Origin of the sequence: Brevundimonas sp. NIBR11 (genome assembly GCF_027912535.1) — a bacterium.
In the GTDB taxonomy this organism is placed as follows: Bacteria; Pseudomonadota; Alphaproteobacteria; order Caulobacterales; family Caulobacteraceae; genus Brevundimonas.
In genome coordinates, this window is sequence record NZ_CP115465.1 from 2101726 (window position 1) to 2217068 (window position 115343).

The window sequence follows — 115343 nt, forward strand, 5'->3', positions numbered from 1 at the left end:
CGCCGCGCGGCAGGCCGGGGTGAACAACTATGTCATCAAGCCTTTCACGCTGGCGGTGCTGAAGCAGAAGCTGACCACCGTGCTGGGCGAGCTCTGACATGAAGGCGCTGGCCGAGATCGAGGCGCTGAAGGTCGAGCTGGAAGGGGCGTGCGAGGCCCTGATGTCGGCGGCGCAGACAGGGCTGGAAATGGCGGCCGACACGCCGGTAGACGGCGAGATCGTCTCCCTGTTGTTCGCCGAGATTCTGGGCCTGTGCGCGTTTCAGGATCTGGCGGGTCAGAGGCTGGATCGGCTGGCGAAGCAGATCGCAGGCAGTGGAGCGGACGACCGACCGGACGCCCACCTGCTGAACGGTCCGGCCAACGGCGACGGTCTGGATCAGGCCGCCGCGGACGCCCTGTTCGACAAATGAGCCTGCCGACGACGCGCCTGGGCCTGAAGGGGGTCGAGCCGCTGATCGTGGACGACAACGCCCAGTCGCTGGAGGTGGTCACCGCGATCCTGATGGGGTTCGGCATCAACAAGGCGGTCAAATGCCAGTCTGTGGCCGAGGCGCGCGACATGCTGCTGTGCCGGGTCTTCGACCTGGTCATCGTCGACTGCGAGATGCCGGACGAGGACGGCCACGACCTGCTCCGCTACATCCGTTCGGACCCGCAGGGGCCCAACTTCACCGTGCCCGTTCTGATGATGAGCGCGGTGACGCCACGGTCCAAGGTCGAGGCGGCGCGTGACGACGGCGCCAACTTCACCATCGCCAAGCCGGTGTCGCCGATCACCCTGTTGGAGCGGATGCTGTGGATCGCGCAGAGCAGCCGGATGTTCATCTCCGACCCCGGCTACTGCGGCCCCGACCGGCGGTTCCGGACCGTGCCCTTGCAGGATGGCGTGAGCGAGCGGCGGAACGCCGACCTGATCCTGACCTCCAAGCCCGAGCGGGCCCTGTCGCAGGACGAGATCGACGGGCTGTTCACATGACGCGCGCTTCGACCGTCGCCTTCACGCCCAGGAACCGGATGGCGCGCATCCTGACGGGGCTGGATCGCAAAACCTTCGCCGAGCACGTCGCCGGGGCCGAGCAGGCGGTGCGGGCGATCACGCCGCGACTGGTCGAGAGCCTGGGCGGAGACGTCCGCCACCTGGTCGGTCTGTGTCGCCGGGGCGAGAGCGAGACCTTCGGCCGGTGTCGGGAGATCGGGCTACTGGCGCTTGGGGTCGTGGAGACGGCGCGGTTGGCGGGCCGGCCGGAGCTGGCGGAAACGGCCAGGGGGATCTGGGAGATGGTCGATGCGCTGGCCACACGCGGGGTCTGGCATACCGACGCCCTGAGGCTTCACGCCGACGCCTTGGCGACCCTGATGGGAATGGAGGGCGATGCGCCCGACGGGTCCGCTATCGCGCGGGAGCTGTCGAGAATGCGCGAAGCGATCGGGGCGGCGGTCGGCGCCTGACGTGGCGGGTCAGAACTCGGGGCTCTGGCTCGCCACGAAAGTCTCCCACGCCTCGCGCGTGGAGAAGTCCAGGCCCTGATCCCAGGCCGACCCCATATAGTAGGTGAAGGGCACGCCTGGCGTGACGCGCAGCAGGATCAGATAGTTCTCCGCGTCCTGGGTGAAGCCCTCGACCATGGCCGGGTCGACCAGGATGGCGATGCCCAGGCTGCCGTGGCCGGGATCCGAGGGCTCCCAGAACATCATCCGCCCGTGTTCCTGATCCCGGGTGATGAAGCCGGTCCCGGCGGCGTTGGTTCGCTTGTTGATGCCGATGGCGACGATCAGAGGCTCGGGTGAATCCGACTGCAGCGTCGAGGTCATGCGGGTGAAGTTCGACCCCATGGGCAGGGAGAACTCGCGAGTCTCCCACACGCGACGGACCACATCGACGGGCCAGGGATTGTAGTCGACGCTGAAGCGGGCCTCGTCGCCGCCCGTTTCCTCGATGCGATACGTGGCGAAGTTCCGGCTGGTCCACAGCTTGTTGTCGTACCAGACGCCCAGGCCTCCGGCGCCGCGCCCGCGCCCGACATCGTAGTAGTCCAGCCCCTCGCCGCGATCGACATGATAGCTGGGGAAGCGGAGCTGGCGGTCCATGAAGGGATAGCGGACGCGCTTGGCCCAGACGTCGATGCCTGACCCCGACGGCGGCTCGCGGCCCTGGAGCGTCGGGCCATAGATGCGGTGCGCGACGCGGTCGTTCTCCCACAGGATGTCGTCGAAGCGGTCGGGCGCGAACCGGGCGACGGCGCGCGGGACCTGTTCCTCGGCCGTCGGCGGCGTCAGGCGTTCGATGCTGGATGGACGGCCCAGGGCGGCGGGGTCGTAGGCCAGGGCGCGGGTCGCCGCCATCTCGGCCTGACGACGCGCCTGCTCCTCCGGCCCGACGACCGTGACCGGCGCGGGCGGGGTCGGGGTGGTGGCGGCGATGACCTCCGCGCTGTCGCGAGCCGGCTCGGCTTCGGGCAGGGACTGGGTCGAGCCGTTCAGATCGGCGATCTCGATGGCCGCGAGGATGTAGGTCCCCGAGGCGTAGAGGCCGGTGTCGGTCGGCTGGGTCGAAACGGGCTGGTCCCCGGTCTTCTGGGCCGCGCCGACGAGGCCGTTCGGCAGGACATGGGCGTTCAGCCCGGCCCAGCCCCTCTGGATCACCGGCAGGTAGGTCGCGCGGTCCAGCAGGCCGTGGTTCACGCCCCAGGCCAGGGCATAGACATAGAAGGCCGAACCCGAGGTCTCGGCTTCAGGATAGCTTTCGGGGTCGAGCAGGCTGGCGCGCCACAGGCCGTCGGACTGCTGCAGTTCGGCGATACGCGGGGCCATCTGCTGGAACATGTCGACGTAGAACTGGCGGCCGGTGAAGTTCGCCGGGACGCTCTCCAGCCAGCGGGCCAGACCGCCCATGACCCAGCCGTTGGCGCGCGACCAGTAGATGCGGTCGCCCGAGGCGTCGCGGTGGTTTTCGTCCTTGAACCGCTCGTCGCGCAGGAACAGCCGCTCCTCCGGGACCCAGAGGCGCTCGGCGGTGCGACGCCACTCCTTGTCGGCGGCGATCAGGTATTTCGGGTCGCCGGTGATGGCCGACATCCGCGCCAGGACGGGCGGGGCCATATAGAGAGCGTCGGCCCACCACCAGACCAGCTCCGGCGTTTCGGTCGGGCGGTTGAGGTATGGGACCTGCCAGTCCAGACGGGCGCGCAGCGGGATCAGAACGCCTTCCTGGCCACGCCGGGAATAGAGTTCCTCGTAGAGGTCGCCGATGGCGATGTCGTCGGCGTTCAGCATGGTCGGGCCCGAGCGGGCGCCGCGGACGCTGTAGTTGTAGTGTTCGGCCACGGCGGTGAGGAACCGCAGGGTCTCGGGGTCGTCGGACACGCGGGCCAGTCGCGCGGCGCCGACATAGAAGGTCGCCGCGACCCAGTTGGACGACATCTGCGAAAGGTTGCTGCCGGTCGACAGGGCCAGCGGCTCGCCGGCCATGGCCGCGATCTGGGACGAGGCGACATATTCGGCGGCGGCGAGCGCTTCGGCGCGCGACGGCAGGTGGGAGGGGTCGGTGTCCAGCGCCGGACGCGGGCGCGCCGTCAGCCATTCCGCCTCAACGCCGGGCGACAGGACGGGCGTGGTCTGGGCTTGGGCGACAGGGGCGAGCGCGGTCGTCGCCAGCAGGCTCGCGATGAGGGGCAAAGTGGCGCGGCCAAAACCAACTCGAGAAGCGAATGACATCGGTTACCTCCGTGACGGCTGCGCGTCTTGTTTTCACCCTACCGTCCGCTATCGTGAGACGGAAGAACAGAATGTGGGAAACGGCTTCACATCGTGTGCCGGTTCGCCCGCCCTTCGGAGGATCATCATGCACCGTAGAACCCTGCTTCGTCTCGGTCTGTCGGGCGCCGCGCTGACCGCCTCGCCCGCCTTCGCACACAGCCCCGGCCAGGGCGGGCCGCGCACGCTGAACGCCTCGGATTTCGGCGCGGTCGGCGACGGCGTGGCGATCGACACCCGCCCCATCCAGCGCGCCATCGACGTGGCGGCGGGACAGGGCGGCGGAGACGTCGTGCTGAATCCCGGCGTCTATCTGTGCGGATCGCTGTTCGTGAAGTCGGGGGTGACCCTGATCATCGGGCGCGGCGTAACCATCAAGGGGCTGCGCGACCTGAACGCCTATCCGACGGTCCGCACCCGCGTCGCCGGGATCGAGATGGACTGGCCCGCCGGCCTGCTGAACGTCTACCAGCAGCGGGGCGCGAAGATCACCGGCGAGGGTCTGGTCGACGGCGACGGCAAGGTCTTCTGGGACAGCTACTGGGCCATGCGGCGCGACTACGATCCGCGCGACCTGCGCTGGGCCGCGGACTACGACTGCCGCCGCCCGCGCCTGATCCACATCTACGACTCGCAAGACGTCGAGGTGTCGGGGCTGAACCTGGCGCGGTCGGGCTTCTGGACCGTGCACGTCTGCTATTCGAAGGACGTGAAGGTGTCGGACCTCATCGTCCGCAACAACCTGGGCGGACGCGGCCCATCAACGGACGGGATCGACATCGACTCCTCCGAGCGGGTGCTGGTCGAGAACTGCGACCTGTCGGTCAACGACGACGCCATCTGCATCAAGGCCGGGCGCGACTGGGACGGGTTGCGCGTCGCCCGGCCATGTCGCGAAGTCCGCATCAAGGACTGCGTCGTTCGCGATGCGCTCGCCGGCATGACCTTCGGCTCGGAGACCTCGGGCGGGTTCGAGGACATCGAGGTGTCGGGCTTGCGGATCGAGTACCCGGTTCCGCTGGGCATCTTCTTCAAGTCCGGCAGCACGCGCGGCGGGACGATCTCCAACATCCGCATCCGCGACGTCTTCATGCAGGACGTGGCGACCCTGATGCGGGTGAACCTGAACTGGTATCCGAACTACAGCTACGCCCGCATCCCGCCGGAGATCACCGAATACCCCGACTACTGGCGCGCTCTGGCGACGCCGGTGGAGCGGGAACGGGGCATACCGAGGATCCACAACGTCCGCGTCTCGGACGTGAAGGTGATCGGCGGCAAGGTCGGGTTCGAGGCCGCCGCCTATCCCGAGGCGCCGCTGACGGACTTCGCGTTCGAGCGGCTGGACTGGGATGTGCGGGATGCGGGGACGATCGCCAATGCGCGCGACTGGCGGTTCACGGACTGCAATATCGACACGCTGGACGGCAAGGGGCCGCGCGTGACGGACTCGACCGGCGTGACGGGGTTGCGCCCCGCCTAACTCCCCCATGGGTCAGCAAAAGAAACGGCCCGGAGCGTTCGCTCCGGGCCGAGTTTTGCACATGGAGAGGAGAAGTCCCTTGGGAGGAGGTCAGTACTTCCAGCGCAATCCCACAGCGATCTCGCGACCCGTGTGCCGGTAGTCGGAGACGCGATCCGCGACGTCGACGTAGCGGTCGACGTATTCGTCGGTCAGGTTGATGCCTTCCAGCGAGATCGTGACGCCGCTGTCGAACTCGTAGGACATCGAGGCGTCGATGTTGGTCGTGTCGTTCACGCCCTCTTCCGAGTTGCCGTTCGCGCCGGGGAAGGACAGCAGATACTGGCTGCGGTGAGCGGCCGAGACCCGCGCCTGGAAGGGACCGTCCTCGTAGTAGAGGGTGGCGTTGGCGGTGTTCTTCGACTGACCCGTCAGGCGGTTCTTGCCGGCCGTGCCGTAACCCACCTCAGAGTCGACGAAGGTGATGTTGCCGGTGAAGCCGAAGTTCGACCAGAAGCCCGGCAGGAAGGTAAAGGGTTGCTGGTACTGGATCTCGACCCCGTCCAGCGTACCGCCGTCGCCGTTGATGCGACGCGTGACCTGGAAGATGTCGGTCGGCTGCGCGGCGCCCTGAAGCAACTCCAGCGGCAGGCCCAGGGTGTTGTAGGCCAGGCCTTCGGTCACCGAGGTGATGAAGCTGTCGATCTCCTTGTGGAAGACGGCGACAGCCAGCAGGCCTTCGTTCTGGAAGTACCACTCGATCGAGGCGTCGTAGTTGGTGGCGCGGAACGGATTCAAGAGCGGGTTGCCGTAGGAAACCGTGCGCGTCGTCGGCGCGACCGAACCGCCGGGGGTCAGGTCGGCCAGGGTCGGACGCGACATGACCTTGGCGGCGCCCAGGCGGATGACGAGGTCGTCGCGCGGCTCGATGGCCAGGTTGAACGACGGCAGGGTGTCCGCGTAGTCGTTTTCGGTCGTGACGTAGTTGTAGGCGGGAACCCCGCCGACGGTCACCGTCTGCCAGCCTTTGGCGGTGACGTCCGTCGTGGCGTAGCGGATGCCGGCGTTACCGCGCACGACCCAGTCGCCCAGCATGGTGTTGAAGTCGGTCTGCAGGAACAGGCCCTGATCCGTCTCGTCGACCTCACGCTCGCTGCGGTTCTGGACCAGCGGATCGTTGTAGATGGTCAGGGTGCGCGCCAGGGCTTCGATGTCCGGCACGATAAAGCGGGTGGCCGTGCCCGAGGGCGCGTTGACGGCGCGAGAGATATCGACGACCCGGCCGACGCGATCGACCCCGACGATCCGGTCCACGCCGGTCGGGGTGGTGATGGCGCGCGCCAGACCGAACGTCTCGAAGGCGTAGGTGCGATATTCGCCGCCGCCCTTGATGCTGAAGGAATCGTTCAGGTCATAGGTCAGGGCGCCGGCCGCGACGTCGTTCTCGAAGTTTCCGCCGCCGTTCGAACGGGTGGCGTTCGTCAGGGTGAAGCGCGAGCCCGAGGTGACGTCGAAGCCGTAGTCCAGCAGAGGCTGGCGATTATTCTCGCGCGCGTCGTAGGTGAAGGTCGAGTTGGCCCCCGTTTCGAAGCGGTAGGCGACGTTCAGCGGCGTGCGGGCTTCCGACCGGTTGACGCCCAGCTTCAGCGTGCCATGCAGGCGGTCGGTGAAGTCGTGACGGGCGTTCAGCGAGGCCTGGTAGAAGTTCGACTCGTTGCGGGTGAAGCCGTTCTCGGCCGCCACGATCATGTTGTCGAAGACGCCGTACGAGAAGGCGTTGCGCGCGGTGTCGATCTCATAGGCGCGAACGACGACCTGGTTCACGGCGGCGCGGCTGAACGACCAGGCCTCCATGTTGGGGCTCTCGGTCTCGGAGTTGAAGCGCGACCACAGGAAGTCGAGGTCGACCTCGGTCGTCTCGCTCGGGCGCCATTGGAGGGCGGCCGTCATGCCCAGACGATCCTCGAAGGTCTCGCCCAGGGTGTAGCGCGGGATGCGCGGGTAGAAGGCGTTCAGCACCGTGTCGCGCTGGGCCGTGGTGGTGCAGGGAATGCAGCCGCCGAAATTCTGCCCAACGCCGTAGGGGAAGATCGCCGAGGGGTTGGTCGGGCGCGTCGGGTTGGCGTTCCCCTGCTGCCAGCGCGTGGTGTTGAAGCTGCCCAGGATCGGGGCGCGTTCCGAATAGGCGACCGACACCAGGGCGCCGAAGGTCTGGTCCTCGCTGGACCAGCTCAACAGACCGGCGAGGCGCGGGATCGTGTGCTCGGACAGATCATTGTACGAGGCCTGGGCCGAGAGGGCCGAACGGAAGCCGCTCTCGTTGAAGTCCAGGGGACGTCCGGTCTGCAGGTCGACCGTGGCGCCCAGCGAACCCTCTTCGATTTCGGCCGACTGCGTCTTGCGCACGCGGATCGAGTTGAACAGTTCGGACGCGAACATCGAGAAGTCGAACGAGCGGTTGCGGTTGCCACCGTTGGCCGCCTGGGCCTCCAGGCCGTTGATGCGGGTGCGTGTGAAGTCCGAGCCCAGACCGCGCACCGAGATGGTCGTGCCCTGACCGTTCACGCGGTCGATGGTTACGCCCGGCAGGCGCTGGATGGCCTCGGCGAGGTTCTGGTCGGGGAAATCGGCCATGTCCTCGGCGAGGATGGCGTCCACGGCGCCGGCTTCGTTGCGTTTGATCGACAGGGCGCGCTGCAGCGACGAGCGGAAGCCGGTGACGACGACTTCGTCGACCTGGGTCTCGTCCTGCGCGGCCGGGGCGGCGGGCGCCGACGCCTGGGCCGAGGCGATCTGGGGCGATAGGGCGACGGCCAGCACCGCGATGGCGGACGCGCTGGACGCAAGCGTGACGTGGCTGGACCGGCTCATAGTGTCTTCTCCCCGCCCGGCGCTCATGGCACCGGTGTCATTAGTTGATATGGTGTTGCGGCCCTTGGGATCGCAGTCCGTTCCACTTTCTGCAACAGCTTCTCGTTTTTTGCAACAGAACAGTGAGACAGCGTCCCAAATGATCAATCGCGGCGCACGGACGCCGCATAGACGTGATTCCGGCCGTGCATGTTCGAAACGTAGAGCACCCACTGGCCGTCCGGCGTGAAGGTGACGTTGGGCTCGAGCCGGTAGTCGTGCAGCGACATGTCCACGAGCCGTTCGGCGCGCAGATATTCGACCGAGATCAGGTCCGGCTGGTCGCTGTCGGGATCGCCGTCGACAAGGGGTTCGGGCTTCAGCAGCACCAGCCATTTTCCGTCGGGCGCATGGGCGACCATGTCGGCGTCCCCGCCGTCGCCGGCGAAGACGGTCCCGTCCGGCGCGGTGTTGTAGTGGACCGACCAGGCGTTCTGCTCGACCCGGCGGTAGATGCGTTTGCCAGTCTCCAGATCGACCGAGGCGACCCAGAAGACCTGACCACGAGGGGTCTGCAGGTCGTACATCACCGACTTGCCGTCGGGCGCGAACCACTCGTGGCCGAAGATTTCGAAATTCATCGTGCGCTGGTGCAGCTTCCGCAGGTCGCTGCCGTCGGTCTTGATGGTCCACATCCGGTCGACCCGGTGCCACGGCCCCTCGTGCGAGAAGATGATCCGGTCGGGATCGGTCGGCGAGAACTGCGGGTGGTTCAGCCAGTCGGTGGCCGAATGGATCACGCGACGCCCACCGGTCCGGAGATCGACGACGAAGAGCTCCATCGGCACCCGGGCGGCCCAGCGCTGAAGCATGCGCACGCCCTTGGCCTTGGCGAAGTTCAGCGGGCGGCCGTCGGGGCCGAGGGCGGCGTACTCGGCCTGACCGGCGCGGCGGTTGCGGGGGTCGGGGGCGTCGGGTTGCAGCGGCGGGGCCCCATAGGCGACCGTGCCGACGCAGAGGGTCTCATCGGCGTTGATCGAGGAGAATCCACCTTGTTCCAAGTGGGCGATGCGGCGGGACTGGCCGCTGTCGATGTCTGCCGCGAACAGGGTGCGACCGCGATCGCCGGGCTGGCCCTCGCCCGGATCGACGACGGTGTAATAGACGGTGCGGGTCTTGCGGCCGGTCAGCAGCAGCTCGGCGTTCCCGTCGGCGATCAGCACCGAGCGGCGGAAGCCGTTGTTCAGTTCGACCTTGATGATCCCGGCCGACGACGAGAAGACGAAGACGTCGCCCTCGGGCGTGAACATGCTGCGATAGAAATAGAGCTTGTTGCCGCCCTCGTCGCCGGACAGGCGGACGATGCGGTGACCGGTCTTGGGATCGACCCAGTCGGTCGGGACCGGACCGTCCCACGTCGGCCAGGGCGGAGGCGTGTCGCCGACCTGATGGATCGACGGGGCGGTGTTCGGGGCCGGAAAGACGGGGGCGCCGGCGGGCGCTTCCACCGGCGCGGTCTGGGCCTGGACGGCGCCGGCCAGGGCCCCGACGGCGGGGGCGGCCAACAGGGCCTTCAGGGCGGTGCGGCGCGAGGTCTGGATCGTCATCGGGCGCTTCTCTCTGGGATCAGGGGGCGGGGGTCAGGCCTTCGACCCGGACGGTCCAGCCGTCCTTCGGAAAGCCCGGGGCGTGTCCGGTGGAGCCGTCCCAGCCCGCCGCCATGAGGCCCACGGCCATCAGCAGCGATCCGTTCGACGGGAAATAGGTCTCGGCGGCGCGGCGGTATCCGGGGCCGTCTGGATTGATCGCCATGGTCACACCGCCGGCGCCGGCCGAGACGGGCACCAGTTCGTCGGCATGCTCATCGAGGTGTACGCGCGGCGTCATGCCGGTCGGGCCCCACTGGTTGTTCTTCAGATCGGCGAACAGCCAGTCGACGGCCTTCTCGGGCTCGCCCAGGCGCGCGGCCGTCATGGCCATCATCGGGAAGTCCCAACCCCAGGTCTGGCGCACGTCCCAGTTCGCCTCGACCGCCGCGAAGGTCCGGCGCATGGCCTCCGGATCGATGCGGGCGCCGGGGATGAAGCCGTAGGCCATCAGGAAGGAGGGGTGGTCGCGGTTCTTGCACTGGGCTGCGGAGGCGTGTTCGCGGCAGGCGTCGGAGGCTGCCGTCTCCCAGAAGTCGGGGGCGCTCTCGACCGGCAGATAGAGGCCGTCGCGCATCGGCGGCGGGGCCATCTTCGCCAGCGCCTGATCCCAGTCGGCCCGGCGGGCCTGGCCCTTGCGAACCCGCCACTGCTGGGCCGTCTCGAGCGCCCAGCGGAAATACTCCAACTCGAACGTCGGATTGGTCGTGGTCAGAGGGTCATAGTTCTCCTGGGCCGGAATCATGGGCGGGCCGAGATTCAGACGCCCGTCGCGTTCGATGGGCCACGAGGCGAGGAGGTCGGCGCTCGCCTCGACCAGTTCGCCATAGCGATCGAGCACGGCCGGGTCGTTGTCGGCGCGCCAGACCAGTTCAGCCAGCAGGATCGGATGCGGCTGCTGCCACATGATGAAGGGCGAGACGAGGCTGGGGCTGTTGCGGCCTTCCGGTCCCGTCATCTTGGGCCACCAGGCGCCGCGCACGCCGTGGCGCGCGGCCTCGGCGCGGGCGTTGTCGAGGTTGCCCACATACCAGGGCAGGCTGCGCTCCAGCAGGTCCGCGTGGCCCCACACGGCCTGCCAGCCCGAATGCCAGGGGTGCATTTCCAGATGGAATTTGCCGTACCAGCTGTTGGAAAAGAGGCCTTCCTCCTGCGGCGGCAGCTCCCCTGCCCCGTTCACGGCGGACAGGTATTGGGACAGCACGACGCGACGCTCCAGCTCGGCCGCGCGCGGATCGGTGGAGCCGGAGAAATCGACGGCGCCGCCGTTGGTCCAGAAGTCATGCCAGTGACCGGCCGTGGTGCGGGCGCCGGCCTCGAACTCTGGCGTCGGGACGGTGGGCTCGGCCTGATCAAAGCGGACCATGACGGTCAGGCGATCACGGCCGCTGGCGCCGACGCGGAACTCCGTGTCGCCCGCTTGGGTGACCTGACCATTGCCCGAGATAGCGGAGGTGAATGAGGTGTCGTCGATCGTCCGCCGAATGCGCGTTTCGTGATCCGTCTGCGCCGTGATGGAGAGGCTCTGACGCCCTTCGTTCTCCAAACTCGTCGGGTCGGGATTGATGGCCGGAGCGACGGTCGGATAGCGGACGCGGACGCCGAGACCCGCGCTTCGAACTAGGGGTGAATCGATCTCGACCATGACCATGTCGAGCGTCGGGTGGACCCGGGTGATGACCTCGATCGGGGTCCCGTCATAGGTGAAGCGGCTGGTCAGGGCTCCGGTCCAGAGGTCGAGCGTCTGGCGCGTGTCGGCGACCCTGGCGAAGTCGAGGGCGGCGCCGTCGGCCAGCGTCAGCCCGATCCGGCTCAGCGAAAACCGGTGCGGGTTGGCGCGCAGCCAGGTGTAGGCGGGGTTGGTCTCCGCATCGGCCCAGGACCGCATCCAGGCGTAGGGCTGTTCGCCGCGGCCGGGGACCGGCACGTCGATCAGCCCGTTTTCTTCGGTATAGCCCTCGGGATTCGGGAAGGTGTGCCAGGCCCACTGGGCCATGGTCAGGAGGGGGGCAAGTTCGGAGTATTGCTCGGAGAAGGTCTGCAGCCCCGTGATGTCGGCGGTGAAGCCGAGGTCGCCGTTGCCCAGCATGATCGGCGCATGGCGGTCGATGGCCGTCAGGGTCACGTTGTGGCGGGTGACCAGGGCCTGCCGATCGATGGGGGCGGCCGGAGCAAAAGCGGCGGTCGGGGCGAGGGTCTGGGCGCAGCCGGCCATGGGCGCGGCCATCAGGACGGCGAGACAGGCGGCGGCGATCAGGCGCTGCGTCCGGGTGCGGGTCGGGCTGACCATGGCGGTACTCCTGGGGTCCTCGGGCCTGACCGTCTGCGCGGTCTTCGGCGAAATCAGATGCGGTAGATCGCCTCGGCGTTGGAGGCGAACAGGCGGTCGCGCTCGGCCGGGCTGAAGCCTGACGTCACGAGATCGAAGGCGGCATAGACGGCGTCGAATGCGCCGTGGACGCGGTCCACCGGGAAGTCGGAAGCGAACATCGACCGCTGCGTCCCAAAGGTTTCGATGCACTGGAGGATGATCGGGCGGACGCTGTCGACGGTCCAACCGCGGTCGGTGATGCCGAGGCCGGAGATCTTGATCGAGACCTGAGGCTGGGCGGCGAGAAGGCGCAGGCCTTCGCGCCAGCGCTGCAGACCGACCTCGTCCCGGTCAGTGGGCAAGCCGGCATGATTGACGACCATGGGGATATCCGGATGACGCGCGGCGATGGCGGCGGCCGTGCTCATCTGGGACGGATAGAGCTGCAGGTCGAAGGACAGACCGTGCTTCTCCAGCTTCGCGAACCCCGCCTCCCACGCAGGATCCTGAAGGAGGTCGCGCGCGGTGTAGGTCTTCAGCGGATCGACATGCCAGCAGACGATCTGACGGATGCCGCGCACATTCTTCCGCGCCGCATGCGCCTCCAGAAGCGCGTCGAGATCGGGGTCCAGCAGGTCGGCCCCCGCCACGATCCCCTGGGGGTAGCCGTAGTCGTCGGCCATGGCTTGCAACCACTCGGTCTCGCCGAGCTGTTGGCCGATCGGCATGCCCGCTTCGACGTGGACGATCTTGTCGATCCGCCACGGCTCGGCGTCGGCCAGATAATCCTTCAGCAGATAGTTCCGGTGGGCGATGCCGCTCACGTCGCCCGCCGGATTGTTGGGCAGGGGCTCGTCCTGCAGCCAGCCGTAGCGGGCGCGCGACAGGTCCCACAGGTGGACGTGCGGATCGACGATGCGAAGGTCCGACGCCACCCGCCCGCGCCTAGTAGGTGGTCCGCCCGCCCGACGTATCGAACGTCGAGGCGGTGGTGAAGCTGCATTCCTCCGAAGCCATGAAACAGACCATGGCGGCGCTTTCCTCGACCTCGCCCAGGCGGCCCATCGGGATCTTGGAACGCATGTAGTCGACCTGGCTCTGGGGCAGTTGCTCCAGGATCGGGCTCTCGAAGGTGGCGGGGGTCAGGCTGTTGGCGATGACGCCCTTGCCGGCCAGTTCCTTGCCCAGCGACTTGGTGAAGCCGATGACGCCGGCCTTGGACGCCGAATAGGCCGAGGCGTTCGGATTGCCTTCCTTGCCCGCGACCGAGGCCACATTGACGATCCGGCCGTAGCCGTTTTCCAGCATGAAGGGGACGACCGCTCTGCTGCAGTAGAAGACGCCGTTCAGGTTGATCTCGACGACGCGTTCCCAGCTGTCGATCGGGAACTCGTGCACCGGAACCGTGGCGCCCGTAATCCCGGCCGAGGCGATCAGGATGTCGATCTTGCCCAGCATTTTGTTGGCTTCGGCGGCGGCCGCGGCGACGGCGGACGAGTCCGAGACGTCCAGCGCCACACAATGCTGGGCGCCGATCTCGGCGGCGGCTGACGACAGGGCCTCGGCGTTCAGATCCCACAGCGAGACCTGGCCGCCTTCCTGGATGATGCGCTCGGCCGAGCATTTGCCGAGGCCCGAGGCGCCGCCGGTGACGATGGCCGTGCGGCCCGCGAAGCGTCCTGCGTAGGCGGTCATGCCGCGACATCCTTCGACCACGCCACGACCGACTGACGCTGAACGCCGAGCTTGTCGATGCCCAGTTCCATCACGTCGCCAGCCTTCAGATAGAAGGGCTCCGGCTTCTGGCCCAGGCCCACGCCCGGAGGCGTGCCCGTGGTGATCAGGTCGCCCGGCTCCAGCGTCATGAACTGGCTGACGTAGGCGACGATCTCGGCCACGCCGAAGATCATCGTTTTCGTGTTTCCGGTCTGCATCCGCTTGCCGTTGAGGTCGAGCCACATGTCCAGGTCCTGCACGTCGCCGACCTCGTCGGTGGTCACGATCCAGGGGCCGACGGGGCCGAAGGTGTCGCACCCCTTGCCCTTGTCCCACGTGCCGCCGCGCTCGGTCTGGAAAGCGCGTTCGGACACGTCGTTGATCAGGACATAACCGGCGACGTGGTCCAGGGCGTCGGCCCGTTCCACGTACGAAGCCGGGCGGCCGATGACGATGCCCAGTTCGACTTCCCAGTCTGTCTTCTCGGAGCCGCGTGGAATGACAACGGTATCATTCGGGCCGGTCAGGCAGGAAATCGCCTTCATGAAAACCACCGGCTCGGAAGGCTCCGGCAAGTTCGACTCTGCGGCGTGGTCGGCGAAATTCAGACCGATGGCGATGAATTTGCGGCTGCCGTTGACCGGCACGCCATAGCGTTGCTCGCCCTCGACCAGCGGCAGGCTCGTCGGGTCGATCGCTTGCAGCGCGGCCAGGCCTTCGCCATGCAGTTCGTTCGGCGTGATGTCGGCGACGACGCCCGACAGATCGCGGATGCGACCCTGGACATCGAGCAGACCGGGCTTCTCGGCGCCCTTGGGACCGTAACGCAGCAGTTTCATTCGTCGGGCCTTTTCTCAGCGCGCGTAGGGACGGTGCAGGGCGATGTCGCGGTTCAGCTCGACGCCGAAGCCCGGGGTGTCGGGGACCTTGAGCCGGCCGTTCACGGGCACGGGCTCGCCGATCAGCTGGGGATGGAACATCGGCACGACCTCGTCGGCGCCGGGGGCCATCATCAGAAACTCCGCGAACGGGCTGTTATGGCGCGTCACGACGAAGTGGTAGGAATAGACGCTGGATCCGTGCGGGATCATCAGCACGCCCTTGGCGTCGGCCATGGCGGATATCTTGATCAGTTCGGTCACGCCGCCGCACCAGCCCACGTCGGGCTGGATGATGTCGCAGCACTCCATCTCCAGCAGCATCCGAAAGCCCCAGCGCGTGGCCTCGTGCTCGCCTGTGGTGACGAGCATACCGTCGGGGGCGTTCTTCTTCAGCGCCTGATAGCCCCAGTAGTCGTCGGGGCTCAGCGCCTCTTCGATCCACTTCAGACCCAGCTTGTGCGCCTCGTGCGCCAGGCGGGTGGCGTAGTTCAGATCCAGCGCCATCCAGCAGTCGAACATCAGCCAGAAGTCGTCGCCGCAAGCGTTTCGCATGGCTTCGAGTTCGGCGAGGTTCTTGCGCAGCCCCTCCTCGCCCTCGGCCGGGCCGTGGTGCAGGGGCATCTTGCCGCCGATGAAGCCCAGTTCCTTGGCTTTGTCCGGGCGCGCGCCGGTGGCGTAGAACTGCAGCTCGTCCCGCACAGGACCGCCCAGCATGGCGAAAACCGGTTCCTGACGCAGGCGGCCCAGCAGATCCCACAACGCCAGGTCGACGCCGGAGATGGCGTTCACCACCAGACCTTTGCGGCCATAATATTGGGTCGAGAAATACATCTGATCCCAGATTTTCTCGACCTCGCTGGGATCGCGGCCCTCCAGGAAACGCGCCAGGTGTTTCTCGACGATATAGGCGGCTGGTTCGCCGCCGGTCGTCACAGCGAAACCAACGACGCCGTTCTCGGCCTCGATCTCCACGACAAGCGTGCCCAGAACATTGATGCCGAAGCTTCGGCGGCTTTGGCGGTACTCGGGATATTTCGCCATCGGGGTGGCTATGTGATCGTCGATCCAGTGGCCGTCGCCCTGGTCGTGATAGTCGGCACCGCCGCCCGTGCCGTCATTCTTCACGACATAGGCGCGCACAGCCTTGATGCGAGACAGGCGGCTCATCGCGACATCGCTCCTTGGCGATTGTTTCCCATATTGCGGGATGACACTGGCGTTTCTCCGCGTGCCGCGTCAAACTGACGATCCAATCGGCCGCCGACTTGCGCGTTTTGCTACATTCTGAAACAGGTGATTACGTGATGGGACAAACAGCGTCAATCGAGCTCGAAACGGAAGAACCGGCCACGGGCAAGGCGTCGGGCAGCCAGACCCTGATGCGCGGTCTGGACGTGATCGAGGCCCTGATCGACGGTCCCCTGCCCCTGGCCGAACTGTCGGAGCGGCTGGAGCTGACGCGTAGCACGACGCACCGTCTTGCCGCCGCCCTGGTCGACCGTCGCCTGCTGTCCTTCCGCCCGCGCGAGGGCTACACCCTGGGGCCGAAGCTGCTGGAGCTGGGCCACGCCGCCAGCCAGCAGATGCACCTGCCCCGCATCGCCCGGCCCTGGCTGGAACACCTGTCGGCCCAGACCGAGGACACGGTGCACCTGGGCGTGCTCGACGGCCACGAGGCCCTGTATCTCGACAAGGTGGCTGGTCGTCGTCGGATCAACATCGGGTCCAAGCTCGGCGAACGACACCCGATCGCCTCGACGGGTCTGGGCAAGGCCTTGATCCTCGACAAGACCGAACCGGAGTGGACCGAGTTTTACGCCCCCGAGGGCAAGCCCTTCGATTCGACCGCTCGCGCCGTCTGGCTGGAGCGGATGCGCGGCTATGCGACCAAGGGCTACGCCTTTGATCTGGAGGAAAACGAGGATCAGATCCGCTGCGTCGCCGCCCCCGTGCGCGGCGTGGACGGCAAGGTCGTCGCCGCCGTCAGCGTTTCGAGCGCCGCCCAGTACATGTCCGACGCCCGCATGGCCGAGCTGACCAAGACGGTCACCGACGCGGCCAACGCCATCAGCCGGGACCTCGGCTGGGCCCCCAAATCCTGAACCACGAAGCCGGAGCCGCCATGCTGCTTGAGAACAAGGTCGTCCTCGTCACCGGGGGCTCACGCGGCATCGGAGCGGCCATCGCCATCGAAAGCGCGCGTCAGGGCGCCGACGTGGCCATCCATTCGAACAAGGGCGGCGAGGTCGCAGCCGAGGTGATCGCCCAGGTCGAGACGCTCGGTCGCCGCGCGATCCACGTCGAGGGTGACGTGGCCGACCACGAGAGCGCGCAGGTGTTCGTTGACGCCGCGGTCGAGGCCTTCGGCCGGGTCGACGTCTTCGTCTCCAACGCCGGCATCTGCCCCTTTCACGCCTTCCTCGACATGCCGCCCGAGACGCTGAAGCGCACGATGGAGGTCAACCTGCACGGGGCCTATTTCATGACCCAGGCGGCGGCCAACCAGATGGTCAAGCAGGGCGACGGCGGATCGATCGTCGCCGTCAGCTCGATCAGCGCCCTGGTCGGCGGCGAGTACCAGACCCACTACACGCCGACCAAGGCGGGGGTGCACAGCCTGATGCAGTCCTGCGCCATCGCGCTGGGCAAACACGGCATCCGCTGCAATTCGGTCCTGCCTGGCACCATCCTGACCGACATCAACAAGGACGATCTCGCCGATCCGGCGAAGCGCGAATACATGGAAGGCCGCATCCCGCTGGGCCGTCTGGGCCAGCCGGAGGACCTCGGCGGACCGGTCGTCTTCCTGGCGTCGGACCTGGCGAAATATGTGACCGGCGCGGCCCTGCTGGTCGATGGCGGGATGTTCGTGAACCTGCAATAGGCGTCGCCGTGATCATCTCCTCCCCCGGCGATTTCCGCGAGGCCGCACGGCGCAAGCTGCCGCCCTTCCTGTTCCACTACGTCGACGGCGGCGCCTATGCGGAACAGACCCTGCGTCGGAATGTCGAAGACTGGGGCGACGTGCCTCTGCGCCAGCGGGTGCTGGGCGGAGTCGGCGAGGTCGATCTGACGACACGGCTGTTCGACGACATTCTGAGCCTACCGGTCGTGCTGGCGCCCGTGGGCCTGACCGGCATGTACGCCCGGCGCGGCGAGGTGCAGGCGGCTAAGGCGGCGGCCGCGCGCGGCGTGCCCTTCACCCTGTCCACCGTCTCGGTCTGCCCGATCGAGGAGGTGGCGCCCGCCATCGATCGGCCGATGTGGTTCCAACTCTATGTCCTGCGCGACCGGGGCTTCATGCGGAACGCGCTGGAGCGAGCGAAGGCGGCCGGCGTGAAGACGCTCGTCTTCACCGTCGACATGCCCGTGCCGGGGGCCCGCTATCGCGACGCCCATTCGGGCATGAGCGGGCCGAACGCCGAGGTGCGCCGGATGGTGCAGGCGATGACCCATCCGGCCTGGGCCTGGGACGTGGGTCTGCGCGGCACGCCGCACGACTTGGGCAATGTGTCGCGCTACCTCGGCAAGGCCACGGGGCTGGCCGACTATATCGGCTGGCTGGGCGCCAATTTCGATCCGTCGATCTCGTGGAAGGATCTGCAGTGGATCCGCGACTTCTGGGACGGGCCGATGATCATCAAGGGGATCCTCGACCCTGAGGACGCGAAGGATGCGGTCAGCTTTGGGGCCGACGGGATCGTGGTGTCGAACCATGGCGGGCGTCAGTTGGACGGTGTCCTGTCCTCAGCCCGCGCCCTGCCTGCCATCGCCGATGCGGTGAAGGGCAAGCTGACGATCCTGACCGACTCGGGCATCCGCAACGGGCTCGACGTCGTCCGCGCTCTGGCGCTGGGCGCCGATGCGGTGATGCTGGGCCGGGCCTTCGTCTATGCGCTGGCGGCCGGCGGACAGGCGGGGGTCGAGACCCTGCTGGACCTGTTCGCGAAGGAGATGCGGGTCGCCATGACCCTGACCGGCTCTAACAAGATCAGCGATATCGGGCCGGACGCGATCGCCCGGCCCTAGTCTCGTCAGCGGCCGATGTAGTTGCCGTAGCCGATGATGACGGTGGCCAGAACCAGAAGGCCGATGCCGGAGAAGACCATCAGACGCGCCTTGGTCGGGGCGCCCTTCCACTCCTTGAAGGCGAAGCCCCACAGAGCGCCGAAGATGATGATGCTGGCCATGTGCAGGGTCCAGGACGAGAAGCCGAAGCGACCCATCTGGCTCTCGCCCATCGTGTAGAAGAAGAACTGGAAGTACCAGATCGTGCCGGCCACGGCCGAGAACAGGTAGTTCAGGGCCAGCGGCAGTTTGCCGGCGACGGGCATGGAGGGATCCTCCGGCGCCATCTTGCCGACGAACTGACCGGCCGACCTGTTGCGCGCGATCAGGACGCCGCACCAGACGGCGTTGGTGATCAGGCCGCCGAACATGACGATGCACAGGACCGGCAGACCGACCCAGAGCGGACCCGTGCCGGCCGCGGCGCTGAGCTGACGGATCGGCTCGCCCGCCGCGAGTCCAAAGGCGAAGCAGGACGACATGACGCCTGAAAAGATCGCGACGCCGATGCCCTTCCTGAAGTCGAACTCGGCGATGGCGGCGTTGTCGACCGGCTCGCCCTTCTTCGCCCCGGCCATGGCTACGACGATGATGCCGAGGAGGGTCACCAGAAGACCCAGCAGGATGACGTTGCCCGACGGGCTGCCGATCAGGTTGTCGTAGAAGGTCCCCTGGAAGATCGGCGGGATAAGGGTGCCGAACACGGTGCAGAGACCCAGCACCACGGCCATTCCCAGCGACAGGCCGAGATAGCGCATCGTCAGCCCGTAGGTCAGGCCGCCGAAGCCCCAGAGACAGCCGAACAGCACGCAGTAGCCGATCGTCGAGGACGGCGTCGCCGACAGCACCCCCATCAGGTCCTGGGTCTGGATCGAAGCGAAGAACCAGGGCGCGACGACCCAGGAGAAGACGCCGCCGGTGATCCAGTAGATCTCCCACGACCAGCGCTTCACGCTGCGGTAGGGTACGTAGAAGCTGGCGGCGGCCAGACCGCCCAGCCAGTGGAAGAGGACGCCGATAAACGGATTGGCGGGCATGGTTCAGACCTCCACGACGGACAGGCGATGGAAGGTCGGAAGGAGAGCGGAGGTCAGCGGAGGCCGACTGTCGATGTTCCGTCCCGTTCCCACATTTGCGCCATGCGGTTCATTATTTGGATTTACCCTAGAGGGCGGTGAGCGACCCCGTCAAGCGACGGCGGACGGCCTATTCGAGATGAAACATCTCGATCAGCGGCGCCTGGACCGGTTCGCCCGAGGGTTCGGTTTCCATGATGTCTGCCATGTGCGCCCACCACTGTTTCATCACAGGGAGGTCCGACAGATCGTCCATGCGATGATCGTCGCTCCGCCAGAGCGTGGCGAACAGCTTGCTGCTTTCGGGCTCCAGATGGATGGAATAGTCGCGCACCCCGGCCTGATAGAGGGCGTCGCGGAGGTCGGGCCACAGGGCGTCATGGCGCGCCTTGTAGTCCTGAGCGGCGCCGGGGTTGAGCCGCATGCAGAAGGCGATCTTTTGCATCGAGAGGCTCCTGAGAGTGCGACATGTTGACCACATCATCTCATCATATAAAATGCTTCTCAACATAATGAGAAAGCGACGCGTCTGTCGCTTCCAGACAGGGACGGCCTTCATGTCAACGCATCGCATCGGGGTCGCGGCCCTGCTCCCGCTCCTGTTGAGCCTCGCCCTTGCGCCCGCCGCCCAGGCCGAGGTGCTTCGGCAGAACGTCCCGGCCCAGTCGCTGAGCGCCGCTCGCATCGCCGGGCTGCCCGACGCTGACCGCGCCGCCTGGGCCGCCTATCTGGACCGCTCCCACGCCCAGGCCCTGCTAGACCGCGCCACCCTGACCGCCGAACTGCCGGCGGGCTCGACCGTGCCGCCGCCGCCCATCGCCTCGGGCGGGGGACTTCAATATCTGCCGCTGGATCGCGACGCCGCCTGGTATGCCTCGGCCGAGGCCCGCGCCTTGGCCGAGGCGACCGTGAGCTTCCAGACCCCGGCCGGCGGCTGGAGCAAGAACCAGGATCGCCGTCTCGCTCGCCTGCCCGGCCAGCGGTACTCGAACGACGCCGAGACGATGGAAGTGAACCCGGAGAATTATGACGCGCCGGTCGACCGTTTCTGGACCTTCGTCGGCACGCTCGACAACGGCGCGACCACGTCCGAGATGCGCTTCCTCGCCAAAGTGGCCGAGGCCGCGCCGGGGCCGGAGGGCGACGCCTACCGCGCCAGCATCACCAAGGGCGTCGAATACCTTCTGGCCGCCCAGTACCCGAACGGCGGCTGGCCCCAGATTTACCCCGTTGAAGGCGGGTTTCACGACGCGGTCACCTTCAACGACAACGCGGTGGCCGAGGCGGCCATGCTGCTGGAGGACGTGGTCGAGAACCAGAACGGCTTTGGCTTCCTGTCCGAGGACTATGAGGCGCGGGCCGATCACGCCGTGCGTCGCGCCGTCGCCGTCATCCTGGCCGCCCAAGTGCGGGTCGATGGCAAGCTGACCGCCTGGCCGCAGCAGGTGGACCCGCTGACGCTCCGGCCTTCGAGCGCCCGCAACTACGAGCCCCAGTCGATCGCCAGCGGCGAGACGACCGATGTGGTCATGTTCCTGATGCGCCAGCCCGCCCCTTCGCCTGCGATCAAGGCCGCCGTCCGCGCCGCCATCGCCTGGCTGGAGGAGAAGCGGCTCTACGACCATTCGTTCGAGATGACCGACGATGGCAGAAAGCTGATCGAGCGTCCGGGCGCCGGGCCGCTGTGGTCGCGCAACTACGACCTCGTCACCGGCCTGCCGATCTTCGGCGACAAGAACCAGCTGATCTATGACGACGTCAACGAGATCTCGATCGGCCGTCGCAACGGCTATTCGTGGTGGATCAGTTCGCCTCAGCGCGCGCTGGACGCCTATGTCGCGTGGAACGCGGCCAACCCGGGATAGGCGCGAACACCGGCCACATAGCGCCTGTCGAGGATCGGCTTGCCGAGCCAGTAGCAGAGCTCGGCCGGGCGGGTGACGTCCCAGACTGCGAGGTCAGCGGCCTTGCCGACCTCGAGCGTGCCGATCTCGTCCGAGAGGCCGAGCGCCCTGGCCGCATGGCGGGTTGCGCCGGCCAGGGCTTCCTCCGGAGTCAGGCGGAACTGGACGCAGGCCAAGGTCATGGCCGCCGTCATCGAGGCGACGGGAGACGTGCCCGGATTGCAGTCCGTCGCCACCGCCATGGCCACGCCATGGCGGCGCAGGGCTTGGATCGGAGGCGGGGTCGTCTCGCGCAGCATCAGATAGGCTCCGGGCAAGAGGACAGCCACGACGCCCGCCTGTCCCATCGCCGCGATCCCGGCCTCGTTCGCATGTTCGATATGGTCGGCGGATAGAGCTTTGTATCTCGCCGCCAAAGCCGCCCCGCCTCCGTCCGACAGTTGGTCGGCGTGCAGCTTGACCGGCAGGCCGAGCATCTTCGCCTTCTCGAACAGCCGGGACACCTCGGTGTCGGAGAAGGCGATGGGTTCGCAATAGGCGTCGACCGCATCGACCAACCCCTCGACATGCGCGGCGGGCAGGATGTCGTCGATGGCTAGGTCGACATAGGCGGGTCGGTTCGCGCGATGCTCGGGCGGCACGGCGTGGAGGCCGAGGTAGGAGGTGCGGACGCGGACCCCTGCCTCGCGGCCGATGCGGCGGGCGACGCGCAGCATCTTCAGCTCGGCGTCGCGGTCGAGGCCGTAGCCGGACTTGATCTCCACCGTCGTGACGCCGGTGGCCTTCAGGCCTTCTAGACGGGCGACGGCGGAGGCGTAGAGGTCCTCCTCGGCCGCCGCGCGGGTCGCCGTCATGGAGGAGACGATGCCGCCGCCGGCCCTCGCGATCTCCTCGTAGGTGGCGCCGTTCAGACGCTGTTCGAACTCGCCCGAGCGGTCGCCGCCGAAGACCAGATGGGTGTGGCAGTCGATCAGACCCGGCGTGACCCAGCGGCCGTCGAGGCGGTCGGTCTGCGTGGCCTCATGCGCGGGCAGGTCGGCGCGCGGACCGACCCAGGCGATGCGGCCGTCGGCGATCAGGATGGCCCCGTCTTCGATCGCGCCATAGGCGGCGGCGGCCTCGGTCATGGTAGCCAGACGGCAGTCGGTGATCAGTCGGTCGGCCTTCATCCACGATCTCCCCGGCCCGGCGAGAACCGCGCCACCAGATCATAGCGATCGCCGGGGAAGGTCTGCCACACCTGGGTCACCCCCTGCCCGTCCCGCCAGGTCCGGCGCTCGACACAGAGACAGGCCGCGCCTGCCTTGACGCCGAGCAGGGTCGCCTGACGCGCCGTCGCCGACACGGCGGAGATGCGATGCTCGGCCTCGGTCCAGGGTTCGAAGTCCAGCAGCCAACTGCCCGGCGGAACCTTGCGGAAATCGACCGTCATGGCCTCGGGCGCGGTGGTCAGGGCGATCAGGCGCCGCTCCAGCGCCAGCGCCGTTCCATCGCCGAGATGGAGGCCGTCGACCTCCAGCAGCAGGCCGCCGTTCGCCAGTTCGGTTTCCTCCGTCGAGGGGCTGCGTTCCTTCCGCGCCAGCAAGCGGAACTCATAGGCGAGACCCCGCGCCGTCGCCTCCGCGCGCAGGTCGGGGATGGCCAGCATGGCGGAGTGGACCCGGGGCTGGGCGACGAAGGTCCCGGCCCGGCGGCGGCGCGTGACCAGACCCCGCGTAACCAGTTCGGAGATGGCCTTGTTTACCGTCATCCGCGAACAGCCGTAGCGTTCGGTCAGCTCGTGCTCGAACGGAATTCGCGATCCGGGCGCCCAGTCGCCGGACAGGATGCGGCCCTCCAGGTCGTCGTAGATGCGGCGATGAAGAGTGGCCGTTTCGCTCATCCGAGGACCACCGACAGGGCTTTGCGATAGCGGGCCTCGATAGCGTCGCGGGCGATGTGACGGCCGTCGGCGACGACCCGTTTGCCTCGGCGCCAGACCGAGCGGATCGCCCGCGCGCCGCCGAAGATCCAGCTGTCCAGAACCGCGTCGCCGGACCGGCTCGCGAAGCCGACGCCACCGGTGTTCAGTTCGATGATGTCGGCGGGCAGGCCGACCTTGAGGCTCGCCTCGGCGCCCGTCGCCTGACGTCCGCCGGACAGGGCGCGGTCGAACAGGGCGCGGCCGGTGGAGCGGTGCGCATCGGCCATCACCCCCCGCGCGCGCAGGGCCAGACGCTGGGAATACTCCAGCATCCGCAGTTCGTCGGCGACGCCGATCTGGATATTGGAATCCGTGCCGATGCCGAAGCGGCCCCCGTTCGCGACGAAGTCCCGCGCCGGGAAGATGCCGTCGCCGAGGTTGGCTTCGGTCAGGGGGCAGAGACCGACGACGGCGCCCGCCTTGGCCACGCCGCGCCGTTCGGTCTCGGTCACGTGTGTCGAGTGGATCAGGCACCACCGCTCGTCGACCGGGGCGTTGGCCAGCAGCCATTCGACCGGCCGCGAGCCGGACCAGGCGAGGCAGTCGTCGACCTCCTTGGTCTGTTCGGCGACATGGATGTGGATCGGTCCATCGCCCGCCAGACCCGGCATGGCGGCCAGCTCATCCGGCGTCACAGCGCGCAGGCTGTGCGGCGCGACGCCGACGACGGCGTCCGGTAGGCGGGCGGTCAGGCTGCGGCCGCGCGTCACGAGATCCGCGAACCCATCGACGTCGGTAATGAACCGCCTCTGGCCGTGGTTGGACTCGGCGCCGCCGAAGGTCGAGTGGGCGTAGAAGACCGGTAGCAGGGTCAAGGCGATGCCCGTCGTCTCCGCCGCCGCCACGATACGCGCGGTCAGCTCGGCCGGGTCGGCGTAAGACCCGCCAGTCGGGTCGTTGTGCAGATAGTGAAACTCGGCGCAGCGGGTGAAGCCGCCTTCCAGCATGTCGCAGAAGGCGAAGGCGGTGATGGCCTCGATCTCCTCCGGCCCGCCCCGGTCGAGGAAGCGGTACATCAGCTGGCGCCAGGTCCAGAAATTGTCGCCCGCGTCGCCGCCCCCCTCTGACTTGGCCGGTCCTCGAGCCTCGGTCAGACCGGCCATGGCGCGCTGGAACGCGTGGCTGTGGACGTTGGGCATGCCCGGCAGGGCGACGCCGTGCGCGTCATCCGTCGGCGCGCGCGGGGTCTCGATCTCGAGGTCGGAGATCAGTCCGTCCGCCACCGTGATCCGCACGTCGCGCGCCCAGCCGTCGGGCAGCAGCGCCTGTTCGAACCACAGGCTGCAACCTTCGGACGGCGTTTGCGACACTGGACAATCCCGGGCGGTTGAGAACACTATGTCTAGACATAACACGTGTCGCACGTTTGGCGAGGGAGACCGGAATGAGCGCAGACTGGCTGACCGTCGTCGAGGGCGATGCGCCCATGATCGTCGCCTTCCCTCACACCGGAACCGACATTCCCGCCGACATCGAGGCCCGAATGGTCTCGCCCTGGCTGGCCCGTAAGGACGCCGACTGGTGGGTGGATCGGCTGTATGACTTCGTCGGCGAAATGGGGGTCACCACCGTCCGCACGGCGATCAGCCGGAGCGTCATCGACGTGAACCGCGACCCGTCCGGCGCCTCCCTCTACCCGGGCATGGCGACGACCGGCCTCTGCCCCACGGAGACGTTCGACGGCGAGCCCTTGTATCCCCCCGGTCAGGAGCCGGATCAGACCGAGATCGACCGTCGTCGTGCGACCTGGTTCGATCCTTACCACGACGCCCTGACGGCGCAGATCGAGCGCCTGCGCGCGAACGGGCCTGTCGTCCTCTACGACGCTCATTCGATCCGCTCCGTGGTGCCGCGCCTGTTCGACGGCGAGCTGCCGCAGTTCAACATCGGCGACAACGGCGGCGTCACCTGCGCACCGGAACTCAGCCGGGCGGTCGAGGCCGCCTGCGCCGTGACCGGCTGGACCCACGTCCTGAACGGGCGGTTCAAGGGCGGCTGGACGACGCGCCACTACGGCCGCCCCGCCAAGGGCATTCACGCCATCCAGATGGAGCTGGCCGATCGCGGCTACATGCTCGATCCGGAGGGCGAGGTCTCCGAGGCGAACTGGCCCTCGCCCTACGAACCCGCCCGCGCCGAGGCCATGCGCAGCCATCTGCGCGCCATCCTGACCGCCTGCGCAGACTTCGCCCGGAAAGCCTGACATGACTCAATCGAACGCCCGCGTCGTCCGCGCTCCTCGCGGCCGCGAAATGACGGCCAAGACGTGGGCCGCCGAGGCGGCGCTCCGCATGCTGATGAACAACCTTGATCCCGAGGTTGCCGAGCGGCCGGAGGACCTCGTCGTCTATGGCGGTATCGGCAAGGCGGCGCGCGATTGGGCGAGCTTCGACCGGATCGTCGAGAGCCTGCGCGACCTCGCGCCGGACGAGACCCTGCTGGTCCAGTCGGGCAAGCCGGTCGGCGTCTTCCGCACCCATGCGGACGCCCCGCGCGTCCTTATCGCCAACTCCAACCTGGTGCCGAAGTGGGCGACCTGGGAGCATTTCAACGCGCTCGATCGCAAGGGCCTGATGATGTACGGCCAAATGACGGCCGGGTCGTGGATTTACATCGGCACGCAAGGGATCGTTCAGGGAACCTACGAGACCTTCATGGAGGCGGCGCGCCAGCACTGGGGCGGCGAGACGGCCGGCAAGTGGATCCTGACCGCCGGCCTTGGCGGCATGGGCGGGGCTCAGCCCTTGGCGGCGACGATGGCCGGCGCGTCCTGCCTCGCGGTGGAATGCCAGCGCAGCCGGATCGAGATGCGTCTGCGCACCCGCTATCTCCATGTCATGGCCGAGACCTTGGACGAGGCCCTGGCGCTGATCGAGGAGGCCGGACGGACCGACAAGCCGATCTCGGTGGGCCTGCTCGGCAATGCCGCCGAGGTGTTGCCGGAGATGGTCAAGCGCGGGGTCCGCCCCGATCTCGTCACGGACCAGACCAGCGCCCACGACCTGATCAACGGCTACCTGCCGATGGGCTGGACCGTGGCGGAATGGGAGGACAAGCGGGTCTCCGATCCCGCCGTCGTCGAGGCTGCGGCGCGGAAATCCTGCGCGGTCCATGTGCAGGCCCTGCTGGACTTTCTGGCCGCCGGCATCCCGGTCACCGACTATGGCAACAACATCCGCCAGGTCGCCTTCGATGAGGGCGTGACGAACGCCTTCGACTTCCCGGGTTTCGTGCCGGCCTATATCCGCCCGCTGTTCTGTCGCGGGATCGGGCCGTTCCGCTGGGCGTCCCTGACCGGCGATCCGGAGGATATCAGGAAGACCGACGCGGCGATGAAGCGGCTGTTCCCCGACAACGCCGGCCTCCATCGCTGGCTCGACATGGCGGGCGAGCGGATCGCCTTCCAGGGCCTGCCGGCGCGCATCTGCTGGATCGGTCTGGGCGACCGTCATCGGGCAGGGCTGATGTTCAACGAGATGGTGGCGTCGGGAGAGCTGTCGGGCCCTATCGTGATCGGACGGGACCACCTCGACTCGGGCTCGGTCGCCAGTCCGAACCGCGAAACCGAGGCCATGATGGACGGGTCGGATGCGGTGTCCGACTGGCCCCTGCTGAACGCCCTGCTGAACACGGCGTCGGGTGCCAGTTGGGTGTCGCTGCACCACGGCGGCGGAGTGGGTATGGGCTATTCCCAGCACTCGGGCGTGGTCATCGTGGCCGACGGCACGCCGGAGGCGGCGGCCCGTCTGGAGCGGGTCCTGTGGAACGACCCGGCCACCGGCGTCATGCGCCACGCCGATGCCGGTTATGAGATCGCGCGAGGGGCTGCGCGGGAGCATGGGCTGAACCTGCCGAGCTTGAAATGACCTCTCCCGTTGGGAGAGGGAGACCGCGCACGGCGGCGCAGCCGTCGTTCCGGCGCGGTCGGGTGAGGGTCGAACTCCACCGGTGACGCACGACCCTCACCTTTTCGCATAGCCAATCGCTGCGCTCTTGGATGCTCAAGCCCTCTCCCACCGGGAGAGGGATAGGAATGAACGAATGACCCAGATCACCATCGGCGCGTCGCCCCTCACCCTCGCCCAGCTGCGCGCCGTGCTCGATGGGCCGGTGACCGTCAGCCTGACCGACGCCGCCTGGGCCGATGTGGAGAAGTCGGCCGCGACGGTGGCCGCGATCATCGCCGAGGGCCGGACGGTCTATGGCATCAACACCGGCTTCGGGCTTCTGGCGAACACCTCGATCGCGCCGGGCGATCTGGAGACGCTGCAGAAGAATCTGGTGCTCAGCCACGCCTGCGGGGTCGGGGCGCTGCTGGACGATGCGGTCGTACGGCTGATCCTGGTGCTCAAGATCGCTAGCTTGTCGAAGGGCGCGTCGGGCGTGCGGCGCGAGACGCTGGAAGGGCTGATCGCGCTCGTGAACGCCGACGTCCTGCCCTGTATTCCGTCCAAGGGTTCGGTCGGGGCCTCGGGCGATCTGGCGCCCCTGGCCCATATGTCCTGCGTCCTGATCGGCGTCGGCGAGGCGCGGCATCTGGGTCAGGTGCTGGACGCCGAGGCGGCCATGGCGCGAGCGGGCGTGGATGTGGTGACCTTGGGACCGAAGGAAGGTCTGGCCCTGCTGAACGGAACCCAGTGTTCGACGGCTCTGGCCCTGGCCGGCCTGTTCGCCACCGAAGCCGCCTTCGCCGCCGGGATCGCGGCGGGCGCCCTGTCGGTCGATGCGCTGAAAGGATCGGACGCGCCGTTCGACCACCGCATCCATGCGCTCCGCAACCAGCCCGGCCAAATCGCCGTGGCCGCGACCCTACGTGAGCTGATGGCCGGTTCGGCCATCCGCGACAGCCACCGCGAGGGCGATGTGAAGGTGCAGGACCCCTACTCCCTGCGCTGCCAGCCCCAGGTCATGGGTGCGGTGCTGGACGTGATCCGCAACGCGGCCGCCATGCTGGAGCGCGAGGCCAATGCGGTGACCGACAATCCGCTGGTCCTGATCGACGATGGCGATGTGATCTCGGGCGGGAATTTCCACGCCGAGCCGGTAGCCTTCGCGGCGGATCAGCTGGCCATGGCGCTCTGCGAAATCGGCAACATCTCCGAACGCCGGACCTCCATCCTGGTCGATCCGAAAATGAGCGAGTTGCCGGCCTTCCTGGTCAAGGAAAGCGGGCTGAACTCCGGCTTCATGATCGCCCAGGTGACCGCTGCCGCCCTGGTCGCCGAGAACCGGATGCTGAGCCACCCGTGCAGCGTCGACACCGTGCCGACCAGCGCCAATCAGGAGGACCACGTCTCGATGGCGACCCACGGGGCGAGGCGTCTGCTGGAGATGGCCGAGAACACCGCGACCGTCGTCGGCATCGAGCTTCTGGCGGCCGCCCAGGGCATCGAGTTCCATCGGCCGCTGAAGAGCTCGGGGCCGCTGGAGGCGGTGTGGTCGATCGTGCGCGAGGCGGTCGCGGCCTATGACAGCGACCACTATTTCGCGCCGGATATCGCGCGGGCGACGGACGGTGTCCGGGCGGGGCGTTATCGCCGGTTCGCCGACAGCCTGTTGCCCTCGGCCTAGACCGCGCGGGGGCGGGAGAGGCGGAACAGGCCCGCCGCGGCCAGCCACAGGACGCAGAAGCCGGCGATGAAGACGGCATCGCGGCTCTCCCCCAGGGTCACCGCATAGAAGGCGGCCCAGGCCTGGGCGACGGCGGTTCCGACCATGGTCAGGGCCATGCCGTTGGGGCGGAATCGGCCGACGATCGCGCCGACGACGGCGACCAGCAGGACGCCGAGAAAAACCAGGTTGGCGGGGTTCTGCTCGCCGCCGATCATGCCCACGGCCATGTTGACCCAGAGGGTCAGGAAGCCGGTGACGACGGCCACGGCGAAGCCGACGCGGTAGGTCCAGTTACGCGACAACCGCAGGGCCAGTTCGGCGCAGCCGCCGACGACGGCGAACAGACCGCCCACGATGAGGAAATCGAAGGGGCTCCAGTCGACCTCGTCGGTGAACCGCATGGCGACCAGGGGGACGCACAGCAGGGCGGCCAGCCCGCCCCAGACCAGAATGCGCCATGGGATGTCGGAGGATCTGATTTCGGTGGGGTTCGCCATTGCCTTCATTCCGTCGTTGGTTGACGCTCGACCGTGGCCGCCCGGGCGATGAGCGTCATGAGCCGGACCTGAGGAATCCCTGAAACGTGGCCGACGGCGTCTTCCGCTTCGATCCCTTCGTGCTGGACTGCCCGAATCGCCGGCTGACGCGCGGCGGGGCGACGGTCGATCTGAACGCGCGGTATCTGGACGCCTTGGCGCTGCTGGTGCGCGAGCAGGGCGGGCTGGTGTCCAAGACCCGGTTCCTCGACGAGATCTGGCGCGGGGTGCCGGTGACGGACGAGGCGCTGACCCAGTGCATCCGGTCCCTGCGACGGGCGCTGGGCGACGATGCGACCAACCCCCGATTCATCGAGACGGCGCCCAAGCACGGCTATCGCTTCATCGCCCCGGTGACGATGGAGTCCACAGGGCCGAAGCCGGTCGCGACGACCACGGCGAGCGCGCCAATGCGCCCCTATCGCGACTGGGACTCGATGTTCCGGCTGGGGCGGTCGGGGATGGTCGGAGGCGGGGCGGCCGGTCTGATCGGCGGGTTGATCTACGGCCTGATCGGGGTGTCGGACGGAGCCGGGTCGGTCTCAGCCCTTCTAGTCATCGCCTGTCTGACGATGATCGTCGGGCTGATGGGCGGGGCGGGCGTCGGGTTCGGCGTCGGCGCGGCGACCCTGTTCCCGGCGGGGACCCGAAGCCTGGTCGTCCTCGGCGCGGCGGCGGGCGGTCTGTTGGTGGGGGCCATCGTCAAGATGGTCGGGCTGGACGCCTTCAGCCTTCTGTTCGGCCAATCGCCTGGCGCCATCACCGGCGCGCCCGAGGGTGCGTTGCTCGGCGGCGCGGTCGGGCTGGGCTTCTGGCTGTCGCACCGGAGCGGTCCGATCTCGCCCCGGCGCAGCGCGGCCATCTCCGGCGCCTGCGCGGCCGTGGGCGGCCTGTTGATCGCGCTGCTCGGCGGGCGGTTGATGGGCGGCAGTCTCGATCTGCTGGCGGATCAATTCCCGCAGTCGAGCCTGAGGCTGGACCACCTCGGCCGGCTGTTCGGAGAGATCGGCTTCGGACCGGTGAGCCGGGCGGTGACGGCGACGCTGGAGGGGCTGCTGTTCGGCGCGGGAGTCGCCTTCGCCCTGACCGTGACCCGCCGCGCGACCCGGGTCTGAGCGGACTCCAAAAACACCGTCCAGACCGTCCAAGGCGGTCGTTTGATTTCGACGACTTGGGATTTCGGAGCGCGAGAGCGATGCGGACGTCCACCGCGACGCGAGAATTGTTGCTGACGGTGTCAAAGACCTATGCGGGATGGGAGAGAGGGTTCGACGACGCAAGCGTTGGCGAGGAATTCTGGACCACCGCGGTCAGCGACACTGAGCGATGGACTTCAACCCGGCCAGCAGGGCCCCGCTGGTCACTCCCGTGCGGCAGCCACCGGCGAGGATGAGGCGCAGCGCCTGGGCGTGGACCTGGACGGACGGCCAGTGCCAGGCCTCGGTCTGGATCATCCGGTCGGAAATGTCGCACAGGCTGTAGGCCGCCTCGAACAGGGGGCCTGTGTCGAAGAAGCCGGCCAGATCGACGATGGACGAGGCGAGTTGATAGACGCGCGGCCCGGCGTCGGGCGCGGCCTCGGCGCAGGCTTCTTCCAGGAGGCCGAGCGTGCCCGACACCATGGCCATGGCGTCGTCGCGGTGGACCTCCAGCGCGGCGTCGGCGTTGCGCTCCAGATCCTGAACGCGGCGTCCGCCGGGCTCGGACATCTGGCGCGCCAGGGAGCTCCTGACTTTGAAGGTTCGGGCTTCGGTCACAGGGAGACCTTCATCGGCTTCATCATCATGTCGATATCGGACTGGTCCATATTGGCCTCGGTGGCGGCGCCGACGTGCTCGGACAGGTCGCCGTCGCGGCGGCCGGGCATGCCCATGGGCGGGCCGAAGTTGCGCACCCGGCGGTCAGGCCCGACATAGGTGGCGCACTCCACGAAGCTGCGCTCGTCGGCGCCCAGCCACAGGATGCGTTGCAGGAGAACCGTGGGCGTCAGGGGCTTGGTCACGACGAAGCTGGCGCCGCAGTCGCGACCCTTGTGCACCTTGGACTGAGCCGCGTGGCCGGTCAGGAGAATGACGGGGGTGTAGCGGATCGGCGGCGGCGTCTCCTGACGCAGCCAGCGGGTGAAGTCGTAGCCGTCCATGCCGGGCATCGAACAGTCAATCAGGACCAGGTCGATGTCGCGGGTCTCGATGGTGGAGACGGCCTCGGCCGTGGTGCTGCGCTTGATCTGCTGCTTGACCCCGAAGCCATGGAAGATCGAGCTCAGCATATCGAGCGACTTCTGGTTATGGTCGACCAGCAGCACCGTAGAGCGCGCCAGATTGACCCGGTCGGGGGTGGGTGGGCGCGCCATGGATCAGTCGAACAGGGTCAGTTCGCCAGAGGACGCGGCGGACATGGACGGACGCACCGGCGGCTCGCCCACCAGACGCTCGTAGAGGTCCGACAGGGTCAGGGCGTGCAGGGCCGTGGCGATCGGCGCGCCCGCGCCCACGGCCGCCGCCATGCCGCCGAGCCCTTCCAGGCGCTGGATCAAAAGGTCGAAAGCCTGGATCCCGGCCATGGCTTCGGCGCGGCGTTCAGCCGGGCAGCCGGAAACCAGTTCGGTCGTAAGCTCGGACAGCGCTTCGAGCCGCACGCAAATCTCGGCCAGCTCGTCCGAGACGGCCACCAGCAGGAGACGGGACTTCGCTTTCATCATCAGAACAACTCCACGGCGCCGGAGGCGACCGGTTCGATGCGGGGCGGGGCCTGGACCGGCACATGGCCGTCGGTCACCGCGCGCTGAAGGGCTCGCCCCGTGGCGGGCCAGTAGTGAAGGCGACGGCCGCCATGACCGCGCAGGCTGCCGCCGACGACGGGAATGCCTTCGTCGCGCAGGAAGCGTTCGGCGAAATCGGCGTTCTGCTGGCCGACGTCGCGCAAGGAATCGAACATGCGGCCGCCGCCGAACAGCTTGGCCTCCAGACGGTCGCGACGGGCGCCGGCCTTCATCACGTCGTTGATCAGAAGCTCCATGGCATAGGCGCCGTAGCGGCGGCCCGCGTCGGTCCCCGCCCCCGCGCCCTCGGGCAACAGGAAGTGGTTCATGCCGCCGACGCCCGTATCCGGATCGCGCAGGCACATGGCCACGCAGCTGCCCAGGATGGTGGTCAGCATGACGTTCGGGTCGGACGTGACGTGGTGCTCGCCCTGGCCAACGTGGATCCGCTTTTCGGTCGCAAGGGCCTCGGTCGACATCATGTCAGGGGACCGAAGACGCCTTCCAGCTTCTCTTTCAGCTGGGCGACGGTGAAGGGTTTGACCAGGTAGTTGTTGACCCCGAACTGGACCGCGCGCGCGACCAGATCGCGGTCGGCTCGGCCAGTCAGCATGATGAAGGCCGAGCCTTGCGTCGGCGGATGGGCGCGCACAGCACGGAGCAAGCCGAGCCCGTCGAGCTTGGGCATGTTGAAGTCCGAGATGATCAGGTGGGCGGGCTTGGCGATCATCTCGCGCAGGCCCGCCTCGCCGTCGGCGGCCTCGCGGAACTCGCGGAAGCCGAGCTGCTGCAGGCTGGTGCGGATCAGGGCGCGCATCGACAGTTGGTCGTCGACGATGAGGACGTGGATGGCGGAGGCGGCGGGCATTCTGGAATCCTCAGGCGGCGGACTGTGCGAAGGGGGACGCGCACAGGTCGAGAATGGCGGACGGGAGACGGGCGAGCGGCAGCTGGCGTTCGACGGCCCCGATCTCGTGGGCGACGCGGGGCATGCCGTAGACGACGCAGCTGGCCTCGTCCTGTCCCAGGGTTCGGGCGCCGGCGTTGCGCATCTCCAGCAGACCCTGGGCGCCGTCGCGGCCCATGCCGGTCAAGATAACGCCGGTCATCGGGCGACGCAGGCGGGACACCGATCTGAACAGGACGTCGACCGAGGGGCGATGACCGCTGATGGTGTCGCCCTCGCTCAGGCGGCAGCGCGGCGTGGCCCCCGAGACCTCCAGATGGGTCAGGCCGCCGGGCGCCAGGTAGATGTGGCCGGGCATCAGGGGGGCGCCGTCGGTCGCCTCGGTGACGGTGGCGGCGGACATCTTGTCCAGACGGGCGGCGAAACTCGGAGTGAAGGTCGCCGGCATGTGCTGGGTGATCACGGTCGCCGGGCAGTGGGCCGGGAAGCTGGAGATGATCGTCAGCAGGGCCTCGACCCCGCCGGTAGAGGCGCCGATGGCCAGGATGTGGTCGGGCGCGGCGCGGTAGTCCGCGCGGGGGCGCGGGGCCTCGGTCGCCTCACGACGGCGGACCCGCGAGCGGGCGGCGGTCTTCACCTTCAGGGTCAGTTCGGCGAAGGCCTCCATCGCCGTGACGCCGGCGCCGGGTTTGCCGACCGCGTCGACCGCGCCCATCTCGAGCGCCTGAAGGGTCACCTCCGCGCCGGCCTGGGTCAGGGTCGAGACCATGACGACCGGCATGGGGCGCAGCCGCATAATTTTCTCGAGGAACTCCAGCCCGTTCATGTTGGGCATCTCGACGTCCAGGGTGATGACGTCGGGGTTCAGCTCCTTGATGAGGGCGCGGGCCTCCAAGGGGTCGGCGGCCGAGCCGACGACCTCGATCTCCGGATCGCGGCGCAGGGCGGCCGTGATCAGGCCGCGCATGGTGGGGCTGTCGTCGACGACGAGGACGCGGACGGCCGTCATGCGGCGAGCCTGTAAGTGGTCAGGCCCGAGGTCTGGAGCGACGTCACGGCCGGGCCGCTGATGCGTTCGGAGTGGCCGATGTAGAGGGTGGCGCCGGGGGTCATCAGCGGGGTGAACCGCTTCCACACCCGCTCCTGGGTCGCGTCGTCGAAATAGATCACGACGTTGCGGCAGAAGATGACGTCGAACTTGCCGCGCATGGGCCAGTCGCCGATCAGGTTCAGCTCGCGGAAGGAGACGAGGTCGCGCAGGACCTGAGTGGCGCTCAGCATGTCGCGGCCTTGCCCTCCGAATGAAGACGGGGGGGCCTTCTCGAAGAAGCGGTGGCGCAGCATGGGCGGGGCGGCTTCGAGATGCTCGGCCGAATAGACCCCGGCGACGCCGTCGGCGACCATGTTGGGGTCGATGTCAGTGGCCAGGATTTTGACGTCGAGCTCGTTCGCCTCGGGCAGGCAGGCCAGCACCGTCATGGCCATGGAATAGGGCTCCTGCCCGTTCGAGCAGGCGGCCGACCACAGGCGGATCCGCTCGCCGCGACGGGCGCGCTCCGCCAAGACCGGCATCACCTGATCGCGCAGGTGATCGAAATGGTGCGGCTCGCGGAAGAAGCGGGTCACATTGGTGGTCAGGGCGGCCGTCATGGCCTGACGCTCGTCCACCCCGTCGGAGCCTTCGATCAGGGCGCAATAGTCGCGGAAGCTTCGCAGGCCGAGCGAACGCAGGCGCTTGGCCAGACGCGAGTAGACGAGCGCCGCCTTGCCCTCGTTCAAGGCGATGCCGGCGTGGCTGTGCAGAACTTCGGCGATGTGGCGGAAGTCCTCGGCCGTGAAGACGAACTCGCCTTCGACCAGGGAGGTCCGCCCGGCGGGGCTGGTCATGCGGCTTCTGCTTCGGTCTCGGGAATGATCCGGTCCAGTTCGATCAGGCTGATCAGACGGCCGTCCATGGCGAACAGACCCTTGACGAAGGACTTGACCTGTTCGCTGGCGACGTCGGGCGTCGGCTGCATGGCCTCGTCGGTCAGCTGGATGATGTCCGACACGGCGTCGACCAGGAGGCCGACCATCCGGCCCCCGACATGGGCGACCATGATGACGTGACGCGCGGTCGGCTCGGAGGTGCGCAGGCCAAAGCGGGCGCCCAGATCGATGATCGGAAGGACGGCGCCGCGCAGGTTGATGACGCCCTTCATGAAGCCCGGGGCGCGCGGCAGGGGCGTGGCCGGGGTCCAGCCGCGGATTTCGCGCACGGCCATGATGTCCACGCAGAATTCCTGTTCGCCTATGCGGAAGGCGATCAGTTCGCGGGCGGCGGCGGCGGTGTTGGCTTCGGTCATGATCTAGCTCGCGATCTTGAGTTCGGTACGGGCGGTCTCGTGGCGCACGGAGCGGCGGCGCGAGCTCGACACGATGGCGTCGACGTCCAGGATCAGGGCGACGCGGCCGTCGCCCAGGATGGTCGCGGCGGCGACGCCGTCGACAGGCTGGTAGTTGGTCTCCAGGCTCTTGATGACGACCTGGCGCTGGCCCTGGATAGCGTCGAACAACAGGGCGGCGCGGGTCCCGGCCTCGGTCTCCACGACCACGGCGACGCCGATTTCGGGCGCGACAGGGGCGTCACGGAAACCCATGCCGAGGGCGACGTCGATCAAGGGCACGAACTGGTCCCGGAACCGGATGACCGGGTCGTGGCCGCCGACGTAGTGGATGTCCTGGGGTTGCGGCGTCAGGCTTTCGACGATGGCCGTCAGGGGGGCGACCAGGGTCTGTTCGGCGCCGGTCACGACCATGCCGTCCAGCACCGCGAGCGTCAGCGGCAGGCTGAGGGTGAAGGTCGAGCCCTTGCCGGGCGTGGAGGAGATGGAGATGCGGCCGCCCAGGGCCTGGATCGAGCGACGGACCACATCCATGCCCACGCCGCGCCCGGAAACGTCGGTGATGGTCTCGGCGGTCGAGAAGCCCGGCAGGAAGATCAGATTGTCGATTTCGTCGTCGGTCAGGACCGCGTCCTCGGCGATCAGGCCGCGCGAGACGGCGATGCCCTTCACCCGCTCGCGGTTGATGCCTTTGCCGTCGTCGGAAATCTCGATGACGATCCGGCCCGAGCGGTGCAGGGCGACCAGACGCACCGTGCCCTCGGCCGGTTTGCCGGCGGCGACGCGCTCCTCGGGGCTTTCCAGCCCGTGGTCGATGGCGTTGCGCAGCATGTGGGTGATCGGCTCGGCCAGGCGTTCGACGACGGTCTTATCGACCTCGGTGTCCTCGCCGGCGGTGACCAGACGCACGCGCTTGCCCGTCATCTCGCCGACCTCGCGCACGAGGCGCGGCATGCGCTGGAAGACCGACTTCACGGGCTGGGCCCGGATGGCCATGACGCTGTCCTGGATTTCGCGTGTCAGCAGTTCGAGATCTTCGAGGCCGACGGAGATGCCGGACGAACGGGCGAGGCCGCTCTCGATGACGCGCTGGGCCAGCATGGCCTGCTGGATGACCAGTTCGCCGACGACGTTGATCAGGCGATCGACGCGGTCGAGATCGACGCGGATGGTGACGGCGGCGGGTTGGGCCGGCGCGTGGGCGGGGGCCGGCGCGGCGGTCGCGACGGGAGCCGAGGCGGTCGGAGGCGTCGCCGGCTCCGGCGTCGGGATCGGCGGCTGTTCGGACTTGGCGGCGACGGGCGCCAGCGGGGCGATGGGCTCGACGATGACCGCCGGATCAGGAGCGGCGGCGATATCGGCCTGCGCCTTGGCCAGCAGAGCGGCGATGTCGAACTCGGGCTCGGCGGGGGTTTCGACCGGGGCGAATTCGGCTATCGGCGCCGCGGCCGAGGCAGGGCGGATCGCCAGATCGCAATCGGTCTCGACAAAGTCGAAGACGTCGCGGATCGCGGCCTCGCCGGCGTCCGTCGTCAGGTCGATGGTCCAGGACAGGTACGACTCTTCGGCGTCCAGGGCGTCGAGATCCGGCAGTGCCGAGACGTCGAGCGTGACGCTCAGTTCGCCCAGGCGCGACAACTCGCGCAGCAGGATACCGGTCTCGTTGGCGTTGGCGTACATCCGGCCGTGCGGATGGAAGACGATGCGCCAGGCGTCAGCGGCCGGCGCCGGGGCGTCCAGATCGGCGAGGTTGAAGGCGACCGGCTTGAAGCCGAACGCGTCCGCCTCGATGTCCATCGTGATGGCGACCGGGGCGAAGGCGGGGTCCGGCTCCACGAACGCGGCGAGGGCGGGCGCGGGCTCCCCGTGTGTCAGGGCTTCCAGCTCGGCGACCAGACCGGCGGAGCGGATTTCGTCGACCGGCGCGCCCTGGCCGCGCGCAGCGGCGATGTGGTCGGCCAGCACGTCGGAAGCGCGCAACAGGGTCTTCACCGTGACGTCGTCGCACGGCTTCCGCTCCGAGCGGATCTCGTCCAGCAAAGTCTCGAAGACGTGGGCGAACCGGACCAAGGCGTCCAGGCCGAAGGCCCCTGCCCCGCCTTTGACCGAATGGACCGCCCGGAAGACGGCGTTGACGGTCTCATTGTCCGCCTGGCCCTGTTCGATCGCCAGGAGGCCCGTCTCCAGGTCGCCGAGCAGCTCGTCGCACTCCTGGAAGAAGACGACCTTGATGGCCTCGAAGGGATCGACAGCGTCAGACATGGATCAGGCCGCCACGCGCCGGACGGCGTCGACCAGCTTGGCCGGGTCGAACGGCTTGACGATCCAGCCGGTAGCGCCAGCGTCGCGGGCGCGCTGCTTCTTGGTCGCATCGCTCTCGGTCGTCAGGACCAACACCGGGGTGGCGCGGTGCGCCGGATCGGCGCGCACGCCCTCGATCACGCCGAAACCGTCCATGCGGGGCATGTTGATGTCGGTGATGATGACGTCGGCGCCCTCGGCGGCGAGCGTCTCCAGCCCGTCCACGCCGTCCACGGCCTGGATGACGCGATAGCCGGCGTCGACCAGGGCCATCATCAGCATGTCGCGCATGGTGCGGCTGTCGTCGATGGTCAGGATGGTTTTGGTCACGACATGGCTCCTTGCACGGCGGTCCTGGCCGCTCCGAACGCGTTCCATTGGTCGGCGAACTCACGCGAGACCCCGTCGATCTTCAGCGTGTGGCCGTCACGGGCCCAGGTCTGCTGGGCCGAGATCAGGACCTGCAGGCACAGGCCGCCGAGGCGTTCGACGCGCGAGGCGTCGACGATCACCGACTGGCCGCGCATGGGCAGCAGGGCGGCCTTGAGCGGTTCGGCCTGGGCCAGGTCAAGGACAGCCGGAAGCGAGATCGAGGCGGCCATCAGAACTCTTCCCAGCCGTCTTCGGCGGCGACCGGAGCCGGCTTGAGAGCCGCGCCGCCGCGACCGAGGGTGCGCATCTGGGCGACCGGACGGGCGGCGGGACGAGCGGCCGGGGCCGCGCGAGCGGGGGCCGCGACGGCGCCGATCTGGAAGCGGGCGACCGAGCCGGCGAGCACCTCAGCCTCCTGCGACAGGGAATGGCTGGCGGCGGTCGACTGTTCGACCATCGCAGCATTCTGCTGGGTGACCTGGTCCATCTGGTTGACGGCGGTATTGACCTGCTGGAGGCCCGTCGCCTGCTCCTGGGCCGAGGCGGCGATCTCGGAGACCAGGCCGTCGATCTCGGCGACGCGGCCGACGATGCGTTGCAGGGCCTCGCCCGTCTGACCGACCAGCGACACCCCGGCGTTGACCTGGGTCGTCGAGGCCGAGATGAGGACCTTGATCTCCTTGGCGGCCTCGGCCGAGCGTTGAGCCAGGGCGCGGACTTCGGAGGCCACGACCGCGAAGCCGCGACCAGCGTCGCCCGCACGGGCCGCCTCGACGCCCGCGTTCAGGGCCAGGAGGTTGGTCTGGAAGGCGATCTCGTCGATCACGCCAATGATCTGGCTGATTTCCTGGGCTGACTTCTCGATCGCCCCCATGGCGCCGACGGCGTCACGGACCACGATGCCAGAGGTCTCGGCGTCACCCTTGGCGGCCTGGACGGTCTCGGAGGCCTGACGGGCGCCTGAGGCGGTGCGGTTCACCGTGGCTGTGATCTGGTCGAGGGCGGCGGCGGTCTCTTCCAGCGAGGCGGCCTGCTGTTCCGTGCGGCGCGACAGGTCGTCGGCGGCCTGGCTGATTTCGCCCGAGCCCGAGCGGATGGCCGAGACGTTGGTGACGACGACCGACATAGCGTCCTTCAGCTGGCCGATGGCCGCGTTGAAGTCGTCCTTCAGCTTCACATAGTCCTCGGGGAAGGGCTGAGTGAGCATGTAGGTCAGGTCGCCGCGCGTCAGGTGATCCAGACCCTCGCCCAGGGCCGCGACGACGGCGGCCTGTTCGCGGGCGGCGGCCTCGGCGGCGCGCTGGTTGCGAGCGCGCTCCTCGTCCGACTGGCCGCGCAGGGCGGCGCCCTCGGCCTCCAGACGGGTCTTCTCGATGGCGGCGTCGCGGAAGGCCTCCACGGCCCGGCCCATCTCGCCGAACTCGTCCTTGCGGATGCTGCAGGGGATGTCGAAGGCGGTGTCGCCGCCCATCAGTCGACGCATGTAGCCGATCATGTTGTTGACCGGACCGACGATGCCGCGCGTCAGGGTCCAGGCCGCCGCGACCGAGATCAGCAGGGCCGCGGCCAGACCGATCAGCAGGGCCGTCAGAGCCATGCTCGCCGCCGCGTCCTGGGCGTCGCGCGTCGCCTGAAGCGCCGTCATGTTCTGGGTGTTCAGAGCTTCCAGGCCGTCCTCGACCACCTGGGTGTAGTTGTCCGCCGCGCCGTCGCGGCCGACCATGGCCACGGCCTGCGCCTTGGTCGCCGGGTTGGAGGCCAGGGCCACGCCAGGAGTGACGACATGTTCGTACCAGTCGTCGGCGCCCGTCTCGATCACGTCGGCCAGACGATCGGCCTCGGCGTTGCCTTCGGTGCGCAGGTCGGCGAGCCCGGCTTTGAAGTCCGAACGGTGCGCGTCCAGCCGCTCCAGATAGTAGCGGTCCCCGGAGACCAAGAAGCCGCGGTACGAGTTTTCCTGTCGCGCCATCTTGAACTCGATGGTCGCGGTCTTGCGCACGATGGCGTTAGCCGTGCTGCGCGCCTCGCCGGCTTTGGCCAGGGCGTGCAGGTTGACGAAGATCGTCGCGCCCATGGCGCCGATCGCCAGGAGGACGGCGGCGAAGGCGATGGCGAGCTTTTTGCCGATCGGGAGATTGGTGAAGAACACAGCGGGTTTCCTTCGAGATCCGGGCGGAGAACCGGGAGAAAATCAGAGAGAGAAGCTGATCGAGGCGACGAGACGGCCCTCGTAGGGCTCGCCCAGACCGTGGTCGGCGGTGTCGAACCAGCGGACGTCCAGTGTCGCGTTGTCGGTGAGCTTGTGCTTCACCCCGGCGTTCCAGGCCGTGTATTCGGCGCCGCCGTCAGCCGAGCGATCGGCGATGGCGGCGCTGGCCTTGGTCTTGGGGGTCAGGGCCATCGAGCCCTGCAGTTCGATCCACCAGGCCTCCTGCGTCGCGGCGAAACCGTCGGGCGAATAGTTGACGCGCAGGCGGGTCGTGACGCGGCCGAAGGCGCGGGTCGCATCGGCCTGGTACTCGAAATAGTTGCTGTCGACGCCGTCGCGGCTGCCCGGCAGGTCGCGGTTCAGGACGGCCAGGTCGAACTTGATGTCCCCCAGCGTGGGCCGCCAGCCGACCTGGGTGATGGTCTCGGCGTCGGCGCCTTGCGACAGTTCGGCCGCGGAGGCGAAGACGCTGGCGTAGACCTGGCCGGTCGAGACCTCGACCGAGCCGAACGGGGCGATCTCGCCGTTCGATTTGCCGATGCCCTTGCCGATGTATTCGCTGGCGACGCCGACGTTCCAGTTGATTTCGTGAGCCGATGCGGCGGCCGGGACGAGGGCGGCGACGAGGGCGCCGAGGACGATCGGGGTCTTGGCGGAACGGGCATTTTGCACACGGTTCCGAGCAGTCGAGGTCATGGATAGCCTTCCTTGGATGATGGTCCAAGGATCGGCAGCGGCGCCGTATTATTGGTGAATGGGGGAATAAGTATGAATACCTATGCCCAGGGGGGGTCGACGGACCGTGTCTGTATCAGCGCTCTACAGAGCTGGACGTTATTCACGCGGGAGTGAAATTTTACCGTCATCGTGGAACCGGTTACATCCACATCTGCAGCGCGAATCGACACATGGGAAGCTTACCGGGCTGGACTTCGCCTGGAGCAGATCGAGGCGGCATGATGTCGCGACCGGACGCTACGGCGCTCCTCCAAGCCAGAGCGGCGAAACTGCTGCAGGCGCCGTGGGCCGGCTATCCGCTGGCCATCGGGGCCGTGCTGGCCGCGCTCGGCATCCGCTCCGCGCTCGAGGAGTTCGGCAGCTTCTATTACCTGCCCATGCTCCCGGCGATCATGGCCACGGCCCTGTTCGCCGGGCGGCGCGAGATCGCCTTCGCCATCGTTCTGGCCATCGCCGCCAACGTCGCCCTGGTCCACCGCGACAGCCTGACCGACACGGTCGCCAACGCCCTGTTGTTCGCGGCGATCTCATGGCTGATCTCGGAAGGCATCCTGCGCCTGCGAACCTATCGAAGCCGCGCCGGCGAACTGTCGCGAAGCCTCGCCCGGCGCGACCACATGTTGCAGACGATTCTGGCCTCCGTTCCCGTGGTGACCCTGGATCGGGAAGGCGTGGTCCGATCCTTGACTCCCTCCGCGTCATGCATCCTGGCCGCTCCGGAAGACCTGGCCATCGGTGAGCCGTTCAGCCTGTTCGTCGAGGATTTCGATCTGGCGAGCCTGTCGGCGGCGGAGGGCCAGGCCGGCGCCCCCACCATCTGGATCGGACGGCGAGGCGACGGCCGGAGGGTGGATCTCAACATTCAGATGGGCCTGAACGACGATCCGGCCGATCCAGACCACGCCATCCTGAGCCTGACCGATCTGACCGAAGCCCACGCCGCCGACGCCCATGCGCGCGAGTTGCACGCCCAGTTGAACCGGGTCTGGCGGCTGAACTCCCTAGGCGAGATGTCGGCCTCCCTCTCACACGAGCTGAACCAGCCGCTCAGCGCCGCCATCACCTATCTGCACGCCGCCCAGACCGACATGAAGCGCGCCGGTCCCGTGGCCGAAAGCGCCGGGCGGACGGTCGACATGGCCAAGGCCCAGCTTCTGCGCGCCGGGGAAATCATCCGCCGCATGCGCGAACTCCTGGCCCACGAGAGCCGGGGGCTGGACGTCGAGAGCGCCGGGTCGATGATCGCCGACCTGCACGGGGTGATCGGCATGATCGCACGCACGGGCGGCGTCTCCATCGACCTCCGGATCGAGGACGAGAACGACAGCGTCTGGGCCGAACGGATTCAGTTCCAGCAGGCCATGGTCAATCTGGTCAGGAACGCCGTGGAGGCGCTGGAGGGACGACCCGACGCCCGCGTCCTGATCACCGGCAAGGCCATCTCGCCCGAGAGCTATGAGATCCGCGTCGAGGACAACGGGGCCGGTATTGCGACCGCCGATATGGAAACCATCTTCCGCCCCCTGATAAGTACGAAATCGGGCGGAATGGGCCTGGGCCTGTCGGTGACGCGGACCATAATCGAGAGCCACGGCGGCGTGTTGAAGGTCGAGGCCAGCCCGCTGGGCGGCGCGGCCTTCTCCTTCTGCCTGATGCGCGAGCGGGAGCTTGTGGACGCATGAACACCATCACCGTCCTTATCGCCGAAGACGACGACGCGGTGCGCGACGCGCTTCTGGTCCTGCTGCGCAGCGAGGGAATTCGCGCACGCGCCTTCGCCAGCGGCGCAGACTTGCTCGCCAACCTGCCCGAGGTGGATGCGGCCTGCGTCATCACCGATGTCCGCATGCCCGACATGGACGGCATCGAGGTCGTCCAGAGGCTGAAGGCGCTGAAGGGCGATGCCTGGCCGGTCGTCGTCATCACCGGCCACGCCGATGTGCCGATGGCGGTTCAGATGATGAAGGCCGGGGTCGTCGACTTCATCGAAAAGCCCTTCGATCCCAACCGGCTGCTGGAGGCCGTGCGCGGCTGTCTAGGTCATCTGTCGGTCCTAGAGGGCGCACGCCAGAGCCGCGCCGAAGTCGCCGAACGCATCGCCCAACTGAGCCAGCGTGAAACTCAAGTGTTCCGCGCCCTGGTCGAAGGCCGCTCCAACAAGGAGATCGCCGCCGACCTGGAAATCAGCCCGCGCACGGTCGAGATCTTCCGCGCCAAGGTGATGTCGAAGATGCAGGCCAAGAGCCTGTCGGCGCTCGTGCGGATGGGGCTTACCGCGCCGGCGGAATAAGGCGGTCGGGATGCAAGGCCGACACCCATCCTAAACCTCTATGATGCAACTTATGCGTGCGAATCTCGAAAGACGCACATGACCGCATCGACCGTCACCGCCCCGCCGCTCAAAGAGTTGGTCTCGATCCAGTATCTGCGCGCAGCAGCGGCGCTCGGCGTCGTCGTCTGGCACGCCCAGGGCCAGGTCGGCATTCCCGAGACACAGGTCCTACAGGCCGGGATCGAGATCTTCTTCGTCATCTCGGGCTACGTCATGTGGCTGATCCTCGGGCAGAGGCCGACCTCCCCGATGGTCTTCCTGCAGAAGCGGCTGGCGCGGATCGTGCCGCTGTACTGGCTATTGACCAGCATCATGGTTGTTCTTTTGCTGGTCGCGCCGCAGCTGCTGCAGAGCACCCGCTTCGACCTGCCCCATGTGATCGCCTCCTACCTGTTCGTCGCCTGGCCCAATCCGGTCGAGACGGCTGGGCTGAAGCCGGTGATGATCCCGGGCTGGACGCTGAACTACGAGATGGCCTTCTACCTCCTGCTGGCGGTCGGACTGACGATGAAGGGGGCTTGGCGGGGGCCGTTCGTCATCGGCGTCCTTCTCGTGCTGGCGGCGCTTTCGCCCCTTCCGATGCCGCCGATCGCCGGGTTCTATGTGTCGCCCTTCATGGCGGAGCTGGCGCTGGGCGTGGGGCTGGCCATGGTGATGCCGCGCCTGCCGAAGACCTGGCTGAACCACGGCGTCGCGATCTTCATCGCGGGAGTCGGCTTGCTGATCCTCGGCGGGTCGATGATCGATGCCGACGCCCACGGGCGGCTGGTTCTGCTGGCCCTGCCGGCGGTGCTGATCGTGGGCGGTCTGGTCGCCATCGAACAGGCCGGGCGACTGCCCTCCATCCCTGTGCTGAAGGGTGTCGGCGACGCCTCGTACCCCCTCTACATGATCCATCCCGTCCTCCTGTCGGCGATGGCCCAGGCCATGAAGTTGGCGGGCTTGACCGTCTCGCCCTGGGCCTATGTCGCGGCCGCTGTTGTCGTCACCTCGATCGTCGGCTGGTTCGCCCACCTTTGGCTGGAGCGCCCCCTGATCGCAGCCTTCAGACCGCGCCTGCGCAAGCCGTATCCGGCGCCCGTCCCGACCCTCGCGGCCGCACCAGACCAAGCACGCCCGTGACCACCTTGAGTTGCAATAACGAGCCCCCCTCGGTGACCCTTCAGAGCCTGTCTCCTCCGTTCGCCGGCGACCGCAATGAGCGCCGCCGACGGCCGCGCCGCGAGACCGTCGCCTCCACCCCCTTCGTCCGCGTCTCGATGGGGATGATGAACCGGATGGTGGGCGCTGTGGACGCCTCCATCATCCTGGGTGTCGCGCTTGTGTTCCACTATCTCGACATCGCCGGTCCGCCGCCGTTGTCGATCTGGCAGACGGCCATCGCGGGCGTCGTCGGGGCCGTGACATTCGCCTCGGCGCTGGGTCTCTGGAGCGGCTACCGGGTCGAGCGATACCGACGCTTCAGGGGACAGGCGATCGACGTGATCGTCGGTGTCGCCCTGGCGGCCCTGGCCAACCGCGCCGTCGTCTGGGCCTTCGAGCCCGAGGTGCTGACCGCCCATCTGTGGCTGTCGCTGTGGCTGGCGGCGGTTCTGATCGGACTGGCGTCGGGTCGCCTGGCCTGCGCCATGGTGGTCGACATCCTGTGGACGCGCGGCCTGCTGCGGCGGCGCGTCGCCGTGGTCGGGGCGACCTTGATGGCCGGGGACCTGATCCGCCGCATCCGGCGCGAGGAGTGGCATCGTGACCTCGAGCTGGTCGGCCTGTTCGACGACGTCGCGCCCGGCGTCGCCGGAACGGTCGAGGACCTACGCCGGCTGGCCCAAACCCGCCGCGTCGACCTGATCGTCCTGGCCCTGCCCTGGAGCCGGTCGGCCGACATCTTTCATCTGGGCGACCGGCTGCAATGGATCTCCGCCGACGTCGTCACGCCGCTGGAACAGCCCGGCTTCCTGTCGCGCTCGAACGCCCTGACCCAGATCGCCGGCATCCCCGCCCTGCAGCTGACCCGCCATCCGTTCCGGGGCACGCAGGGACTGGTTAAACAGGCGCAGGACTATGTGGTCGCCGCCTGCGCCATCGTCCTGACCGCGCCGATCCTGGCTATGGCGGCGACTGCGCTGGCCCTCTCGGGCGGCGGGCCGGTGCTGTTCCGTCAGGACCGGATCGGCTTCAACGGCCGGCCCTTCTCGATCTACAAGCTGCGCACCATGACCGTCGATCTGACCGACGACGGCGCGGGCGGGCAGATCCGGGGCAATCCAAGGATCACGAAGATCGGAGCCCTCCTGCGGCGCACTTCCATCGACGAATTGCCCCAGCTTCTGAACGTGCTGAAGGGCGAGATGTCGATCGTGGGTCCGCGTCCGCACGTCGCCGGCATGCGGATCGGATCGGACCCCTATGCCGAGGCCGTGCGGACCTATGCGGCGCGCCATCAGATCAAGCCGGGCATCACCGGCTGGGCCCAGATCAACGGCATGCGCGGCGGCATCGACACTCTGGAAAAGGCCCAGCGCGGGGTCGAGCTGGACCTTGACTACATGCGCAACTGGTCCCTGCAGCTGGACCTCAGCATCATGGTTCGGACCGTGACGCGACACCTGATGGGACCTGAGGTGTTCTGATCAGCCACCACGACAGGGCCAGGACCGTCGCCAGCTCTCCGGGCGACAGGACCACCGAAACGACCGGCGACACGATCAGCAGGAACAGGGCGTAGTCGAAGACGGCGGCGCTGATCACCTCGCCGGATTGCGCCGCCCGCCACGCCATCCGGATCGCCACGAGGTGAAGCGCCAGCATCAGGGCCGCGCCGATCGCCCCATACTCGAACACCACCCCCAGCCAGCCGAGGTCCGACGGAAAGAAGAAGGGCGTGCCGACGATATCGCCCAGGGTCACATTGCCGACCCGCGTCGCACTGCCGACGCCCATGATCCAGCGCCAGGGCTGATCGTTAAGGAAGGCCAACGCGTGCTCGGCCTCGATCTGACGCATGGAGAGCGACCCGCCCAGACTGTCCACCGCGCCCTGCCCCAGGCAAAGGGTCACGGGAATGGCCGCCGCGATCACCACCGCCGCCGTCATCATCATCGCCGGTCCCTGCCAGCGGCGCAGACTGAGCAGCGCGCCGAGCCCCAGCCCCACGACCGTGCCGCCGATCTGGGCCCGCTGCTTGTAGGCCAGGACCAGGGCAACGACGCCCAGCCCGATCAGCACCGCCTTCCATAAGGCGGGCCTGCGCCAGAACGACCGGTTGATCAGGAACAGCGCCAGAATGCCGAACATCATCGGTGCGTTGATGCGGCGGCCCCGCTCGGCGTCGTTGAGGAAGACCTTGGTGTCCTCGATTCCCTGCTGGAACAGGACGTCCGGCGCGAACAGCCAGGCCCCGACCAGAAAGCCGAACGTCAGGATCGCGAGAACGACCACGACCCGCGTCAGGTCGCGCGCGGTCGGCCGGATCAACGACAGGACGGCCGCCAACCCCAGCGCCCCAGTCAGGGGCCAGATCTTCACCGTCGAGGTCAGAGCGCCGAAGACGTCGTTGCCCAGCTGGATCACGCTGACGAAGGGCGTCACGCCCAGAAGCCAGGCGCAGGCGGCCAGCACAAAGGGGTGATGCGGCGGGTTCAGCCTCCAGGCCGCATAGAGGGTCAGGGGTGCGGTAACGACCGGCCAGGCCTTGGCCAGCAGATACAGCGGCGGCGCATCGACGACGTAGAAAAACAGCCCGCCGAACATCGGCAGCGTCAGGATCAGGGTGAGCGTCGGCCAGACCGGATCGCCCGCCTTCGTCACCGCCTCCGAAACGACGCCAACACGAAAGACCCGGCCCCTGCGCGCGGCGATCATGCCGGGCGCCGGACCGTTCGCAGACGCTCGATGAGGGCGATCCAGAGGATGGGGGCGGACTCGATGAAGACGCGTCGGAAATGTCCCCTCGGATTCAGGGCCAGACGCCAGGCCCACTCCAGCCCGGCCTCGCGCATCCAGACGGGCGCGCGGCGAACACGACCGGTGAGGAAGTTCAGCGCGCTGCCGACACAGAGGCCCACGCCGGTGACGCCCGGCGTGGCGGAGAGACGCCGGGCCAGCTCCTCCGACTGAGGCGCCCCGGCGATCAGGAAGACATAGCGGGCGGGGTGGGCGCGGACGAAGGCGAGGCATTGCTCGACCTCCGCCGGATCGCGCCAGAACCCGAACGAGGGCGTGAACCGGGCGACCGAGCGGATGCCGAACCGCTGGCGCAGGGTCGCCTCCACCTTCGCGTCGCCGCCGATCAGGGTCAGGGTCGCATCGGCAGGGACACCTCGCTCGAACAGCCGCGCCACCACGTCGCTGCCCGGCGCCACGGGCATGTCGAAGCCGAACAGACCGTGCGACAAAAGGCGCAGAATTCGGCTATCGTTCAGCACCATCCAGGCCGCGCCTTGCGGCCCCGCGAACCGGTCGTCGCCGGATCGGGCGGCGACCACATGCTGGGCGTTCGGGGTCACGACGAAGGCGAACGGCGCGGCCGGATCGCGGGCGATGATCCGCCCGACGGCCTCGTCCAGAGGCAACGGCGTGAAGTCCACGCCCAAGAAACGACGACGGGGAAACGCGCTCATCGGACGCCCTCGAAGGTGTTGCTGTAGTTGACCGAGCGGCTGAACGGCAAAAGGCGATTGACGTACTGGTCGATCCACAGATCGACCTCGGCGATGCGGCTGCGCGGCACGAAGACGATGTCCTCGGAGGCCAGGGCGATGCCGGTCTCGGCCTCTCCGCTCGCCACGAAACGGCGCAGGTCCACAGTCCTCAGCATGGCGTCGGCGCCGGGCCTCTGGCGGATGACGACCACCTGATCCATCCGGCTCTCGGGCGAGAAACCTCCGGCCAGCATGACCGCCTCCAGCGTCGAGGCGCGGGCCGACAGCGGATAGACGCCCGGCCTCTGGACCGCCCCGCCAACGATGATCCGCGCCGACCGCGCCTCGGTCACGGACAGGCTGACGATGGGCTGTCGCAGGCGCCGGGCCGAGGCGGCCTGCACCGCCGCCTCCAGTTCGCTCGGGGTCAGGTTCTGCGCCGCCAGCCGTCCCGCCGCGCGCAGGCTGACGAAGCCGTCCGGCTCGACGACGACCTCCTGCGTCAGCTCGGGGGTCAGCAGATAGTCGATCTTCAGCCGGTCGCCGACGCCGAGACGGTAGGCGGGCGCCGCGTCGCTCCAGGCCGCGAACCGGTGCGGCTCGCGCTCGCGCGGGCTGATCGACTGGGTCGTGCCACAGCCCGCGACAAGCAGGGCGACCACGAAGGAGAACAGCTTTAGAGCCATCGGTAGATCGCCTCCGGCACATGATGTTTGCGGCCCGTGAAGACGAATCCGAGCAGGTCGCCGCCCGAGGCCAAGACCACCTCCCGCATTCGGCGGGCGGCGGGGGCTCGAGTGGCCTCGGCCTGGACGATGAGGAGGCTGGCGTCGGCCAGACCGTGGAGGCGCCTTGCTTCCGGCGTGTCGAAATCTCGCGCCCCGACCAGTACGATCCGGCTGAAGGCGCCGCGCATCAGGTCGAGGAAGGTCCTCCCGTCTTGCACCGTCGCGGTCGGAGCGCCCAACGGCGTCTCGAGCGGATTCAGTGCGGCCCACAGGCCGGCCGAGGCAGACTGGGCGACTTCCAGATGGCTCCTGCCTGCCGGCAGTCGCTGCACGGACCCGCCGGCCTTGCGCCGATAGTGCTCTGCCGCGTCCAGATCGATCAGCAGAACCGGCCCGCGCGCCTGCGTGGCCATGGCCTGGGCCACCCCCAGCGCCAGCCGGCATTTGGCGCCCGCGTCGTCGCCGACGAACTGGAACACCTGCAACGGCCGTCCGTCGATCGACAGGTCCAGCAGCACCCCGGCCAGCCGCGCCATCGCCGTCAGCCCCGCGTCCGAGCGCAGGTTCGACGCCGTGGCGTCGATGGTCATGACCGCGTCCAGCCCCAGCGAACTCTCAGCCTCGCCCGGCGCGATGAAGACCTGACGCAGGACCATGCCGACCGCCGTCGTCGCCACGGCCAGGGCGACCCCCAGCGCCAGACCCGCGAGAATCAACGTCGGACGCAGATCGCGTCCGCTCATCGGCGCGGTCGGCGGCTGGACGATGCGGACCGTTGTGTTGCGGTCGTCGACGGCCTGATCCTCCAACGCGGCGCCGGCGCGGCCGATCAGCAGGCTGCGGTGAATGGTCTCCGAGGCCGAGCGGCTGCGCTCGAGGTCGTGCAGCCGCATCTCGGCGGTGCGCAGATCGGCGACGCGGGCGCGGGCGGCGGCGAGCTGGGTCTCCAGCTCCGCCGACTGGCGTTGCAGGGACGCCAGCTCGATCCTCAGCGAGGCGCGGCGTTGGACCAGAAGGTCGGCGACCGGGTTCCTCACCGTGCGGTCGCTGGAGCGGATGTCCTGGGCGTTCTCGACGATCTGGGCCTGGGCGGCGGCGATGCGGGCGTCGATCTCGGCCAGACCCGGCCAGTCCTCGTTGTACTGTTCGACCACGTGGGCGCGGTCCTGACGCAGGCGCAGGAGGGTGTTGCGGGCCTCGTCGTTCGGCGTGGTGTTGGTCCGCTCCTGACTGTCAAGAACCCGGCCTTCCGTGGTCGCCAGCTGACGCGCCACGGCGGTGAGCTCGGCCCCGACCGCGCCGCGCCGCTCCTGCACCTGACCCGAGCGCTGGACCAACGCCTCCAGTCGGTCTGACGCCAGGGCGATGTCCTTGTCGATGTCGAGAACGTCGTGATCCAGGCGAATGCGCTGGATCTCGGCTTCGGTGTCGCTCAGCGCACGGTCATAGCGGGCGATCTCGCCGTCCTGACGCGCGCGCGAGCCGTTGACATAGAGCTGGGCGCGCCGATCGAGATAGGCGTCCAGCACCGCCTGCACCGCCGCCAACGCATGGGCGCGATCCGGGCTGACGAAGGCGATGCGCAAGACGTTCGACCCGTCCTCGATCTCGACCTTCAGGCTCTCGGCGAAGGCCGCCATGGCCTTCGGATCGGCGGGCTCGCCGCCCCCCAGCCGCGCCATCGCCGCCGCGATGACCGGGTCGCTGCGAATGATCTGGACCTCGGACTGCAGCGCCCGCAGAACCACTTCTCCGCCCTGATAGGTCTGGGGCCCATTCAGCCCCTCCTGCGCCGCTTGCGTCGCGCCGATCCGCAGCAGGACAAGGCCGGCGGCCGTATAGGTCGGCGGGGTCAGAGCAGCCGTCGCCACTCCCAAGCCCAACCCGATCAACAAGCAGACGATGATCGCCTTCTGATTGTAGAAGACGTGGACCAGGACGTCGCGCAGGGACAGCAGACCGCGCGGCGTGGCGGGCGCTTCCATCACTGTCTGGACGACTGGGGTCAAGGCCCGACCTCGAAGCATCGCCTGCAAGCGGCGATTCCAATACACGTTTGAGTAGCATGTGATTGGTAAACGAGATGCGACCACCGCCGGAGGCCTCATGCCGTTCGATCCCCCGCCCGCCGCCGCTCGCATCGTAAGGCCAAACGTCCTCGCTTGGCTGGATCACGCGCGGGCCATGTCGGTATCGCTGGGCACGCGGGGGCTGGAGGCGGCGGCGAAATTCGGCCTCTACGCGCTCGCGGCGCGAATGCTGGGCGGGCACGATTCCGGCCGATTCTTCCTCGCCCTCGGCGTGATCCAGATCGTCTCGACCGTCGCCCGGCTCGGCATGGAAAAGCCGATCACCCGCCATGTCGCCGCCGAACTGGCCGTCGGCGATGTGCAGGCCGCGCGACAGGCCGCCTTGACGGCGGGCGGCTCGGTTCTGATCGCCAGCCTCGTCGCCGCCGTCCTACTAGCCGCCGCCGCGCCCCTCATGGCCCGACACTGGACGGGTCAGGCGGACATGGCCCTGCCGCTGATGCTGGCGGCCCTGATCATCCCGATCCAGAACATGGCCTTCGTGGTCGCCTACGTCCTGATAGGACTGGAACGCGGCGCGGCGGGCCAGATGGTCATGAACGCCCTGCCGCCCGTCCTGTCGCTGATCGCCCTGTGTCTCGGCGCCAACAGTCTGGAGGGGTTGCTGCTGGCCTACGCCGGATCGTTCGGGATCTGCGCCCTCGTCGGCGCGGGGCTGGTGGTCACGACCCGCTGGTCGCACAGGCATCCGCAGATCGCCCCCGGAACCGCTCTGCCCGGCCTCTGGCGCGGCGCTCGGAGGCTGATGGTCGTCGACGTCATTCAGGCGGCGCTGATCACCATCCCGGTGCTGGTGCTGGGGGTCTTCGCCGCGCCGGAGGCGGTCAGCGTCTTCTCGCTCTGCAACCGGCTCGCCATGCTGGTCACCATCGTGGTGCTGAGCCTCGGCGCCATGTCGGCCCCGCGTTTCGCACGCCATCACCGACTGCAGGACTGGCCCGCCCTGCGCGCCGCCGCGATCGACAACCGCCGCGTCACCGTCGCCCTGTGCCTACCCCTGATCGCCGTGCTGGGGCTGGGGGCCGGGCCGCTGCTGATTCTGCTCGGCGTGTCGGCGGAGCAGGGGACGCCGGTCCTGCTGATCCTGCTATTGGGGCAGCTGGCCTACTGCCTGTTCCCATCGCGCGACCTGCTTCTGGCCATGGCGGGAGAGGAGCGGATTCTGCGTCTGATCAGCCTGATGCAGCTGGTCGGCTGCGTGACGCTGTGCTTCGCGCTGACGCCCGCGCTGGGCGCCGTGGGCGCGGCCTCGGCCAGCACCTGTATCTGGATCGGCGGGGCGCTGGCGGTGAACGCCGCCGCCCGCCGCCGCCTGCCCCAGCTCGATCTCTAGGTGAAGGGCGCTGCACGCTCTGAGTGAACGGCGACGATATTGCAGAACTCAGTCGGGGGGCGGGTGATGGCCACGAAGCTGTCGCCCATCAACCGATGGAAGCGGTAGCCTGCCTCGGCCAGCATCGCCCAGGTCTGACCGGCTGCCGCATCGGTCTCCCCGCCCGCATTGATGTGGGCGTTGCACTCGAAGATCACCGACGGCCTGAGCGTCGCCAGCATCCGCTTCGCACCGGCGATGACCAGCGGCTCGGCGCCCTCGACGTCGATCTTGATCAGATCGACGCGGGTCAGGCCGCAGCGCTCGACCAGACTATCCAGCGTCACCGTCTCCACTGTCTCGCCCTCGTCCGCGCGCGCATTGGCGATGAGGGAAAAGGCCTGGGGATCATTCCCGAGCGGCACGTGATGCAGCACCGCCTCGCCCGCCCGGTCCGACCCGGCGACCTTCATCGCTTCGGCCCAGTCGAAAGCGTTCAGCGCCAAGTTCGACGTCAGATGCCCATAGGCTTCCGCCCCCGGCTCCAGCGCCAGCACCCGCCCGGTCGGCCCGACCAGTCGCGCGGCCTTCAGGGCGTAGAGGCCGACATTGGCGCCGACGTCGATGAAGACATCCCCCGGCGACAGCAGCCGCTGCAACCGGCGCAACTCCGGCTCGACCCAGTCGCGCAGCAAAAAGGCGGTGACGGTGGTGTAGCGCAGATCCGCGGGCGCTCGCATCCGCTCCCGCCCGTCGCGCGTCAGGTGGAAGGTCGGATTGCGCCGGACCGCGCTGGCGGCCGCCAGGTGGGCGGCGCGATACAGGACCTGGATCGGTTCGGCACGAAAGGCGGGTTGGGACGTCAGTTTGTGGATGCGGCGGATCAGGGTCATGGCGCGTCACCGTGGAAGGTGGGCCGACCCTGGCACGCGCCTGTTAACTTTAGGTTGTATTGCGTGGCTACCGCGAGAATTCGATCCGCCACGACAGTTCGGCGCCGCCCGTCGCCTCGGCCCGGCAACGGATCAGGGTGCGGAAGGCGCCGGTCGTGCCGGCATAGGTCGCGGCGTCGAAATCCTCGGTCGGGGCGCACGCCATGCCGGTCGCGCGGAAGGCCGAGACCTCGCCCTGGGCGAAACGGATGACGTCGCCGTCCACCGTCGCCCCGCGCGAGAAGGTCGGGAACTCCAGGTCGATCACGGCCGCGCCCTCGAAGGCGATCCGGTCCGAACGGCTGACGGCGCCGGGCTCCAGCACATAGCGGGTCTGGACCTGGGCGCGGCCATCGGGGCGCGGCGCCGTCTCGCCCATCCGGTCCCACTCGTCCTGGCGGTAGGAGACGATCGTGCGGTCGCCCGTTTCGTCGATCTCCACGTCCTTGAAATAAGAGAGGGGCTGCAACACCGCGCCGTCGGCGAAGGTCAGGCGGGGAACCAGTTGCGGGAAGGTCTCGTCCGCCGCCCCCGACAACACGCCCGGCGAATAGGGAATGGGGAAATAGGGGGTGTTCATATGTTGGGTCGGACCGCCATTGATCAGCGGCAGGCCGATGACCCGCTCGCCGTCTCTATAGGTTACCACCACCCGGTCGTGCTCGCCGCGCGCGAACCAGGTCGTCATCGAGCGCGGCTGGGTCCCCAGCCAAGCCTCGAACCCGGTGTCGGGCGTCGCATCGGTCAGACCCAACCGGTTCCAGATCGCATTGGTGTAGATCAGCTGGTGCGACAGACTGAGGTTTTCGCCCAAGATCCGATGCTTGCCGCGATAGGCGTCGGTCTTGCGCCCATGGTCCCACAGGTTGACCGACCCGGTCCCGCTATCCAGCCAGAAATCGACGTAGCGGGCCGCGACCCGCGACGAGAAGGCATAGGCCATGGCCTTCTCTTCGTCGGTCAGGACGTCCAGCGCCGCCGCCGCCGTCAGCACCTCCAGGAAGGCCGTCTCGCCATAAACGCCGATGCTGCGGCCATACTCGAAGCCTTCGCCACGCATGTTCAAACGGGGCAGCATCAGGTCGACGGACTTTCTCAACCACTCTCGCACCTCGGGGGGCGGTTCGACCCCGGTCTCGATGAACCGCTGGGCGATCTCGCCGATCAGGAGGACGGAGTAGCGATCGAACCGACCCTCGCCCGAGGTCTCGTCGGCGAAGCCGTACTCTCCGGAATAGTCGCGGAAATGCTGGAGGGTCTTGGCCAGCAGGGCTTCGGAGGCGCTGGCGTCCTCCCACCCCAGCAGGAAGCGCAGGCGCGCGATGCTGAAGGCCACGCCATAGTAGTTGTTGGGTAGGTCGATCAGCGTCAGCTCGGGCTCGCGCACGAAGGCCCGCCAGTCCAGGCGCTCGCGCAGACGGGCAAGAGTTTCAGGGCTGACCGCCTCGTCGAGCAGGCCCGCCCTCTCAAGCTCATGCAGGGCCGAGATGTAGTAGTAGATGCCCCAGCTGTCGTTGACGTCCTCCAGAGTCAGGTCCGACAGGCGGCGAAACGCAGCCTGCCGTTCCGCGAAGGCGGGGTCGTCGCGCGAGGTGGCGACCAGCACATGGGCCATGCCGCTGGCGATCTTGCCGGGCAGGAATTTGTCCTGGGCCTCGAACACCTCGACCCCGTCCAGACGATAGTCACGCCCCTCGGCCGCAAGGGCTTCCAGCAACATCTCGACCTGCGGCCGGACGCGGTCCTCGACCGTGCGGTTCATCGGCGGCGGCGTGCGGTAGATTGCTCCCCGCTCCTGCGCCGTCGCCACGACAGGAAGCGCCGCGACGCCGAGGATGAGCGCGGCGAGAGTGGAGATTCGGCGCATGGGAAACTCTCGGATGAAAAAGGGGGACGGCCGTCCGGCCGCCCCCCGAGAGGCGTCTGCCTTAGGAGAGCAGACGATAAAGGTATTGCGGCCTGACCGAAGCGTCAACTGGCCTTACCAATCCTCACGCTGCGAAACTTCGGACGCGGCCATCAGAAGCGCGCCGACACCATACAGCTGAGTGTCGGTGGCGACGACGCGGTCGGGCGCGTAGCCTACCTGCTGCACCCAGCCGAGCCGGCCGTCCGGTTGGATGGCGCGCTCCAGGGCATCCCAGCCCTTGCGAACAGTCGGCCCATAGGTCGCCCGATCCAGCACCCCGTGGTTCACGCCCCAGGCCAGGCCGTAGACGAAGAAGGCCGTGCCGCTCGTCTCCGGCGGCCCGCCGGCATCGAGCAGCGACACAGGCCAGTAGCCCTCGGCGCCCTGCAACCCGGCGATGCGGGCCGACATCTGGCGGAACAGCTCGACATAGCGAGGGCGCGACGGGTCGTCGGCGGGAAGAGCATCGAGGATTTTCGCCAGCCCAGCATAGGACCAGCCATTGCCCCGGCTCCAGAAGACCTTCTTCCCCGACTCTCCTGGGCGGCCGATGAAGCGGCTGTCGCGATAGAAGAGGTGGTCGTCGGCGTCGTAGAGCTGTGCAACGGCGGCCTGCAGTTCGCGGTCGGCATGACGCCAGTAGGTCGGGTCGCCCGTCACCTGCGACACGGCGGCCCAGACCGGCGGGGCCATGAAGATGGCGTCGGACCAGCACCAGCGGACCTGACAGGCGCGCTCGCCTCGCTCCTCGCCGAAAATCAAGGGGACGTCGCTGGGGGCCGCGGCGACGGGGTCGAAGCGGGCGCGGGTCGGGGCCAGACGACGTGCGCGCTCTTCGCCTTCCGCATGGGCGGCGGCCCAAACCCAGACGTGACCGATGGCGTCGTCGTCGGCGTGACGCGGCCGGTCGCCATAGCTCCAGCCGTTGGCCTGGCCGTGGGCGATGACGGCGTCGGCATAGCGCGCGTCGCCCGTGGCGTCGGCGAAGTCGCCCAGCCCGGCCCAGAAAGTCGCCTGAATCCAGTCGGTCGGGTCCTCGGTGTGGTCCTGGAACGTGGAGACATAGTCGAACCGGTCCATGTGGTTCAGTTGCCAGTCCGCCACGCGGCGGGCCTGTTGCAGCGCCTCCGCCTCCACGGCGGGGGCGGCATGGGCGCAGGCCGCGACGGCGAGGGCGAGCGCCGCTTGGGCGACTAGGAGCGCCTGCTTCAATCCGAACATCCTACTTCCCTGAGCCCCTCGCGGTTGATCCGCGATATTTTGGCCAGACCAATATTGCCACCGGTGTCATATCTGGTCTAGCCTGTTTGCAAGGTCGCCCGGCGAACGGGCGCGCGACGAAACGTCCTATAGGGAAAATCTCCATGACCAAAGCCACGCTCTGCGGGGGTCGCGCCCTGCTCCTGTCGTCGGTCGCCGCCCTGGCGATGACAACCAGCGCCTTCGCCCAGAGCGCGCCCGAGGCCCAACCCGCGCAGGACGATGCATCGGCCGTCGACGAGGTCGTCGTCACCGGCATCCGCGCGACCCAGCGCAACTCCATCGCCGTGAAGCGCGAGACCGCGACCATCGTCGACGCCATCGTCAACGACGAGATCGGCTCCCTGCCCGACAACTCCGTCGGCGACACGCTGGAGCGGATCACGGGCGTCACCGCCGACCGGTTCAAGGGCAACGCCAACGAACTGTCGGTCCGGGGCCTCGGCCCCACCCTGTCCTTCTCGACCTTCAACGGCCGCGAGGTTTCGACCGCCGGTCCGGACCGTTCCGTCGCCTTCCAGCAGTTCCCGTCCGAGCTCGTGAACGGCGTCCTCGTCTACAAGTCGCAGCAGGCGGACTTCGTGGACGGCGGGATCGCCGGGGTCATCGACCTGCGCTCCATCCGCCCGCTGGAGGCCACGCCCCGCCTCCAGGCCGAATACCGCGGCGTCTACCAGCCCAAGGACGACGCCATCCTCGGCCGCAACGGCCGGGGCTATCGCGCCAACATCTCCTGGACCAACCGCTGGCTGGACACCGCCATCGGCGATCTGGGCCTGAGCATCGGCTACCAGCATCAGGACCAGGCGGTGCCCGAGGACTACTACACCACCAACTCGGCCTTCATTCCCTGCAACACCGTCGCCAACAACCCCAACTTCATCGGCGGCACGGCGGCCCAGCAGACCGCGGCTGGGACCAGCTTCAACTGCGCGCTGCGCCCGACGCTCAGCGCCGCCAACCAGGCCGGCACGACGCAAGGGCCGCTCTATTTCGGCACCACCTCGCGCACCTTCCGCCAGATCAATACCTCGGAGGAACGTGACGGCCTGCTCGGCGCCATCCAGTGGCGTCCGACCGACCAGCTCGATTTCACCCTGGACGCCCAGTATTCGAACCGCGCCAGCCTGGAGAACCGCAACCAGCTGGCCATCACCGAGGCCGCGCGCGGCATCCGCCCCCTGATCATCGGCGGCGAGGGCAACGATTATTCGGACGGCGCCCTGATCAGCTACACGGGCAACTCCAACCTGGAGGTCCAGTTCGAGGATCGCCTGCGCGAGGAGGAATATATCGGCGGTGGCCTGTTCACCCGCTGGCAGGGGGATCGCCTGCGTCTGACCGGCGACCTGTCCTATTCCCAGTCGCACCGCACCGAGCTGCAGAAGGCCACCAACATGCGGTCCAACCGCCGGGTGGTCTATACGCTGGACGGCACGCACGACGTGGTCCCGAACGTCGAGTTCGTCGATTTCGACGTGACCAATCCGGCGAACTTCCTGGTCACCACGCCCGCCTCGAACACCAACTACGCCCGCTATCGTCTGGTCACGGACCGCGAGGACGCGATCGCGGCGGCGCGGGTCGACGGCCTCTATGACCTCGGCGACGAAGGCTTCTTCCGCTCCATCGGCTTGGGCGCCCGGGTGTCGGAACACACCCGCGAGACCGACCTGAACAACAACGCCGACGTCGCCATCCCCATCGCCCGCGACGGGATGACGGCGGCCCAGATCGTGGCCTCGGCCAACGCCAACTGCCGCGTCCCCTTCGCCACCACCGAGTTCATGAGCGCGTCCCCGACCAACATCCGGTCCTGGGCCCAGTTTGACAACAGCTGCCTGTTCCGCGCCTACACAGGCCGCGAGACCAACCCCCTGTTGGCCGACTCGCGCGGGCCGGAAGACATCGACGTCACCGAGACCATCACCGCCCTCTATGCGATGACCTCCTTCGGGACCGACTGGAACAACATCCCGGTCAGCGGCAACTTCGGCCTGCGCTATGTGTCGACCCAGGTGGAGGCGCGCGGCTTCCGCTCGGCCGTCACGGTCACGCCTTCGGTCGCTGGTTCGGCCGCGACCATCGTCGTCGTGCCGGGCACCATCACGCAGATCACCGGCGAGGGCGACTACGACTACTGGCTGCCCAGCGCGAACGTGAATTTCGACCTCAGCGACCGGACGCGTCTGCGCTTCGGCGTGTCGCGTTCCATCGCTCGCGTCGGCATCGAAGAGTTCAACGTCGGCATCAACCCGATCGTGGACGCCACCGCCACCACCGTCGCCGGCGTCCTCGCCAACTCCCAGACCGGCAACCCGAACCTGAAGCCGCTGGAAGCCTGGAATTTCGACTCATCGCTGGAGTTCTATCTGAACGCCGACACCAGCTTCTCGATCGCCCCCTACTACAAGCTGGTGAAGGGCGCGGCCTTCGACGCGGTCCAGCCGTTCACCACCTCGATCATCGCCAACGGCCAGGAAGTCACCTTCAACGCCGTGGCCCCGGCCAACGACACCGAGCAGCGCCACCTGTACGGCGTGGAGCTGACGGGCAGCCACGTCTTCACCGACCTGCCCGGTCTGTGGAGCGGGCTGGGCGTATCGGCGGGCTACAACTACGCTGAGGCGGACTTCGAATTCCCCGACCCCTCGACCGTCGCCCCCTATGTCGATCCGGCCAATCTGCGCGGCCTGTCGCGCCACACCGCCAACGCCTCGCTGTTCTGGGAAGGCATGGGTCTCCAGCTGCGCGCCGCCTACCGCTATCGCTCCGAGTACTCCAAGCCCAATAGCTCCACTAACCGGGGCGTCCAGGGCGCGGGCTATCTGAACCTCTCGGCCAGCTATCGCGTGAACTCCCACGTCCAGTTCAAGGCCCAGGCCCTGAACGTGCTCAACGAGCGGGACGTCATGTACAAGGCCGGCGAGGACTCGATCACCGAGGTCTCGGAGAGCACGCCGCAGTTCTACGCCGGCTTCGTGTTGCGCTACTGATCCGCAGCAGACCGATGATCCGCTCGATCCTCACCACCGTCATGGCCGTCGTCGCCACCGCGACGCCGGTCCTGGCCCAAGTGCCCGTCTGCGAGGGCTCGATGGGTTACGCCTCGAGCTTCGACGGCCGCCGCACCTTCCTGTGGCGACCCGACTGGCTGGAGACGGTCAAGTCACGGATCGCGACCGACGAGACGCTCCAGCCTGCCCGCGCGGCCATGTCGGAGCGTGCCAACGCCGCTCTGATGCGCGGTCCCTATACCGTCGTCGACAAGACCCAGACGCCCGCCAGCGGCGACAAGCACGACTATATGAGCATGGGGCCCTACTGGTGGCCCGACCCGGCCCAGCCCAACGGTCTGCCCTACGTCCGGCGCGACGGTCAGTTCAATCCGGAGCGCGACACCAACGCCTTCGACCTGACCGATCTGGAGGCCATGAGCCAGGACGTCCAGGCCCTGTCGCTGGCCTATTATTTCACGGGCGACGAGCGGTACGCGACCCAGGCCGCAGTCTTCATCAAGGCCTGGTTCCTCACGCCCGAGACGCGGATGAACCCCAATTTCAACCATGGCCAGGCCGTGCCCGGCCGCGTCTCCGGCCGCGCCGAGGGGGTCATCGACGCCACCCGTCTGGTGAAGGTGGTCGAGTCGCTGGGTCTACTGGATACCTCTTCCGCCCTGACCGACGAGGAGAGAGCGTCGTTGCGAGACTGGTTCGCCGACCTCGTCCAGTGGATGGCGACCAGCGAGATCGGCCGCGCCGAGAAGGCCGCGACCAACAATCACGGCGTCTACTACGACATGTTGATCAGTGAGTTCGCCCTCTACGCCGGTATGGACGAGGTCGCCCAGACCGTCGCCGAGCGCTTCAAGACGACCCGGATCGTTCCGCAGTTCGCCACAGACGGCAGCCTGCCTCAGGAGCTGACACGCACCCGCTCCCTGCACTACTCCACCTGGACCCTGACGGCGTCGTTCGACCTGGCCCAGATCGGCCAGTGCGTGGGCGTCGATCTGTGGAACTGGTCCAGCCCCGACGGCCGGTCGCTGCGCGCCGCGACCAACTTCATGGCCGGCTGGGCCGGGCGCGAAACGGAATGGCCTTACCCCGAACTCGACAAGACCGAGACGACCGGGCTGTACGAAGTCCTCCAGCGCGCCGCCTGGGCCTGGGGCGATGTGGACCTCGCGGCCGACGCGGCCCTGTATCGCGAGCGGAACGCCGACCTCGACCTCAACCTTCGTCTGCCGCCCTATGCGCCCCGACACTAAGGGACCTGCGGGGTCAGATGGCCGAGCGGCGGGCCAGTTCCTGACGCCGCGCCTCGACATCGGAGCGGGTGCGCGCCAGGGCGTCCATTTCCGTCGCCGTCAGCAGCCCGTCGATGACCCGCCCCAGATGGCTGTGCATCGCCGCCCGCGCCGCCTTCGGATCCCGCTTCGCCAGGGCGTCCAGGATCTCGCGGTGATCCTCGATCAGGGGCCGCACTCCGACCTGCCGCGCCTTGGCCAGCATGGCGGCGCAGAGCGGCGAGCGGTAGCGCAGATCCCACAGGTTCTCGACCACCATGACGATGGCGGAGTTGCGGGTCGCCTGGGCGATCAGTGTGTGGAATCGCCGGTCGGCATGTTCGCCGATCGCGGTGGCCAGGGTGTTCTCCCCGACCATCTGGGCGAGGACGACCTCCAGCTCGGCCAGTTCCTCGTCGGTGATGGCGCTGGCGGCGAGCGCACAGGCCTCGCCCTCGAACAGACGCCGCGCCTCGGTCAGCTCGAAGGCGCCGATGTCCAGCTCCGGCGCCGGACCCGTCGCCTGGACCTCCGTCACATAGATGCCCGAGCCCGGCCGCGCCTCGACAAGACCGCGGATCTCCAGCGCGATCATGGCCTCGCGCACCGTCGGGCGGCTGACGCCAAACTCCTCAGCCAGATCCCGTTCGGACGGCAATCGCGCCCCCACGGTGTAGCGCCCTGCGGCGATTCCGGCGGCGACCGAGGTCGCGACCTGCTGATAGAGTTTGCGGGTGTCTGCGGTCGATGTGGTCATGCCGCTTCGGTTGTAATCTCCTTGTCGGGGTCAGGCCAGTGAACTGTTCGTCTCGTCGAGGTGTCCCATGAGAAGCCGCTCCGCCCTCGTCCTGACCGCGAGCCTGATCGCCCTCATGGCCTCGCCCGCCCTGTCCCAGGACGCCGTCGCCCACCCCGACCGCTGGCCCACGTCGCACAGCCCCGCCGCCCTGACCGGCCCGGTCACGGAGGCCCGCGTCCGCGATCTCCTCGCCGCCATGACCCTCGAGGAGAAGGTCGGCCAGCTGATCCAGGCCGACATCGGTTCGATCAAGCCCGAAGACCTCGGGACCTATCCCATCGGCTCGATCCTCGCGGGCGGCAGTTCCTCGCCCAACGGCGACGAGCGGTCGGGACCCCAGGCCTGGCTCGACCTGTCGCGCGCCTTCCGCGAGGCCGCCGCCGCACGCCCTGGCGCGCGCGTCCCCCTGCTGTTCGGCGTCGACGCCGTCCACGGCCACGCCAACATCGTCGGCGCCACCATCTTCCCTCACAACATCGGCCTGGGCGCCGCGCGCGATCCCGAACTGGTCGGCGCCATCGCCCGCGCGACGGCCGAGGAAGTCGCTGCGACCGGCGTCGACTGGACCTTCGCCCCGACCCTGGCCGTGCCGCGCGACGATCGCTGGGGCCGGACCTATGAGGGCTTCTCCGAAGACCCGGCCATCGCCCGCGACTATGCCGCCGCCCTCGTCCATGGCCTGCAGGGCGACCTCCGGGACGGCCACGGCCTCGCGCCCGGCCACGTCATGGGATCGGCCAAGCATTTCCTCGCCGATGGCGGCACCACCGACGGCCGCGACCGGGGCGACGCCGCCGTCAGCGAAGAGGATCTCATCGACGTCCACCTGTCCGGCTATCGCGAGGCCATCGACGCCGGCGTCCTGTCGATCATGGTCTCCTTCTCCAGCTGGAACGGAGCCAAACACACCGGGAATCGCTCGCTGCTGACCGACGTCCTGCGCGGGCCGCTGGGGTTCGAGGGTCTGCTGATCGGCGACTGGGACGCCCACGCCGCCCTGCCAGGGTGCCGGTCCGACTCCTGCCCCGACGCCATCAAGGCCGGGCTCGACATGTTCATGGCGCCCAACGCCTGGAAGGCCCTTTACGACAACACCCTGGCCCAGGCCCGGTCCGGCGAGATCAGCGCCGCCCGTCTCGACGAAGCCGTCGCCCGCATCCTCCGCGCCAAGATCGCGGCCGGCGTGTTTGACCCCGCCGATCCCATCGAGGGCCGTTTCGAGGTGATCGGCTCGCCCGACCACCGCGCACTGGCCCGTCGGGCCGTGCGTCAATCCCTGGTTCTGCTGAAGAACGAGAACGCAACCCTGCCCATCCGCCCCGGCGCGCGTGTGCTTGTGGTGGGAGAGGCCGCCGACGACATCGGCATGGCGGCCGGCGGCTGGACCATCGGCTGGCAGGGCGTCGGCAACACCAACGCCGACTTCCCCGGCGGGACCTCGATCTGGGCCGGCCTGCGCGACGCCGTGGCAGAGACCGGCGGCGAGGCGATCCTGTCCCCCGACGGCGTCTATGAGACCAAGCCCGACGTCGCCGTCGTCGTCTTCGGCGAGACGCCCTACGCGGAATTCTACGGCGATCAGGAGACGTTGGACTTCTCTCCGTCCGGCCCGCTGGAGACCCTGCGCCGGCTGAAGGCCGCGGGCGTGCCGACCGTGGCCGTCTTCCTGTCCGGCCGACCGCTCTGGACCAATCCGGAGATCAACGCCGCCGACGCCTTCGTCGCCGCCTGGTTGCCGGGGTCGGAGGGGGCGGGGATCGCCGACGTTCTGGTCGCCGGAGCCGACGGCGCGCCTCGCCACGAGTTCACGGGAACCCTCAGCTTCTCCTGGCCCCGCAGCGCCGCACAGCCGCCCCAGAATGTCGGCGCGCCCGGCTACGACCCCCAGTTCGCGTTCGGCTACGGCCTGACCTACGCCAGACACGGCTCCGTCGCGCGCCTGTCCGAACAGCCCGGCCTGCCGGACGACGCCACTCCCCTGCCCCGCTTCTTCGCCTCGGGCCGGTTCGTCGCCCCCTGGTCCCTGACCCTACGCGACGGCGGCGGCAACGTTCGCGTCGAGAGCCCCGGCGGCGCGTCCAGCCCTTCGGGCGGCGTCGTCATGGCCCCCATCGACGGCCTGGCCCAGGAATCGGCCCGACGCTTCCGCTTCACGACCGCAGGCGCCTCCGCCGCTGTGGGCGGGCCGCCGACCGCAGTCGATCCCACCCTGGCCCTGTCGCTCCGCTACCGCGCAGACGCGCCGGTCGCGCTCAGCATCGGCCGCGCCACCGTGACCCTCGATCGTGCGATCGACTGGACCACCGCTGTCGTTCCCCTCGGCTGCTTCCGGGAGGCGGACCCCGCCCGCATCTCGCAGATACAGATCGCGGCGCCCGCCGGCTCGGAAGTCGCCATCGAGGATCTCGGGCTGGGGACGTTCGGCATGGTGGCCTGCCCGGCGCTCTGACCGTCTTCAATCAGGACTTGGCCTCGCCGGGGCCTGTGGCATGGTGGCGCTTTCGTCGAACAGGACGCCCGCCTTGCCCGCCTTCCAAGTCACCCGCGACGGCCCGGTCGCCCACCTGCGCTTCACACGGCCCGAGGCGTCCAACGCCATGGACATGGATTTCTGGCGCCGCTTCGGCCCGACGCTGCGGGAGCTGGATGCGTCCGGCGAGGTCCACGCCCTGATCATCTCGGGCGAGGGCAGGAATTTCTGCGCCGGGATGGATATCTCCATCTTCTCGGACGGGGCGATCCTGAACGCCGACAAGGCCTCGGACCGCCAGGCCTTCCACCAGACCGCCCGCGAGCTTCAAGACACGCTGACCACGCTGGAGAAGGTCCGCTTCCCGGTCATCGCCGCCATTCAGGGCGCCTGTGTCGGCGGAGGGCTCGACCTCACCGCGGCCTGCGACATCCGGCTGGCCAGCGCAGACGCCTATTTCCGGATCGAGGAGATCAACATCGGCATGATGGCCGATATCGGCAGCCTGCAGCGCCTGCCCAAGCTGATGCCGCCGGGCGTGGTGCGCGAACTGGCCTTCACCGGCGCGACCCTGACCGCAGAACGGGCCGAGCGGCTGGGCGTCGTCAATGCGATCCACTCCGATGCCGAGGCCGTTCTGGCCGCCGCCTTCGACATGGCGAGGCGGATCGCCTCCAAGGCGCCGCTGGCTGTCTCGGGCTCCAAGGCCGCCCTCAACCACGCGCGCGATCACACGGTCGCCGAGGGCCTGGAGTGGATCGCGGTGATGCAGGGCTCGCTGTGGTCGCCGGCCGACGTCATGGCCGCAATCCAGGCGCGAATGGCGCGCGCGGAGGGTCAGTTCGCTCCGCTGGCGCCCCTCCGACCGTTCGACCCGGCAGTGTGAGAGGCCCGCCAGCGCTGGGGCCGGCGTTAAGACTTCGTAATAATCGACCTTATCGTCGCCCGGCCGTTTGACCACCGTCATCCGCCTGTCAAAGATGGCGCCGCGTGACGAGGGGGCTCTGACGCGGATGCGCCCTCACACCGCCTGATCGCCCCCGCGACAGGCCCTCGGGTGGGAGAAAAGCCTTGGATAGACGTTCGTTCCTCGCCGCTTGCGGCATCGGCGCGGGGGGGCTTCTGCTTCCCGGATTCGCCGGACGCGCCATCGCCGCGTCGCAACTGACCGAGACCATCGAGGTCGCCGTCAAGAAGCGGCTGGCGGATGCGGGCCTCAGCGCCGCCTCAGCCGCCGGGGCCACGTACTGCGACGTTCGCGTCGGTCGCTACATGCGCCAGTTCGTGATCACCCGCGAAGCCAACGTCCAGAACATCGTCAACACCGAATCGACCGGCACGGGCGTGCGCGTCATCGCCGACGGGGCCTGGGGCTTCGCCGCCACCAACACCCTTACCCCCGAGGCTGTGGCCGATGCGGCCCGTCTGGCCGTCGCCATCGCCAAGGCCAACGCCAAGAACCAGACCGCGCCGGTCCAGCTGGCCCCCACGCGCGGCGTCGGCGAGGTCACCTGGAAGACGCCGATCCGTCGCAACGCCATGGAAGTGCCGATCGCCGAGAAGGTCGAACTGCTGCTCGGCGTCAACGCCGCCGCCACGAACGCCGGGGCCAACTTCGTCAACTCACAGCTCTTCCTGGTGAACGAGCAGAAGTATTTCGCCAGCTCGGACGGCTCCTACATCGATCAGGACGTGCACCGGATTTGGGCGCCGTTCACGGTGACGGCCATCGACCAGACGACCGGCAAGTTCCGCACCCGCGACGGGCTCTCCTCGCCGATGGGCCTGGGCTACGAATACCTGGACGGTCGGGCGGAAGACCAGATCGTCGCCTCCAACGGCGTGGTCAGCTACGGCATGTCCTACGACATGACCAAGGACGCGATCGCCGCCGCCCAGCAGGCGCGCGAGAAGCTAACGGCGACCTCGGTCCGCCCCGGCTCCTATGACCTGGTCCTGGACCCCAACCACCTCGGTCTGACGATCCACGAATCGGTCGGTCACCCGCTCGAGCTCGACCGCGTCCTGGGCTACGAGGCCAACTACGCCGGCACCTCCTTCGCCACCCTCGACAAGCGCGAGAGCCGATTCCAGTACGGCTCGGAGATCGTCAACATCGTCGCCGACAAGACCCAGCCGGGCTCGCTGGGCGCCGTCGGCTATGACGATGAAGGCATCCAGTGCAAGGAATGGAACCTCATCGAGGCCGGCAAGCTGGTCGACTATCAGGCCACGCGCGATCAGGTGCACATCCTGGGCAAGAACGCCTCGGACGGCTGTTCCTACGCCGATAGCTGGTCGTCGGTTCAGTTCCAGCGCATGGCCAACGTCTCGCTGAAGCCGGGCAAGACGCCGATGAAGGTCAACGACATGATCGCCGACGTCGAGAACGGGATCTACATCTTGGGCCGCGGCTCCTTCTCGATCGACCAGCAGCGCTACAACGCCCAGTTCGGCGGCACCCTGTTCTACGAAATCAAGAACGGAGAGATCACGAAGCCGCTGGAAGACGTCGCTTACCAGATGCGGACGCCGGAGTTCTGGAACGCCTGCTCGGCCATCTGCGACGAGACCGACTACCGCATGTTCGGCTCGTTCTTCGACGGCAAGGGCCAGCCGAGCCAAGTCTCGGCGGTCAGCCACGGCTCGTCGACGACCCGCTTCGACGGCATCAATGTCATCAACACCGCGCGTTCGCTCGGTTGATCGGACCCAAGGGAAAAATCACATGAGCATCATGACCGAAGCCGAGGCCAAAGCGATCCTCGACAAGGTGATCGCGCTGTCGACCGCCGACGAGTGCACCGCCCAGCTGGGCGGCTCGACGGACGGCAACATCCGCTTCGCCCTCAACAACGTGTCCACCTCGGGCGTGGTCTCGGACGTCCAGCTCGGCGTCCAGGTCGCGTTCGGCAAACGGGTCGGCACCGCCACCATCAACGAATTCTCAGACGAAGCCCTCGCCCGCGTGGTTCGCCGCGCCGAGGACCTGGCGAAGCTGGCCCCGGAAAACCCCGAGTTCATGCCGGCCGTGCAGCGCCAGACCTATCGCGCCTCCAACACCTGGGACGCCGCCACCGCCGCCATCACGCCGGAGAACAGGGCCGAGATTGCTCGCGCGTCGATCGATCCCTGCAAGGGGCAGGACCTGATCGCGGCCGGCTTCCTGAACGACGGCGCGGGCTTCACCGCCTTCGCCAACTCGAACGGCAACTTCGGTTACCAGCGCTCCACCAACCTGAACTACACCTGCACGGTCCGCACCGAGGACGGTCGGGGTTCGGGCTGGGTCGGCCGCAGCCTGCAGAACGCCAACGACTTCAATGTCGACAGCGACATCCAGATCGCCATGCGCAAGGCTTCCGCCTCGGTGGACGCCCAAGCGCTGGAGCCTGGCAAATATACGGTCATCCTGGAGCCCGCCGCGGCCGCTGGCCTGATCTCTTTCATGTTCAACTTCTTCGGCGCCCGTCAGGCCGATGAAGGCCGCAGCTTCCTGTCCAAGGCCGGCGGCGGAAACAAAATCGGCGAACAGGTCTTCGACCCGCGCGTCAACTTTACGGCTGACCCCTGGCATGCCGAGGCTCCGGTGGAACCATGGGACGGCGACGGTCTGCCGCGCGAGCGCATGGATTTCGTCAAGGACGGCGTGGTCACCAACCTGAACTACGGCCGCTACTGGGCCGACAAGCAGGGCAAGGAAGCCAACGCCACTCCGGGCAACCTGATCATGTCGGGCGGCACCAAGTCGATCTCGGAACTCGTTCGCGAGACCGAGCGCGGCATTCTGGTGACCCGCACCTGGTATATCCGGATGGTGGATCCGCAGACGGTGCTGCTGACCGGCCTGACCCGCGACGGCACCTTCTATATCGAGAACGGCGAGCTGAAGTACCCGCTGAAGAATTTCCGCTTCAACGAGTCCCCGGTGATCATGCTCAACAACATCGATGAGCTGGGTCGTCCGGTCCGGGTCGCCGGCGACGAGAGCAGCCTGGCCATGATGATCCCACCGATGCGCCTGCGCGACTTCACCTTCACCTCCCTGTCCGACGCCGTCTGACTGGAGGCAGCGCGTGTCGAGTTCGAGTATGACACGCGCCGAGCTCTTGCGATCGCTGGCCGGCGGCGCGCTGGGAACCCTGCTTGCAGGGTTTCCGCGCGCCGCCGACGCGCAGGCGACATACGATTTCTGGTTCACTCGGCTGCGCTACGATTCGGGCGACTGGGACGTGGACCAGAGGATGCCGGCCAACATCCTCACCTCGCTGGTGGACTACACCAACCTCAGGGTCGACCCCGACGAGCGGGTCGTGGCCCTGGCCGATCCGGCCATGCTGACCGCCCCCTTCTGCTATCTCGCGGGCCACAAGCTGGTGGAGTTCAACGCGGCCGAGGCGCGCAATTTCGAACGCTATGTCCACAACGGCGGCTTCGTCTTCGTGGACGACTGCAACCACGATATCGACGGCCTGTTCGCCACCACCTTCGAACGGCAGATGGCCGCCATCTTCGGCCCGGACGCCCTGAAGAAACTGCCCAACGACCACGACATCTATTCCAGCTTCTTCAAGTTCGATGACGGCCCGCCGGCGACGACGTTCGAGCTGAACGGCTGGGGCGACGACCTCATTCACGACTACCTCAAGGGCATCGAGATCGATGGTCGGTTGGGCGTGCTGTATTCCAACAAGGATTACGGCTGCGAGTGGGACTACGACTGGCGCAACAAGCGCTTCCTGGCCGAGGACAACACCAAGTTCGCGGTCAACATCATCCTCTACGCCCTGACCGCCTGACCTCCCCCAGGACTGACCATGACCACGCCCACCCAATCCGAAATCGACGCGCGCCTGGCGCAGCTCGGCAAGCTGAAGGCCGCCATCGGCCAGGCCATCGTCGGCCAGAACGAGGTCGTCGAACAGCTGTTGATCGGCCTTCTCGCCGGGGGCCACTGCCTGATCGAGGGTGTGCCGGGCCTCGGCAAAACCCTGCTGGTCCGCACCCTCGGGCAGGCGCTCCATCTGGAGTTCCGCAGAGTCCAGTTCACCCCCGACCTGATGCCGTCGGACATCCTCGGCACCGAGGTGCTGGAGGAGGATCACGGCACGGGCCATCGCAGCTTCCGCTTCCAGCCCGGCCCGGTCTTCACCAACCTCTTCCTCGCCGACGAGCTGAACCGCACTCCGCCCAAGACCCAGGCCGCCCTGCTGGAAGCCATGCAGGAGCACACGGTCTCCTACGCCGGCGTGACCCACAAACTGAATGAGCCCTTCTTCGTCCTGGCGACCCAGAACCCGCTGGAACAGGCCGGTACCTATCCCCTGCCCGAGGCCCAGCTCGACCGCTTCCTGCTCAACATCCGCGTCGGCTATCCGACGGCGGAGGAGGAGCGCGCCATCCTCGTCGCCACCACCGGCTCCGGCATCGGCGCCGTGCCCCAGGTCATGGTCGGCGAGGACATCGTCGCCCTGCAGAAATGGGTGCGCGATGTCTATGTCGGAGAGTCCCTGCTGACCTGGATCACCGATCTGGTCCGCGCCACCCGCCCCTCGGCGGAGGCGCCGAAGGCGGTGCAGGACTATGTTCGCTGGGGCGCCGGCCCGCGCGCCGGTCAGGCCTTGGTCCTCGCCGCCAAGGCCCGCGCCCTGCTGAGCGGTCGTCTCGCCGCGACGCGGGAGGATGTCGTCGCCCTGGCCGCCCCGGTCCTGCGTCACCGCATCCTGCTGTCCTTCGCGGCGGAAGCCGAACGCAAGACGGCCGACGACGTCGTGGCCGCCTTGATCGCCGCCCTGCCCGCACCGCGCGCCGACTGATCACGCGGATGTCGCCGCTCGACCTGCCTCCGGAGTTGCGCAGTCGGCTCCGCCGCCTGTCCATCGTCCCGCGTCGCGCGGCGGTGCTGGCGTCTGCGGGCATGCACGACAGCCGCAACAAGGGCGGCGGGCTCGAGTTCGCCCAGTATCGGGCCTATGAGCGCGGCGACGACCTGCGCGCCATCGACTGGAAGCTCTACGCCCGGTCCGACAAATTCTTCGTCCGCGACGCCGAGCGCGAGAGCCCGGTCGCCATCTGGATCATCGTCGACGCCAGCGCCTCCATGGCCCAGGCCGACCTCGCCCGCCCCGGCTGGAGCCGCTTCGACGCAGCGCGCCGCATCGCCGCCAGCCTGATGGAGATCGCGCTCTATCAGGGCGACCGTTTTGGCTTGGTCGTAGAGAGCGCGACCGGACCCATGGTGCTGTCGCCCGGATCGGGTGGACGTCATCGCGATCGGGTCTGCCTGGCATTGGCCCCGTTGAAGGCTTCGGGCGCCGCCGACTGGACCCGCGACGTCGGGGTCTTCGGCGAACAGATGGGCGCGCGCGACATTCTCATTTTCCTGACCGACGGCTTCGACGAACGCTGTATCGCCACGGCCGAACGGCTCGCCGCTTCGGGTCGCGACGTCTGCATCATCCAGATCCTGACGGGCGACGAGCGCGACTTCCCGTTCGACCAGGGCTACCGCTTCCATGACCCCGAGACAGGGGCCGAGCTGATCGGCGACGGCCGTACCCTGCGCGCCGATTTCATCGCCCGCTTCGCCGCCGCCCGCGCGGCCCTCGCCGCCCGGCTCGAGGTGCGCGGCATCCGCCACGTCGAACATTTCATCGACGAGAGCGCCGATGTTCCGATCCGCACCCTGTTCCGTTCGGCGGGTCGTTGATGAGCCCCGGCCTTTTCCTGCCCGCCGGCCTCGCGGCCCTGCTGGCCCTCGCGATCCCGGTCGTCATCCACATCGCGCGCCGGACCGAGGCTCGGACTGTCGACTTCGCCGCCCTGCGCTGGCTGGACGCTGCGCCGAAACCGCGCCGAAGCCTGACAGTTGACGAGCGGCTTCTGCTCGCCGCCCGCCTTCTGCTGCTCTCCCTGATCGCCCTCTGGCTCGCCGCCCCGGTGCTGTGGAACGCCGCCGACGACCGGCGCGTGGTCGCCGTCCTGCCGGGGGCCGACGCCGCCACCGTCCGCGCCGCCGCCGAACGGGGCGACCGCGTCGTCTTGCTGGCCCCCGGCTTCCCCGAGCACAGCGCCCTCGCCCCCGTTGCATCCGAAGACCCGATCAGCCTGATCCGTCAGCTCGACGCCGAATTGCCCGCCCATACGCCCGTCGAACTGATCGTCCCCGCCACGCTCGGCGACGTGGACGCCGAACGCCCGCGTCTGTCCCGCCGCGTCGAGTGGACCGTCGGCGCCGAAGGCCCCGCGCCGCGCGTCGCCGCCACGCGTCCCCTCGCCCTCACCGTCCGCCACACCCTCGGAGCCGAGGGCGCCGTCCGTTATTTCCGCGCCGCCGCCGCGTCCTGGACGCCCGCCGACGCCGAGCCCGCGTTCGACGTCGCCGCCACGGATCGTGGCGTTCCCGGCAGCGCCCGCCACCTGATCTGGCTCGCCTCCGGCCCCGTCCCCGCCCCCTTCGAACGCTGGGTCCGCGACGGCGGCGTCATCCTGACCAGCCTGGAAGCCCGCATCCCTGTCGAAGGCGAGACCGTCCCCGTCTGGCGTGGAGCGGCCGGCGAACCGCTCGCCGTCGCAGGCCGTCTGGGACGCGGCAGGGTCATCCGCCTGACCCGCGCCCTGGAGCCCGCCGCGATCCCGCAGCTGGTCGAGCCGACCTTTCCCGACGCGCTCGCCGCGATGCTCGACACGCCGCCTGCGCCCGCCCGTGTCGCCGCCGCCGACCACGCCCCCCTGACCGGCGCCGCACCCTACGACCAGCCGCCACTCGACCTGCGGCCGTGGCTCGCTCTCCTGATCGCCCTCGTCTTCGCCGCCGAGCGGTGTTTGGCCACGCGTCGCCAGAGGGCGGTCGCGCCATGACCGCCATCCCTGTGCTGACCGGTCACCAGACCGCCGCCCGCCTGCGCGCCAACCTCGACACGGCGGCGCTGGGCCTGCCCGGCGCGTTCGTCCTCGCCGCCCTCGGCTGGCGTCTATTCGGAATGGGTGGAGCGGTCGTCGCCGTGATCCTCGGCCTCGCCGCCGTCGTCGCCGCCTCCCTCTGGCGCGCCCGCCGGTACGACCGTCGCTGGCTGATCGGCGCGCTCGACGCCCGCGTTCCCCGGTTCGAGGATTCCACCGCCCTTCTGTTTCGCGACCGGTCCTCGGTGTCGGGACTGACAGCCCTCCAGCGCGATCGTCTCGAGGAACGCCTCCACGAGGCCGCCGCCGTCGATCTCCGCCCCGGCTGGTCTCGGCGTCCCATCGCCATCGCCTGGGGCGCCGCCGTCGTCCTGATCGCCGCCGTCCTGCTGTGGCCCGCCGCGAATCTCCCCGAGACGAGGACGGCCGCCACCGCCCGCCCCGCCACCGTGGCCAATCCTCCTGTCCTGACCGGCGCCCGCCTCCGCATCATTCCGCCCGCCTACACCGGCCTGCCCGTCCGGGAGCAGACCGCGCTCGACGCCCGCGTGCCCGAGGGCTCCCGCGTCGAATGGCTGATCGACTTCGCGCCCCAGCCCTCCACGGCCGGGCTGGAGTTCCCGGAGAACACCCCTGTCTCCCTGATCCGCGACGGGACCCGCTGGACCGGCGCCCGGATCGTCGACAGGCCCATGCTCTATCGCGTCGAGGCGCCGGGCTTGCCGCAGCAGCGCCTCAACCGCCTCGACGCCGTCGCCGACGCCGAACCTGCGGTCCGCCTGGTCGAACCCGAAAGCCAGTTGGTTCAACTGACCCCCGGCCAGACCACCTGGACCCCGGTCTTCGAGGCCAGCGACGACTACGGGGTAATCGAGACCGCGACCCTGCGCATCACCGTGACCAAGGGCGACGGCGAGAACATCACCTTCGAGCAACGCACCATGCCGCTGCGTGGCCAGGGCGCGGCCAAACGAATGCGCTTCTCCACCACCCTGAACCTCGCCCGCGAAGGCATGGCGGCGGGCAGCGACCTGATCGTCCAGCTGGTCGTCACCGACACCCGCTCGCCCGAACGCCACATGGTCGAGGGTCCCAGCGTCATCCTGCGCTGGCCGACGGACCTCGAGATGGCCGAGGGCCTGGACGGCATGGCCATGCGGATCATGCCCGCCTATTTCGCCAGCCAGCGCCAGATCATCATCAACGCAGAGGCCTTGATCGCGCGCCGCCGCACCCTGACCGGCGATCCCTTCATGGACGCCTCCAACACTATCGGCGAGGAGCAGGCGGCGCTGCGTCTGCGCTACGGCCAGTTCATGGGCGAGGAGGTCGAGGGCGGCGGATCGACCGGCGGCATCGCCCTGCCCACCGCCGACGCCCCGGCGGCGCCCGCCCTGCCCACCTCGGACACGCCCTCTCCGCGCGCCCGCCCCGCCGAGGATCACGCCGACCAGCACGATGACCATGGCGGCGAAGATCACGCCGACGAGGCCGCGCCCGGCGGCATGGGCGCCGAGGTCGATGTGCTGCACCAGTTCGGGCACGCCCACGACGACCGCGACGTCGCCACCCTGTTCCAGCCCCGGACGCGATCGGCTCTCGCCCGCGCCATCGACGCCATGTGGGCCTCCGAACGCGAGCTTCGCCAGGGCCGTCCCGAGGCCGCCCTGCCCCACGCCAACGAGGCGCTGGAACTGTTGAAGGAAGCCCAGCGCGCGTCCCGCATCTTCCTGCGTCGCGTCGGATCCGACCTGCCGCCCGTGGACTTCTCGCGCCGTCTGACCGGAGAGCGCGAGGGGATCGTCGCCGAGGATCCCACGCGCCCCGAACGCAGCCCGGCCGACGCGGTCGCCGCCGACGCGTGGAGGGCGCTGGAGGAACGGCCCGGCTCTGGGTCCGCTCCTCTACCCCTCGGAGCCCTCGACCGCTGGGTGCAGCAGAACGGCGGCCGTATCGCCGATCCCCTGGCCCTGCGCGCCGCCATCGACACAGTGCGCAACGAGCCCGCCTGCCTCGACTGCCGGCGACGCCTGCGCGCGCTCCTGTGGACCGCCCTGCAGCGTCCTGCCCCCACGCCTGGCCGTCGCGAGGCCCCCGGCGCGCGCGGGCAGCGCTATCTGGACGCCCTGCGGTGAGCGTCTCCAGCCCGACTTTCTGGACGGCCGCCGTCATCGTCGTGGCGGTGGTCCTCGGCGTCGTCCGCCTGGTCCTGTGGCACAGGAAGGCCGAGCCCCCGGGACCGCGCTGGCGGACCGCGGTGCTGATGGGTCTGACTCTTTTTGCCGGTCTGTTGCTGTGGCTGACCCTCAGCCCGCCCGCCTCCATCGTCCGCACCGGGACCCTGATCGTCGCCACGGCCGAAGCGCCCGGAACGGTCCAGACCGCCCCCGGAGATATCCTCGTCGCCCTGCCCGAGGCCGGGCCGGTCACCGACGCGATCCGCGTTCCCGACCTCGCCACGGCGCTGCGTCGCTATCCGACCCCCGCCCGCGTCCGCATCCTGGGCCAGGGCCTGGCGCCGCGCGACCAGTCGCCTCTTCCCGTGCCGGTCGAGTTTACCGCCCCGCCCCTGCCGCGCGGCCTCACCGACCTGTCAATCCCCGAACCGACCGCACCCGGCGCGACCTTCGTCGTCGGCGGACAGGTCGGGTCCCTGGCCGCCGGGACCGTCGAACTGATCGATCCGGCGGGCGAAGTCGTCGACACCGGCCGCGTCCGCGCCGGAGAGCGGTTCGCCCTGATGACCGCGACCCGCGCGCCGGGTCTGGCCCTGTTCACCCTGCGTCTGCTCGATCTGGCCGGAGTCGTCGAACAGATCGCCGTGCCGGTGGAGACCATCGCCCAGACGCCGCCTCGCGTCCTCGTCCTGGCTGGCGCGCCGGGCGCCGAGACCAAATACCTGAAGCGCTGGGCCGAGGATTCCGGCATCGACCTGACCGTCAACATCGACGTCGGGGCCGGCGTCCAGCTGGGCGATGCCCCTCTGCCGCTCAACGCCGGCACATTGAACGACCTCGACCTCGTCGTGATCGATGATCGCCGCTGGGAGGCTATGGGAGGTGGACAGCGCGCGGCCCTGACGGCGGCGGTCAACGGCGGGATGGGCCTGCTGCTGCGCCCCACCGGCCCGCTGTCGGCGACGACGCGTCGCGACTGGGCCGGGCTGGGCCTAAGCCTGAGCGGCGGTGACGAGGCCGTCCCCTTCAGCCTCGATCCGCCCGAGGATGAGCCGCCCGAGGCCGAAACCTCCGGCCCGGCCGAGGAGGGCGAGCCCCTGCCCGAGCTCGCCCGTCGCGACCTGACCGTCGAGGACTCTGGCGCCATCGCCCTGCTGCGGGACGCCGACGGGATCGCCCTGGCCAGCTGGCGGAGCCTAGGTCGCGGCCGGGTCGGAGTCTGGACCGTGACCGACAGTTACGCCCTGGTCCTGACGGGCCGCCCCGATCGCTATGGCGAGATGTGGAGCGCCCTCTTCTCGGAGATCGCCCGCGCCGGGGACCACAGCCGCGCCGAAGTTCAGGGCATCGCCCGCGCCGGCCAACGCGTCGCCCTGTGCCGACTGACGGGCCAGTCCAATGTCCTCGGTCAGGACGGCCGCGCCCATGCCTTGCGGATCGATCCCGCCACCGGCGATCGCGCCTGCGCCGCCTTCTGGCCCGAGCAACCCGGCTGGCATGTCATCCGCGACGGCGAGGATCGCCAGACGCCCTTCTATGTCCAGCCGGCCGACGCGGCGCCCTCGCTGGTGTTGGCCGCCACCCGTTCGGCGACCTTGGCGCTGTCGGGAACCGCCCCCACCCGCGCCGCGCCGCCTTCGACCTCACACGCGCCGGGTTCGCCCTGGCCCTGGTTCGTCGGGCTGCTGATCGTCCTGTCCGTTCTTTGGTGGTTTGAGCGGAACCGTGACATCGGCGGTTTCCTCGCGTCGCTGCGCTCGCGTTTGCGCGCCTGACGCGTCTTCCCGTCCGGCGAAAGAGTTTCTAAAAGCGTCCCACCCAGATGGAGGCGCCTCTCTGTGCCGATCTCGCCCGATGTTCTCAGCCTGATCGGCTCCACGCCGATGATCCGCCTGCGCGCCGCGTCGGAGGCGACCGGCTGCGAGATTCTGGGCAAGGCAGAGTTTCTCAATCCTGGCGGCTCGGTGAAGGACCGCACCGCGCGCGGCATGATCCTCGAGGCCAAGGCCTCCGGCGCCCTCAAACCTGGCGGGACCATTGTCGAGGGCACGGCGGGCAATACGGGCATCGGTCTGGCCCTGGTCGGTGCGGCCGTGGGCCATCCCGTCGTCATCGTCATGCCGCGCAGCCAGACCGAGGAGAAGAAACAGGCCGTCCGCCTGCATGGCGCGCGCCTCGTCGAGGTCGACCCGGCCCCCTTCTCCAGCCCCAATCACTTTGTCCATTTTTCGCGACGCCTCGCCGCCGAACTCAACGAGAGCGAGCCGAACGGCGCCTGGTATGCCGATCAGTTCGACAACACCGCCAATCGCCGCGCCCATTTCGAGACCACCGGCCCGGAGATCTGGGATCAGACCGATGGTCGCATCGACGGCTTCGTCTCCGCCGCCGGCACCGGCGGAACGCTGGCAGGCACGTCCGCCTTCCTGCGCGCGCAGAATCCTTCGATCCGCATCGCCCTCGCCGATCCGCCCGGCGCGGCCCTGCACGCCTGGTTCACCGAAGGCGCACTGAAGGCTGAGGGCGCGTCGGTGACCGAGGGCATCGGTGTCAACCGGATCACGGGCAATCTGGAAGGGCTGAGCGTCGACCACTCCTTCCGCATCGAGGATGCCGATGCCCTGTCCGTCATCTTTGACCTGGCCAAAGACGAAGGTCTGAGCCTGGGCCCGTCCAGCGGCGTCAACCTCGCCGGCGCGATCCGGCTGGCCCGCGAACTTGGCCCCGGCCACACCGTCGCGACCATCCTGTGCGATCCCGGCCAGCGCTACGCCGGCAAGATCTACAATCCCGCCTTCCTGCGCTCGAAAGGCTTCGACGTCCCGGCGTGGCTGGAGGGCGCATGAGCGAGCCCGACGAGCCCGGCCGCCGCCTGCCGCCGCTGAATGCTCTGAAAGCGTTCGAGGCTGCCGCGCGTCGGCTCAGCATCTCGCTGGCCGCCCGCGAGTTGGGCGTCACCCCGGGCGCCGTCAGCCAGCAGATCAAGGTGCTGGAGGATCACTCAGGCGCGCCGCTGTTCCGCCGAGAGGGCGGGGCGATCGCCCTGACCGAGCTCGGCGCCCGGCTACACCCCGTGCTGCGCGACGCCTTCGAACAGCTGCAGCGTGCGGCCGATATCGTCTACGGCCCGGCCGGTCGTCGCTCGCTGGCGGTCAGCGTCCCGCCCTCCTTCGCCGCCCGATGGCTGGCGCCCCGGATGGTGCGATTCTCGGCCGAGCATCCGGAGATCGAGGTCTGGATTTCCGCCGACATGCAGCTGGCCGATGTCGCCGGCGGCCGGGTCGATGTGGCGGTCCGTTACGGTCTCGGCGGCTACCCGGGGGTCCGCTCGGAAATTTTGTTCGAGGCCGGCGTCATCCCGGTGTGCAGCCCGGCCCTCCTGACCGGCCGGTCGCCTCTGCAAAGACCCGCCGACCTCGCTCATCACACCCTGATCCACGTCGCCAACGGCCGGGTCGAGGAGCCGCGCCCCGACTGGGCGGCCTGGCTGAAGGCGCGCGGCGTCACCGGCGTCGACGCCTCGGCCGGCTCCCGCTACGACCAGACCGCCTTCGCCATCGAGGACGCCGCCAACGGCCGGGGTGTGGCTCTGGCCCCTCGCGCCTTTGTCGCCGCCGACCTGGCCTCGGGTCGGCTCGTCGCCCCGTTCGCCGACGGCTATCTCCCGACCGACATGGCCTATCACGTCCTGACCCGCAGGAACGGCGGCCGCGAGGAGGCCCGCACCTTCGTCGCCTGGCTGCGAGGCGAGGCCGACGCCGATGACGGCGTGGTCGACGAACTGTAAAAGGCGCCCATGAGTGCGAACACGGATCGAGGCGTCGTCATCGTCGGCGGGGGCCACGCGGGCGGGACGGCCGCCGCTCTGCTGCGACAGTATGGCTATGAGGGCCCCGTCATCCTGATCGGGGACGAACCCCTGATCCCCTATCAGCGCCCGCCGCTGTCCAAGGCCTGGCTCAAGGGGGAGGCGGACGGCGACAGCCTCGCCCTTCGCCCGCTCGACTTTTACGACGAACAGGGCATCGAACTGCGCCTCGACGTCACAGCCACGGCCATCGACCGGACGCACCGCACGGTCGCCCTCTCCGACGGTTCGAGCCTCGCCTACGAGCATCTGATCCTCGCCACCGGCGCCCGCGCCCGCACCCTCGACGTCCCTGGCGCCGACCTCGTCGGCGTCCACGTGCTGCGCACGGCCGCTGACGCCGAGTCGATCAAGGCCCAGCTCGGTGAGGGCCGCACCCTGGCCGTCGTCGGTGGCGGCTACGTCGGGTTGGAGGTCGCCGCCTCCGCCCGCGCCCTCGGCTCCGAAGTCGTGGTGCTGGAGCGCGAGCCGCGGCTGCTGGCCCGCGTCGCCTGCGACGTCCTCTCGACCTTCTTCCAGACCTATCATCAGGATCGCGGCGTCCGCTTCGAACTGGCCGCCGACGTGGTCGGCTTCACCGGCGACGGCCCGCGCGTCAGCGGCGTGACCCTCGCCGACGGCCGAACCTTGGCCTGCGACGTCGTCGTCGTCGGCGTCGGCGCCATCCCGAACGACAATCTGGCGACGCAGGCCGGTCTCGACATCGAGGGCGGCGTCCTGGTCGATCTGGAGGCCCGCACCTCGGACCCGGCCATCTTCGCCATCGGCGACGTGACCCGTCGCCCCATGCCGATCTACGACCGCTTGTTCCGCATGGAGAGCGTGCCCAACGCCCTCGAACAGGCCAAACAGGCCGCCGCCGCCATCACCGGCCGCCCCGCCCCGGCGGGCGAAACGCCCTGGCAGTGGTCGGACCAGTACGACCTGAAGCTCCAGATCGCCGGCTACCCCTTCGACACCGACCGCATCGTGGTGCGCGGCGACCCGGAGACCGCCAGCTTCGCCGTCTTCCACCTCTCCGGCGACAAGGTCCAGGCGGTGGAGGCCATCAACGCCCCGCCCGAGTTCATGATGGGCAAGAAACTGATCGGCGAGCGCCGGGCGGTGGACGTGACGAAGCTGGCGGACAGGGCGGTGTCGATGAAGGAAGTCGGGGCCTAGAGCCCCTTCACGATCCCCTCGACCATCTTCTTGGCGTCGGCGAACAGCATCATGGTGTTGTCGCGGAAGAAGAGCTCGTTCTCGACCCCCGCATAGCCCGCCGCCATGCCGCGCTTGATGAACAGAACCGTGCCCGCCTTCTCCACGTCCAGGATCGGCATGCCGTAGATCGGCGACTGGGGGTCCGTCTTCGCCGCCGGGTTGGTCACGTCGTTGGCGCCGATGACGAAGGCGACGTCGGCGGTGGCGAACTCGGCGTTGATGTCCTCCAGCTCAAACACCTCGTCATAGGGGACGTTAGCCTCGGCCAGCAGGACGTTCATATGGCCCGGCATCCGGCCCGCGACGGGGTGGATGGCGTATTTCACCTCGACCCCCTCCTCCTTCAGCTTGTCGGCCATCTCGCGCAGCGCGTGCTGGGCCTGAGCGACCGCCATGCCGTAGCCAGGGACGATGATGACCTTGGAGGCGTTCTTCATGATGAAGGCGGCGTCGTCGGCCGAGCCCTGCTTGACCGGGCGGGTCTCGACGCGCGCCTCTCCGGCCGGGCCGCTGTCGCCGCCGAAGCCGCCCAGGATCACCGAGATGAAGCTGCGGTTCATCCCCTTGCACATGATGTAGCTGAGGATCGCGCCCGACGAGCCAACCAGGGCGCCGGTGATGATCAGGGCTATGTTCTCCAGCGTGAAGCCCAGGGCCGCGGCGGCCCAGCCGGAATAGGAGTTCAGCATCGACACCACGACCGGCATGTCCGCCCCGCCGATGGGAATGATCAGGGTCGCGCCGAGGATCAGGCTGATGGCGAACACGCCCCAGAAGGCCCAGATCGCCGTGCCGCCCGTGCCGATCAGGATGCCGATCAGGAAGACCAGCACCAGCGCCAGACCGATGTTGATCAGATGCCGCGCCGGCAGGAGGATCGGGGCGCCCGACATGTTGCCGTTCAGCTTGGCGAAGGCGATCACCGAGCCGGTGAAGGTGATGGCGCCGATGGCGACGCCCAGGCTCAGCTCCACGATCGAGATCGTCTTGATGCCCACGCCGTCGGCGTTGAGGATGCCGAAGGCCTCGGGCGCATAGATGGCCCCGATAGCGACCAGACAGGCGGCCATGCCGACGAGGGAGTGGAAGGCCGCGACCAGCTGGGGCATGTCAGTCATGGCGACCCGCTTGGCGATCAGCGCCCCGCCGCCGCCGCCGACCACGACGCCCGCGCCGAGCAGGGCGATCGTTAACGGATCCAGCGCGCCGGTCGTCCCCAGCGTCAGCAGGGTGATCCCCACCGCCAGCCCCATGCCGATCATGCCGAAGGTGTTGCCCTGACGACTGGTCTCCGGGCTCGACAGGCCCCTGAGCGAGAGGATGAACAGGACGCCCGCGGCCAGATAGGCCAGCGCCGCGATGGATGCGTTCATGTCGTTTCCCCCGTCTTCGTCGTCGGTCGTGTCATCACAGGAAGCCCACCGCGGCCGTCTGGCCGGTCTCGGAGGCGGCGTCCGAGACCACCTCGTCGCCGCGCACCATGGCGATGGCGACAGGCCCCGGCCCGCCCGTCTTGGTCACGGTGCAGCTTCCGTCCTGGAGCGGAAGGCGGCCGCGCGCGGCGCCGGCGCCCCTCGTCGCGATCTTGTTGGTCCAGCGGCGCAGGTCGTACCGGCTGGCCTCATAGGTCACGGGCGCGAACCGGCAGACCAGCGACCAGTTGGCCCCCTGCGGCGCCGCCACGGACCAGGGGATGCCGCCCTCGACATTGCGTCCGACGTGCGTCTGGGCCGTCGCCACGGATGCGATCGACACGGCGGCGAGGGCCAGCGATGTCGCCACGCCCCGTATCATAGTCCGTCCGCCCCGGCGCCCTTGGCCGTTCGCGCCAGTCGCCACAGGGCGGCGGCGATGAACAGCGGCCCCAGGAAGACCATGGCCCAGTCGACGGCCATCATCGGCCGGTCCTGCACCACGATCCGGGCGAGAATCCCTGAGAACAGCAGCACCACGCCGCAGTCCCTCAGACGCAGTTTCTGGATCGGGTTCTTCTCGCCGAACCAGCTCCAGACCCACAGGCCCAGGCCGATCCCCGTGGCTAACCACGAGGCCGTCCAGGCAATGCTGTCGGGTGCGAGGTTCAGCGCATCCATCAGGTTCGCGTCCCGTCGGCGCGGGTCGGCTTGCGCCACAGGATCAGACCCTGACCGATCATGGAGACCACGATCACGGCCGATACGGGCGCCCACAGCATGTCACCCTCAACCGCCGCGAACGCGCCCCGCATCAGCCAGCACACGGCGACCGTCGCGAGCAGCCACATCATGGCGCGTTCGACCAGCAGGCGGCGGCCGACCGGCATCGGGCCTCGCAGCATGATCTGCAGGATCACCACGGCGAGCATCAGCACCGCCACAATGCCCATGAAGGTCGCCATCGACATCATGGTCAGCCCTTGGCCGCTTCTGCGGGTCTCGCGGGCCGTTCCTTCTTCTTGTACATGGCCAGCATCCGCCGGGTGACCATAAAGCCGCCGAAGATGTTGATGCTGGCCAGGGTCACGGCCGCGACGCCCGCGCCCTTGGCGATCCAGGCGTTCGGCCCGGTCGCTTCACCGGATACGGCCGCCGCCGCGATCAGGCCGCCGACGATGATGACGCTGGAGATGGCGTTGGTCACCGCCATCAAGGGCGTGTGCAGGGCCGGCGTCACCGACCAGACGACATAGTAGCCGACGAAGATCGCCAGCACGAAGATGGCCAGACGAAAGACGGTGGGATCGACGTGTTCCATCAGCCTTTGACTCCTTCATGCACCACGGCCCCGCCGTGGGTGACCACGGACGCCTTGAGGATTTCGTCTTCCAGATCGACCGCCAAAGCGCCCTCCTTGATCAGGAGCCCCCCGAAGGCGACCAGATTCTTGGCGTACAGCGCCGAGGCGTCCGCAGCGATCCGGCCCGGCAGGTTGGTGTAGCCGACGATCGACACACCGTTCGCCGTCGTCACGACCTCGCCTGGCTTCGAGCCCGCGACATTGCCGCCCGCCTCGACCGCCAGGTCGATCAGCACGCTGCCCGGCTTCATCGAGGCCACCTGTTCGGCGCTGACCAGAACCGGCGCCGCGCGGCCGGGGATCAGGGCGGTGGTAATGACGATGTCCTGCTTCTTGATATGTTCGCCGGTCAGGGCCGCCTGCTTGGCCTGATATTCCTCGGACATGGCCTTGGCGTAGCCGCCGGCGGTCTGGGCGTTCCTGAACTCCTCGTCCTCGACGGCGAGGAATTTGGCGCCCAGCGATTCGACCTGTTCCTTGGTCGCCGGACGGACGTCGGTGGCCGTGACCACCGCGCCCAGACGCCGCGCCGTGGCGATGGCCTGCAGGCCCGCAACGCCGACGCCCATCACGAAGACCTTGGCCGGCGCCACCGTGCCCGCCGCCGTCATCATCATCGGGAAGCCCTTGCCGTAGGCATAGGCCCCCTCGATCACGGCGCGATAGCCCGCCAGGTTCGCCTGGGACGACAGGGCGTCCATCACCTGAGCCCGCGTGATCCGGGGCACGAACTCCATGGCGAAGCCGGTGACGCTGGCTCCGGCCATGGCCGCGACCGTGTCCTTTTCGCGATAGGCGTCCAGCAGGGCGACGACAATGGCGCCGGGCTTCAGCGCCGCGATCTCTTGCGCCGTCGGTCCGCGGACCTTCAGCACCAGATCGGCGCCGTCCAGCACCGCGCGGGTGTCAGGCTTCACGGCCGCGCCGGCGTCGACATAGTCGCTGTCGGGGATGGAGGAGCCCAGACCGGTCCCGGCCTCGACCACGACGGTCGCGCCCATGCCGACGAATTTCTTCACAGTCTCGGGAGTCACGGCGCAGCGGGTTTCGCCTTCACGGCGTTCCCGGGTCACGGCGATGGTCAGGCCCACGCGAATCTCCCCATCCGAAACGGTTGAGAAGACGTTAGGCGCAGCGGTGCGGATGCGTCAAAGGCGCAAGCTCGGCAATATTCGAGCGAAACGTCCCGCGACCGACGTTACGGCGCGCACGTCTCGTGTCCGGATCAGGCGAAAGGTCGACAGTCTCGTCCCGCGCTCGGGCCGCGAGCCGCCCGGAGCGGGCGGTAGCGCCCTTTAGTGGCTCTTGCCGCTTTTCAGGAAGAACCCACCGGCCACGGCCAGGACCACGGCGGCGATCAGACCGGCGATGAAGCTTCCGCCCGGCTGGAACCACAACACCAGGAACAGCAGCAGCGACGCAATGGCCAGCGAGCCCCACTTGGCCATGTTCATGAACAGGCTGTAGGTCGCCGACTGTTCCTCGATTGTCATCTCGCCGTGGACATAGGCGTCCGCGTCGTGATCGGCGTGTTCGGTCGGGGCGTGGTGGTCGGCCATGGGTCTGCGTCCGGGTCGGAGAGGCGTTTGGCGGTCTTATAGCGATGCGTGGCCAAGGCTCAAGTGCTGGCTCGAGCCCTCAACCCAGCGCCTCGAACTGATCGATCAGACGTTCGAGCCGCATCGTGCCGATGGTCCAGAAGGCCGGGTCGCGTGGGTTGAGGCCGAACGGCTCCAGCGCCTCGACGTAGGTCTTGGTCCCGCCCGCGGCCAATAGCCCACGGTACAGAGGCGCGAACCCGTCCGGGTCGGCCCGCCGCGTCTCCATCAGGGCCGCCACCAGCAGGTCCCCGAAGGCATAGGCGTAGACATAGAAGGGCGAGTGGACGAAGTGGCTGACATAGCTCCACCAGGCCTCGTATCCGGCATTCAGCGTCACCGCCGGACCCAGGGACGCGCCCATCTCCTCCAGCCACAGGTCGCCCAGACGGTCGGCGGAGACCTCGCCCCGCAGGCGCTCGTCGTGGAACCGGGTCTCGAACCGGTGGAAGGCGATCTGGCGCACCACGGTGTTCAGCCCATCCTCGATCCGCCCCGCCAGCAGACCGCGCTGCTCGGCCTTGGGCGCAGTGGCCAGCAGCCGGTCAAACGTCAGCCCCTCGGCGAAGATCGACGCCGTCTCGGCCAGCGTCAGCGGCGTATCCGCCAGCAGCGTCCCCTTCTCGGCCGCCAACATCTGGTGCACCCCGTGCCCAAGTTCATGCGCCAGGGTCAGGACGTCACGCCGCTCGCCCATCCAGTTCAGGAAGACATAGGGGTGGCGATCCGCCGTCACCGGGTGGGCGTAGGCGCCTGACTGTTTCCCGGCTCGTGCGCGGCCGTCGATCCATGGCCTGTCGAAGAACCGACCGGCGCGCTCGGCGAACTCCGCGCCCAGGTCGCCAAAGCTCTCCAGCACCAGCTCCCGGCCCTGGTTCCAGTCGAACCCGCGCGGCGCCGCTGTCTCCAGCGGCGCGTTGCGATCCCATTGGTCCAGCTTGGCCTTGCCCAGCGCCTTGGCCTTCATCGCATAGTAGCGGTGGGACAGCTTCGGATAGGCCGCGGACACGGCCTCGGCCATGGCGTCGACTGCCTCGCCGTCGACCTCATTGGCCAGATGGCGGCTGTCGGCGGGACGTCTGAACCCGCGCCAGCGGTCTTCCATCGCCTTCTCGGCCGCGACCGTGTTCAGCGTGAGGGCCAGGGTCGAGACCCGCGCCGCCAGGGCCGTGTTCAGGCCCTCGGCCGCCGCGCGACGCTTCGCTTCCTTCGGATCCGAAAGCTGGTTCAGCGTCTCGGCCAAGGTCAGGCTCTCCCGGCCGGCCTCGACCCGCATCGCCGCCAGGGTCTCGTCGAACAGCCGGGGCCACTGGGCCGAAATCGGCATCCGCTCGGCGATGAACGTCTCCAACTCCTCCGACACCTCATGCGGCTTCATCGCCCGCACCCGCCGCAGCCACGGCCGCCACACCGCCGCCCTGGCGTCCGCCGCCAAGGCCGCCTCGATCTCGGCCTCTTCCAACTGGTTGATCTCGAGCGTCAGCCAGACGGTCGGCGTCGCGATGGCAGTGATCTTCTCGCGCAGATCGGCCTCGAACCCCTGCGCGCCCGCATCGGCCCGGTTGGTCGAGGCCGCCAGGAAAGCATAGGCGCCTAGCGCTCCCAGCTTCTCCGACGCGTGTTCGTACAGGGTGATGGCCCGATCCAGCGTCGCGCCCAACGCCTTCGCATTGGCGCGCTCGGCGACGAACCGGCCTTGCAGTCCGTTCAGCTGGGCCACAGCCGCTTTCGCCGCCTCCAGATCGGCGGCGATCTTCGCGTCCTCGCGCGAGGCGTAGAGATCGGACAGGTCCCAGAGGGGCGGCTCGACGGGGGTCTTGAAGGGCGCGTTCATCCCCCTCGTTGTGGGGTCGCACGACGCGCGGCGCAACGGCGCAGGCTGGGGCGCAGCGCCCGATCCGTCACGAAACATAGCTTTCCCGCCGCTCCGCCCCGGGTCATGGTCGCGCTTCGGGGGAGAGACGCGCCATGACCGAACATACCGACACCCACGCCGCCGGTCGCGCGGACCTGAGAGGCAACGACGACCGCCGGGTCGGCTTCGTCCGCCTCGCTGTCGGCCTGGCCCAGGGGATCGCCCTCTATCTCCTGTTCAAGGCGGCCGAAGGCCCCGGTCCGCGCTGGGCCGACACACACCCGGAGCTGTTCGGGCCGATGGTGCTGACCGCCCTGTTCCTCCCCCCGGTGATCCTGGCCGGAGTCGGGCGGCTGCGCTGGACGATGCTGGCGATCTGGACGGTGGTCGCGGCCGCGGCGCTGGCCTTCCTCGCGTGGCACGACATCGCACGACAGGCGGCCGATGTGACGCGCCATCTCAGCCCGGCCCTATTCCCCTTCGCCGCCGCCGCCCTGTTCATCGCACACCACCTGATCGTCCCGGCGGATCGTGAGCGGAAGCCGATCGCCCCCTTTCCCGCCTATTTCGACGCCGCCTGGATGGCGGGGGTGCAGCTGGTGCTGTCCGTCGCCTTCGCCGGCGCCTTCTGGCTGCTGCTGTTTCTCGGCGCCGCCCTGTTCAACATCATCGGACTGAGCTTCCTCGGCGACCTGATCGGCAACGCCTGGTTCTCCTTCCCCCTGACCGGCCTCGCCTTCGCAACGGCCGTTCACCTGACCGACGTCCGCGATGGCCTGATCCGGGGCGTCAGGACCATCGCCCTGATGCTGCTGTCCTGGCTGCTGCTGGTCCTGACCGTCCTGGTCGGCGGCTTCCTCGCGGCCCTGCTCTTCACCGGCCTCGACGGCCTGTGGGAGACCGGCAGCGCCACCGCCCTGGTCCTCGCCGCCGCAGGGGCCCTGATCATCCTCATCAACGCCGCCTATCAGGACGGTCGTCCCGACAACCTGCCGCCCGCCGTCCTGCGCGGCGCGGTGCGGGTCGCCGCCCTGCTGCTGACCCCGCTCGTCGGCCTCGCCATCTGGGGCTTGGCGCTTCGCATCGGCCAGCACGGCCTGACGCCCGACCGGATCATCGCCGCCGCCTGCGCCCTCGTCGGCGTCGGCTATGCCATCGGCTACGGCCTCGGCGCCTTGGCCCCCTTCATCCGCAAGGGCTCGGCCTGGATGAAGCCGCTGGAGATGACCAACATCGTGACCGCCGTGCTGGAGGTCGCCGTCATCCTGGCCCTCTTCACCCCCCTGGCCGATCCGGCCCGCCTGTCGGTGGCGGATCAGATGGCGCGGCTGGACAACGGCAAGGTCGCCCCGGCCGCCTTCGACTACGCCTTCCTCAAGTTCGAGAGCGGCAAGGTCGGCAAGGCCGCCCTCGCCCGCCTGATCCAGTCCGACAACCCCGAGATCGCCCGGCGCGCCCGCGAGGCTTCGGAAGCCGACAATCGCTATGACATCGAGGTTCCCCCCGTCGTGGAGCCGCTGATCACGCCGGTCGTCGAGGCCTGGCCAGCCGATCGCCCCCTGCCCGCCTCCTTCTCCAAGCCGTTCCGCGGACCCAGCGTTCTGTTCGGTTGCCGCAATCGGGGCGACTGCGTGGCCACGCTTCAGGACCTGAACGGCGACGGCGCTTTGGAAATCCTGATGGCCAGTCAGGCGGGTCTGTGGCTGTTCGTCGATGACGGCCAGGGCGGCTGGGACAACGAGGGCAGCTACACGATCCTGCGCTGCGTCGGCGAACCGGCGGCTCCCGATGCGCGCCAGCTCATGAAGTCCGGCGCGCTCGAACCGCGCCCGGCGGCCTGGCCCGACATGGGCACAGGTGGCCGCTTCGCTTCCAGCTTCGCCTCCAGCGGACCCTGCCTGAGGGCTGAACGCGAGGCCGCGCGTTAACCCTGCGCACACCACGCCCTCTCACCCGATCTTCACCGCATCGGGGTTAAGCCGTCCCGAAACGAGCCAGTCCCGCTTTCACGAGGACCGGCCGCTACGGTGATGACAGAGGGTGTCCGCAAATGGCCAAGACCGTTCTCGTGGTCGACGACGATCCGACCCAGCGCCGCCTCGTCCAGGCGGTTCTGGATCGCGAAGGCTATATCGTCGCCCACGCCGAGTCGGGCGGCGAGGCCATAGACCGCCTGACCAAGGGCGGCGGCGCCGACGTCGTCCTGCTGGACCTCGTCATGCCGGGCATGAGCGGCATGGAGGCCCTGGCCGAGATCCGCACCGCGGGCGTCACCACCCCCGTCATCGTCCTGACCGCCAACGGCGGCATCGAGACCGTGGTCAAGGCCATGCAGGCCGGCGCCCAGGACTTCTTCATCAAACCCGCCAGCCCGGAACGCATTCTGGTCGGCATCCGGAACGCGCTGCAACTGACCCAGCTGACCGCCGAGGTCGGCCGTCTGAAGAAGCACGTCGCCGGCCGCGTGACCTTCGCAGATCTGGTCGGCGACAGCCGTCCGATGCAGATGGTCAAACAGCTCGGCGCCCGCGCCGCCAAGTCGTCCATCCCGGTCCTGATCACCGGCGAGAGCGGCGTCGGCAAGGAGGTCATCGCCCGCGCCCTGCACGGCGCCTCGGACCGCGCCGGCAAGCCGTTCGTGGCCGTCAACTGCGGGGCCCTGCCCGCCAATCTGGTCGAGTCGATCCTGTTCGGCCACGAGAAGGGCAGCTTCACCGGCGCCTCCGACAAACACCTCGGCAAGTTCATGGAGGCCAATGGCGGCACCCTGTTCCTAGACGAGATCGGCGAACTGCCGCTGGACATGCAGGTCAAGCTTCTGCGCGCGCTTCAGGAGGGCGAGATCGATCCGGTCGGCGCCAAGCGCGCGGTCAAGGTCGATGTCCGCATCGTGTCGGCCACCAACCGCGACCTATCGACCGCCGTGGCCGAGGGCCGGTTCCGCGAGGACCTGTTCTATCGGCTGAACGTCTTCCCGATCGAGGCCCCATCCCTGCGCGAGCGACGCGAGGACATCCCGGGGCTGATCGACCACTTCATCGGCCGCTTCAACGTCGAGGAGGGCAAGCGGATCGCCGGCGCCTCGCCCGAGACCCTGGCCCTGCTGACCGCCTTCGACTGGCCCGGCAATGTGCGCCAACTGGAGAACACCATCTATCGCGCCATCGTCCTGGCCGATGCGCCATTCCTGCAGCCGCACGACTTTCCGGCCATCTCGGGCGTCGCCATGCCGTTGGAGCCCGCCGAAGCCCAGCCGTCGGCGGCCATCGTCGGCTATGCCGACCTGCCGCCCCTGCCGGAGCAGCCGATCAAGATCCTCGACGACCGCGGTCATCTGCGGACCCTGGAGGACATCGAGCGCGACCTGATCCAGCACGCCATCGAGGTGTATGCCGGCCACATGTCGGAGATCGCGCGTCGCCTCGGCATCGGCCGCTCGACACTCTATCGCAAGGTTCGCGAGCAGGGCCTGGAAGGCATACTGAAAGAAGCGGGCTGACCGATCTTGCGACCCGAAAACCACAGTTTTCGGTTGCGATGCCAAGCTGAAACAATCCGCCTCAATGAGGCCGCGACGGATCACGAAGACAGCGCCGTATAACCAGACCGTTGGATCGATCGCGTCGTCGCGCGTTTCGGAAGCCGACGGGCGTCTCCCCGCGCCTCTTTCCGGATCGCTGAATGACCATTGCCGCTGCTCTCCTCTACGCCCTCGCCTCCGGAACTCTCCAGACGACGCCCCCCGTCCAGGGCATGCCCCAGACGGCGCCTCAGACGATGGTCCCCGCGGCGGGCCAGACCCCGGCCGCGACCGTCGATCAGGATCAGGATCAGGACGAAGACCTGCCCACCGGCGCCCCGGTAGGCGATGCGGACATCGTCGACGACGTCGTCGTCGACGGCGCCCGCCTGCGCGGGGCCGTTCAAGGCGATATCCCGCCCGACCTGACCCTCGACGCCGATCAGTTACGCGCGTACGGCGCCTCCAACGTCGCCGAGCTGCTGACGGCGCTGGAGCCCTTGACCCGCTCCTCGCGCGGCTCGGGCGGCCCGGTCCTGCTGCTGAACGGCCGCCGCACCTCCGGCTTCCAGGAGATTCGCAACATCCCGTTCGAGGCGATCGAACGCACCGAGATCCTGCCCGAACAGGTCGCCCTGACCTATGGCTACACCGCCGACCAGCGGGTCGTGAACTTCGTCCTCAAGGCCACCTTCCGCCAGGCCACGGCCGAAGCCAGCGCACGCGGCCCGTCTCAGGGCGGCCGCCTGACCTCCGAGCTTGAGACCGGCTATTTCAGCATCGTCGACGGCACCCGCATCAACGTCAGTCTCGAACATCAGCACGACACGGCCCTGTTCGAATCCGAGCGCGACATCACCCGCGACCCGGGCTCCCAGCCGTTCGACCTGCTCGGCAACATCTCTGGCATCCCTTACGGCGCCCAGATCGCGCCGAACCTGAACGCCGTCGTCGCCGCCAACCCCGGCGTCCTCAACCCGACCCTGGCCCAGTTCGCCGCGGGAGCAAACGCACCGCGCACCGGCAATCTCAGCGACTACCGCACCCTGCTTCCGGCCGGCGACACCACCACGCTGAACGCCTCCATCGCCCGCGACCTGAACGCCACGACCAAGGGCACCGTCAGCCTCAACCTTGTCGACGCCTCGACCTTCGCCTACGGCGGCCTGCCGGGCGTGACCCTGAGGGCGCCGGCCGGTCGCAACGGCTCGCCCTTCAGCAACGACGTCCTCGTCTATCGTTTCATCGGCGACGCCGGCGCCCTGACGCGCGACACCGACACCCAGACCGCCAATCTCGGCGTCCTGCTGGACGGTTTCATCGGCGACAACTGGCGCTGGACCGTTCAGGGCACCTACGACCGGGTCGAGACCGACACGGTAACCGGCCGAGGCCTGTCGGCTACGGCGGCCCAGACGGCGGTGACCGCCGGCACGCTCAACCCCTTCGGCTATCTGGCGCCGTCCAGCTTCACCCGCCTGACCGACACGGCCAACTCGGTCGCCAGCGGCGGCGCGCTCGAAGCCGTCTTCATGGGCAACCTCTGGCAGGGGCCTGTGGGCGCCCTCTACTCGACCTGGAAGGTCGGGCTCGACACCCGCGACCTCAGCTCGGAGAGCACCCTGTCGGGCGTCTTCTCCGAACGCGCCATCGGCCGAGACCGCGCCTACGGTACGGTCAACCTCTCCATGCCGCTCTCCAGCCGCAGCGGAGACACGCCCGGCCGGTTCGGCGATCTGTCGGTCAACGCCAACGCCGGCTATGACGAGGCCTCCGACATCGGCGGCCTTGTCACCCTGGGCGCCGGCGCCAATTGGACCCCGATCGAGCCCCTCTCGCTCAGCGCCAGCTACAAGAACGAGGATGCGGCCCCGACCATCCAACAGCTAAACGATCCGACCATCTCGACGCCGAACACCTCGGTCTTCGACTTCCGCACGGGCCGCACTGTCCAGGTGACGCGCGTCTCGGGCGGCAATCCGAACCTGATCCCGGCGACGACCCAGGTTCTGTCCCTCGGCGTCAATTTCCGCCCCTGGTCGGAGAAGGATTTCTCGGTCAGCTCCAACTACACCCGCACCGTGGTGGATGACGCCGTCATCGCCTTCCCGACCATCACCGCCGACCTAGAGGCGGCCCTGCCGGAGCGGTTCACGCGCGATGCGACGGGGAACCTGCTGGCCATCGACGCCCGTCCGCTGAACTTCGCCCGCACCGAGCGAGCCGAGCTCCGCACCGGCTTCAACTTCTCGCGCGCCTTCGGCACGCCCAATCCGGCGGCGTCGGGCGGACCCGGCGGTCGTCCGGGCGGCGGCATGATGATGATGGGCGGCGGCCCCCGTCCCGGTGGCGGCGCGGGCGGTCCACCTCCCGGCGGCGGCGGCATGCAGATGCGGATGGGCGGAGGCGGCGGTGGGCGCGGCGGCGGCATGCAGCCGGGCCAGGGTCGTTTCAATCTCTCGATCTATCATACGGTCCGGTTCACCGACACGGTGACCATCCGCGACAGCCTGCCCGAGCTCGACCTGCTGGACGGCGACGCCACCGGCGCGCGCGGCGGCACCTCGCGCAACGAAATCCAGGTCCAGGCCGGAGTCTTCCGCAACGGATTCGGCTCCTTCCTGAATGCCAACTGGCGCGAGGGCACCCGTGTCGACGGCGGCGCGGGCGGTTCGGACCTGGCCTTCAGCGATCAGACCACGGTCAACCTGAACGTCTTCGCCGACCTGTCCCAGCGGACCGCCTGGGTCGAGCGCTTCCCGATCCTGAAGGGCACGCGCATCAACTTCGGCGTCCAGAACCTGTTCGACAGCCGCACCGAGGTGACCTCCTCGACCGGCACGGTCCCGCTCAATTACCAACCGGACTTCCTCGATCCCATTGGTCGCACCATCTCGGTCAGCCTGCGAAAGATCCTCTTCTAGGTTTCGCGGCGCGCCCCGGCTCGGGCCGGGGTGCGCCTGTCTCGACGAAAACGCGTGCGGTGGATCCGAGAATGCCCTTATCAAGAGCGGAAGGGGGATCGCATGACCGAGACACGCAAACCTGGCGACGAGCTGGCCGAAGACATGCTGGGCTTCGGCGGACGCGATGTACTGACGGCCAAGGATCTGCTCCTGCGTCCGGCCGCAGTCTTGCGATCCTGGATGGAGGGCGGCCCCGACGGCGGCGGCCTCTACGCCCGCCCCTTGCGGCTCTATCTCGCCCTCAACGCGATCTTGATGCTGATCCTGTTCCTGCGCGGCGGCGCCGGTTTCGTCCTCGACGGTCTCTCCGCCGCTCAATGGGAGCCGTTGCTGGACATGTCGGGAAAATCCCGAGATGCTTTCGTCGCCGACGCTGACGGGTGGATGACCTTGGTCATGGTGCCAATCCTGTCCGCATTCTACGCCATCGCCGCCGCCCCGCTACTCCGCTGGTGGGACCCCGATGATCTCGGATGGCGTCGTGGTTTTCGAGCGGCCTTCGGCTGGTTGTGCGCATGGACCGTGCCGGTTCTGCCCCTCTCCGCCTTCGGTTACGGTTCCGGCCCGCTGGCGGCGGCGGTCGGGGCGCTGACGGCCCTGATCGGCGTGGTCGCGTTCGTGCGCATGGGGCCCGGACGGTGGTTCCAGTCGCCGTTGTCGGGCGTCCTGAAGGGCGTCGCTCTGATGATCGCCGTCCAGTTGTCGGCCATGGTGGGCGGCGTGCTGGTCGGCGCGATCGGAATCGTCGGCGCGCTCGTCAGCCCCTGAGCGTCAGGACGACCCGAATGTGACGCTGTCAGTCGCGCGACGGGTCCGACGGCTTCCGACCCCACCGCCGCTTTGGCTCCTCGCCGTTCGCCTTGGCCGTAATCTCCTTCAGCTTGCGCCCCTGCATCGACGACAGCGCCTGACCCGGCGCGCCCTTCTCGGGATCGCCGAAGGCCCGGCCATAGGTCTGGATGCGGTCGGTGACGCCCTCGATGAATTCGCCCTCCCAGTCGCTGAGGGCGATGCCGGCCTTGTCGGCGGCGCGCTTGGCGCGTTTCAGGGCGTTCAGCGCCTTGCGGCGCGCGGCCTCCCGCTCGGCCTCGAACGGGCTGATGGAGGACTTCTCCTTGGCCTTGAACCCCGAGCCGGGCTTGAGCCCGGTCGAGCGTTTCAGCTCCCGTGAGGGAGTTTTCGGACCGCCCGAGAGGGGCGTCCGCTTCAGCGTCAGATCTCGCCGAGCGCCGACAGGTACAGATCCAGGATCGCGTCCTCTTCCTGACGCTTGGCCTTGTCCTGTTTGCGGATGCGGATGACCTTGCGCAGGATCTTGACGTCGTAGCCCTCGCCCTTGGCCTCGGCGAAGACCTCCTTCTGGTCGGCCATGATCGCGGCCTTGTCTTCTTCCAGACGCTCGATCCGCTCGATGATGGTGCGCAGACGGCCCTGGGCCGCCGAGGTCAGGACGTCCGGCGAGGCGTCGAAGTTGGCGTCGTCGGCCATGGGGAAGTCTCCGTAAATCAGACTGGATCGCGCCTCCGGCGCGACCGCCCTCAAGTAGCCCAAGGGGCGGTAGGGCAACAAGGAAGCGGGGACGCTAACCATGCTGGACGCAGGCGCTCAACCGCAGGCACGAAAAAGGTCGCGGACTAAAGCCCGCGACCTGTGGGTAGTTCTGCCGACCGCCGAGCGGCCGGAGAAACCTCTTTAGCCCTGCTTCGCCTTGAAGCGCGGGTCCGTCTTGTTGATCACGAAGACGACGCCCTTGCGGCGCACGACTTTACAGTCGCGGTGGCGGGTCTTGAGCGACTTGAGCGAGCTGCGGACCTTCATGGTCAGAAATCCTTGGTAGCGCTGACGCTTGCCGCTCGGCGGCTCGCTGCTTCAGCGCAGGCTGGAGGCAAAACAAAAATAGAAAAGCCGCGCGGAAGCCCGGCGGCGGAGGCGTGCGTATAGCCAGACACCCCCCAGACGTCAACCCGAGTCGGGTCAGTCGCCGCTGATGAAGTCCTGGGCGAACTCGGGCTGGTCGCCCTCCTCGATCGGCTCTTCCTCGTCGGGACCGGACCGCGACGGATCCGGCACCTCGAACCCGACCGGCAGGGACAGGTCCAGCAGGCCAGCGGCTTTCATCTCCGCCGCGCCCGGCAGGTCGTAGAGGCTGGCCAGGCCGAAATGCTCCAGGAACCGGTCCGCCGTCGCATAGGTCACCGGCCGCCCCGGCGTGCGCCGCCGCCCCCTCAGGCGGACAAACCCCATCTCCAGCAACAGGTCCAGCGTACCCTTGGAGATCGACACGCCCCGCACGCTCTCGATCTCGGCCCGGGTGACGGGCTGGTGGTAGGCGATGATCGCCAGGGTCTCCAGCGCCGCCTTGGACAGGCGACGCGGCTCCTCCCGCTCCTCGGTCATCAGAAAGCCGAGGTCGCCCGCCGTCCGGAAGCTCCACCGATCCGCCACGCAGACCAGCTCCACCCCCCGACCCTCGTAGCGCGCACGCAGCCCCGCGATGGCCCGCCCCACCTCGGCGCCCTCCGGCAGCCGCCGCCCGATGTCGGCGGCCGACAGCGGACCCGCCGCCGCGAACAGCAGGGCCTCGACCCGCCGCTCGATCTCCCCATCGTCCGGTTCGAATCGCAGGTCGGTCATGGCGTCAGTTCCAGCGCCTGACCCATTCCAGGACCTTGGCCGCGCCGCTTCAGCCAGACCTCCTCGAAGGCCTGTTCCTGACGCACGTCCATCGCCCCTTCCTTGACCAGCTCGAGGCTGGCCGACAGCGTCGAGGCGGTCAGCGACGCCTGCGACGGCCCCTCCCCGTCCCGCACCGGCGCGACCCGCTCCAGCGGCGTCCATTCGGCCATCCGGGGCAGGATCTCCCTCAGCCAGTCGCGCGCGGCCTCCAGGGCGAAGGCCTCGACCCGCTGGCCAGGATTGTAGTGACGGGACTGCTCGCGTCGCCTCTGCGTCACATAGGCGGCCATCAGCTCATACAGGCTGGCGTCGATCCGGTCGGACGGCAGGATCACCGTGGCCTCCGGGTCGCCCCGCGTGAACACGTCCCGCTTCAGCTGCGGCCGGGCCAACAGGGCGTCCGAGGCCTTGCGCATCGCCTCCAGCTTCTGCAGCCGGAACGCCAGGGCCGTCGCCATCTCCTCCGCCGGCGGCTCGTCGCCCTTGCCCTTGTCGGTTCGCGGCAAGAGCAGCCGCGACTTCAGATAGGCCAGCCACGACGCCATCACGAGATAGTCGGCCGCCAGCGAGAAGTTTCGCCGCCGCGCCTCGTGCACAAAGGCCAGATACTGTTCGGCCAGCGTGGTGATCGACAGCTTCAGCAGGTCGACCTTCTGCGTCCGCGCCAGCGCCAGCAACACGTGCAACGGCCCCTCATAGCCTTCCAGATCGACCATCAGGACGTCGCGCACGTCGACCTCCTGTGCCGCCGTGAAGTCCAGGTTCGGCTGGAATGTCTCCGACATGTCCTTAGGCCTGCGCCTCGCCCACGTCGTGGCCGCGTTGGGCGTCGAGCCGTCCCGCAAGCATGGCGTCGAAACGATCCCGCGCCTCATGGATGTCCAGCGGCTCGGGCGTATGGACGATCCGCGCCAGCGCGGCCGCAGCGCGAGCCTTGGCCCTGCCTTTCAGCTTGCCCACGCCGGCGGCGACCAGCTTCATCTCGGCCATGTCGCCGGTCCAGTGGATGACCAGATCGCAGCCGGCCTTCAGCGACTTGTCCGCCCGCTCCGTCAGCGTCCCCTTCAGGGCGTTCATGCAGAGGTCGTCGGACAGCAGCAGGCCGCCGAAGCCGAGCGTCTCCCGAATGAGCCTGATCGCCTTCCTCGATTGTGTGGCGGGGCGCTTCTTGTCGATCGCGGTGAAGACGATGTGGGCCGTCATGCCGATGGGCATGTCGGACAGGGCCTTGAACGGCGCGAAGTCCCACGCGTCCAGCGCTTCCAGCCCTGCATGGACCGTCGGCAGTTCCTTGTGGCTGTCGGCGAAGGCGCGGCCGTGGCCGGGCATGTGCTTGATCACCGGCAGGACGCCGCCGGCCAGTAGGCCTTCCGCTACCGCCCGCCCCAGCTGGCTCACCGTCGCGGGATCCTTGGCGTAGGCGCGGTCGCCGATGATGTCGTGGGCGCCCGGCGTCGGCACGTCCAGCACCGGGGCGCAGTCGATATTGATGCCGACGGCCTTCAGGTCGTGGGCCATCAGACGTCCGCCCAGGCGCGCCAGCTCCCGCGCCGCCAGCGGGTCGTTGGTCGCCTTCAGGAAGGCCTCGGCCGGCGGGTATTTCTGCCAGTGCGGCGGCCCCAGGCGCTGAACGCGCCCGCCCTCCTGATCGACCAGAATTGGACAAGCCCAGCCCACGGCGTCGCGCAGCTCCGAGGTCAGCTTCAGGACCTGCTCCGGGCTATCGACGTTCCGGCGGAACAGGATGAAGCCCCAAGGCCGCACATCGGCGAAGAAGGCGCGCTCCTCCGCCGTCAGCACGTGGCCCTGACAGCCGTAGATGGCGGCGGAGTGGCTCAAGGCCTATCGCACCAGACAGTCGCCGCCGCCGCCTTCGATGGCGGCGCAGAAGGCGCGGGCGTCCTCGCGGCGGAGCCCCGTGAAGGTCGTGCGATAGACGGTCGAACCGTTCGATGCGGTCACTTCCTGAACCCGCTTGGTCGCATTGCGGGCGAACTGCGGGAAGCGGGCGGCGACGGCGGCGTATTCGCGGTCGGCGATCGCGGTCGAGGAGAAGGCTCCGATCTGGACGGCGGCCGAACCGCCGGCCCCGTTGGCGGCCGGCGCCGGTATCGTCGCGGCTGGCGCGGCCGGACGCGGCGCGGTCGGAGCCGGGGTCGCGGGACGAGCCGTCGGCAGGGCCTCGGCTGTCTCGATGGGGCGCGGCGCGGGACGGGGCAGAGGCGTTTCGGGCGGGGCCGTGAACTCGGGCGCGGCGGCCGTGTCCTCGGCCTGGTCGTAGAGGCCGACGCCGGCTTCCGGATCGATGGGCTGGGCCTCGGCGGGCGCCTCGACCTTCATCTGGGCGATGGGCGTTCCGATGGCGGGCGGGGCGTCGGTCGAGGCGCGCAGCCCCGAACGATAGAATAGAACCACGGCGATGATCAGCACCAGCAGCACGGCTGCGCTGACGATCAGGGTGACGGGCGGCGCCTTGGCGGGCGGGCCGCGACGCGCGTCGAAGCCACCGCGATTGAAAGGCAGATCGTCGTCGGTCGGCGGCGTATAGGCGCCGCGGTCGCGTGAGCGGTGGTCGTCGTCGTAGGACATGGTCGTCGCCTTGCTCGTCACCGAACGCGAATCGACGCGCCGGGGTGACAGTCTAGCCCCCGCGGAGGCATTTTTCAGGTCGCGGTCAAAAGGCTCCGCCTTTTCTCTTCGACGCGACCTTTCGAATCACAGATCGAGGGCGAGGTCGAGGTTGAACAGCTTCCTGTGCTCCTCGATCGCATACCGGTCGGTCATGCCGGCGATGTAGTCGCAGACGACGCGCGCCCGCTTGTGCGGATCGGTCGTCGCGGCCCGGGCGCCCCATTCGGTCGGCATGACCTCCGGCTCGGCCATGAACAGTTGGAACATCTCGGCCAGGATCCGCCGAGCCTGGCTGCGGGTCCGGTTGACCCGATAGTGGCGATACATCCGCTCGTAGAGGAATTTCCGCAGCACGCCGAGCTCGGCCATCATCGGATCGGAGAATTGGACGAGGGTCCGGCGGGCCGTGCGCACATCCTCGACCGACCCGATGCCGTCATCGGCCAGGCGACGTTCGGTCTCGGTCAGCACGTCCTCGACCATGGCCCCGATCATGCGCCGCACGGCCTCCAGCCGGATCATGCGGTCGTTCAGCGCGGGCCAGTCGCGGCGGGTCTGGCGCAGGATCGGGCCGATCATCGGCACGTCGGCGAGGTCGGTCAGGGTGAACAGCCCCGCTTGAACCCCGTCGTCCACGTCGTGATTGTTGTAGGCGATGTCGTCGGCGATGGCGGCGGCCTGGGCCTCCAGCGAGGCGAAACTGTTCAGCCGCAGGTCCCAGCCGGGCGCGAAGTCGGCGATGGCCTTCCACGCAGGCTCGTCCAGCTTATGCGTGACCGGGCCGTTGTGCTTGACCACGCCCTCGACCGTTTCCCAGCTCAGGTTCAGACCGTCGAAGTCCGGGTAGCGGGTCTCCAGCTTTGTCACGACGCGGAACGTCTGGACGTTGTGATCGAAGCCGCCCCACGGCTCCATCTGCAGCTGGAGTTCATCCTCGCCGGCGTGGCCGAAAGGCGGGTGGCCGAGGTCGTGGGCCAGGGCGACGGTCTCGGCCAGATCCTCGTCCAGCCGCAGGGCATGGGCGATCGACCGGGCGATCTGACTGACTTCCAGCGAATGGGTCAGGCGGGTGCGGAAATGGTCGCCTTCATGCGCGACGAAGACCTGGGTCTTTTCCTTCAGGCGGCGGAAGGCGGTGGAATGGATGATCCGGTCGCGATCGCGGGCGAAGGCGTTGCGCGTACGGCTGGGCGGCTCCGGGAACAGGCGTCCGCGCGAATGGGCGGCCAGTTCGGCATAGGGGGCGCGGGCGTCGGTCTGGCTCAAGCGCGATGTTCTCTCGGGCGGCCTTTGCGAACGGCCTCGTCAGTCTCATATAGGCGGGCATGAGCACCGTCCAACCCGCCCCGCTTGAACTCAAGGTCGCCAAGCGCGCGCCCGAGGGGATCGTGCTGGCCGAGAGCGCGGCCCGGCGGCTGGCCAGGCTCAGCGAGGTCGAGGGCCGTCCCGTCCTGCTGCGCGTGGCTGTCGAGGGCGGAGGCTGTTCCGGCTTCCAGTACCAGATGGACCTGGTCGAAACCGGCGAGGACGACGATCTGCGCGTCGAGACCGACGGTCAGACCGCCCTGGTGGATCCTGTCTCCGTGCCGTTCCTCAAGGGTTCCGAGATCGCCTGGATCGACGAACTGGCAGGCGCCCAGTTCGTCATCCGCAACCCGAACGCCGCGACCAGCTGCGGCTGCGGCGTCAGCTTCTCGATCCTCTAGGCTGCAGCCAGGGTCGCCTGGACGCGCCTGAGCAGCTGCTCGGGTTCGAAGGGCTTGAGGATGTAGCCGTTGCCGCCGTCGGCCAGCACGTCGCGCACGGTGGCCGGGCTGTTGTCGGCCGTCAGCATCAGAACCGGCATCTTGTGGCCGGCCTTGCGCACCGCGCGAAGCGTATCGACGCCGCTCATCCTGGGCAGGCGGACGTCGAGCAGGACCAGGTGCGGATCGACCCGCCCAATCTGGGCCAGACCTTCCTCGCCAGACCCGACGCCCGTCACCTGATGACCAACCTGGCTCAGAATGATGTCGACGGCGTCCCGCAAAATGGCGTCATCCTCGATCAGCAGGATACGGGCGCTGGTCACAGCGTCTCCTGGAAACGGACCGGGCGGCCGTGCGCCGAGCCGATCAGTTCGCCGTCGGACATGACGACCCGGCCACGGACGATCGTCTTCATCGGCAAGCCCTTGGCCTCGAAGCCGTCGAAGGGGGTCCAGCCGCAGCGGCTGGCCTGGTCCTCGTGACGGATGGTGCGGGTCGCCTTCAGGTCGATCAGGGTCAGGTCGGCGTCCCAGCCCTCCGCCATCCGGCCCTTGTTGGCGATGTTGAAGATGCGCTGGGCGCCGGCCGAAGTCAGGTCGATGAACCGCTCCAGTGACAGCCGGCCCTCGGCGACGTGGGTCAGCATGACGGCCGGCAAAGTCTGGACGCCGGGCATGCCCGAGGGCGAGGCCGGATAGGGCTTTGCCTTCTCCTCCTTCGTATGCGGGGCGTGGTCGGAGCCGAGGACGTCGACGACGCCTTGCTGGATGCCGCGCCACAGGCCGTCGATGTGATGGCGATTGCGGATCGGCGGGTTCATCTGGGCGTAGCCCTTGAGCCGCTCGTAGGCCTCGTCGCCGTCCAGGGTCAGGTGCTGAGGCGTGGTCTCGACCGAGGCGATGTCGCGATGGTCGGCGAGGAACTCGATCTCCTCGGCCGTCGAGACGTGCAGGACGTGGATGCGCTTGCCGACCTCGCGCGCCAGCCGGACCAGGCGGCGCGTCGACAGAATCGCGCTTTCGGCGTCGCGCACGTCGGTGTGGCTGGTCCAGTCGCCGGTGCGGGCGAGGCCGCGCCGTTCGGCCAGACGGTACTCGTCCTCGGAGTGGAAGGTGGCGCGACGGCTGACGGCGTTCAGAACCTCTCTCACCCCGTCGTCGTCGGCGATCAGCAGGTCGCCGGTCGAGGCGCCCATGAAGACCTTGACCCCGCAGCAGCCGGGCAGACGCTCCAGCTCGCCCAGATGCGCCGCATTGCCGTGGGTGCCGCCGATGTAGAAGGCGTGGTCGGTCCACATGCGGTCCTTCGCACGGGCCAGCTTGTCCTCCAGCGTCGCCGGATCGGTGGTGTTGGGGTTGGTGTTCGGCATCTCGAAGACGGCGACGACGCCGCCGAGGGCCGCAGCGCGGCTGCCGGTCTCGAGGTCCTCCTTCCACTCCAGCCCCGGCTCGCGGAAATGGACCTGGGTGTCGATGATGCCGGGGATGACGGTCAGTCCGGACGCATCGACGACCTCGCCCGCCGAGGCTTGGGCCAAATCGCCGATGACGGCGATCTTGCCGTCCCGAACCCCGACATCGGCCATGCCGCGCCCGGAGTGGTTCACGACTTCGCCGCCACGGACGATCAGGTCAAAGGTCTGGTTCATGGACGGTCCGGTCTGAAAAACACCGTCCGAAGCGTCCACTGCGTTCACTGCGTCCAGGTCGCTCGCGACGAAACACCGTCCGAAGCGTCCGCAGCGTCTGCAGAGTCCCGATCTCCGGACCTCTCTCGCCGCTATTATACGCCAGGAATTTCGGGCGCCTGGTTCGGAGGCGCAACTTTTTTCGCCAGCAGCCCCTTGGCCGCCCTCAGCACCCGATCGGCGGGCAAGCCCAGCATGTGGTGGATGGCCTGGTTCAGGCGCGGATCGACCGCCTTGAACTCCTCCAGCGAGCGTTCGCCCCGAATGGATACGCCCTGCCAGGGGCCGACCAGACTGTCGTCGGATGGGCCGAACACCCCGACCGACGGCACGCCCGCTGCGACCGCCAGTTGGGTCCAGACCGAGTCGTTGCCGACATATAGTGATGCGCGCGACAGGGCGGCGGCGGTCTGGAGCCGGGTCAGCTTGCCCTGAAGCTCGATGACACGGTTGCGCGGCACGGCCAGACGGATCGTATGGGCGGCGTCGCGATCGGCGTCCTCACCCACGATCATCAGGCGGCCGCCGGCCAAGGGACCGTCGTCGGCCAGAAGCGGCGCCGCGACCTTGGCGAACCGCTCGGCGGGCCAGCGCTTGCCGATCCAGTCGGCGCCTGGACCGACCGCCAGCAGCGGCGCCCCGTCATCGCCGATCAAGGCGTCGGCGGCGGCGTGCGTCTCCTCGCTGAAGAACAGCTTCGGAGCGGGAACGTCGTCGAGATGCAGAATGCGCGCCGCCTGCTCCACCGCATGCAGGTCGGGCAGGTCGGCGCCGCGCACGGCCCGCCTGTGGCGACGCAGACGCTCGGAAAATTTGGTGCCGCGCATGTCGACCACGAGGCCCCATCTGGTCTCGCGCACCTGGTTCCACAGGGCGATCCAGTCCCAGCGCCCGGTCCTGTCCAACACGATCAGGCGGCGCAGGCGCGGCGTGTCGGCGAACAGGGGCGCCGAGGCCGCCGAACCGACGATGGTGAACTCCGCCTGGGGGATGGCCTCCACCAGGCTGGCCAGCGCGCCGGACGACAGAAGGGCGGCTTCTGCGTCCGCCTCGGCGATATAGAGAATGGGAAAGCGGGCACTCATGGGCGCACCGTATACGGATTCTCTCGTGGCGGGTGTGAGGCGATGGCCTGGTTCCGTCGCCGTCCGGCTGCGAACCTTGGAAGAGGCTGCCAGGGGGGTACGCGGGCGTCATAACGGCTCCGCCGCCAGCGGAGCCGTTCACGCCAGAAGTAGATCGTCAGGCCGTCAGGCGACGACGCTGGATATAGAGCGCCGCTCCGCCCGCAAGCGTCAGGCCGAAGAGAATCATCGCCCACTCCGACAGCGTTGGCACAGGGGTGGCTTCGGGCCCGAACGTGGCAAAGAAATAAGCGTCATATCCGGTGAGTTGGGCATCGGCGCCGTTGCGCAGGTCCACGGCTTCCCCGTCCTGATAAGGATTTCCAGCCCTTAGCTCGATAGTCCCAGACTGGCCGGCCGCGTTCTGGGTCGCTCCGATGAAGATGTAGCTGCCAGGTGTTACAGCTACGCCACCCGCGGGGATTACCGTGACGACATCGGCAGCAGCCCCGGATCGAGGCGCTCCAGTATGAAGCACGGCGCCCATGACCTTGGTCGTGTTGTCGTACGCCCGGACAACCGGCGTCACGTTGCCGGCCAGCCTCACAGTGAATTGCTGAAGCCGAGTGACGCCATTCGGAACGAGAAGGGCTTCGCCACGAGTCTGGAAGCCATCCAAGATACTGGCCGTGCTGCCTGTTTGCGTTTGCTGAACCGTTACGGTCTGAGCATTTGCAGCCGCGGCAAATGCCACAACGATAAGCGCCGCAAAGGCGGTTAAGATGGTGCGATACATTCATGACCCCCGATCGCCTCGTGAATGAGGCGTTTTCGATGGTGCCTAACATGAAGATTAGAGTGCGCAAGCAGAAAGACGCTTGATAGTCTTCGACTTTTCGGCCGGCTTGTCGATTGGGTCGTCGGCTATCACTGACCCAGAACCCGGATTCCGACGTCCAGTCCCGGCATGGGACTTCTCGATCCTTGTCCCTCCCCTTATCTGATCCGGCATGACCGAACGCATCGCCCGCCTCGACAGCCGCGCCCTGATCCGGGTGAGCGGGCCGGATGCAAAACCCTTTCTGCACAATCTCCTGACCCAGGACGTCGAGACGCTGGCGGCGGGACACCTGCGGTTCGGCGCCCTGCTGTCGCCGCCCGGACGGTTGCTGTTCGACCTGTTCCTGTGGGGCGAGGACGACGCGGTGGTGCTGGACGTTGCGGCGGACAAGCGCGACGCCCTGATGCAGCGGTTGTCGATGTACAAGCTGCGGGCCAAGGTCGAGGTCGCCGCCGACGACCGGTCGGTCTTCGTCAGCTGGCAGGGCGTGGCTGAGGGCTTCGTCCCTGACCCCCGGACTTCGGCGCTGGGCGGCCGGACCCTCGGCGACTTCACGGCCACCGCGACCGAAAACGACTGGAGCGCACACCGGCTGGCGGTCGGGGTCCCCGATCCCACACGAGACGCCGACGACGGGACCTATCCGATCGAGGCCAATTTCGACCTGCTGAAAGGCATCGACTTCCAGAAGGGCTGTTTCGTCGGCCAGGAGACCACCTCCCGCATGAAACGACGCGGCGAGATCAAGAAGCGGATGCTGCCGCTGACGTTCGACGGCCCGGCGCCGGCGGTGGGAGCCGAGTTGCTGAATGGCGAGTTGCGGGCGGGCGAGGTCCTGACCGGGCGCGACGGCGGGGCGATGGCGCTGGTGCGGCTGGACCGGATCGACGGTGCGCTGACCGTCGACGGGCGGGCAGTCACGGTGATTCGGCCCGACTGGATGACCTGACGAACGGGCGCCCGGGCGTTACGCTGCGCGCATGACCGAATCTCAGCCAAGCCGGGGAGGACGCTGCGCCTGGTGCGGGACCGACCCGCTCTACTGCGACTACCACGACACCGAATGGGGCGTGCCCGAGTACGACGCCCGCGCCCTGTGGGAGAAGCTGGTGCTGGACGGCTTCCAGGCCGGGCTGGCGTGGATCACCATCCTGAGAAAGCGCGAGGCCTTGCGCGCCGCCTTCGCCAACTTCGATCCCGACATGGTGGCCAGGTTCGACGACGCGGACCGCGAAAGGCTGATGAACGATGCCGGCATCATCCGCTCGCGCGCCAAGATCGAGGCGGCCATCAAGGGGGCGCAGATCTTCGTCGAGATGCGCGACAACGGCGAGGACTTCTCCGCCTGGCTCTGGTCGTTCGTGGACGGAAGGCCGCTGCAGGGAAGCCGCGTCGGCGGCGACATCCCGACCCAGACAGAGGTCTCGGTCGCGATGGCCAAGGCGCTGAAGAAGCGGGGCTTCAATTTCTGCGGCCCCGTGATCGTCTACGCCTTCATGCAGGCCTCGGGTCTTGTTAACGACCACACCTGTTCATGCTTCCGCCAAGAAGACGTCCGCGCGATGGGCTGAGTCCGGTGTCAGATGCTCCACCCTTTCGATACGGGGTGGACATTGGCTTTGGTCCCCTATTCGGTCAAAAGTGCTGAATGAAAGCTGTCACACCGCTATTCGTGATATCTGGTTTGCTGCTTTGGACCTCGGCGTTTGCGCTGCCGCATTCTCGCATCGCCGCAGCCGTCCTATTGGGCGTGGCTCTGATCTGCTTTGCGTTTTATGCCAGAAGTCAACGGGGCTCCTGATCTGACCTCCCCGTCGTGCCCCCTACCGAGGTTCGAGCGGTCCGCATTGGATTGAAATTGTGCCGATCTCATGTGTCGAACTGTAGTTGGCTGGATGCAGGCCTGTGGATTGGTCAACGACCACGTCGCAGGCTGCTTCCGCTGCGAGGAAGTCCGGGCTATGGGCGAGCCGTGACCGGCAAGACCAAGATCGCGAAAGCCTTCCCGACACTGGCGCTGGAGACCCTGTTGGCCCAACGCGTCGGCGGGCCGGTGTGCGGGGTGGACGAGGCAGGGCGCGGGCCCTGGGCCGGGCCCGTCTCGGCGGCAGCGGTGATCCTGTCGCCCGACGACATCCCCGAGGGCATCGACGACTCCAAGGCCCTCACGGCCGAGAGGCGAGCCACCCTCGCGGTCGAGATCAAGGCGCGCGCCGTCGCCTGGGGCGTCGGCTTCGCTTCGGCGGAAGAGATCGAAGAACTGAACATCCTGCAGGCCACCGGTCTGGCCATGTGCCGCGCCATCGAGGCGATGCGCGTGCAGCCGAAGGCCGCGCTGGTGGACGGGAATTACCGGTTCAGACTGCCGTGCGACGTCGAGACGGCCGTGGGCGGCGACGGCCTTTCGCTGTCGATCGCGGCGGCCTCGATCCTGGCGAAGACGGCGCGCGACGCGATCATGATCGCCATGGATGCGGAATATCCCGGCTACGGCTTCGCTTCGCACAAGGGCTACAACGCACCGATCCACCAAGCGGCGCTCAAGGCCATGGGCCCCTGCCCCATCCATCGCAAGAGCTGGGCGCCGATCCGGGCCCTGCTGGAACGCTAGACCGCCATCATACCGCCGAGCAGTGCGCCCAGCAGAGCCGCGATCAGGGCGCCGATGGCGATGACGAGCCAGCGCGGCATCTCCTCGGCCTCGACCGGAGCCACGCTGTAGGTCCGGGGTGACAGCACCTCGGCGCGACCGAGGAAATCATTGGCCGGGCGGCTGTCGAACCGGGTCTGGCTCGGGCTGCGCCATGCGGCCGTCTGATAGGCGTTGAGGGCGTCCTGAACGGCGCGGGGACGCGTGCGGAAACCTTGGCCTTGGGTCACGATCAGCTCTTCCATGTCGGCTTAACGACGCAGTGAGACCCTCGTTCCCTGAATGGTCAAGCTGCCAGCGCGACGGGTCTGTCGGTGACGACGAACAGGTATTCGATGTTCCTCAGCCGGCCCACCGCGCCGACTTTCTCACCCTTGCGATTGTGAATGCCGATGCGGGCGCCGACGTAGCGGGGGCGCGGGATTTCCACGACCTGGACATGGCCGCGCGCCGACAGCATCTCCACCAGTTGGTCCCTGCTCAGGTAGCCCTCGTCGTTGAACGAAACGATCAGGTTGGGCGTCCGGATGGCGTCGATGACGGCCTGGAGCGCCGGGCCGATGCCGGGGCGGGAGTTGAAGGCGCTCTTTCGGGTCTTCACGTCGATCCGCTTGTTGGCGACGCCATAGGTCTCGGGCCGGTCCCACAGGATCAGGCTCTCCCAGACATGGTAGTTCCCGAGGTAGGAGTGCTGGTTGTAGGGCGGGTCCAGATAGACGAGATCGCCGTCGAAAGCCGCCGCCGTCTCCAGCGCATCGGCCTGCGTGGCGCGACACGGCCCCGACGCCACACCCGGATGCAGCACCGGCATCCTCAGCTCCAGCGGCTTCAACGCCCGCGCGGCCCAGGACTTCATATAGGCCATTTGCAGACCGGCGGTTGAGTCGACCCGGTCGGCGGCCTCCATCAGGGCGACCAGCGCGACGGCTTTCAGCTCCGGCTCCAGCCCCATCGCCTCGATCCGATCGCGCATGGCCTCGATGCGGGCCCCGTTCTCGGGCGTGAAGTAGCGGGCGTCCTCGCAAAAGGTGCGAGTAAACCAGCCGGCCTCCGGGCGGGTCTCCGAAAGGTCCGCGAGCACCGCGACCGCCCGGTCCTCCCACCGCCCGCGGTCGGCTTGCACATAGGCCGTGCCAAGGGCGTGGGCATAGGCGTTGTGATCGTTGGACCAGACCTGAAAGCCGCCGCCCTTCAGCGCATGGCCGACGCGGGCGGACCCGGAGAACAGGTCGCAGACGCGGCCTCCGTTCGGCAGCAAGGCGCGCACGGAGGATACGATCGGGTCGAGCAGGGCCCGCTTGGAGCCGAGGTATTTGATCATGAGCGTCCCGCGAGGAACGCTACTTCCGCGCCTTCCCCTTGGCCGGAGCATGCGCCAGTCGCAGGAGATTCGCAGCCCCCGGCGCCCCGAACGGCGTGCCGGCCAGGATCAGGATGCGTTGGCCGGGCTCGGCAAGGCCGTATTGCATGGCCGAGGTCACCGCGTCCTCGGTGACGTCCTCCAGACTGGTCGGCTCCTTGCCCAGTCGCGGCTCCAGACCCCAGACCAGCGCCAGCCGCCGCGCCGTCTCCGGCTTGGGCGTCAGGGCCAGAACGGGCTGGAGCGGACGCTCGCGCGACATGCGCCGCGCCGTCCCGCCCAGCGTGGTGAAGACCACGATGCAGCCGGTCGATTGCGCCTCGCCCGCCTTGCGCGCCGCGGCCACCAGGGCGTCGGCGTCGAATCCCTCCATCCCCGCATGCTCGGCGTCCATCAGACTGGGCCACAGGGGGTCGCTTTCGACCCGCTCCATGATCCGGTTCATGATGCCGACGGCCTCCAGCGGATAGTCGCCCGACGCCGTCTCTGCCGACAGCATCAGGGCGTCGGCGCCCTCATAAACCGCATTGGCGACGTCGGAGGCCTCGGCGCGCGTCGGCGCAGGGGCCGAGGTCATCGATTCCAGCATCTGGGTCGCGACGATGACCGGCACGCCGCGCTGGCGGGCGGCGCGGATGATGGCCTTCTGGGCGACTGGAACCTCTTCGGCCGGCATCTCCACGCCCAGGTCGCCGCGCGCGACCATGACGCCGTCGCAGTAGTCGAGGATGGACTCCAGATCGTCGAGCGCCTGGGGCTTTTCGATCTTGGCCAGACAGGCGGCGCGACCCTTCACGATCGACTTCAGCTCGGCCATGTCCTCGGGCTTCTGCACGAACGACAGGGCGACCCAGTCGACCCCGATACGCAGGGCGAAGTTCAGGTCCTCGCGGTCCTTGGCCGTCAGGGCCGAGACCGGGATGATGGCCTCGGGCACGGCGACGCCCTTGCGGTCGGACAGTTTCGTGCCGCTCTCCACCGTGACGTCGCACCATTCGTCGGTGCGCTTGCCGACGCGCAGCCGCACCCGGCCGTCGTCGAGCAGCAGCAACATGCCCTCGCGCAGGGCCTTGAAGATTTCCGGATGCGGCATCTGCACCCGTGTCGCGTCGCCGGGCGTGGGATCGAGGTCGAACCGCATCTGGTGGCCCGGCTTCACCGCGATCTCGACATCGGCGAACCGGCCCAGTCGCAGCTTCGGCCCCTGAAGATCGGCCAGCACGCCGAGCGGCCGTTTCACCGCCATCTCGGCCCCGCGCACGGCCTTCAGATTGGCGGCGTGATCCTCATGCGAGCCATGAGAGAAGTTCAGGCGAAAGACGTCGACCCCGGCCTGGGCCAGGGCCTTGACCATGCCGGGGGCGCGGCTGGCCGGTCCCAGCGTCGCGACGATGCGTGCGCGGCGTTGTCTATTCATGGTGGTCCCGTTGGCCGGTCGCGTTTCCTGACGGCGACTGTGCCACGAAACGCGCGCGGAGGAAGGACGGCTCCCTTTCGGGAAACGAGAAGTGAGTCCGTGTTACGGGGCCGGGCAGTCACTCGCGCCATAGACGCGCAGATCCAGGCAGCGGCCGTCGACGGTGTCCACGGACTTCAGACCCATGAGGTTCGCCAGCGACGGGGCGATGTCCACGGTGCGGATCTGCCAGAACCGCTCCTGGCCCTGGCCGTTCGGCCGCCAGAACACGATGGGCACGCGACGGTCGTAATCCCAGACCGAGCCATGGCTGGCGATGGCGCCGCCCGGCCGTGTGTGTCCGGTCAGATAAGGGCCATAGGCGATCATGATGTCGGCGCCGGAATCGGCCACCGCGCTCAGACGCAGCCGTTCGCGCACGGTCAGGGCCTCGGGCTCCACGTCGCGGCCCGGCATCGGGTCGGCCAGAAGGTCATCGGTGGCGACGGCCAGGCTGACGGTCGGCTCCGCGTTCAGCAGGGCGACGGCGCGGGCGACGATGGGCGCGCGCTGGGCCGGCGGCAGCAGGACATGGCTGGCGTCCGCGACGATCAGGCCCGTCAAGCCGCTCTGCAGCGGCGCGTACATCAGGCCGAACTCGGCCTGGAGGGTCCGGTTGATGCGCGGGAGCATGTCGCGGTCGTTGCGACCTGCCGGCGCTCCGCGCTCCGCCATCCGCTCGGGCGAATCCGAGCCGCCGTGGTCGGCGGTCAGGACGACGATCGCGCCGCCCGGCACGGCCGCGACCTTGTCGAGGAAGACGCCCAGCGCCTCGTCCATCCGCAGGAGCTGTTCGCACATCTCCGGCCCCTGGGTGCCGTAGGCATGGCCGATCTTGTCGGTGCCCGACAGGCTGACGCCCAGCATGTCGGTGACCCCGCGACGGCCCAGTTGCTGGCGCTCCAGAAGGTCGGTCGCGGCCAGAAGCGTCGTCTCGTCCAGTGCGGGAGAGTCTTCCAGATTGTAGTGCTCGGGCGGCAGATCGACGTGCAGGACATCGCCGTACAGGCTGCTCTCGCCCTTCAACGTGCGGCAAAAATCGTGCTGATAGGTCCACCGTCCGACCGGATCGGCGGCATAGCGGGCGCGATAGGCGGTGTTGAACTCGGTCACGGGCGCCAGGCGCGCCTCGGCCGTCTGACCGGGCTCGAGATAGGTCGTCAGGCCGAAGCCTTCCTGAATCCAGAAGGCGCCGTCCGGCGTATGTCCGGCCAGGTTGATGGCTCCGCGATCCTTGCCCGAGACGGCATAGACCCGGCTCTGCGGACTCACCGCCTTCAGCCAGTCGGGCAGCATGGTGACACGGATATTGTCCGGCCCGACGCGCCCGTTCTCGCCCTCGCCGCCGTCCGCCAGCGTGTTCTGCGGCGCGGCTAGGCAGTAGACCTCCAGCCCCGTGACCGGGTCGATCCACTCGTTCGACGGAATGCCGACCGTGGTCGGATAGGCGCCGCTGAGCACCGTGGCATGCCCGGGGCAGGTCTTGGTGATGCCTTGGGCCTGATAGCCGTTGGCGTAGACCAGACCGCCGTCGATCAGGGTGCGCAGGCCGCCCGTGAAGCGCCCGCGATACTGGTTGAACAGGTTGGAGCTGAACTGGTCGATGACGATGGTGACGACCAAGGCCGGCCGAGCGTCCGTCTGGGCAGGCGCGGCGGTCTGCGCCTGAGCCGCCGGCGGCGTGAGCAGGCTCGCGGCGAGTGACAAGACGAGCGGGGCGGGCAGTCGGGACATAGGGACACCGTGGCGATTTTGGACGCACCGCTTAGCCCCGCTTGGTTACGGCTCCAAGACGATCTTCCGCCGCGTTGACAGAGGCGCAGGCCGGAGCCTAGGTCGCGACCGAAACGAGGGCCCGCATGTCCACTCCGAAAGTCCTGACGACGTTGCTCGGCGCGAGCCTCTTGGCCGCCTGCTCCGGCGACCCCCCCCGACCCGACAAGCCCGAGGCGCCCGTCGTTCAAGTCGCCGACGTGACCCAGCTGACCGGCGACGTCGAGGCGGGCCGGATGGGCTTCAGCCAGTGCCGCAGCTGTCACACGGTCGAGGCCGGGGTGAATCGCGTCGGACCCAGCCTGCACGGCGTGGTCGGACGGCCGGTCGCGCACGAGGCAGGCTATCGTTACTCGACCGCCATGGCGGCGGCGGGCGGCGTCTGGGACGAGCAGCGACTCTACGACTATCTGGAAAACCCCCGCGAGCACATCGTCGGCACCAAGATGACCTTCCCCGGCATCAAGGACGGCCAGCGCCGCGCCGACATCATCGCCTATCTGAAGACCCAGGCGGGCTGAGCCCCCGTAGCCGACCGTCTCCGCCGAAGTGCACGGACGGTGGTCGCATTCTGTCGAAGATAAAAATCAATTCGACACACCGATTCACGGCCCCGCCTGAACCCAGCAGCCCATTTCGGCCTCCAACGCGCCTTGGTCTGAAAGGGGCGTATAGTGCTCCCACGGCTCGCGGAGAGTGCGGGCACACCGAAACGTTTCGTCCTTTTCGTCACCTTTCGTCCCGTTTCGTCACGTTGCGTGCGACATGACGAAACGGACCAACCCGGCAGCGGCGACTTACATCGTCGCGCCGAGGCGCCAGGGCTGGATCTCGTCCTCGCCGAAACCGAGGGCTTCCGACGCCGTCACCTTGCCCGAAGCGGTGGCCAGGATGGTTTCGAAGATCTCGGCGCCGAGGGCGTCCAAGGACATTCCCTCGTCCAGCACCCGGCCGCAGTCGATGTCGATGTCGTCGGGCATCCGGCGGGCCAACGCCGAGTTGGTGGCCAGCTTCAGGCTCGGCGCCGGCTTGGCCCCGAAGACGGACCCTCGACCGGTAGTGAAGCAGATCAACGTCGCTCCGCCCGCGATCTGGCCCGTCGCCGAGACGGGGTCGTAGCCGGGTGTGTCCATGAAGACGAGGCCGTGGGCCGTGACGGGCTCGGCGTACTCATAGACGGCCGACAGGGGCGCGGACCCGGCTTTGGCCACGGCGCCCAGCGACTTCTCGAGGATGGTCGTCAGGCCGCCGGCCTTGTTCCCGGCCGAGGGGTTGTTGTCGAGCGAGCCGCCCGTGGTCTCGACGTGCCGTTCCCACCAGGCGATGCGGTCCATCAGCTTGGCCGACACTTCGGCCGAGGCGCGGCCGGTCAGCAGGTGTTCGGCGCCGTAGATCTCGGGCGTTTCCGACAGGATGGCCGTGCCGCCCTGGGCGACGATCAGGTCCACCGCGCGGCCCAAAGCCGGGTTGGCGGTCATGCCGGAATAGCCATCCGACCCCCCGCACTGCAGGCCCACGACCAGTTTGGACACCGGCTGGGGCGTGCGGATCAGGGCGGCGGCGCGGTCGGCCATCTCCATCACCCGCTCGACGCCCTGCTGGATGGTGGAGGCCGCGCCTCCGCTCTCCTGGATGGCCATGACGCCCAGGTCGACGGAGCCCGCCATGCCCTCGGCCTCCATCAGGGAGGAGATCTGGTTGGTCTCGCAGCCGAGGCCCAGCATCAGGACGCCCGCGACGTTCGGATGGCGCGCATAGCCTGACAGGGTCCGGCGCAGCATGTCCATCGCCTCGCCCTCCGACGCCATGCCGCAGCCCGAGCCGTGGGTGATGGCGACGACGCCGTCGATGGTCGGATGGCTGTCGCCGAGGCGAGCCTCGACCTCGCGGGCGATGCGCCGGGCGACCATGGCCGAACAGTTCACCGAGGTGACCACCGCCAGATAGTTGCGGGTCCCGACCCGACCGTCGGACCGGAGGTAGCCGTCGAAGGTGCGGGGTTCGGCGGCCTCATGAGCGACCCCGGCGACGACACCGGTGTCAGCGCGGGCCGAGATATCGCCGACGCCAAGGTTCTGCGTATGGACCCAGTCGCCCGGCGCGATGGCGGCGATCGCCGCGCCGATGACCTGACCATACTTGCGGACCTGGCCGCCGAGGGCGACGGGCTTCAGCGCGATCTTGTGGCCGGCCGGGACGTCGGTCGTGGCGGTGACGCCCTCGATGGTCTCGCCGGCGCTGAGGGGACGGACGGCGACGGCGACGTCGTCATCGGGATGAAGGCGAAGGATGGACGGGGAGGACATGGCCCTCCCCGCCTAGCATGTCCCGACGGCGACGTCAGGCGGCAGCGGCCTCGGCGGCCAGCTTCTTCTTCGCCCGGCCGCGACCCAGTCGGTAGACCGCAAAGGCGATGGCGCCGCCGATGGCCAGTATGATGATCGTCGTGATGGGGCGGAAAGCGAGCCACGCCAGGGCGATGGTGACCGTGCCGACCAGCAGGCCCAGCACGAAGCCAATCAGGCCCGTGCCCATCCGAACGATGGTCCCCGCCAGAGGCAGGACATCGGCCAGCACGCCCAGCGGCGCCAGGATCAGGCCGAACCCGACCATCAGGAGGACCATGCCGACGACGCGGATGATCCAGGCCATCAGGTTGTTGGCGTCCTGGGCGGACTGGAACATGTCGCCGGCCGGGACATCGCCGTCGGCGACCAGCAGGAACTCCGAGCCGTTGCGGGCGCGGTAGTCGAGGAAGTTGTCCCCGTTCTGACGGGCGACGACGCTGATCTCCGAGACGGGCGTGACCTCGTACGAGACACGGGTGTCGCCAATCACAGGGTTCTGGGCGTTCTCGCCGAAGAAGATGGTGGTCTGCGAGACCGTGTGGCTCGAGGCTTCGCCGGCGGCGGCATCGATGGCGTCCTGCTGCTGCGACAGGTTCAGCGGCTCGGCGCCGCCGACCTGACTCAGGACGTTCTCTTCCAGCTGGTAGTCGCCGAGGGTGGCATCGGTGGCGAAGATATCGGCGCTCTCGATCGCCATCTCCGGGTTCTCGTGACCCGCCGGTGTATTGAACGCGCTGGAGTCGATCGGGGTGGAGGACCAGACCTTGGTGTAGCTGTAGGTGGTGACCGTCTCCTCGCCGCCCCCCAGCTTGGTGCGGCTCTCGGACTTCGACTCCTCCTGCCACTGGTACATCTCGGCCGAGCGCGACAGCTTCACGCCGGTGGCCGTGACGCCGTACTCGGTGTCTTCCAGCGGCGCGGTCACGGCGATGTCGCCGACGACGTGGACCAGCTTCTGATCATTGGCGGGATCGATCGGCGAGGCCGGAGCCTCGACCACCGCGCCGGCGCCCTCGGTCAGACCGCGCGCGACCTTGACGGCGTTGCCCTCGTTCCAGGCCAGGCCCCAGACGCAGGCGAAGATCAGGACGATGCCGACGAGCACGCCTGCGAAGGCTCCGCCGATGCGGCTGAACCAGCCCTGGCTGGTCGTGACTGTGACTTGATCCGGCATTTCGCTCCCCCCGAGCCCGGTCGAGTCTCGACCGTGAGGCGCACAGATATAGCACCGCTTTGCGGACGCGATAGCGAAGGCCTGCTTACGGAAGCTGACGGACCGTCAGAGCCCCCGCCAGTCGCGCCACCAGGCGACGAACCGGCCCAGCCCCTCGGCCAGCGCGACCTTCGGCGCATACCCGGTCAGCGCGTTCAGCTTGGAGACATCGGCATAGGTCGCCGTGACGTCGCCGGCCTGCATAGGCCGCATGATCTTGACCGCCTCGCGGCCCAGCGCGGCTTCTAGCGTGGAGATCATCTCCATCAGGCCGACGGGGCTGGAATCGCCGATGTTGTAGACCTCGTGACCGCCCTTCGACGGCGGGTGGTCCAGCACGCCCACGATGCCGTCGACGATGTCGTCGATGAAGGTGAAGTCCCGCGCCATCCTGCCCTCGCCGTAAACCTCGATCGGCTCGCCCCGCATGATCTTCTCGGTGAAGCTGAAATAGGCCATGTCCGGCCGGCCCATCGGTCCGTAGACGGTGAAGAACCTGAGGCCAGACTGCGGGAACCCGTAGAGCGAGGCATAGCTCTGGCTCAGCAGTTCGCAGGACCGTTTGGTGGCGGCGTAGAGCGACACCGGCGAAACGGTCGGATCGTCCTCGCGGAAGCCCTGCCCCGCCAACGGCCGATCGCCGTAGACCGAGCTCGACGACGCATAGACGAGGTGTTCGACGCCGTTGTGCCGGCAGGCCTCGAGGATCGACAGATGCCCCTGAAGATTGGACCGCTGGTAGGCGAACGGGTTGTCGATCGAATAACGGACCCCCGCCTGTGCGGCCAGATGCACCACCCGCAGGGCGCCCGACGACCGAACCAGTTCGGACATCGCCTCGGCGTCGGCGATGTCCGCGCGGACCATGCGGAAGTCCGGGTAGGCGGACAGCCGCGCCGCCCGCAGGTCTTTCAGGGCGACATCGTAGTAGGGATTCAAGTCGTCGACCCCGATGACGGTCTCGCCCCGCTGCAGCAGCCGTTCGGCCAAGTGCATCCCGACGAAGCCCGCCGCTCCGGTGACGACGACCGTCATCTGGCTCAGCCGCGCCCGATCGAGGTGTAGGAGAAGCCCCGCGCCCGCATCTCGGCCGGGCGATAGACGTTGCGCAGGTCCACCATCACCGGCGCGCGGGCCAGAAGCTTGATCCGGTCCAGATCCAGGGCGCGGAATTGATCCCACTCGGTCAGGATGACGATGGCGTCGGCGTCCTCGATCGCGCTGTAGGCGTCGGCGCGATAATCGATGTCGGGCAGCAGCTTGCCGGCCTCGTGCATGCTCTCGGGGTCATAGGCCTGCACCTTCACGCCCGCGGCGATCAGGGCGGGGACGATGTCCAGGCTGGGGGCGTCGCGCATGTCGTCGGTGTTCGGCTTGAAGGCGAGGCCCAGAATGCCGACGATCTTGCCCTTGCCGTCGCCGCCCAGCGCCGAGATGACCCGGTCGGCCATGGCCTTCTTGCGTGCGTCGTTGACGTCGACCGTGGTCTCCACCAGCCGGACCGGGGCGCCATACTGCTGGGCCGTGCGGACCAGGGCGACCGTGTCCTTGGGAAAGCAGGAGCCGCCGTAGCCGGGACCGGCGTTCAGGAACTTTCCGCCGATCCTGCCGTCCAGGCCGATCCCCTTGGCGACCTGCTGCACGTCGGCGCCGACCTGTTCGCAAAGGTCGGCGATCTCGTTGATGAAGGTGATCTTCAGCGCCAGGAAGGCGTTGCCCGCGTATTTGATCAGCTCCGACGTCCGGCGCGAGGTGTAGACCACGGGGAAGTCGTTGAGGCTCAGCGGGCGATAGACCTGGGCCATCACCTCGCGAGCGCGC

105 protein-coding genes (2 of these 105 only partly in view) are annotated in these 115343 nt (G+C 68.4%); 42 read left to right on the plus strand and 63 right to left on the minus strand.

From position 1 onward, the window contains the following. The 4 genes in view from O5O43_RS10670 to O5O43_RS10685 are tightly spaced (at most 1 nt apart) and all read left to right on the plus strand, a layout consistent with a single transcriptional unit that may run on beyond the window. Positions 1-97: the 3' portion of a response regulator gene (locus tag O5O43_RS10670; protein WP_271083864.1), read on the plus strand. The gene continues 290 nt to the left of window position 1, outside the view; 97 of the gene's 387 nt are visible here — the last part of the coding sequence; the start codon falls outside the window, past its left edge; the stop codon is at positions 95-97. A gap of 1 nt (position 98) precedes the next feature. After that, positions 99-413, plus strand: coding sequence for a hypothetical protein (locus O5O43_RS10675; protein ID WP_271083865.1), 315 nt, complete (start codon positions 99-101; stop codon positions 411-413). Beyond that, positions 410-979: a response regulator gene (locus O5O43_RS10680; RefSeq protein WP_271083866.1), complete on the plus strand. Its 570-nt coding sequence runs from the start codon at positions 410-412 to the stop codon at positions 977-979. Before O5O43_RS10675 ends, O5O43_RS10680 begins: the two co-directional genes overlap by 4 nt. Beyond that, the gene (locus O5O43_RS10685; RefSeq protein WP_271083867.1) at positions 976-1452 is read left to right on the plus strand and encodes a hypothetical protein; all 477 of its coding nucleotides are present in this window, start codon (positions 976-978) and stop codon (positions 1450-1452) included. Before O5O43_RS10680 ends, O5O43_RS10685 begins: the two co-directional genes overlap by 4 nt. Before the next feature lie 9 nt (positions 1453-1461). Here O5O43_RS10685 and O5O43_RS10690 read toward each other — a convergent pair whose 3' ends face one another. Beyond that, a complete protein-coding gene (locus O5O43_RS10690) occupies positions 1462-3678 on the minus strand; it encodes a glycoside hydrolase family 88 protein (protein WP_271083868.1) in 2217 nt (738 codons plus the stop codon). A gap of 166 nt (positions 3679-3844) precedes the next feature. Here O5O43_RS10690 and O5O43_RS10695 point away from each other — a divergent pair, with 166 nt between their 5' ends. Then, positions 3845-5239, plus strand: a complete 1395-nt coding sequence (locus O5O43_RS10695; RefSeq protein WP_271083869.1) for a glycosyl hydrolase family 28 protein — start codon at positions 3845-3847, stop codon at positions 5237-5239. Between the two features lie 90 nt (positions 5240-5329). Here the strand turns inward: O5O43_RS10695 and O5O43_RS10700 are convergent, their stop codons facing one another. From O5O43_RS10700 to rhmD, 7 genes are all read right to left on the minus strand, one after another. Next, positions 5330-8089, minus strand: a complete 2760-nt coding sequence (locus O5O43_RS10700; RefSeq protein ID WP_271083870.1) for a TonB-dependent receptor — start codon at positions 8087-8089, stop codon at positions 5330-5332. Between the two features lie 143 nt (positions 8090-8232). After that, the gene (locus O5O43_RS10705; RefSeq protein ID WP_271083871.1) at positions 8233-9675 is read right to left on the minus strand and encodes an oligogalacturonate lyase family protein; all 1443 of its coding nucleotides are present in this window, start codon (positions 9673-9675) and stop codon (positions 8233-8235) included. 19 nt (positions 9676-9694) lie between these two features. Then, complete coding sequence (locus O5O43_RS10710; RefSeq protein WP_271083872.1) at positions 9695-12004, minus strand: hypothetical protein; 2310 nt, start codon at positions 12002-12004, stop codon at positions 9695-9697. Positions 12005-12057: 53 nt separating this feature from the next. Beyond that, entirely contained in the window at positions 12058-12960 is a 903-nt protein-coding gene (locus O5O43_RS10715) for an amidohydrolase family protein (protein ID WP_271083873.1), read from the minus strand. A gap of 10 nt (positions 12961-12970) precedes the next feature. Next, complete coding sequence (locus O5O43_RS10720; RefSeq protein WP_271083874.1) at positions 12971-13720, minus strand: SDR family NAD(P)-dependent oxidoreductase; 750 nt, start codon at positions 13718-13720, stop codon at positions 12971-12973. After that, the gene (locus O5O43_RS10725; protein WP_271083875.1) at positions 13717-14580 is read right to left on the minus strand and encodes a fumarylacetoacetate hydrolase family protein; all 864 of its coding nucleotides are present in this window, start codon (positions 14578-14580) and stop codon (positions 13717-13719) included. Before O5O43_RS10725 ends, O5O43_RS10720 begins: the two co-directional genes overlap by 4 nt. Positions 14581-14595: 15 nt before the next feature. After that, a complete protein-coding gene (gene rhmD / locus O5O43_RS10730; RefSeq protein WP_271083876.1) occupies positions 14596-15789 on the minus strand; it encodes an L-rhamnonate dehydratase in 1194 nt (397 codons plus the stop codon). 137 nt (positions 15790-15926) lie between these two features. On the opposite strand from rhmD, the gene O5O43_RS10735 reads away from it, so the two are divergent. Genes O5O43_RS10735 through lldD form a run of 3 tightly spaced genes read left to right on the plus strand, consistent with a single transcriptional unit; the run spans position 15927 to position 18651 of the window. Beyond that, positions 15927-16724, plus strand: a complete 798-nt coding sequence (locus O5O43_RS10735; RefSeq protein ID WP_271083877.1) for an IclR family transcriptional regulator — start codon at positions 15927-15929, stop codon at positions 16722-16724. Between the two features lie 20 nt (positions 16725-16744). After that, positions 16745-17506, plus strand: coding sequence for an SDR family NAD(P)-dependent oxidoreductase (locus O5O43_RS10740; protein WP_271083878.1), 762 nt, complete (start codon positions 16745-16747; stop codon positions 17504-17506). A gap of 8 nt (positions 17507-17514) precedes the next feature. After that, positions 17515-18651: an FMN-dependent L-lactate dehydrogenase LldD gene (gene lldD / locus O5O43_RS10745; RefSeq protein WP_271083879.1), complete on the plus strand. Its 1137-nt coding sequence runs from the start codon at positions 17515-17517 to the stop codon at positions 18649-18651. A gap of 5 nt (positions 18652-18656) precedes the next feature. Here lldD and rhaT read toward each other — a convergent pair whose 3' ends face one another. Continuing rightward, positions 18657-19727 carry an L-rhamnose/proton symporter RhaT gene (gene rhaT, locus O5O43_RS10750; RefSeq protein ID WP_271083880.1) on the minus strand — a complete coding sequence of 357 codons (1071 nt, stop codon included), beginning with the start codon at positions 19725-19727 and terminating at the stop codon, positions 18657-18659. A 169-nt stretch (positions 19728-19896) separates the two neighbouring features. Beyond that, positions 19897-20211: an L-rhamnose mutarotase gene (locus O5O43_RS10755; RefSeq protein ID WP_271083881.1), complete on the minus strand. Its 315-nt coding sequence runs from the start codon at positions 20209-20211 to the stop codon at positions 19897-19899. 112 nt (positions 20212-20323) lie between these two features. Between O5O43_RS10755 and pelA the strand changes: the two genes are divergently transcribed. Next, positions 20324-21631, plus strand: a complete 1308-nt coding sequence (gene pelA, locus O5O43_RS10760; RefSeq protein ID WP_271083882.1) for a pectate lyase — start codon at positions 20324-20326, stop codon at positions 21629-21631. Here pelA and hutI read toward each other — a convergent pair. The 3 genes from hutI to O5O43_RS10775 are packed head-to-tail and all read right to left on the minus strand — an operon-like array spanning position 21598 to position 24943. Then, positions 21598-22839: an imidazolonepropionase gene (gene hutI, locus O5O43_RS10765; RefSeq protein WP_271083883.1), complete on the minus strand. Its 1242-nt coding sequence runs from the start codon at positions 22837-22839 to the stop codon at positions 21598-21600. The genes pelA and hutI overlap by 34 nt on opposite strands. Further along, positions 22836-23552: a histidine utilization repressor gene (hutC, locus tag O5O43_RS10770; RefSeq protein WP_271083884.1), complete on the minus strand. Its 717-nt coding sequence runs from the start codon at positions 23550-23552 to the stop codon at positions 22836-22838. The genes hutI and hutC overlap by 4 nt, the downstream gene beginning before the upstream one ends. Then, positions 23549-24943: a formimidoylglutamate deiminase gene (locus tag O5O43_RS10775; RefSeq protein ID WP_271083885.1), complete on the minus strand. Its 1395-nt coding sequence runs from the start codon at positions 24941-24943 to the stop codon at positions 23549-23551. Before O5O43_RS10775 ends, hutC begins: the two co-directional genes overlap by 4 nt. Positions 24944-25017: 74 nt before the next feature. On the opposite strand from O5O43_RS10775, the gene hutG reads away from it, so the two are divergent. The 3 genes from hutG (at position 25018) to hutH (ending at position 29204) form a co-directional block, all read left to right on the plus strand. Next, positions 25018-25836 (plus strand): N-formylglutamate deformylase, encoded by an 819-nt coding sequence (gene hutG, locus O5O43_RS10780; RefSeq protein ID WP_271083886.1) that lies wholly within the window; start codon positions 25018-25020, stop codon positions 25834-25836. Between the two features lies 1 nt (position 25837). Further along, complete coding sequence (gene hutU, locus O5O43_RS10785) at positions 25838-27499, plus strand: urocanate hydratase (protein WP_271083887.1); 1662 nt, start codon at positions 25838-25840, stop codon at positions 27497-27499. Between the two features lie 175 nt (positions 27500-27674). Continuing rightward, complete coding sequence (gene hutH, locus O5O43_RS10790; RefSeq protein ID WP_271083888.1) at positions 27675-29204, plus strand: histidine ammonia-lyase; 1530 nt, start codon at positions 27675-27677, stop codon at positions 29202-29204. Here hutH and O5O43_RS10795 read toward each other — a convergent pair. Then, positions 29201-29743, minus strand: coding sequence for a hypothetical protein (locus O5O43_RS10795; RefSeq protein ID WP_271083889.1), 543 nt, complete (start codon positions 29741-29743; stop codon positions 29201-29203). The genes hutH and O5O43_RS10795 overlap by 4 nt on opposite strands. An 86-nt stretch (positions 29744-29829) precedes the next feature. Between O5O43_RS10795 and O5O43_RS10800 the strand changes: the two genes are divergently transcribed. Next, entirely contained in the window at positions 29830-30897 is a 1068-nt protein-coding gene (locus O5O43_RS10800) for a winged helix-turn-helix domain-containing protein (RefSeq protein ID WP_271083890.1), read from the plus strand. Positions 30898-31092: 195 nt separating this feature from the next. Here the strand turns inward: O5O43_RS10800 and O5O43_RS10805 are convergent, their stop codons facing one another. The 13 genes from O5O43_RS10805 to O5O43_RS10865 are packed head-to-tail and all read right to left on the minus strand — an operon-like array spanning position 31093 to position 41412. Further along, entirely contained in the window at positions 31093-31491 is a 399-nt protein-coding gene (locus tag O5O43_RS10805; protein ID WP_271083891.1) for a chemotaxis protein CheE, read from the minus strand. Between the two features lie 44 nt (positions 31492-31535). Next, positions 31536-32135: a response regulator gene (locus O5O43_RS10810; protein ID WP_271083892.1), complete on the minus strand. Its 600-nt coding sequence runs from the start codon at positions 32133-32135 to the stop codon at positions 31536-31538. A 3-nt stretch (positions 32136-32138) separates the two neighbouring features. Beyond that, positions 32139-32483, minus strand: a complete 345-nt coding sequence (locus tag O5O43_RS10815; protein ID WP_271083893.1) for a hypothetical protein — start codon at positions 32481-32483, stop codon at positions 32139-32141. After that, entirely contained in the window at positions 32483-33025 is a 543-nt protein-coding gene (locus tag O5O43_RS10820; protein ID WP_271083894.1) for a chemotaxis protein CheD, read from the minus strand. The genes O5O43_RS10815 and O5O43_RS10820 overlap by 1 nt, the downstream gene beginning before the upstream one ends. Continuing rightward, positions 33022-33411, minus strand: coding sequence for a response regulator (locus tag O5O43_RS10825; RefSeq protein WP_271083895.1), 390 nt, complete (start codon positions 33409-33411; stop codon positions 33022-33024). Before O5O43_RS10825 ends, O5O43_RS10820 begins: the two co-directional genes overlap by 4 nt. A 10-nt stretch (positions 33412-33421) precedes the next feature. Beyond that, positions 33422-34459, minus strand: a complete 1038-nt coding sequence (locus O5O43_RS10830; protein ID WP_271083896.1) for a chemotaxis response regulator protein-glutamate methylesterase — start codon at positions 34457-34459, stop codon at positions 33422-33424. Further along, entirely contained in the window at positions 34456-35337 is an 882-nt protein-coding gene (locus tag O5O43_RS10835; protein WP_271083897.1) for a protein-glutamate O-methyltransferase, read from the minus strand. The genes O5O43_RS10830 and O5O43_RS10835 overlap by 4 nt, the downstream gene beginning before the upstream one ends. Continuing rightward, entirely contained in the window at positions 35334-35795 is a 462-nt protein-coding gene (locus tag O5O43_RS10840; protein ID WP_271083898.1) for a chemotaxis protein CheW, read from the minus strand. The genes O5O43_RS10835 and O5O43_RS10840 overlap by 4 nt, the downstream gene beginning before the upstream one ends. 3 nt (positions 35796-35798) lie before the next feature. Next, entirely contained in the window at positions 35799-38096 is a 2298-nt protein-coding gene (locus O5O43_RS10845) for a chemotaxis protein CheA (protein WP_271083899.1), read from the minus strand. A gap of 3 nt (positions 38097-38099) precedes the next feature. After that, entirely contained in the window at positions 38100-38465 is a 366-nt protein-coding gene (locus O5O43_RS10850) for a response regulator (protein WP_271083900.1), read from the minus strand. Continuing rightward, positions 38462-38737 carry an STAS domain-containing protein gene (locus O5O43_RS10855; protein ID WP_271083901.1) on the minus strand — a complete coding sequence of 92 codons (276 nt, stop codon included), beginning with the start codon at positions 38735-38737 and terminating at the stop codon, positions 38462-38464. Before O5O43_RS10855 ends, O5O43_RS10850 begins: the two co-directional genes overlap by 4 nt. Next, complete coding sequence (locus O5O43_RS10860; protein ID WP_271083902.1) at positions 38737-40656, minus strand: methyl-accepting chemotaxis protein; 1920 nt, start codon at positions 40654-40656, stop codon at positions 38737-38739. The genes O5O43_RS10855 and O5O43_RS10860 overlap by 1 nt, the downstream gene beginning before the upstream one ends. A gap of 42 nt (positions 40657-40698) precedes the next feature. Continuing rightward, the gene (locus O5O43_RS10865) at positions 40699-41412 is read right to left on the minus strand and encodes a TorF family putative porin (protein ID WP_271083903.1); all 714 of its coding nucleotides are present in this window, start codon (positions 41410-41412) and stop codon (positions 40699-40701) included. A gap of 260 nt (positions 41413-41672) precedes the next feature. On the opposite strand from O5O43_RS10865, the gene O5O43_RS10870 reads away from it, so the two are divergent. The 4 genes from O5O43_RS10870 (at position 41673) to O5O43_RS10885 (ending at position 46413) form a co-directional block, all read left to right on the plus strand. Then, the gene (locus O5O43_RS10870) at positions 41673-43136 is read left to right on the plus strand and encodes an ATP-binding protein (RefSeq protein ID WP_271083904.1); all 1464 of its coding nucleotides are present in this window, start codon (positions 41673-41675) and stop codon (positions 43134-43136) included. Continuing rightward, positions 43133-43744 (plus strand): response regulator, encoded by a 612-nt coding sequence (locus O5O43_RS10875; protein WP_271083905.1) that lies wholly within the window; start codon positions 43133-43135, stop codon positions 43742-43744. The genes O5O43_RS10870 and O5O43_RS10875 overlap by 4 nt, the downstream gene beginning before the upstream one ends. A 78-nt stretch (positions 43745-43822) precedes the next feature. Beyond that, positions 43823-44908, plus strand: a complete 1086-nt coding sequence (locus O5O43_RS10880; RefSeq protein ID WP_271083906.1) for an acyltransferase — start codon at positions 43823-43825, stop codon at positions 44906-44908. Positions 44909-44940: 32 nt separating this feature from the next. Further along, a complete protein-coding gene (locus O5O43_RS10885) occupies positions 44941-46413 on the plus strand; it encodes an exopolysaccharide biosynthesis polyprenyl glycosylphosphotransferase (protein WP_271083907.1) in 1473 nt (490 codons plus the stop codon). Here O5O43_RS10885 and O5O43_RS10890 read toward each other — a convergent pair. From O5O43_RS10890 to O5O43_RS10905, 4 genes are read right to left on the minus strand one after another with little or no spacing between them, the layout of a single operon-like run. After that, entirely contained in the window at positions 46364-47644 is a 1281-nt protein-coding gene (locus tag O5O43_RS10890) for a hypothetical protein (RefSeq protein WP_271083908.1), read from the minus strand. The two genes, O5O43_RS10885 and O5O43_RS10890, sit on opposite strands and share 50 nt — an antisense overlap. After that, positions 47641-48402, minus strand: coding sequence for a WecB/TagA/CpsF family glycosyltransferase (locus tag O5O43_RS10895; protein ID WP_271083909.1), 762 nt, complete (start codon positions 48400-48402; stop codon positions 47641-47643). Before O5O43_RS10895 ends, O5O43_RS10890 begins: the two co-directional genes overlap by 4 nt. Further along, the gene (locus tag O5O43_RS10900; RefSeq protein ID WP_271083910.1) at positions 48399-49109 is read right to left on the minus strand and encodes a polysaccharide biosynthesis/export family protein; all 711 of its coding nucleotides are present in this window, start codon (positions 49107-49109) and stop codon (positions 48399-48401) included. The genes O5O43_RS10895 and O5O43_RS10900 overlap by 4 nt, the downstream gene beginning before the upstream one ends. Continuing rightward, positions 49100-51160, minus strand: coding sequence for a Wzz/FepE/Etk N-terminal domain-containing protein (locus O5O43_RS10905; RefSeq protein ID WP_271083911.1), 2061 nt, complete (start codon positions 51158-51160; stop codon positions 49100-49102). The genes O5O43_RS10900 and O5O43_RS10905 overlap by 10 nt, the downstream gene beginning before the upstream one ends. Positions 51161-51257: 97 nt before the next feature. Here O5O43_RS10905 and O5O43_RS10910 point away from each other — a divergent pair, with 97 nt between their 5' ends. Then, positions 51258-52574 (plus strand): lipopolysaccharide biosynthesis protein, encoded by a 1317-nt coding sequence (locus O5O43_RS10910; RefSeq protein ID WP_271083912.1) that lies wholly within the window; start codon positions 51258-51260, stop codon positions 52572-52574. On the opposite strand, the gene O5O43_RS10915 is transcribed toward O5O43_RS10910, so the two are convergent. From O5O43_RS10915 to O5O43_RS10925, 3 genes are all read right to left on the minus strand, one after another. Then, positions 52571-53446: an FkbM family methyltransferase gene (locus tag O5O43_RS10915; RefSeq protein ID WP_271083913.1), complete on the minus strand. Its 876-nt coding sequence runs from the start codon at positions 53444-53446 to the stop codon at positions 52571-52573. The two genes, O5O43_RS10910 and O5O43_RS10915, sit on opposite strands and share 4 nt — an antisense overlap. 67 nt (positions 53447-53513) lie before the next feature. Continuing rightward, the gene (locus O5O43_RS10920) at positions 53514-55352 is read right to left on the minus strand and encodes a hypothetical protein (RefSeq protein WP_271083914.1); all 1839 of its coding nucleotides are present in this window, start codon (positions 55350-55352) and stop codon (positions 53514-53516) included. A 114-nt stretch (positions 55353-55466) separates the two neighbouring features. Next, positions 55467-56615, minus strand: coding sequence for a glycoside hydrolase family 88 protein (locus O5O43_RS10925; protein WP_271083915.1), 1149 nt, complete (start codon positions 56613-56615; stop codon positions 55467-55469). 143 nt (positions 56616-56758) lie between these two features. Between O5O43_RS10925 and O5O43_RS10930 the strand changes: the two genes are divergently transcribed. Together O5O43_RS10930 and O5O43_RS10935 are read left to right on the plus strand one after the other, a co-directional pair. Beyond that, positions 56759-59650, plus strand: coding sequence for a TonB-dependent receptor (locus tag O5O43_RS10930; protein WP_271083916.1), 2892 nt, complete (start codon positions 56759-56761; stop codon positions 59648-59650). Between the two features lie 14 nt (positions 59651-59664). Beyond that, positions 59665-60924: an alginate lyase family protein gene (locus tag O5O43_RS10935; RefSeq protein WP_271083917.1), complete on the plus strand. Its 1260-nt coding sequence runs from the start codon at positions 59665-59667 to the stop codon at positions 60922-60924. Positions 60925-60937: 13 nt separating this feature from the next. Here O5O43_RS10935 and O5O43_RS10940 read toward each other — a convergent pair whose 3' ends face one another. Further along, the gene (locus O5O43_RS10940; protein WP_271083918.1) at positions 60938-61699 is read right to left on the minus strand and encodes a FadR/GntR family transcriptional regulator; all 762 of its coding nucleotides are present in this window, start codon (positions 61697-61699) and stop codon (positions 60938-60940) included. Positions 61700-61766: 67 nt separating this feature from the next. Between O5O43_RS10940 and O5O43_RS10945 the strand changes: the two genes are divergently transcribed. The 13 genes from O5O43_RS10945 (at position 61767) to O5O43_RS11005 (ending at position 79319) form a co-directional block, all read left to right on the plus strand. Next, positions 61767-64190: a glycoside hydrolase family 3 N-terminal domain-containing protein gene (locus tag O5O43_RS10945; protein WP_271083919.1), complete on the plus strand. Its 2424-nt coding sequence runs from the start codon at positions 61767-61769 to the stop codon at positions 64188-64190. Positions 64191-64263: 73 nt separating this feature from the next. Continuing rightward, positions 64264-65097: an enoyl-CoA hydratase-related protein gene (locus O5O43_RS10950; RefSeq protein ID WP_271083920.1), complete on the plus strand. Its 834-nt coding sequence runs from the start codon at positions 64264-64266 to the stop codon at positions 65095-65097. A gap of 185 nt (positions 65098-65282) precedes the next feature. After that, positions 65283-66917 carry a TldD/PmbA family protein gene (locus O5O43_RS10955; protein ID WP_271083921.1) on the plus strand — a complete coding sequence of 545 codons (1635 nt, stop codon included), beginning with the start codon at positions 65283-65285 and terminating at the stop codon, positions 66915-66917. A gap of 22 nt (positions 66918-66939) precedes the next feature. Continuing rightward, positions 66940-68274, plus strand: coding sequence for a TldD/PmbA family protein (locus O5O43_RS10960; RefSeq protein ID WP_271083922.1), 1335 nt, complete (start codon positions 66940-66942; stop codon positions 68272-68274). 13 nt (positions 68275-68287) lie between these two features. Continuing rightward, entirely contained in the window at positions 68288-69010 is a 723-nt protein-coding gene (locus O5O43_RS10965; RefSeq protein ID WP_271083923.1) for a DUF4159 domain-containing protein, read from the plus strand. Positions 69011-69022: 12 nt separating this feature from the next. Further along, positions 69023-70027, plus strand: coding sequence for a MoxR family ATPase (locus O5O43_RS10970; RefSeq protein WP_271086426.1), 1005 nt, complete (start codon positions 69023-69025; stop codon positions 70025-70027). A gap of 8 nt (positions 70028-70035) precedes the next feature. Further along, positions 70036-70920, plus strand: coding sequence for a DUF58 domain-containing protein (locus O5O43_RS10975; RefSeq protein WP_271083924.1), 885 nt, complete (start codon positions 70036-70038; stop codon positions 70918-70920). Further along, the gene (locus O5O43_RS10980; RefSeq protein ID WP_271083925.1) at positions 70920-72071 is read left to right on the plus strand and encodes a BatA domain-containing protein; all 1152 of its coding nucleotides are present in this window, start codon (positions 70920-70922) and stop codon (positions 72069-72071) included. Before O5O43_RS10975 ends, O5O43_RS10980 begins: the two co-directional genes overlap by 1 nt. After that, on the plus strand, positions 72068-74248 hold the full coding sequence (locus O5O43_RS10985) for a DUF4175 family protein (protein WP_271083926.1): 2181 nt from the start codon (positions 72068-72070) through the stop codon (positions 74246-74248). The genes O5O43_RS10980 and O5O43_RS10985 overlap by 4 nt, the downstream gene beginning before the upstream one ends. Further along, complete coding sequence (locus O5O43_RS10990) at positions 74245-76065, plus strand: hypothetical protein (RefSeq protein WP_271083927.1); 1821 nt, start codon at positions 74245-74247, stop codon at positions 76063-76065. The genes O5O43_RS10985 and O5O43_RS10990 overlap by 4 nt, the downstream gene beginning before the upstream one ends. Before the next feature lie 63 nt (positions 76066-76128). Then, a complete protein-coding gene (locus O5O43_RS10995; protein ID WP_271083928.1) occupies positions 76129-77136 on the plus strand; it encodes a cysteine synthase A in 1008 nt (335 codons plus the stop codon). After that, complete coding sequence (gene gcvA / locus O5O43_RS11000; protein WP_271083929.1) at positions 77133-78077, plus strand: transcriptional regulator GcvA; 945 nt, start codon at positions 77133-77135, stop codon at positions 78075-78077. Before O5O43_RS10995 ends, gcvA begins: the two co-directional genes overlap by 4 nt. Before the next feature lie 9 nt (positions 78078-78086). Next, positions 78087-79319 carry an FAD-dependent oxidoreductase gene (locus O5O43_RS11005; protein WP_271083930.1) on the plus strand — a complete coding sequence of 411 codons (1233 nt, stop codon included), beginning with the start codon at positions 78087-78089 and terminating at the stop codon, positions 79317-79319. Here O5O43_RS11005 and O5O43_RS11010 read toward each other — a convergent pair. From O5O43_RS11010 to O5O43_RS11045, 8 genes are all read right to left on the minus strand, one after another. Further along, positions 79316-80734, minus strand: coding sequence for an NAD(P)(+) transhydrogenase (Re/Si-specific) subunit beta (locus tag O5O43_RS11010; RefSeq protein WP_271083931.1), 1419 nt, complete (start codon positions 80732-80734; stop codon positions 79316-79318). The genes O5O43_RS11005 and O5O43_RS11010 overlap by 4 nt on opposite strands. Positions 80735-80768: 34 nt before the next feature. Further along, the gene (locus tag O5O43_RS11015) at positions 80769-81143 is read right to left on the minus strand and encodes a hypothetical protein (RefSeq protein WP_271083932.1); all 375 of its coding nucleotides are present in this window, start codon (positions 81141-81143) and stop codon (positions 80769-80771) included. 8 nt (positions 81144-81151) lie between these two features. After that, a complete protein-coding gene (locus tag O5O43_RS11020) occupies positions 81152-81454 on the minus strand; it encodes a hypothetical protein (protein ID WP_271083933.1) in 303 nt (100 codons plus the stop codon). After that, positions 81454-81747, minus strand: coding sequence for a hypothetical protein (locus O5O43_RS11025; protein WP_271083934.1), 294 nt, complete (start codon positions 81745-81747; stop codon positions 81454-81456). The genes O5O43_RS11020 and O5O43_RS11025 overlap by 1 nt, the downstream gene beginning before the upstream one ends. 2 nt (positions 81748-81749) lie before the next feature. Then, positions 81750-82094, minus strand: a complete 345-nt coding sequence (locus O5O43_RS11030) for an NAD(P) transhydrogenase subunit alpha (RefSeq protein ID WP_271083935.1) — start codon at positions 82092-82094, stop codon at positions 81750-81752. Continuing rightward, positions 82094-83227: a Re/Si-specific NAD(P)(+) transhydrogenase subunit alpha gene (locus O5O43_RS11035; protein ID WP_271083936.1), complete on the minus strand. Its 1134-nt coding sequence runs from the start codon at positions 83225-83227 to the stop codon at positions 82094-82096. Before O5O43_RS11035 ends, O5O43_RS11030 begins: the two co-directional genes overlap by 1 nt. Positions 83228-83431: 204 nt before the next feature. Continuing rightward, the gene (locus O5O43_RS11040; RefSeq protein ID WP_271083937.1) at positions 83432-83695 is read right to left on the minus strand and encodes an aa3-type cytochrome c oxidase subunit IV; all 264 of its coding nucleotides are present in this window, start codon (positions 83693-83695) and stop codon (positions 83432-83434) included. 79 nt (positions 83696-83774) lie between these two features. Next, positions 83775-85568 carry a M3 family oligoendopeptidase gene (locus tag O5O43_RS11045; RefSeq protein WP_271083938.1) on the minus strand — a complete coding sequence of 598 codons (1794 nt, stop codon included), beginning with the start codon at positions 85566-85568 and terminating at the stop codon, positions 83775-83777. A 134-nt stretch (positions 85569-85702) separates the two neighbouring features. Here O5O43_RS11045 and O5O43_RS11050 point away from each other — a divergent pair, with 134 nt between their 5' ends. From O5O43_RS11050 to O5O43_RS11065, 4 genes are all read left to right on the plus strand, one after another. Then, the gene (locus O5O43_RS11050; protein ID WP_271083939.1) at positions 85703-87517 is read left to right on the plus strand and encodes a DUF4153 domain-containing protein; all 1815 of its coding nucleotides are present in this window, start codon (positions 85703-85705) and stop codon (positions 87515-87517) included. A gap of 122 nt (positions 87518-87639) precedes the next feature. Then, positions 87640-89088 carry a sigma-54 dependent transcriptional regulator gene (locus tag O5O43_RS11055; protein WP_271083940.1) on the plus strand — a complete coding sequence of 483 codons (1449 nt, stop codon included), beginning with the start codon at positions 87640-87642 and terminating at the stop codon, positions 89086-89088. A gap of 182 nt (positions 89089-89270) precedes the next feature. Then, positions 89271-92033 carry a TonB-dependent receptor gene (locus tag O5O43_RS11060; protein ID WP_271083941.1) on the plus strand — a complete coding sequence of 921 codons (2763 nt, stop codon included), beginning with the start codon at positions 89271-89273 and terminating at the stop codon, positions 92031-92033. Positions 92034-92135: 102 nt separating this feature from the next. Continuing rightward, the gene (locus O5O43_RS11065; protein ID WP_271083942.1) at positions 92136-92843 is read left to right on the plus strand and encodes a hypothetical protein; all 708 of its coding nucleotides are present in this window, start codon (positions 92136-92138) and stop codon (positions 92841-92843) included. A gap of 28 nt (positions 92844-92871) precedes the next feature. Here the strand turns inward: O5O43_RS11065 and O5O43_RS11070 are convergent, their stop codons facing one another. From O5O43_RS11070 to O5O43_RS11105, 8 genes are all read right to left on the minus strand, one after another. Next, positions 92872-93177, minus strand: a complete 306-nt coding sequence (locus O5O43_RS11070; RefSeq protein ID WP_271086427.1) for a hypothetical protein — start codon at positions 93175-93177, stop codon at positions 92872-92874. A gap of 110 nt (positions 93178-93287) precedes the next feature. Continuing rightward, a complete protein-coding gene (locus O5O43_RS11075) occupies positions 93288-93563 on the minus strand; it encodes a DUF2312 domain-containing protein (RefSeq protein ID WP_271083943.1) in 276 nt (91 codons plus the stop codon). A 204-nt stretch (positions 93564-93767) separates the two neighbouring features. Then, positions 93768-93893, minus strand: a complete 126-nt coding sequence (gene ykgO / locus O5O43_RS11080) for a type B 50S ribosomal protein L36 (protein ID WP_008263184.1) — start codon at positions 93891-93893, stop codon at positions 93768-93770. Between the two features lie 156 nt (positions 93894-94049). Next, on the minus strand, positions 94050-94709 hold the full coding sequence (gene scpB / locus O5O43_RS11085) for an SMC-Scp complex subunit ScpB (protein ID WP_271083944.1): 660 nt from the start codon (positions 94707-94709) through the stop codon (positions 94050-94052). Then, complete coding sequence (locus tag O5O43_RS11090; protein WP_271083945.1) at positions 94706-95536, minus strand: ScpA family protein; 831 nt, start codon at positions 95534-95536, stop codon at positions 94706-94708. The genes scpB and O5O43_RS11090 overlap by 4 nt, the downstream gene beginning before the upstream one ends. A gap of 4 nt (positions 95537-95540) precedes the next feature. Beyond that, the gene (gene nagZ, locus O5O43_RS11095) at positions 95541-96590 is read right to left on the minus strand and encodes a beta-N-acetylhexosaminidase (RefSeq protein ID WP_271083946.1); all 1050 of its coding nucleotides are present in this window, start codon (positions 96588-96590) and stop codon (positions 95541-95543) included. Positions 96591-96593: 3 nt separating this feature from the next. Beyond that, positions 96594-97340 (minus strand): SPOR domain-containing protein, encoded by a 747-nt coding sequence (locus O5O43_RS11100; protein ID WP_271083947.1) that lies wholly within the window; start codon positions 97338-97340, stop codon positions 96594-96596. A gap of 126 nt (positions 97341-97466) precedes the next feature. Beyond that, the gene (locus O5O43_RS11105) at positions 97467-98648 is read right to left on the minus strand and encodes a deoxyguanosinetriphosphate triphosphohydrolase (protein WP_271083948.1); all 1182 of its coding nucleotides are present in this window, start codon (positions 98646-98648) and stop codon (positions 97467-97469) included. 59 nt (positions 98649-98707) lie between these two features. On the opposite strand from O5O43_RS11105, the gene erpA reads away from it, so the two are divergent. Further along, on the plus strand, positions 98708-99088 hold the full coding sequence (erpA, locus tag O5O43_RS11110; RefSeq protein WP_271083949.1) for an iron-sulfur cluster insertion protein ErpA: 381 nt from the start codon (positions 98708-98710) through the stop codon (positions 99086-99088). On the opposite strand, the gene O5O43_RS11115 is transcribed toward erpA, so the two are convergent. The 4 genes from O5O43_RS11115 to O5O43_RS11130 form a co-directional block, all read right to left on the minus strand. Next, the gene (locus tag O5O43_RS11115) at positions 99085-99453 is read right to left on the minus strand and encodes a response regulator (protein WP_271083950.1); all 369 of its coding nucleotides are present in this window, start codon (positions 99451-99453) and stop codon (positions 99085-99087) included. The two genes, erpA and O5O43_RS11115, sit on opposite strands and share 4 nt — an antisense overlap. Further along, positions 99450-100778, minus strand: coding sequence for a dihydroorotase (locus tag O5O43_RS11120; RefSeq protein ID WP_271083951.1), 1329 nt, complete (start codon positions 100776-100778; stop codon positions 99450-99452). Before O5O43_RS11120 ends, O5O43_RS11115 begins: the two co-directional genes overlap by 4 nt. Positions 100779-100912: 134 nt before the next feature. After that, a complete protein-coding gene (locus tag O5O43_RS11125; RefSeq protein ID WP_271083952.1) occupies positions 100913-101902 on the minus strand; it encodes a glycosyltransferase family 9 protein in 990 nt (329 codons plus the stop codon). 157 nt (positions 101903-102059) lie between these two features. After that, complete coding sequence (locus O5O43_RS11130; RefSeq protein ID WP_271083953.1) at positions 102060-102677, minus strand: IPTL-CTERM sorting domain-containing protein; 618 nt, start codon at positions 102675-102677, stop codon at positions 102060-102062. Positions 102678-102891: 214 nt separating this feature from the next. On the opposite strand from O5O43_RS11130, the gene O5O43_RS11135 reads away from it, so the two are divergent. From O5O43_RS11135 to O5O43_RS11145, 3 genes are all read left to right on the plus strand, one after another. Beyond that, positions 102892-103671: a folate-binding protein YgfZ gene (locus O5O43_RS11135; protein ID WP_271083954.1), complete on the plus strand. Its 780-nt coding sequence runs from the start codon at positions 102892-102894 to the stop codon at positions 103669-103671. A gap of 31 nt (positions 103672-103702) precedes the next feature. Then, positions 103703-104293 (plus strand): DNA-3-methyladenine glycosylase I, encoded by a 591-nt coding sequence (locus tag O5O43_RS11140; protein ID WP_271083955.1) that lies wholly within the window; start codon positions 103703-103705, stop codon positions 104291-104293. Between the two features lie 440 nt (positions 104294-104733). Next, the gene (locus tag O5O43_RS11145; RefSeq protein WP_271086428.1) at positions 104734-105333 is read left to right on the plus strand and encodes a ribonuclease HII; all 600 of its coding nucleotides are present in this window, start codon (positions 104734-104736) and stop codon (positions 105331-105333) included. Here O5O43_RS11145 and O5O43_RS11150 read toward each other — a convergent pair. From O5O43_RS11150 to O5O43_RS11165, 4 genes are all read right to left on the minus strand, one after another. Further along, positions 105330-105602: a hypothetical protein gene (locus O5O43_RS11150; RefSeq protein ID WP_271083956.1), complete on the minus strand. Its 273-nt coding sequence runs from the start codon at positions 105600-105602 to the stop codon at positions 105330-105332. The two genes, O5O43_RS11145 and O5O43_RS11150, sit on opposite strands and share 4 nt — an antisense overlap. A 56-nt stretch (positions 105603-105658) precedes the next feature. Next, positions 105659-106693 (minus strand): DNA adenine methylase, encoded by a 1035-nt coding sequence (locus tag O5O43_RS11155; protein ID WP_271083957.1) that lies wholly within the window; start codon positions 106691-106693, stop codon positions 105659-105661. Positions 106694-106712: 19 nt separating this feature from the next. Further along, a complete protein-coding gene (pyk, locus tag O5O43_RS11160) occupies positions 106713-108149 on the minus strand; it encodes a pyruvate kinase (protein WP_271083958.1) in 1437 nt (478 codons plus the stop codon). Between the two features lie 102 nt (positions 108150-108251). Then, positions 108252-109922, minus strand: a complete 1671-nt coding sequence (locus O5O43_RS11165; RefSeq protein ID WP_271083959.1) for an alkaline phosphatase family protein — start codon at positions 109920-109922, stop codon at positions 108252-108254. Between the two features lie 125 nt (positions 109923-110047). Here O5O43_RS11165 and O5O43_RS11170 point away from each other — a divergent pair, with 125 nt between their 5' ends. Beyond that, positions 110048-110482 carry a cytochrome c family protein gene (locus O5O43_RS11170; protein WP_271083960.1) on the plus strand — a complete coding sequence of 145 codons (435 nt, stop codon included), beginning with the start codon at positions 110048-110050 and terminating at the stop codon, positions 110480-110482. A 276-nt stretch (positions 110483-110758) separates the two neighbouring features. Here the strand turns inward: O5O43_RS11170 and O5O43_RS11175 are convergent, their stop codons facing one another. The 4 genes from O5O43_RS11175 to O5O43_RS11190 form a co-directional block, all read right to left on the minus strand. Beyond that, on the minus strand, positions 110759-112267 hold the full coding sequence (locus O5O43_RS11175) for an altronate dehydratase family protein (RefSeq protein ID WP_271083961.1): 1509 nt from the start codon (positions 112265-112267) through the stop codon (positions 110759-110761). Positions 112268-112301: 34 nt separating this feature from the next. Continuing rightward, entirely contained in the window at positions 112302-113483 is a 1182-nt protein-coding gene (locus tag O5O43_RS11180) for a TMEM43 family protein (protein ID WP_271083962.1), read from the minus strand. A gap of 105 nt (positions 113484-113588) precedes the next feature. After that, entirely contained in the window at positions 113589-114566 is a 978-nt protein-coding gene (locus O5O43_RS11185; RefSeq protein WP_271086429.1) for an NAD-dependent epimerase/dehydratase family protein, read from the minus strand. Further along, positions 114563-115343 carry the 3' portion of a UDP-glucose/GDP-mannose dehydrogenase family protein gene (locus O5O43_RS11190; RefSeq protein ID WP_271083963.1) on the minus strand. The gene runs 524 nt beyond the window's last position, so only the last 781 of its 1305 coding nucleotides appear in the window; its start codon lies off the right edge, out of view — the gene reads right to left on this strand; the stop codon is at positions 114563-114565. Before O5O43_RS11190 ends, O5O43_RS11185 begins: the two co-directional genes overlap by 4 nt.

Bases quoted from the DNA above. Each gene is read 5' to 3' on its own strand.
- O5O43_RS11130 (WP_271083953.1), bottom strand. From the start codon at position 102,677: ATGTATCGCACCATCTTAACCGCCTTTGCGGCGCTTATCGTTGTGGCA.
- O5O43_RS11135 (WP_271083954.1), top strand. From the start codon at position 102,892: ATGACCGAACGCATCGCCCGCCTCGACAGCCGCGCCCTGATCCGGGTG.
- O5O43_RS11140 (WP_271083955.1), top strand. From the start codon at position 103,703: ATGACCGAATCTCAGCCAAGCCGGGGAGGACGCTGCGCCTGGTGCGGG.
- O5O43_RS10855 (WP_271083901.1), bottom strand. From the start codon at position 38,737: ATGGCCGCCTCGATCTCGCTTCCGGCTGTCCTTGACCTGGCCCAGGCC.
- O5O43_RS10680 (WP_271083866.1), top strand. From the start codon at position 410: ATGAGCCTGCCGACGACGCGCCTGGGCCTGAAGGGGGTCGAGCCGCTG.
- rhaT (WP_271083880.1), bottom strand. From the start codon at position 19,727: ATGCCCGCCAATCCGTTTATCGGCGTCCTCTTCCACTGGCTGGGCGGT.
- O5O43_RS11170 (WP_271083960.1), top strand. From the start codon at position 110,048: ATGTCCACTCCGAAAGTCCTGACGACGTTGCTCGGCGCGAGCCTCTTG.
- O5O43_RS10890 (WP_271083908.1), bottom strand. From the start codon at position 47,644: ATGATCGCCGCGCGCAGGGGCCGGGTCTTTCGTGTTGGCGTCGTTTCG.
- O5O43_RS10705 (WP_271083871.1), bottom strand. From the start codon at position 9,675: ATGACGATCCAGACCTCGCGCCGCACCGCCCTGAAGGCCCTGTTGGCC.
- O5O43_RS10810 (WP_271083892.1), bottom strand. From the start codon at position 32,135: ATGGCGCGCCCACCCACCCCCGACCGGGTCAATCTGGCGCGCTCTACG.
- pelA (WP_271083882.1), top strand. From the start codon at position 20,324: ATGTCAACGCATCGCATCGGGGTCGCGGCCCTGCTCCCGCTCCTGTTG.
- O5O43_RS11050 (WP_271083939.1), top strand. From the start codon at position 85,703: ATGACCGAACATACCGACACCCACGCCGCCGGTCGCGCGGACCTGAGA.
- rhmD (WP_271083876.1), bottom strand. From the start codon at position 15,789: ATGAGCCGCCTGTCTCGCATCAAGGCTGTGCGCGCCTATGTCGTGAAG.
- O5O43_RS11055 (WP_271083940.1), top strand. From the start codon at position 87,640: ATGGCCAAGACCGTTCTCGTGGTCGACGACGATCCGACCCAGCGCCGC.
- O5O43_RS10985 (WP_271083926.1), top strand. From the start codon at position 72,068: ATGACCGCCATCCCTGTGCTGACCGGTCACCAGACCGCCGCCCGCCTG.
- O5O43_RS11165 (WP_271083959.1), bottom strand. From the start codon at position 109,922: ATGTCCCGACTGCCCGCCCCGCTCGTCTTGTCACTCGCCGCGAGCCTG.
- O5O43_RS10755 (WP_271083881.1), bottom strand. From the start codon at position 20,211: ATGCAAAAGATCGCCTTCTGCATGCGGCTCAACCCCGGCGCCGCTCAG.
- O5O43_RS10845 (WP_271083899.1), bottom strand. From the start codon at position 38,096: ATGTCTGACGCTGTCGATCCCTTCGAGGCCATCAAGGTCGTCTTCTTC.
- O5O43_RS11045 (WP_271083938.1), bottom strand. From the start codon at position 85,568: ATGAACGCGCCCTTCAAGACCCCCGTCGAGCCGCCCCTCTGGGACCTG.
- O5O43_RS10820 (WP_271083894.1), bottom strand. From the start codon at position 33,025: ATGATGTCGACCGAGGCCCTTGCGACCGAAAAGCGGATCCACGTTGGC.
- O5O43_RS11025 (WP_271083934.1), bottom strand. From the start codon at position 81,747: ATGATGTCGATGGCGACCTTCATGGGCATTGTGGCGGTGCTGATGCTC.
- O5O43_RS10910 (WP_271083912.1), top strand. From the start codon at position 51,258: ATGCCGTTCGATCCCCCGCCCGCCGCCGCTCGCATCGTAAGGCCAAAC.
- O5O43_RS10980 (WP_271083925.1), top strand. From the start codon at position 70,920: ATGAGCCCCGGCCTTTTCCTGCCCGCCGGCCTCGCGGCCCTGCTGGCC.
- O5O43_RS11020 (WP_271083933.1), bottom strand. From the start codon at position 81,454: ATGGATGCGCTGAACCTCGCACCCGACAGCATTGCCTGGACGGCCTCG.
- hutG (WP_271083886.1), top strand. From the start codon at position 25,018: ATGAGCGCAGACTGGCTGACCGTCGTCGAGGGCGATGCGCCCATGATC.
- scpB (WP_271083944.1), bottom strand. From the start codon at position 94,709: ATGACCGACCTGCGATTCGAACCGGACGATGGGGAGATCGAGCGGCGG.
- ykgO (WP_008263184.1), bottom strand. From the start codon at position 93,893: ATGAAGGTCCGCAGCTCGCTCAAGTCGCTCAAGACCCGCCACCGCGAC.
- O5O43_RS10795 (WP_271083889.1), bottom strand. From the start codon at position 29,743: ATGGCGAACCCCACCGAAATCAGATCCTCCGACATCCCATGGCGCATT.
- O5O43_RS11005 (WP_271083930.1), top strand. From the start codon at position 78,087: ATGAGTGCGAACACGGATCGAGGCGTCGTCATCGTCGGCGGGGGCCAC.
- O5O43_RS10805 (WP_271083891.1), bottom strand. From the start codon at position 31,491: ATGTCCGAGCCCGGCGGACGCCGCGTTCAGGATCTGGAGCGCAACGCC.
- O5O43_RS10880 (WP_271083906.1), top strand. From the start codon at position 43,823: ATGACCGCATCGACCGTCACCGCCCCGCCGCTCAAAGAGTTGGTCTCG.
- O5O43_RS10875 (WP_271083905.1), top strand. From the start codon at position 43,133: ATGAACACCATCACCGTCCTTATCGCCGAAGACGACGACGCGGTGCGC.
- O5O43_RS11010 (WP_271083931.1), bottom strand. From the start codon at position 80,734: ATGAACGCATCCATCGCGGCGCTGGCCTATCTGGCCGCGGGCGTCCTG.
- hutC (WP_271083884.1), bottom strand. From the start codon at position 23,552: ATGAGCGAAACGGCCACTCTTCATCGCCGCATCTACGACGACCTGGAG.
- O5O43_RS11090 (WP_271083945.1), bottom strand. From the start codon at position 95,536: ATGTCGGAGACATTCCAGCCGAACCTGGACTTCACGGCGGCACAGGAG.
- O5O43_RS10710 (WP_271083872.1), bottom strand. From the start codon at position 12,004: ATGGTCAGCCCGACCCGCACCCGGACGCAGCGCCTGATCGCCGCCGCC.
- O5O43_RS10960 (WP_271083922.1), top strand. From the start codon at position 66,940: ATGAGCATCATGACCGAAGCCGAGGCCAAAGCGATCCTCGACAAGGTG.
- O5O43_RS10725 (WP_271083875.1), bottom strand. From the start codon at position 14,580: ATGAAACTGCTGCGTTACGGTCCCAAGGGCGCCGAGAAGCCCGGTCTG.
- hutU (WP_271083887.1), top strand. From the start codon at position 25,838: ATGACTCAATCGAACGCCCGCGTCGTCCGCGCTCCTCGCGGCCGCGAA.
- O5O43_RS10940 (WP_271083918.1), bottom strand. From the start codon at position 61,699: ATGACCACATCGACCGCAGACACCCGCAAACTCTATCAGCAGGTCGCG.
- hutH (WP_271083888.1), top strand. From the start codon at position 27,675: ATGACCCAGATCACCATCGGCGCGTCGCCCCTCACCCTCGCCCAGCTG.
- O5O43_RS10900 (WP_271083910.1), bottom strand. From the start codon at position 49,109: ATGGCTCTAAAGCTGTTCTCCTTCGTGGTCGCCCTGCTTGTCGCGGGC.
- O5O43_RS11040 (WP_271083937.1), bottom strand. From the start codon at position 83,695: ATGGCCGACCACCACGCCCCGACCGAACACGCCGATCACGACGCGGAC.
- O5O43_RS10720 (WP_271083874.1), bottom strand. From the start codon at position 13,720: ATGACCGCCTACGCAGGACGCTTCGCGGGCCGCACGGCCATCGTCACC.
- O5O43_RS10920 (WP_271083914.1), bottom strand. From the start codon at position 55,352: ATGCGCCGAATCTCCACTCTCGCCGCGCTCATCCTCGGCGTCGCGGCG.
- O5O43_RS10945 (WP_271083919.1), top strand. From the start codon at position 61,767: ATGAGAAGCCGCTCCGCCCTCGTCCTGACCGCGAGCCTGATCGCCCTC.
- O5O43_RS10835 (WP_271083897.1), bottom strand. From the start codon at position 35,337: ATGACCAGCCCCGCCGGGCGGACCTCCCTGGTCGAAGGCGAGTTCGTC.
- O5O43_RS10675 (WP_271083865.1), top strand. From the start codon at position 99: ATGAAGGCGCTGGCCGAGATCGAGGCGCTGAAGGTCGAGCTGGAAGGG.
- O5O43_RS11175 (WP_271083961.1), bottom strand. From the start codon at position 112,267: ATGTCCTCCCCGTCCATCCTTCGCCTTCATCCCGATGACGACGTCGCC.
- O5O43_RS10975 (WP_271083924.1), top strand. From the start codon at position 70,036: ATGTCGCCGCTCGACCTGCCTCCGGAGTTGCGCAGTCGGCTCCGCCGC.
- O5O43_RS11155 (WP_271083957.1), bottom strand. From the start codon at position 106,693: ATGATCAAATACCTCGGCTCCAAGCGGGCCCTGCTCGACCCGATCGTA.
- O5O43_RS10895 (WP_271083909.1), bottom strand. From the start codon at position 48,402: ATGAGCGCGTTTCCCCGTCGTCGTTTCTTGGGCGTGGACTTCACGCCG.
- O5O43_RS11180 (WP_271083962.1), bottom strand. From the start codon at position 113,483: ATGCCGGATCAAGTCACAGTCACGACCAGCCAGGGCTGGTTCAGCCGC.
- O5O43_RS10925 (WP_271083915.1), bottom strand. From the start codon at position 56,615: ATGTTCGGATTGAAGCAGGCGCTCCTAGTCGCCCAAGCGGCGCTCGCC.
- gcvA (WP_271083929.1), top strand. From the start codon at position 77,133: ATGAGCGAGCCCGACGAGCCCGGCCGCCGCCTGCCGCCGCTGAATGCT.
- O5O43_RS10825 (WP_271083895.1), bottom strand. From the start codon at position 33,411: ATGCCCGCCGCCTCCGCCATCCACGTCCTCATCGTCGACGACCAACTG.
- O5O43_RS10930 (WP_271083916.1), top strand. From the start codon at position 56,759: ATGACCAAAGCCACGCTCTGCGGGGGTCGCGCCCTGCTCCTGTCGTCG.
- O5O43_RS10840 (WP_271083898.1), bottom strand. From the start codon at position 35,795: ATGACCGAAGCCAACACCGCCGCCGCCGCCCGCGAACTGATCGCCTTC.
- O5O43_RS10870 (WP_271083904.1), top strand. From the start codon at position 41,673: ATGATGTCGCGACCGGACGCTACGGCGCTCCTCCAAGCCAGAGCGGCG.
- O5O43_RS10915 (WP_271083913.1), bottom strand. From the start codon at position 53,446: ATGACCCTGATCCGCCGCATCCACAAACTGACGTCCCAACCCGCCTTT.
- O5O43_RS11120 (WP_271083951.1), bottom strand. From the start codon at position 100,778: ATGAACCAGACCTTTGACCTGATCGTCCGTGGCGGCGAAGTCGTGAAC.
- O5O43_RS11125 (WP_271083952.1), bottom strand. From the start codon at position 101,902: ATGAGTGCCCGCTTTCCCATTCTCTATATCGCCGAGGCGGACGCAGAA.
- erpA (WP_271083949.1), top strand. From the start codon at position 98,708: ATGAGCACCGTCCAACCCGCCCCGCTTGAACTCAAGGTCGCCAAGCGC.
- O5O43_RS10830 (WP_271083896.1), bottom strand. From the start codon at position 34,459: ATGACGGCCGTCCGCGTCCTCGTCGTCGACGACAGCCCCACCATGCGC.
- O5O43_RS10735 (WP_271083877.1), top strand. From the start codon at position 15,927: ATGGGACAAACAGCGTCAATCGAGCTCGAAACGGAAGAACCGGCCACG.
- O5O43_RS11100 (WP_271083947.1), bottom strand. From the start codon at position 97,340: ATGTCCTACGACGACGACCACCGCTCACGCGACCGCGGCGCCTATACG.
- O5O43_RS10700 (WP_271083870.1), bottom strand. From the start codon at position 8,089: ATGAGCCGGTCCAGCCACGTCACGCTTGCGTCCAGCGCGTCCGCCATC.
- O5O43_RS11030 (WP_271083935.1), bottom strand. From the start codon at position 82,094: ATGGAACACGTCGATCCCACCGTCTTTCGTCTGGCCATCTTCGTGCTG.
- O5O43_RS10865 (WP_271083903.1), bottom strand. From the start codon at position 41,412: ATGACCTCGACTGCTCGGAACCGTGTGCAAAATGCCCGTTCCGCCAAG.
- O5O43_RS11065 (WP_271083942.1), top strand. From the start codon at position 92,136: ATGACCGAGACACGCAAACCTGGCGACGAGCTGGCCGAAGACATGCTG.
- O5O43_RS10815 (WP_271083893.1), bottom strand. From the start codon at position 32,483: ATGATGAAAGCGAAGTCCCGTCTCCTGCTGGTGGCCGTCTCGGACGAG.
- O5O43_RS10935 (WP_271083917.1), top strand. From the start codon at position 59,665: ATGATCCGCTCGATCCTCACCACCGTCATGGCCGTCGTCGCCACCGCG.
- O5O43_RS10695 (WP_271083869.1), top strand. From the start codon at position 3,845: ATGCACCGTAGAACCCTGCTTCGTCTCGGTCTGTCGGGCGCCGCGCTG.
- O5O43_RS11075 (WP_271083943.1), bottom strand. From the start codon at position 93,563: ATGGCCGACGACGCCAACTTCGACGCCTCGCCGGACGTCCTGACCTCG.
- hutI (WP_271083883.1), bottom strand. From the start codon at position 22,839: ATGAAGGCCGACCGACTGATCACCGACTGCCGTCTGGCTACCATGACC.
- pyk (WP_271083958.1), bottom strand. From the start codon at position 108,149: ATGAATAGACAACGCCGCGCACGCATCGTCGCGACGCTGGGACCGGCC.
- O5O43_RS10685 (WP_271083867.1), top strand. From the start codon at position 976: ATGACGCGCGCTTCGACCGTCGCCTTCACGCCCAGGAACCGGATGGCG.
- O5O43_RS11060 (WP_271083941.1), top strand. From the start codon at position 89,271: ATGACCATTGCCGCTGCTCTCCTCTACGCCCTCGCCTCCGGAACTCTC.
- O5O43_RS10740 (WP_271083878.1), top strand. From the start codon at position 16,745: ATGCTGCTTGAGAACAAGGTCGTCCTCGTCACCGGGGGCTCACGCGGC.